General features: G+C 70.2%; 101 protein-coding genes and 1 tRNA gene. 56 read left to right on the top strand and 46 right to left on the bottom strand.

The annotated features are described in order from the left end of the window. Positions 1-99: 99 nt before the first annotated feature. Complete coding sequence (locus ACZ41I_RS16650) at positions 100-531, bottom strand: hypothetical protein (protein WP_399764581.1); 432 nt, start codon at positions 529-531, stop codon at positions 100-102. Between the two features lie 1,712 nt (positions 532-2,243). Between ACZ41I_RS16650 and ACZ41I_RS16645 the strand changes: the two genes are divergently transcribed. Further along, on the top strand, positions 2,244-3,071 hold the full coding sequence (locus tag ACZ41I_RS16645) for an MBL fold metallo-hydrolase (RefSeq protein WP_468514456.1): 828 nt from the start codon (positions 2,244-2,246) through the stop codon (positions 3,069-3,071). Positions 3,072-3,856: 785 nt separating this feature from the next. Here ACZ41I_RS16645 and ACZ41I_RS16640 read toward each other — a convergent pair. Then, positions 3,857-3,928: transfer RNA gene (locus ACZ41I_RS16640), tRNA-Arg, on the bottom strand. A 166-nt stretch (positions 3,929-4,094) separates the two neighbouring features. Here ACZ41I_RS16640 and ACZ41I_RS16635 point away from each other — a divergent pair. From ACZ41I_RS16635 to ACZ41I_RS16510, 26 genes are all read left to right on the top strand, one after another. Then, the gene (locus ACZ41I_RS16635) at positions 4,095-4,661 is read left to right on the top strand and encodes a response regulator (protein ID WP_399764646.1); all 567 of its coding nucleotides are present in this window, start codon (positions 4,095-4,097) and stop codon (positions 4,659-4,661) included. A 157-nt stretch (positions 4,662-4,818) separates the two neighbouring features. Next, on the top strand, positions 4,819-6,189 hold the full coding sequence (nrtL, locus tag ACZ41I_RS16630; protein WP_468514455.1) for an ArgS-related anticodon-binding protein NrtL: 1,371 nt from the start codon (positions 4,819-4,821) through the stop codon (positions 6,187-6,189). Between the two features lie 54 nt (positions 6,190-6,243). Continuing rightward, entirely contained in the window at positions 6,244-7,635 is a 1,392-nt protein-coding gene (gene lysA / locus ACZ41I_RS16625; RefSeq protein WP_468514454.1) for a diaminopimelate decarboxylase, read from the top strand. Positions 7,636-7,778: 143 nt separating this feature from the next. After that, positions 7,779-9,071, top strand: a complete 1,293-nt coding sequence (locus tag ACZ41I_RS16620; RefSeq protein ID WP_468514453.1) for a homoserine dehydrogenase — start codon at positions 7,779-7,781, stop codon at positions 9,069-9,071. 6 nt (positions 9,072-9,077) lie between these two features. After that, complete coding sequence (gene thrC, locus ACZ41I_RS16615) at positions 9,078-10,142, top strand: threonine synthase (protein WP_468514452.1); 1,065 nt, start codon at positions 9,078-9,080, stop codon at positions 10,140-10,142. A 239-nt stretch (positions 10,143-10,381) separates the two neighbouring features. Continuing rightward, positions 10,382-11,299: a homoserine kinase gene (thrB, locus tag ACZ41I_RS16610; protein WP_399764658.1), complete on the top strand. Its 918-nt coding sequence runs from the start codon at positions 10,382-10,384 to the stop codon at positions 11,297-11,299. Positions 11,300-11,703: 404 nt separating this feature from the next. Continuing rightward, positions 11,704-13,659 carry a transcription termination factor Rho gene (rho, locus tag ACZ41I_RS16605; protein ID WP_468514451.1) on the top strand — a complete coding sequence of 652 codons (1,956 nt, stop codon included), beginning with the start codon at positions 11,704-11,706 and terminating at the stop codon, positions 13,657-13,659. A 161-nt stretch (positions 13,660-13,820) separates the two neighbouring features. Beyond that, positions 13,821-15,578, top strand: a complete 1,758-nt coding sequence (locus ACZ41I_RS16600; protein ID WP_468514450.1) for a trypsin-like serine protease — start codon at positions 13,821-13,823, stop codon at positions 15,576-15,578. Between the two features lie 196 nt (positions 15,579-15,774). Beyond that, the gene (locus tag ACZ41I_RS16595) at positions 15,775-16,908 is read left to right on the top strand and encodes an LCP family protein (RefSeq protein WP_399764888.1); all 1,134 of its coding nucleotides are present in this window, start codon (positions 15,775-15,777) and stop codon (positions 16,906-16,908) included. Positions 16,909-17,085: 177 nt separating this feature from the next. Next, entirely contained in the window at positions 17,086-17,310 is a 225-nt protein-coding gene (gene rpmE, locus ACZ41I_RS16590; protein ID WP_014675000.1) for a 50S ribosomal protein L31, read from the top strand. A 108-nt stretch (positions 17,311-17,418) separates the two neighbouring features. Next, positions 17,419-18,486: a peptide chain release factor 1 gene (prfA, locus tag ACZ41I_RS16585; RefSeq protein ID WP_363214555.1), complete on the top strand. Its 1,068-nt coding sequence runs from the start codon at positions 17,419-17,421 to the stop codon at positions 18,484-18,486. Between the two features lie 51 nt (positions 18,487-18,537). After that, positions 18,538-19,383, top strand: a complete 846-nt coding sequence (gene prmC / locus ACZ41I_RS16580; protein ID WP_351238021.1) for a peptide chain release factor N(5)-glutamine methyltransferase — start codon at positions 18,538-18,540, stop codon at positions 19,381-19,383. 49 nt (positions 19,384-19,432) lie between these two features. After that, a complete protein-coding gene (locus ACZ41I_RS16575) occupies positions 19,433-20,080 on the top strand; it encodes an L-threonylcarbamoyladenylate synthase (RefSeq protein ID WP_363214556.1) in 648 nt (215 codons plus the stop codon). Beyond that, positions 20,077-20,757, top strand: a complete 681-nt coding sequence (locus ACZ41I_RS16570; protein ID WP_363214557.1) for an arsenate reductase/protein-tyrosine-phosphatase family protein — start codon at positions 20,077-20,079, stop codon at positions 20,755-20,757. The genes ACZ41I_RS16575 and ACZ41I_RS16570 overlap by 4 nt, the downstream gene beginning before the upstream one ends. Before the next feature lie 97 nt (positions 20,758-20,854). Continuing rightward, a complete protein-coding gene (locus tag ACZ41I_RS16565; protein ID WP_363214558.1) occupies positions 20,855-22,093 on the top strand; it encodes a serine hydroxymethyltransferase in 1,239 nt (412 codons plus the stop codon). 150 nt (positions 22,094-22,243) lie between these two features. After that, positions 22,244-23,566 (top strand): MraY family glycosyltransferase, encoded by a 1,323-nt coding sequence (locus ACZ41I_RS16560; protein WP_468514449.1) that lies wholly within the window; start codon positions 22,244-22,246, stop codon positions 23,564-23,566. A gap of 302 nt (positions 23,567-23,868) precedes the next feature. Beyond that, complete coding sequence (locus ACZ41I_RS16555) at positions 23,869-24,315, top strand: hypothetical protein (protein WP_468319239.1); 447 nt, start codon at positions 23,869-23,871, stop codon at positions 24,313-24,315. A 225-nt stretch (positions 24,316-24,540) separates the two neighbouring features. Then, the gene (gene atpB / locus ACZ41I_RS16550) at positions 24,541-25,365 is read left to right on the top strand and encodes a F0F1 ATP synthase subunit A (RefSeq protein WP_468319237.1); all 825 of its coding nucleotides are present in this window, start codon (positions 24,541-24,543) and stop codon (positions 25,363-25,365) included. A gap of 74 nt (positions 25,366-25,439) precedes the next feature. Further along, the gene (gene atpE, locus ACZ41I_RS16545; RefSeq protein ID WP_228623583.1) at positions 25,440-25,664 is read left to right on the top strand and encodes an ATP synthase F0 subunit C; all 225 of its coding nucleotides are present in this window, start codon (positions 25,440-25,442) and stop codon (positions 25,662-25,664) included. A 41-nt stretch (positions 25,665-25,705) separates the two neighbouring features. After that, entirely contained in the window at positions 25,706-26,251 is a 546-nt protein-coding gene (locus ACZ41I_RS16540) for a F0F1 ATP synthase subunit B (protein ID WP_468319235.1), read from the top strand. Then, complete coding sequence (locus tag ACZ41I_RS16535; RefSeq protein ID WP_363214563.1) at positions 26,248-27,063, top strand: F0F1 ATP synthase subunit delta; 816 nt, start codon at positions 26,248-26,250, stop codon at positions 27,061-27,063. Before ACZ41I_RS16540 ends, ACZ41I_RS16535 begins: the two co-directional genes overlap by 4 nt. A gap of 119 nt (positions 27,064-27,182) precedes the next feature. Next, positions 27,183-28,775 carry a F0F1 ATP synthase subunit alpha gene (atpA, locus tag ACZ41I_RS16530; RefSeq protein ID WP_363214564.1) on the top strand — a complete coding sequence of 531 codons (1,593 nt, stop codon included), beginning with the start codon at positions 27,183-27,185 and terminating at the stop codon, positions 28,773-28,775. A 21-nt stretch (positions 28,776-28,796) separates the two neighbouring features. Beyond that, positions 28,797-29,714 carry a F0F1 ATP synthase subunit gamma gene (locus tag ACZ41I_RS16525; protein WP_363214565.1) on the top strand — a complete coding sequence of 306 codons (918 nt, stop codon included), beginning with the start codon at positions 28,797-28,799 and terminating at the stop codon, positions 29,712-29,714. After that, positions 29,715-31,151, top strand: coding sequence for a F0F1 ATP synthase subunit beta (atpD, locus tag ACZ41I_RS16520; protein WP_228623588.1), 1,437 nt, complete (start codon positions 29,715-29,717; stop codon positions 31,149-31,151). Between the two features lie 111 nt (positions 31,152-31,262). After that, entirely contained in the window at positions 31,263-31,637 is a 375-nt protein-coding gene (locus ACZ41I_RS16515; RefSeq protein WP_046421578.1) for a F0F1 ATP synthase subunit epsilon, read from the top strand. Between the two features lie 145 nt (positions 31,638-31,782). Then, on the top strand, positions 31,783-32,229 hold the full coding sequence (locus ACZ41I_RS16510; protein WP_351250122.1) for a DUF2550 domain-containing protein: 447 nt from the start codon (positions 31,783-31,785) through the stop codon (positions 32,227-32,229). 14 nt (positions 32,230-32,243) lie between these two features. Here the strand turns inward: ACZ41I_RS16510 and ACZ41I_RS16505 are convergent, their stop codons facing one another. The 3 genes from ACZ41I_RS16505 to ACZ41I_RS16495 all read right to left on the bottom strand — a co-directional run bounded on the left by ACZ41I_RS16505 (position 32,244) and on the right by ACZ41I_RS16495 (position 36,008). Beyond that, positions 32,244-34,064 (bottom strand): glycosyl hydrolase family 18 protein, encoded by a 1,821-nt coding sequence (locus ACZ41I_RS16505; RefSeq protein ID WP_399764685.1) that lies wholly within the window; start codon positions 34,062-34,064, stop codon positions 32,244-32,246. 124 nt (positions 34,065-34,188) lie between these two features. After that, positions 34,189-34,839 (bottom strand): response regulator, encoded by a 651-nt coding sequence (locus ACZ41I_RS16500; protein WP_468319231.1) that lies wholly within the window; start codon positions 34,837-34,839, stop codon positions 34,189-34,191. Beyond that, on the bottom strand, positions 34,836-36,008 hold the full coding sequence (locus ACZ41I_RS16495) for a sensor histidine kinase (RefSeq protein ID WP_363214568.1): 1,173 nt from the start codon (positions 36,006-36,008) through the stop codon (positions 34,836-34,838). Before ACZ41I_RS16495 ends, ACZ41I_RS16500 begins: the two co-directional genes overlap by 4 nt. Before the next feature lie 149 nt (positions 36,009-36,157). On the opposite strand from ACZ41I_RS16495, the gene ACZ41I_RS16490 reads away from it, so the two are divergent. Beyond that, positions 36,158-36,691 (top strand): hypothetical protein, encoded by a 534-nt coding sequence (locus ACZ41I_RS16490; RefSeq protein WP_363214569.1) that lies wholly within the window; start codon positions 36,158-36,160, stop codon positions 36,689-36,691. Here the strand turns inward: ACZ41I_RS16490 and ACZ41I_RS16485 are convergent. The 3 genes from ACZ41I_RS16485 to ACZ41I_RS16475 are packed head-to-tail and all read right to left on the bottom strand — an operon-like array spanning position 36,688 to position 38,843. Continuing rightward, positions 36,688-37,260, bottom strand: a complete 573-nt coding sequence (locus ACZ41I_RS16485) for a cob(I)yrinic acid a,c-diamide adenosyltransferase (protein ID WP_363214570.1) — start codon at positions 37,258-37,260, stop codon at positions 36,688-36,690. The two genes, ACZ41I_RS16490 and ACZ41I_RS16485, sit on opposite strands and share 4 nt — an antisense overlap. Positions 37,261-37,273: 13 nt before the next feature. Beyond that, complete coding sequence (locus tag ACZ41I_RS16480) at positions 37,274-38,023, bottom strand: ABC transporter permease (RefSeq protein ID WP_468319228.1); 750 nt, start codon at positions 38,021-38,023, stop codon at positions 37,274-37,276. Positions 38,024-38,057: 34 nt separating this feature from the next. After that, positions 38,058-38,843 carry an ABC transporter ATP-binding protein gene (locus ACZ41I_RS16475; RefSeq protein ID WP_468514448.1) on the bottom strand — a complete coding sequence of 262 codons (786 nt, stop codon included), beginning with the start codon at positions 38,841-38,843 and terminating at the stop codon, positions 38,058-38,060. A 79-nt stretch (positions 38,844-38,922) separates the two neighbouring features. On the opposite strand from ACZ41I_RS16475, the gene ACZ41I_RS16470 reads away from it, so the two are divergent. Then, on the top strand, positions 38,923-39,564 hold the full coding sequence (locus ACZ41I_RS16470; protein WP_468319225.1) for a TetR/AcrR family transcriptional regulator: 642 nt from the start codon (positions 38,923-38,925) through the stop codon (positions 39,562-39,564). On the opposite strand, the gene ACZ41I_RS16465 is transcribed toward ACZ41I_RS16470, so the two are convergent. The 5 genes from ACZ41I_RS16465 to ACZ41I_RS16445 are packed head-to-tail and all read right to left on the bottom strand — an operon-like array spanning position 39,561 to position 42,415. After that, on the bottom strand, positions 39,561-39,767 hold the full coding sequence (locus ACZ41I_RS16465; RefSeq protein WP_468514447.1) for a DUF397 domain-containing protein: 207 nt from the start codon (positions 39,765-39,767) through the stop codon (positions 39,561-39,563). The genes ACZ41I_RS16470 and ACZ41I_RS16465 overlap by 4 nt on opposite strands. After that, complete coding sequence (locus ACZ41I_RS16460) at positions 39,749-40,591, bottom strand: helix-turn-helix domain-containing protein (protein ID WP_468514446.1); 843 nt, start codon at positions 40,589-40,591, stop codon at positions 39,749-39,751. The genes ACZ41I_RS16465 and ACZ41I_RS16460 overlap by 19 nt, the downstream gene beginning before the upstream one ends. A 59-nt stretch (positions 40,592-40,650) precedes the next feature. Further along, positions 40,651-41,340, bottom strand: coding sequence for a hypothetical protein (locus tag ACZ41I_RS16455; protein WP_468514445.1), 690 nt, complete (start codon positions 41,338-41,340; stop codon positions 40,651-40,653). A gap of 11 nt (positions 41,341-41,351) precedes the next feature. After that, positions 41,352-42,239 (bottom strand): SigE family RNA polymerase sigma factor, encoded by an 888-nt coding sequence (locus ACZ41I_RS16450; protein WP_363214578.1) that lies wholly within the window; start codon positions 42,237-42,239, stop codon positions 41,352-41,354. Next, complete coding sequence (locus tag ACZ41I_RS16445; RefSeq protein WP_363214579.1) at positions 42,236-42,415, bottom strand: hypothetical protein; 180 nt, start codon at positions 42,413-42,415, stop codon at positions 42,236-42,238. Before ACZ41I_RS16445 ends, ACZ41I_RS16450 begins: the two co-directional genes overlap by 4 nt. A 396-nt stretch (positions 42,416-42,811) precedes the next feature. On the opposite strand from ACZ41I_RS16445, the gene ACZ41I_RS16440 reads away from it, so the two are divergent. The 3 genes from ACZ41I_RS16440 to ACZ41I_RS16430 all read left to right on the top strand — a co-directional run bounded on the left by ACZ41I_RS16440 (position 42,812) and on the right by ACZ41I_RS16430 (position 46,967). Next, positions 42,812-43,660 carry a 3-hydroxyacyl-CoA dehydrogenase family protein gene (locus ACZ41I_RS16440; RefSeq protein WP_468319219.1) on the top strand — a complete coding sequence of 283 codons (849 nt, stop codon included), beginning with the start codon at positions 42,812-42,814 and terminating at the stop codon, positions 43,658-43,660. A 193-nt stretch (positions 43,661-43,853) separates the two neighbouring features. Further along, positions 43,854-44,177 (top strand): STAS domain-containing protein, encoded by a 324-nt coding sequence (locus ACZ41I_RS16435; RefSeq protein ID WP_360096613.1) that lies wholly within the window; start codon positions 43,854-43,856, stop codon positions 44,175-44,177. A 279-nt stretch (positions 44,178-44,456) separates the two neighbouring features. Next, positions 44,457-46,967 carry a P-loop NTPase family protein gene (locus tag ACZ41I_RS16430; protein ID WP_468319217.1) on the top strand — a complete coding sequence of 837 codons (2,511 nt, stop codon included), beginning with the start codon at positions 44,457-44,459 and terminating at the stop codon, positions 46,965-46,967. A 35-nt stretch (positions 46,968-47,002) separates the two neighbouring features. Here ACZ41I_RS16430 and nucS read toward each other — a convergent pair whose 3' ends face one another. Next, positions 47,003-47,674, bottom strand: a complete 672-nt coding sequence (gene nucS / locus ACZ41I_RS16425) for an endonuclease NucS (RefSeq protein WP_399764722.1) — start codon at positions 47,672-47,674, stop codon at positions 47,003-47,005. A gap of 275 nt (positions 47,675-47,949) precedes the next feature. Between nucS and ACZ41I_RS16420 the strand changes: the two genes are divergently transcribed. Beyond that, positions 47,950-48,342 (top strand): SCO5389 family protein, encoded by a 393-nt coding sequence (locus tag ACZ41I_RS16420; RefSeq protein ID WP_014675028.1) that lies wholly within the window; start codon positions 47,950-47,952, stop codon positions 48,340-48,342. Between the two features lie 107 nt (positions 48,343-48,449). Here the strand turns inward: ACZ41I_RS16420 and ACZ41I_RS16415 are convergent, their stop codons facing one another. Beyond that, positions 48,450-49,478, bottom strand: a complete 1,029-nt coding sequence (locus ACZ41I_RS16415; protein WP_468514444.1) for an LLM class flavin-dependent oxidoreductase — start codon at positions 49,476-49,478, stop codon at positions 48,450-48,452. Positions 49,479-49,699: 221 nt separating this feature from the next. Between ACZ41I_RS16415 and ACZ41I_RS16410 the strand changes: the two genes are divergently transcribed. Further along, positions 49,700-50,032, top strand: coding sequence for an ATP/GTP-binding protein (locus ACZ41I_RS16410; RefSeq protein WP_468514443.1), 333 nt, complete (start codon positions 49,700-49,702; stop codon positions 50,030-50,032). Between the two features lie 10 nt (positions 50,033-50,042). Here the strand turns inward: ACZ41I_RS16410 and ACZ41I_RS16405 are convergent, their stop codons facing one another. The 9 genes from ACZ41I_RS16405 to mce form a co-directional block, all read right to left on the bottom strand. Next, positions 50,043-50,513 (bottom strand): hypothetical protein, encoded by a 471-nt coding sequence (locus ACZ41I_RS16405; RefSeq protein WP_468514442.1) that lies wholly within the window; start codon positions 50,511-50,513, stop codon positions 50,043-50,045. A gap of 149 nt (positions 50,514-50,662) precedes the next feature. After that, entirely contained in the window at positions 50,663-55,543 is a 4,881-nt protein-coding gene (locus tag ACZ41I_RS16400; RefSeq protein WP_468514441.1) for a ricin-type beta-trefoil lectin domain protein, read from the bottom strand. A 462-nt stretch (positions 55,544-56,005) separates the two neighbouring features. Beyond that, positions 56,006-56,887, bottom strand: a complete 882-nt coding sequence (locus tag ACZ41I_RS16395) for an ABC transporter permease (RefSeq protein WP_363214585.1) — start codon at positions 56,885-56,887, stop codon at positions 56,006-56,008. After that, positions 56,884-58,224 carry an ABC transporter ATP-binding protein gene (locus tag ACZ41I_RS16390; protein ID WP_399764733.1) on the bottom strand — a complete coding sequence of 447 codons (1,341 nt, stop codon included), beginning with the start codon at positions 58,222-58,224 and terminating at the stop codon, positions 56,884-56,886. The genes ACZ41I_RS16395 and ACZ41I_RS16390 overlap by 4 nt, the downstream gene beginning before the upstream one ends. 130 nt (positions 58,225-58,354) lie before the next feature. After that, positions 58,355-59,128: an ABC transporter permease gene (locus ACZ41I_RS16385; RefSeq protein WP_468514440.1), complete on the bottom strand. Its 774-nt coding sequence runs from the start codon at positions 59,126-59,128 to the stop codon at positions 58,355-58,357. After that, positions 59,125-60,084 carry an ABC transporter ATP-binding protein gene (locus tag ACZ41I_RS16380; protein ID WP_363216740.1) on the bottom strand — a complete coding sequence of 320 codons (960 nt, stop codon included), beginning with the start codon at positions 60,082-60,084 and terminating at the stop codon, positions 59,125-59,127. Before ACZ41I_RS16380 ends, ACZ41I_RS16385 begins: the two co-directional genes overlap by 4 nt. A 122-nt stretch (positions 60,085-60,206) precedes the next feature. Further along, positions 60,207-61,142, bottom strand: coding sequence for a coiled-coil domain-containing protein (locus ACZ41I_RS16375; RefSeq protein ID WP_363216739.1), 936 nt, complete (start codon positions 61,140-61,142; stop codon positions 60,207-60,209). 183 nt (positions 61,143-61,325) lie between these two features. After that, positions 61,326-65,273, bottom strand: a complete 3,948-nt coding sequence (gene scy, locus ACZ41I_RS16370) for a polarized growth protein Scy (protein WP_399764740.1) — start codon at positions 65,271-65,273, stop codon at positions 61,326-61,328. Positions 65,274-65,478: 205 nt separating this feature from the next. Beyond that, entirely contained in the window at positions 65,479-65,919 is a 441-nt protein-coding gene (gene mce, locus ACZ41I_RS16365) for a methylmalonyl-CoA epimerase (protein WP_030656158.1), read from the bottom strand. Positions 65,920-66,068: 149 nt separating this feature from the next. On the opposite strand from mce, the gene ACZ41I_RS16360 reads away from it, so the two are divergent. The 3 genes from ACZ41I_RS16360 to ACZ41I_RS16350 all read left to right on the top strand — a co-directional run bounded on the left by ACZ41I_RS16360 (position 66,069) and on the right by ACZ41I_RS16350 (position 69,702). After that, the gene (locus ACZ41I_RS16360; protein WP_468514439.1) at positions 66,069-67,268 is read left to right on the top strand and encodes an acetyl-CoA C-acetyltransferase; all 1,200 of its coding nucleotides are present in this window, start codon (positions 66,069-66,071) and stop codon (positions 67,266-67,268) included. Positions 67,269-67,318: 50 nt separating this feature from the next. Continuing rightward, positions 67,319-68,275, top strand: coding sequence for a methylmalonyl Co-A mutase-associated GTPase MeaB (gene meaB / locus ACZ41I_RS16355; RefSeq protein WP_468514438.1), 957 nt, complete (start codon positions 67,319-67,321; stop codon positions 68,273-68,275). A 236-nt stretch (positions 68,276-68,511) separates the two neighbouring features. Next, on the top strand, positions 68,512-69,702 hold the full coding sequence (locus tag ACZ41I_RS16350; protein ID WP_468514588.1) for an MFS transporter: 1,191 nt from the start codon (positions 68,512-68,514) through the stop codon (positions 69,700-69,702). Between the two features lie 89 nt (positions 69,703-69,791). Here ACZ41I_RS16350 and ACZ41I_RS16345 read toward each other — a convergent pair whose 3' ends face one another. The 4 genes from ACZ41I_RS16345 to ACZ41I_RS16330 all read right to left on the bottom strand — a co-directional run bounded on the left by ACZ41I_RS16345 (position 69,792) and on the right by ACZ41I_RS16330 (position 72,467). Beyond that, entirely contained in the window at positions 69,792-70,268 is a 477-nt protein-coding gene (locus tag ACZ41I_RS16345) for a MarR family winged helix-turn-helix transcriptional regulator (protein ID WP_031171854.1), read from the bottom strand. Between the two features lie 92 nt (positions 70,269-70,360). Then, a complete protein-coding gene (locus tag ACZ41I_RS16340; protein WP_468514587.1) occupies positions 70,361-71,161 on the bottom strand; it encodes an AIM24 family protein in 801 nt (266 codons plus the stop codon). Between the two features lie 14 nt (positions 71,162-71,175). Next, the gene (locus tag ACZ41I_RS16335) at positions 71,176-71,826 is read right to left on the bottom strand and encodes an AIM24 family protein (protein ID WP_399764746.1); all 651 of its coding nucleotides are present in this window, start codon (positions 71,824-71,826) and stop codon (positions 71,176-71,178) included. 2 nt (positions 71,827-71,828) lie between these two features. Next, positions 71,829-72,467: an AIM24 family protein gene (locus ACZ41I_RS16330; protein WP_363216732.1), complete on the bottom strand. Its 639-nt coding sequence runs from the start codon at positions 72,465-72,467 to the stop codon at positions 71,829-71,831. A gap of 154 nt (positions 72,468-72,621) precedes the next feature. Here ACZ41I_RS16330 and ACZ41I_RS16325 point away from each other — a divergent pair, with 154 nt between their 5' ends. Further along, positions 72,622-72,966: a DUF3817 domain-containing protein gene (locus ACZ41I_RS16325; protein ID WP_363216731.1), complete on the top strand. Its 345-nt coding sequence runs from the start codon at positions 72,622-72,624 to the stop codon at positions 72,964-72,966. After that, positions 72,963-73,268, top strand: coding sequence for an MTH1187 family thiamine-binding protein (locus ACZ41I_RS16320; protein ID WP_363216730.1), 306 nt, complete (start codon positions 72,963-72,965; stop codon positions 73,266-73,268). The genes ACZ41I_RS16325 and ACZ41I_RS16320 overlap by 4 nt, the downstream gene beginning before the upstream one ends. Here ACZ41I_RS16320 and ACZ41I_RS16315 read toward each other — a convergent pair. Continuing rightward, complete coding sequence (locus ACZ41I_RS16315) at positions 73,265-74,251, bottom strand: ArsR/SmtB family transcription factor (RefSeq protein ID WP_468319200.1); 987 nt, start codon at positions 74,249-74,251, stop codon at positions 73,265-73,267. The two genes, ACZ41I_RS16320 and ACZ41I_RS16315, sit on opposite strands and share 4 nt — an antisense overlap. A 76-nt stretch (positions 74,252-74,327) precedes the next feature. Between ACZ41I_RS16315 and ACZ41I_RS16310 the strand changes: the two genes are divergently transcribed. From ACZ41I_RS16310 to ACZ41I_RS16295, 4 genes are all read left to right on the top strand, one after another. After that, positions 74,328-75,566: an MFS transporter gene (locus tag ACZ41I_RS16310; RefSeq protein ID WP_468514437.1), complete on the top strand. Its 1,239-nt coding sequence runs from the start codon at positions 74,328-74,330 to the stop codon at positions 75,564-75,566. A gap of 11 nt (positions 75,567-75,577) precedes the next feature. After that, entirely contained in the window at positions 75,578-76,087 is a 510-nt protein-coding gene (locus ACZ41I_RS16305; RefSeq protein ID WP_363216726.1) for a MarR family winged helix-turn-helix transcriptional regulator, read from the top strand. A gap of 55 nt (positions 76,088-76,142) precedes the next feature. Continuing rightward, positions 76,143-76,481 (top strand): DUF3817 domain-containing protein, encoded by a 339-nt coding sequence (locus ACZ41I_RS16300; protein ID WP_363216725.1) that lies wholly within the window; start codon positions 76,143-76,145, stop codon positions 76,479-76,481. An 82-nt stretch (positions 76,482-76,563) separates the two neighbouring features. After that, a complete protein-coding gene (locus tag ACZ41I_RS16295; protein WP_363216724.1) occupies positions 76,564-78,264 on the top strand; it encodes an acyl-CoA mutase large subunit family protein in 1,701 nt (566 codons plus the stop codon). Here the strand turns inward: ACZ41I_RS16295 and ACZ41I_RS16290 are convergent. Further along, complete coding sequence (locus ACZ41I_RS16290) at positions 78,261-78,887, bottom strand: TetR/AcrR family transcriptional regulator (RefSeq protein ID WP_363216723.1); 627 nt, start codon at positions 78,885-78,887, stop codon at positions 78,261-78,263. The two genes, ACZ41I_RS16295 and ACZ41I_RS16290, sit on opposite strands and share 4 nt — an antisense overlap. Before the next feature lie 212 nt (positions 78,888-79,099). Here ACZ41I_RS16290 and ACZ41I_RS16285 point away from each other — a divergent pair, with 212 nt between their 5' ends. The 4 genes from ACZ41I_RS16285 (at position 79,100) to ACZ41I_RS16270 (ending at position 83,427) form a co-directional block, all read left to right on the top strand. Beyond that, entirely contained in the window at positions 79,100-80,068 is a 969-nt protein-coding gene (locus ACZ41I_RS16285) for a tetratricopeptide repeat protein (protein WP_468514436.1), read from the top strand. A gap of 622 nt (positions 80,069-80,690) precedes the next feature. Further along, positions 80,691-81,338, top strand: a complete 648-nt coding sequence (locus tag ACZ41I_RS16280; RefSeq protein ID WP_363216721.1) for a DUF6230 family protein — start codon at positions 80,691-80,693, stop codon at positions 81,336-81,338. Positions 81,339-81,455: 117 nt separating this feature from the next. Then, positions 81,456-82,043 carry a DUF6114 domain-containing protein gene (locus tag ACZ41I_RS16275; RefSeq protein WP_363216720.1) on the top strand — a complete coding sequence of 196 codons (588 nt, stop codon included), beginning with the start codon at positions 81,456-81,458 and terminating at the stop codon, positions 82,041-82,043. Beyond that, positions 82,033-83,427 (top strand): hypothetical protein, encoded by a 1,395-nt coding sequence (locus ACZ41I_RS16270; RefSeq protein WP_468319194.1) that lies wholly within the window; start codon positions 82,033-82,035, stop codon positions 83,425-83,427. The genes ACZ41I_RS16275 and ACZ41I_RS16270 overlap by 11 nt, the downstream gene beginning before the upstream one ends. Before the next feature lie 98 nt (positions 83,428-83,525). On the opposite strand, the gene pyk is transcribed toward ACZ41I_RS16270, so the two are convergent. From pyk to pta, 3 genes are all read right to left on the bottom strand, one after another. After that, positions 83,526-84,953, bottom strand: coding sequence for a pyruvate kinase (gene pyk / locus ACZ41I_RS16265; RefSeq protein WP_363216718.1), 1,428 nt, complete (start codon positions 84,951-84,953; stop codon positions 83,526-83,528). An 84-nt stretch (positions 84,954-85,037) separates the two neighbouring features. After that, entirely contained in the window at positions 85,038-86,246 is a 1,209-nt protein-coding gene (locus ACZ41I_RS16260; protein WP_468514435.1) for an acetate kinase, read from the bottom strand. Between the two features lie 20 nt (positions 86,247-86,266). Beyond that, positions 86,267-88,342, bottom strand: coding sequence for a phosphate acetyltransferase (pta, locus tag ACZ41I_RS16255; protein WP_399764767.1), 2,076 nt, complete (start codon positions 88,340-88,342; stop codon positions 86,267-86,269). Between the two features lie 180 nt (positions 88,343-88,522). On the opposite strand from pta, the gene ACZ41I_RS16250 reads away from it, so the two are divergent. Further along, positions 88,523-89,548, top strand: coding sequence for an ATP-dependent 6-phosphofructokinase (locus tag ACZ41I_RS16250; protein ID WP_351250171.1), 1,026 nt, complete (start codon positions 88,523-88,525; stop codon positions 89,546-89,548). Here the strand turns inward: ACZ41I_RS16250 and ACZ41I_RS16245 are convergent. The 6 genes from ACZ41I_RS16245 to ACZ41I_RS16220 all read right to left on the bottom strand — a co-directional run bounded on the left by ACZ41I_RS16245 (position 89,545) and on the right by ACZ41I_RS16220 (position 95,897). Beyond that, complete coding sequence (locus ACZ41I_RS16245; protein ID WP_363216715.1) at positions 89,545-90,234, bottom strand: helix-turn-helix domain-containing protein; 690 nt, start codon at positions 90,232-90,234, stop codon at positions 89,545-89,547. The genes ACZ41I_RS16250 and ACZ41I_RS16245 overlap by 4 nt on opposite strands. A gap of 133 nt (positions 90,235-90,367) precedes the next feature. Continuing rightward, entirely contained in the window at positions 90,368-91,195 is an 828-nt protein-coding gene (locus ACZ41I_RS16240; protein ID WP_363216714.1) for a carbohydrate ABC transporter permease, read from the bottom strand. Positions 91,196-91,202: 7 nt separating this feature from the next. Next, entirely contained in the window at positions 91,203-92,066 is an 864-nt protein-coding gene (locus tag ACZ41I_RS16235; RefSeq protein WP_399764771.1) for a carbohydrate ABC transporter permease, read from the bottom strand. Then, positions 92,063-93,436 (bottom strand): extracellular solute-binding protein, encoded by a 1,374-nt coding sequence (locus tag ACZ41I_RS16230; RefSeq protein WP_468514434.1) that lies wholly within the window; start codon positions 93,434-93,436, stop codon positions 92,063-92,065. The genes ACZ41I_RS16235 and ACZ41I_RS16230 overlap by 4 nt, the downstream gene beginning before the upstream one ends. Positions 93,437-93,576: 140 nt before the next feature. Further along, positions 93,577-94,269, bottom strand: a complete 693-nt coding sequence (locus tag ACZ41I_RS16225) for a response regulator (protein WP_468514433.1) — start codon at positions 94,267-94,269, stop codon at positions 93,577-93,579. Next, positions 94,266-95,897, bottom strand: a complete 1,632-nt coding sequence (locus ACZ41I_RS16220; protein WP_468514432.1) for a sensor histidine kinase — start codon at positions 95,895-95,897, stop codon at positions 94,266-94,268. Before ACZ41I_RS16220 ends, ACZ41I_RS16225 begins: the two co-directional genes overlap by 4 nt. A 176-nt stretch (positions 95,898-96,073) precedes the next feature. Between ACZ41I_RS16220 and ACZ41I_RS16215 the strand changes: the two genes are divergently transcribed. Beyond that, the gene (locus tag ACZ41I_RS16215; protein ID WP_468514431.1) at positions 96,074-97,462 is read left to right on the top strand and encodes a cation:dicarboxylate symporter family transporter; all 1,389 of its coding nucleotides are present in this window, start codon (positions 96,074-96,076) and stop codon (positions 97,460-97,462) included. A gap of 172 nt (positions 97,463-97,634) precedes the next feature. Here the strand turns inward: ACZ41I_RS16215 and ACZ41I_RS16210 are convergent, their stop codons facing one another. After that, a complete protein-coding gene (locus tag ACZ41I_RS16210) occupies positions 97,635-98,243 on the bottom strand; it encodes a TetR/AcrR family transcriptional regulator (RefSeq protein WP_363216708.1) in 609 nt (202 codons plus the stop codon). Between the two features lie 140 nt (positions 98,244-98,383). Here ACZ41I_RS16210 and ACZ41I_RS16205 point away from each other — a divergent pair, with 140 nt between their 5' ends. Further along, entirely contained in the window at positions 98,384-100,057 is a 1,674-nt protein-coding gene (locus ACZ41I_RS16205) for an MFS transporter (protein WP_468514430.1), read from the top strand. A 110-nt stretch (positions 100,058-100,167) separates the two neighbouring features. Beyond that, positions 100,168-100,932 carry a DUF2127 domain-containing protein gene (locus tag ACZ41I_RS16200; RefSeq protein WP_363216706.1) on the top strand — a complete coding sequence of 255 codons (765 nt, stop codon included), beginning with the start codon at positions 100,168-100,170 and terminating at the stop codon, positions 100,930-100,932. Between the two features lie 27 nt (positions 100,933-100,959). On the opposite strand, the gene ACZ41I_RS16195 is transcribed toward ACZ41I_RS16200, so the two are convergent. Then, positions 100,960-101,853 (bottom strand): aldo/keto reductase, encoded by an 894-nt coding sequence (locus ACZ41I_RS16195; RefSeq protein ID WP_468319181.1) that lies wholly within the window; start codon positions 101,851-101,853, stop codon positions 100,960-100,962. 1 nt (position 101,854) lies between these two features. Beyond that, complete coding sequence (locus ACZ41I_RS16190; protein WP_468319179.1) at positions 101,855-102,763, bottom strand: NAD-dependent epimerase/dehydratase family protein; 909 nt, start codon at positions 102,761-102,763, stop codon at positions 101,855-101,857. A 111-nt stretch (positions 102,764-102,874) separates the two neighbouring features. Between ACZ41I_RS16190 and ACZ41I_RS16185 the strand changes: the two genes are divergently transcribed. From ACZ41I_RS16185 to ACZ41I_RS16165, 5 genes are all read left to right on the top strand, one after another. Beyond that, complete coding sequence (locus ACZ41I_RS16185) at positions 102,875-103,330, top strand: Lrp/AsnC family transcriptional regulator (protein ID WP_468319177.1); 456 nt, start codon at positions 102,875-102,877, stop codon at positions 103,328-103,330. A 52-nt stretch (positions 103,331-103,382) separates the two neighbouring features. After that, positions 103,383-103,811 (top strand): MerR family transcriptional regulator, encoded by a 429-nt coding sequence (locus tag ACZ41I_RS16180; RefSeq protein WP_363216702.1) that lies wholly within the window; start codon positions 103,383-103,385, stop codon positions 103,809-103,811. Beyond that, entirely contained in the window at positions 103,808-104,140 is a 333-nt protein-coding gene (gene trxA, locus ACZ41I_RS16175) for a thioredoxin (RefSeq protein WP_363216701.1), read from the top strand. Before ACZ41I_RS16180 ends, trxA begins: the two co-directional genes overlap by 4 nt. 170 nt (positions 104,141-104,310) lie before the next feature. Beyond that, a complete protein-coding gene (locus tag ACZ41I_RS16170) occupies positions 104,311-106,530 on the top strand; it encodes a HelD family protein (RefSeq protein ID WP_468319541.1) in 2,220 nt (739 codons plus the stop codon). A 706-nt stretch (positions 106,531-107,236) separates the two neighbouring features. Further along, entirely contained in the window at positions 107,237-109,483 is a 2,247-nt protein-coding gene (locus tag ACZ41I_RS16165) for a hypothetical protein (protein ID WP_468514429.1), read from the top strand. 28 nt (positions 109,484-109,511) lie between these two features. Here the strand turns inward: ACZ41I_RS16165 and glgB are convergent, their stop codons facing one another. The 4 genes from glgB to ACZ41I_RS16145 all read right to left on the bottom strand — a co-directional run. Continuing rightward, positions 109,512-111,734 carry a 1,4-alpha-glucan branching enzyme gene (gene glgB, locus ACZ41I_RS16160; RefSeq protein WP_468319173.1) on the bottom strand — a complete coding sequence of 741 codons (2,223 nt, stop codon included), beginning with the start codon at positions 111,732-111,734 and terminating at the stop codon, positions 109,512-109,514. Further along, positions 111,731-113,125 carry a maltokinase N-terminal cap-like domain-containing protein gene (locus ACZ41I_RS16155; protein WP_468514428.1) on the bottom strand — a complete coding sequence of 465 codons (1,395 nt, stop codon included), beginning with the start codon at positions 113,123-113,125 and terminating at the stop codon, positions 111,731-111,733. Before ACZ41I_RS16155 ends, glgB begins: the two co-directional genes overlap by 4 nt. An 89-nt stretch (positions 113,126-113,214) precedes the next feature. Then, positions 113,215-114,915 (bottom strand): maltose alpha-D-glucosyltransferase, encoded by a 1,701-nt coding sequence (gene treS, locus ACZ41I_RS16150; RefSeq protein WP_468514427.1) that lies wholly within the window; start codon positions 114,913-114,915, stop codon positions 113,215-113,217. Then, on the bottom strand, positions 114,912-115,343 hold a 432-nt coding region (locus ACZ41I_RS16145; protein ID WP_468514426.1), incomplete at its 5' end, for an alpha-glucosidase C-terminal domain-containing protein. The genes treS and ACZ41I_RS16145, both read right to left, overlap by 4 nt.

The following is a 115,343-nucleotide window of genomic DNA, read 5'->3' as shown; positions in this document are numbered from 1 at the left end:
ATGCAGGGTGACCAGCTCTAACGAATACCCCAAAAACGATCATCGGGGGTTGAATGCCAAGGGCAGTCAGCCGCCGCCCGGACTATCCGCAGATCCGGGTCAGTTGTCGTTGAGGAAAGTGTGGTCAGATTGGTGCGCGCAGGGCGCATCAGGGTTGTTGCATGTATAGACGTTGACATGGAATGTCTCGTTCTCCGGAAGGTTGTGGTAACCCACCCCGTCCGAAGCCCGCGCGGTGGCGCATGATCCATTGCCTCCGGACGTTGTGATCACGTAATACGTACCGGTGGACTGGTAGACCCATGCGTTGGCGTTGTATCCGTCCGCGGCCGTGTCGCAGACCTCGACGACGTCGCCGTACTCTTCGACGTAGACCGTGCCGCCGTAAGGAGAGGCGTCCGTTGTGTGCCATGTGTGGTCCCAGGTGCCGCCGGGGGGATCCACCGTCGCTGATGCGGGGGTCGCGGTGGCGAGCGATCCTCCGGTGACGAGGCAAACAGCTACGGCAAAGGCCGCAGTTTTTCCACGCACTTGACTTCCTCCCTGTGCTCGCTCGGACAGCCCGGCGAGTGCTGGGACTATACAGCGCACGAACGATTGTTCACCCGCTTCAGGTTGTAGATCGCGGTGCTCGCTGCGGACAACAGCTTGGTGGAAGCGGCATCGTCAGAACGAGTGCAGACCGTGACGGATCCGCCGCTCACTTGTGCCTGACGGTTCATCAGGGCCAGCAGACGGACGATCTAGAAGGCGGTCAGGCTGATCGGGATGAGTCCACCAAGGACGGTGGGGTCACTCCGGTCCCTCTGTGTGGCGCGCATCGGCCTGCGCGCCGCGGCGACCTCGCGGGCGAGTGTGAGGGCTAGCGCGGGATCCAGCGCCCGAACCCGGACAAGTACGTCATTTAGCACGTTCGAACCTGGCGAAGGTACCGGGCTCCGCTGAGCGGGGACGAATGCGGACGGTACTCCTGTTGTCTGGGATGGCGCTTCCTTCACAGTGGTGAACTCTCACTGTCGCTCGGTAGACATGGCTAACTATTGCCACATTCAATCAGCCCGTCGTCACTCAAGTGGACGAATCCATAAGCGATCAGACGGCTCGTTACTTTGGGGGGCGGTGGCCTGCCCGGTCTGGGGTCGAGCATGATCAGGGGGCCGTACGCTGGCTGGCAACTCGGGCAGGCTTTGGACCTGCCCGCAATGTGCACGAGTGGCCCCCTGGTCTTGCTCGACACGGGACCCGGACCGGGGAGGTGGCTAAAGCCGTGTAGCCGACCGGCCCCAGCCACAGTGGGGTTTCTCCCTGTCTTGGCCGCGCCTGCAGTCCGACAGGCTGCCTGGTGCGGGATCAGCGGGCCGTATGAACGTTCGCGCATCTGGCAGCGTCGGCCCGCATGCCACCGCCACCACGATCCGGCCTCTTGCGGGAACACAAAGCGTCTTTGACCTGCCCGGTTGGGAATCACCGTTGGTCCCCGTGCCCGTGTTGAAATGTGGCCGCCGCGCTTGGCGCGGCCCTCGGGTCCTGATCCGACCTACTGGCTGTAGGCAACCGGGTGGAAAGGGTGCACGGTGGCCTCGGAGTCGGGGCGTTGGGGTCGAGCTGCTGTAGCGTCTTTCCCTTCCTGAGGCCGGATCGTGGTGGCGGTGGCGTGGGGGCCGGCCGCGGCCGTTGATGCGCTTGGGCGGAGTGTGCGGTGGTCGGGTTGGCGATGATCCAAGACCGCCAATGACCGCCGGACGAGCGAGCGCAGCGAGCCTTGAACCCGTAGAGAAAGTTGTTACTCAGGCTTCGTCGTGATGCTGTCTTGTCTCGGTGGATGCTTGACGTTGTGGCTTTACCTGATGCTTGACACCGCTTGCCTTGGCTTGGCTGTGCGCGTCTGATCCGCCAGCCGGGAGGGCCGGGGCCGTGCTGGTGGAGTTGAGCGTGGTCGAGCAGCGGCATCAGGCGGTCCCTGACGCCGCGGGCTCAAGGGCTGCATGACAAGCCACTCGGTACGGGTGGGAACGAGTCCTGAGAGGAAGTCCGGGCCTCGTGGCGGTTTACCAGCGCGTGCGGACGGGGCTTCGCAGAATGGACCGTTGTGAGAGGGCACACGAGGTCCCGCGCTGGCTCTCCTGCCCCTGGGGGCCGAGGATGCTCGTATGAAGGTGCCGATCGGTCGCCCGAGTCTGCGGCCCTACCTGGCTTACCAGCAGCGCGCTGCAACCCACCGTGAGGGGCTGATCGCTCACTTCTTGGGCACCAGCTCAGTGCTGCTGTCGGACGGACGGACCTCGGTTCTCAGCGACGGGTTCATCACCCGCCCGAGGATGCTGCGAGTGGGAGTGGGCAAGATCGCCCCGGACCGCTCGCTGGTCCGTGCCGCCATCGAGCGGCTGCGGGCCGACACCCTCGCCGCCGTGGTGTGCGCGCATTCCCACTACGATCACGCCCTCGACGCACCGGTGTGGGCGCTGGAGACCGGCGCCGAACTGGTCGGGTCAGAGTCCACCGCCAACATCGGACGCGGCCTGGGGGTCCCCGAGTCGTCCTTGCGGGTGGTCGGCGACGGCGACACCGTCACCTACGGCAGCTTCACGCTGACCTTCCTGGACTCCGTGCACAGCCCAGGCGACCACTACCCAGGCACCGTTGACCGGCCCTTGGTGCCGCCGGCCCGCGTCGGTGCCTGGAAGACCGGCACCGCCTACTCCGTGCTCGTCACCCACCCCCATGGCCGCGTGCTACTGCAAGCCAGTGCCAACTACCGGCCCGGCGCGCTTCGTGGTCACCATGTCGACGTCATCTACCTGGGCGTCGGCATGCTGGGCAAACAGCCCGCCGAGTTCCTCCACGCCTACTGGGACGAGGTCGTGGTCGAGACCGGGGCCAAGCGGGTCATCTTGGTGCACTGGGACGACTTTTTCTTCGGCCTGGACCGGCCACTGCGTCCCATGTCCTACCTGTTCGACGACCTTGACACCACCATGCGCAGGCTGCTGTCCCTGGCTCGCCGTGACGGCGTCGACGTCGTCCTGCCCGTCTCCTGGCAACCCGGCGCGCCCCTCACCGGTCTCGCGTGAACTCGGCTCAACACTGGAAGGCCGCCGTTGACCAACAGACGGTTCTTGAAGATCAGTTCTGGGCCGTCCCTGGCTTGTGCGAGGCTGACCAACGGCGACTGCCAGCGACAGACGAGCCACAGTCGCGCCGACGAATCCCCGAGTCACACCCCCGCAATGGGTTTCCGCTCAGGGGACAGCCGTCGGGCAAGACGGGGGTGTTTTTGCCGACCGGGACGCTGAGTGCTCGCCCACCTGCAACAACGCCACGGCGAAAGAGTTGCCGATCCCCCCGACGGCTCCATCGAAGGTATGGGTTCCACGCGCGCGTTCCGGCCGAGAGTTGCTGATGTTCGTGAACCAGTGCGGCTTGTAGCCCAGCAGACGCACGATTCGATTAGCCGCTCCGTGAACATGGGCACGATCACGGCGCGCTGTAACCCGGAACGCAAGATCCTTATCGCATGCCTGCCAGCCAGAGGCATGCACATTCCCACCGGACCCCGCCCCGTACATCAGGGACGCACAGCAACCGGGCCCAGCCAGCAAGGTCCGCTCAGGAGGGTTGCGCGACCGCGGTGAACCGGGTCTGCATGGAGCTACGAATCAGAGGCCCCATGCTTGACCTGTGCCAGGCGGGCAGTCACGAGGAAGGGTGGTGGCCGGCAGGCGTGCGGCCCAGACGCTCCTCACACGCGATCAGTGCGCAACAACGAGAAAGAGCGGGAGACAGTGAGACTGTCTCCCGCTCTTTCATGTCGGCATCCGCCCTGGTCAGCGCTTGATTTTTGCTGATCCTCGGCGAGTGCCCCCGGCAGGATTCGAACCTGCGCACACGGCTCCGGAGGCCGTTGCTCTATCCCCTGAGCTACGGGGGCGTGTCGGTTGCGGAGCTGTTCGCTCGCGGCGACGGGTAGAACACTAGCAGGTCCGGAGGGGTGATCAGGAATCTGTTTGCCGGGGTGGGGTGGGGCGGGTCACCTGTAGGGGGTGGAAGTGGGGAAAACCCGGACGCGGTGGCCGGTCCGGACCTACTCTCGACTTGTGCCAGGCGCCTCGGGTCGGGTGCTTGTTGTGGACGACAACAAGGTCATCCGGCAGCTGATCAGGGTCAACCTCGAACTGGAAGGGCTCGAGGTCGTGACCGCGGCCGATGGTGCCGAGTGCCTGGACGTGGTGCATCAGGTGCGGCCCGATGTCGTGACGCTCGACGTCGTCATGCCCCGGCTGGACGGACTGCGCACCGCCGCCCGCCTCCGTGCCGATCCCCGTACCCATCACCTGCCCCTTGCCATCATCAGCGCGTGCACCCAGTACGAGGTCGACACCGGTCTCGACGTCGGCGTGGACGCCTTCCTCGCCAAGCCCTTCGAGCCCGCCGAGCTCGTACGGCTCGTCAAGCAGCTCCTTGAGCGCGGCAGCGGGGGAGACGGGCGTGGAGGGGACGGAGGTCACCGGGGTGGGGGCGGTGACGGGGACAGCGACAGTGACGGGGATGGGGATGGGGCCGGCGAAGGGGGCGGCGAGGACGACGTTGCCAACGGTTTCTCCGGCGGGGTTTCCGATGGGGTCGCCGATGGTGTGACCGGTGGGATCTCGTACGGCGGTTAGGTAAGCGGCTGCGGTTGCTGCGGCGGTTGGATGGCTCGGGGGCTCGGCTGTCCGCCGTATGCGCAGTGCGTGCTGAGGCAGAAGTCGCCGTCTGCCGGCCGTCCCACAGTGAGAACCGCCTCGCCTACCCACCCCCTCCCTCCCCTACGCTTGTCCCGTGACCCCCGTCGAGCTGTCCCGCACCGTGCTGCGCGCGGTGCGTTGTGCTGTCGATGACGGGGAGCTGAGTGTGGCCCTGCCCGAGAGGGTCGTGGTGACCGAGCCCGGGCCCGGAGGGTGTGGGGACTTCGCCACCAACGTCGCGCTGCAGCTCGCCCGGCCGGCCGGGCAGCCGCCGCTGCGGGTCGCCGAGATGCTGCGGTCCCGGCTCGTCGGCGCCGACGGCATCCGGGACGTCGTCGTCACCGGGCCGGGCTTTCTCAACATCAGCCTCGACGCGCAGGCCGACCCCCTCACCGGGCTGGTCCGGGAGATCCGGGCCCGTGGTGCCGCCTACGGGCACAGTGACGCCCTCGCCGGGCAGGTGGTCGCGCTGCGGGTGCCGTACGAGGTGCGGGCCGAGGTCGTCGCCGACGCCGTCGTACGGATCGTCGGTACGCAGGGCGGGCGGGCCACCGTCGAGCACGGGGAGCCCGTCAATCTGCGGCCTGTGCCTGCCCCGGAGGACCCCGCTCCGCTCGGTGCCGACGCCGCCCGGTGGGCTCTGCTCCATCCCGCGCCGCACGACCGGCCGCGGATCACCGCCGACCATCTCGTCCAGCGGGAGAGCAATCCGCTGTTCCTGGTGCGGTACGCCCACGCCCGGATCCGGTCCCTCAGCCGCAACGCCGCCCGCCTGGGCTTCACCGCCGAACCCGGCCCCTTGGGGGACACCGGTCCCGGTCCCCTGAGCGCCGGTGATCCCGGTCGCGTGGGCCCCGCCGGTCATGGTCACGTGGGCGTCGCCGATCCCCGTCCCCTGAGCGCCGCCGGTCCCGGTCCTGGTCCCGGTCCGGTGAGCCAATTCGGCCCTGGTCCCGTGGGCCAAGTCGGTCCCGGTCCCGTCGGCGGTGTGCGGGCCCTGGCCGCATCCAGCACGCAGGGTCTTGTCACCCCCGACACCGGCATCCGGAGCCTTGTCACCTCCGGCACCCCCGACGTCGTCACCACCGACACCGGGAGCCTTGTCACCTCCAGCACCCAGCGCGCCGCCACCCCCAGCCCCGACACCCACGGCCCTTTCACCTCCAGTCCCCAATCTCTTACCGCCCCCAGCACCACCCCCACCCCCCACCACCTCCTAACCCCCCTAGCCGACCACCCCCGCATCCTCACCGCGGCCGCCACCCACCGCGCCCCGGACCGGCTTGCCCGGCATCTCGTCACCCTCGCTGATGCCGTGCTGCCCTTCCTGCCCTGCGTGCTTCCCTGCGGCGAGGAGAAACCCTCGGCCGCCCACCGTGCCCGGCTCGCCCTCGCCGAAGCCGTCGGGACGGTGCTGGCCGGCGGCCTGTCCCTGCTCGGCATCGACGCACCCGAACACCTCTGAGGGCGCCAGAGCAGATGCGCCCCGGAGAGAGACAGAGAGTCTGAGAGCCACGTCATGAGCCGTTCCGCCCACCCCGCCGGGCCCCGTCACGCCGACGTCCTGCCCGAGGGGCACTACTCCGCGCCGCCCGCCGACCTCAACGCCCTGGACCAGAAGGTCTGGGCGCAGACCGTCGCGCGCGACGCCGACGGGGTCGTCACCGTCGGCGGCGTCGACGTCACCCGGCTCGCCGAGTTGTACGGCACGCCCGCCTACATCCTCGACGAGGCCGATTTCCGGGCACGCGCGCGTGCGTGGCGTACCGCTTTCGGCACCGACGCCGACGTGTTCTACGCCGGGAAGGCGTTCCTGTCCCGTGCCGTCGTGCGGTGGCTGCACGAGGAGGGGCTCAACCTGGATGTGTGCTCGGGCGGGGAGCTGGCCACCGCCCTGTCCGCCGGGATGCCCGCCGAGCGCATCGCCTTCCACGGCAACAACAAGTCCCCCGAGGAGATCCGCCGCGCCGTAGAGGCCGGTGTCGGGCGGATCGTGCTCGACTCCTTCCAGGAGATCGTGCGGGTCGCCCACATCGCGCAGTCGCTGGGCAAGCGGCAGAAGGTCCAGATTCGGATCACCGTGGGCGTCGAGGCGCATACGCACGAGTTCATCGCCACCGCCCATGAGGACCAGAAGTTCGGGATTCCGCTGGCCGGCGGGCAGGCGGCGGAAGCCGTGCGGCGGGCGCTGCAGCTCGACGGGCTCGAACTGATCGGGATCCACTCCCACATCGGGTCGCAGATCTTCGACATGTCGGGTTTCGAAGTCGCCGCCCACCGTGTCGTCGGGCTGCTCAAGGACATCCGGGACGAGCACGGGGTCGAGCTGCCCGAGATCGATCTCGGCGGTGGGCTCGGGATCGCCTACACCAGTGCCGACGATCCGCGTGAACCGCACGAGATCGCCAAGGCGCTGACGGAGATCGTCAGCCGCGAGTGCGACGCCGCCAGGCTGCGGACGCCCCGGATCTCCGTCGAGCCCGGGCGTGCCATCGTCGGTCCGACCGCCTTCACGCTCTACGAGGTCGGCACCGTCAAGCCGCTGGACGGGCTGCGGACGTATGTGTCGGTCGACGGTGGTATGTCCGACAACATCCGGACCGCGCTGTACGACGCCGAGTACAGCGTCGCCCTCGTCTCGCGCACCAGCGACGCCGAGCCGATGCTGGCGCGTGTCGTGGGCAAGCACTGCGAGAGCGGGGACATCGTGGTCAAGGACGCGTTCCTGCCCGCCGACCTGGCGCCGGGCGACCTGATCGCCGTACCGGCCACGGGCGCGTACTGCAGGTCCATGGCCAGCAACTACAACCATGTGCTCCGGCCGCCCGTCGTCGCCGTGAAGGACGGCGAGGCCCGGGTGATCGTCCGGCGTGAGACGGAGGAGGACCTCCTGCGTCTCGACGTCGGGTAACCCCCTGTGCAGGCCGGAAGATCTACGGTCTCCCGGTCCCGTACAAATGAAATAGATGTCTCACGATCCGGACGAAGGGTAGAAACTCCCGTCCGGTGAGTGAGACTGGTCCAACCGTAGACGGTATGAGGAAACGAGGTCGGATGATGCGTACGCGTCCGCTGAAGGTGGCGCTGCTGGGCTGTGGAGTGGTCGGCTCAGAGGTGGCGCGCATCATGACGACGCACGCCGACGACCTCGCCGCCAGGATCGGCGCCCCGGTGGAGCTCGCCGGGGTCGCCGTACGACGGCCCTCCAAGGTCCGTGAGGGCATCCCCGCGGAACTCGTCACCACCGACGCCACCGCTCTGGTCAAACGCGGCGACATCGACGTGGTGGTCGAGGTCATCGGCGGGATCGAGCCCGCCCGGACCCTCATCACCACCGCCTTCGAGCACGGCGCCTCCGTCGTCTCCGCCAACAAGGCCCTGCTCGCCCAGGACGGTGCCGCCCTGCACGCCGCGGCGGAGGACCACGGCAAGGACCTGTACTACGAGGCCGCCGTCGCCGGTGCCATCCCGCTGATCCGCCCGCTGCGCGAGTCCCTCGCCGGGGACAAGGTCAACCGGGTGCTGGGCATCGTCAACGGCACCACCAACTTCATCCTCGACAAGATGGACAACACCGGGGCCGGCTATCAGGAGGCCCTCGACGAGGCCACCGCGCTCGGGTACGCGGAAGCCGACCCGACCGCCGACGTCGAGGGCTTCGACGCCGCCGCCAAGGCCGCCATCCTCGCCGGGATCGCCTTCCACACGCGCGTGCGCCTCGACGACGTCTACCGCGAGGGCATGACCGAGGTCACCGCCGCCGACTTCCGCTCGGCGAAGGAGATGGGCTGCACCATCAAGCTGCTCGCCATCTGCGAGCGGGCCGCGGACGGCGGCTCCGTCACCGCGCGCGTGCACCCCGCGATGATTCCGCTGACCCACCCGCTCGCCTCCGTGCGCGGCGCGTACAACGCCGTGTTCGTGGAGTCGGACGCCGCCGGTCAGCTGATGTTCTACGGCCCCGGCGCCGGCGGTTCCCCGACCGCCTCCGCCGTGCTCGGCGACCTCGTCGCCGTGTGCCGCAACCGGCTCAACGGCGCAACGGGGCCCGGTGAGTCGGCGTACGCCGCCCTGCCCGTCTCGCCCATGGGCGAGGTCGTCACGCGCTACCACATCAGCCTCGACGTCGCGGACAAACCGGGTGTTCTCGCCCAGGTCGCGACCGTGTTCGCCGAGCACGGGGTGTCGATCGATACGGTGCGCCAGCAGGGCAAGGACGGCGAGGCCTCCCTCGTCGTCGTCACCCACCGCGCGTCCGACGCCTCCCTCACCGGGACCGTCGAGGCGCTGCGCAAGCTCGACACCGTGCGGGGTGTCGCCAGCATCATGCGGGTTGAAGGAGAGTAACCAGCAATGACTCACCAGTGGCGCGGAATCATCGAGGAGTACCGGGACCGGCTGCCGGTATCCGACACCACGCCGGTCGTGACGCTCCGCGAGGGCGGCACGCCCCTCGTGCCCGCGCAGGTGCTCTCCGAGCGCACGGGCTGTGAGGTCCACCTGAAGGTGGAGGGGGCCAACCCCACCGGTTCCTTCAAGGACCGCGGTATGACCATGGCCATCAGCAAGGCCAAGGAGGAGGGGGCGAAGGCGGTCATCTGCGCCTCCACCGGCAACACCTCCGCCTCCGCCGCCGCCTACGCCGTGCGGGCCGGTATGGTTTCGGCCGTTCTCGTGCCGCAGGGCAAGATCGCCCTCGGCAAGATGGGCCAGGCCCTCGTGCACGGCGCGAAGATCCTCCAGGTCGACGGAAACTTCGACGACTGTCTCACGCTCGCCCGCTCGCTGAGTGAGAACTACCCGGTGGCGCTGGTCAATTCGGTCAACCCGGTGCGGATCGAGGGCCAGAAGACGGCCGCCTTCGAGATCGTGGACATGCTCGGTGACGCGCCCGACATCCACGTCCTCCCGGTCGGCAACGCGGGCAACATCACCGCCTACTGGAAGGGCTACAAGGAGTACGCCGCCGACGGCATCGCCTCCCGGACGCCCCGGATGTGGGGCTTCCAGGCCTCCGGCAGCGCCCCGATCGTGCGCGGCGAGGTCGTCAAGGACCCCTCGACCATCGCCACCGCCATCCGCATCGGCAACCCCGCCTCCTGGCAGTACGCGCTGCAGGCCCGCGACGAGTCCGGTGGCGCCATCGACGAGGTGACGGACCGTGAAATCCTGCGCGCCTACCGCCTGTTGGCCGCGCAGGAGGGCGTCTTCGTGGAGCCCGCCTCGGCCGCCTCGGTGGCCGGTCTGCTGAAGGCCGCCGAGCAGGGCAGGGTCGACCCGGGCCAGCGGATCGTGTGCACGGTCACCGGCAACGGTCTGAAGGACCCCGACTGGGCCGTCGCCGGCGCCCCGCAGCCGGTCACCGTCCCGGTCGACGCGGCCGCCGCCGCCGAGCGCCTCGGCCTCGGCCTCGGCTGAGCGCCCGGCGACCCGGGTTTTCCCTGACAGGGTGCACAGGGGGCTTACGACACGCATCGTGCGCCTCCTGTGCGCCCTATGTCGCCACAGAACCTTCCTTCGATAGGCTGTACTGAACCCGCCCGTTGCATATGCCCTCGCATCGGGGCAGCGCCGCGCCGTCTGCGCGGCCCGAGGGTCTCCCCGTACGTCATCGAATGTCTTCGACAGTCACGCAGCTCAAGGAGAGTCAACGAGCGATGGCCGGTCCAGCGTTCCGCGCCGCCGCCGTCCGGGTGCGCGTTCCCGCCACCAGCGCCAATCTCGGCCCGGGCTTCGACGCCCTCGGCCTCGCGCTGGGGCTCTACGACGACGTGGTCGTCCGGGTGGCCGACTCCGGGCTGCACATCGACATCGCGGGGGAGGGCAGCGAGACCCTTCCGCGTGACGAGTCTCACCTTCTCGTACGCTCCCTGCGCACCGCCTTCGACCTGCTGGGCGGGCAGCCCCGGGGGCTGGAGATCGTCTGCGCCAACCGCATTCCGCACGGCCGGGGCCTCGGCTCCTCCTCCGCCGCCATCTGCGCCGGCATCGTCGCCGCCCGCGCCGTGACCATAGGCGGCGAGGCCCGCCTGGACGACGCGGCGCTGCTGGAACTGGCCACCGAGATCGAGGGTCACCCGGACAACGTGGCCGCGTGTCTGCTCGGCGGCTTCACCCTGTCCTGGATGGAGTCCGGCGCCGCCCGGGCCATCAGGATGGAGCCGAACGATTCCATCGTTCCGGTGGTTTTCGTGCCCGGAAAGCCGGTCCTGACCGAGACCGCCCGCGGCCTGCTGCCGCGCACCGTGCCGCACGTCGACGCCGCCGTCAACGCGGGCCGTGCCGCCCTGCTCGTCGAGGCCCTCACCCGGCGCCCCGAGCTGCTGCTGCCCGCCACCGAGGACCGCCTCCACCAGGAGTACCGCGCCCCGGCCATGCCGGAGAGCGCCGCGCTGGTGGAGCGGCTGCGCGCCGAGGGCGTCCCGGCCGTCATCTCGGGCGCCGGGCCCACCGTCATGGCCCTTGCCGACGCCGGTACCGCCGACAAGGTGGAGACCCTGGCCGGCCCCGACTGGGCCGCCAACCGGCTGAGCCTGGACCTGCAGGGAGCGAGCGTGCTGCCGCTTGCGACCTGACACACGGTTGCCGGATTTGGAGAGGGGGAATGTTTGTTGGATCCGGTAGTGTTAATCTCAAGTCTGCACCCGACCCCACCATGGCGAGGTGCCTCGTGTCCCAGTCCGGGACAGACATTCTTCCGGGAGCCTCCCGGGCCACTCCGTGTTCCGTGCGCCGTACCTGGGCAGTACGTCGTATGCGGACACTGAGCGGGCCGCCGGGCACGCTCCGGAATCGGTGCTACCACGCCACGTGACACTGGGTGCCACGGCTCGCGGAAGCGCCAATCACCGCACATTTCCTCCGCCGCTTTGGCGGACCACCGCCCCGGCACGGTTCACGGAAGACAGGACCGTAGTCGGACAGCACAACCGGTCGCCGAGCCAGACAGGCCGACGTCCGCTCCAGGGAAGGACCCTTCGTGAGCGACACCACCGATCTGATGGGCGCACGTGTCGAGGAGACCGCTGCCGCGCCCGCCACGGACGCCTCCGCGCCTGCCACCGGTGCCGGCTCCCGGCGGCGCCGCGGTACCGGCCTCGAGGGCATGGTGCTGGCCGAGCTGCAGCAGGTCGCCTCGGGCCTCGGCATCAGGGGCACCGCGCGGATGCGCAAGAGCCAGCTGATCGAGGTCATCAAGGAGGCGCAGGCCGCAGGGGGCGCCGCCCCCAAGGCCGAGGCCGCCACCGAGACCAAGCCCAAGCGCCGCGCCACCTCCAAGGCCCGTACGGGTGAGGCCGCCGACGGCGAGAAGAAGGCCGAGGCCCCCGCCGAGAAGGCCGTGGCCCAGCAGCAGATCGAGATCCCCGGCCAGCCGGCCTCCGACGACGCCCCGACCGAGCGCCGTCGCCGCCGTGCCACCGCCGAGGCGGGCAGCCCGGCCGCGAGCAGCGCCGAGACCGTTGCCGCCGAGGCGAAGGCCGAGGCCAAGACCGAGGCGTCCGTGCAGCAGCCGCAGCAGGGCGAGGCCAAGGGCGACACCGGTGACGGCGAGGGCCGTGGCCGCCGCGACCGCCGTGAGCGCGGCCGTGACCGCGACCGCCGCAACAAGGGCGACGACCAGCAGGGCGGCCAGCAGCGTCAGCAGCAGGGCCAGCAGCAGGGCGGCGGCCGTCAGGACCGCCAGCAGGACGACGACGACTTCGAGGGCGGCCGCCGTGGCCGTCGCGGGCGCTACCGCGACCGCCGTGGCCGCCGTGGCCGCGACGACATCGCCGAGCCGCAGCTCGCCGAGGACGACGTCCTGATCCCGGTCGCGGGCATCCTGGACATCCTCGACAACTACGCCTTCATCCGGACCTCCGGCTACCTTCCGGGCCCGAACGACGTGTACGTCTCCCTCGCCCAGGTCCGCAAGAACGGCCTGCGCAAGGGTGACCACGTCACCGGTGCGGTCCGCCAGCCGAAGGAGGGCGAGCGCCGCGAGAAGTTCAACGCGCTGGTCCGTCTGGACTCCGTCAACGGCATGGCGCCCGAACACGGCCGTGGCCGCCCGGAGTTCAACAAGCTGACCCCGCTGTACCCGCAGGACCGCCTCCGCCTGGAGACGGACCCGGGCGTGCTCACCACCCGCATCATCGACCTGGTCTCGCCGATCGGTAAGGGCCAGCGCGGTCTGATCGTGGCCCCGCCGAAGACCGGCAAGACCATGATCATGCAGGCGATCGCCAACGCGATCACGCACAACAACCCCGAGTGCCACCTGATGGTCGTCCTCGTCGACGAGCGTCCGGAAGAGGTCACCGACATGCAGCGGTCGGTCAAGGGCGAGGTCATCTCCTCGACCTTCGACCGCCCCGCCGAGGACCACACCACGGTCGCCGAGCTCGCCATCGAGCGCGCCAAGCGACTGGTCGAGCTGGGCCACGACGTCGTCGTGCTGCTGGACTCCATCACCCGCCTGGGCCGTGCCTACAACCTGGCGGCTCCGGCCTCCGGCCGCATCCTGTCCGGTGGTGTCGACTCGACCGCGCTGTACCCGCCGAAGCGGTTCTTCGGTGCGGCGCGGAACATCGAGGACGGCGGTTCGCTGACCATCCTCGCCACCGCCCTGGTGGACACCGGGTCCCGCATGGACGAGGTGATCTTCGAGGAGTTCAAGGGCACGGGCAACATGGAGCTCAAGCTCGACCGCAAGCTCGCCGACAAGCGCATCTTCCCGGCGGTGGACGTGGACGCGTCCGGTACCCGTAAGGAAGAGATCCTGCTCGGCAACGAGGAGCTGTCCATCGTCTGGAAGCTGCGCCGGGTGCTGCACGCGCTCGACCAGCAGCAGGCGATCGAGCTGCTGCTCGACAAGATGAAGCAGACCAAGTCGAACGTCGAGTTCCTGATGCAGATTCAGAAGACGACGCCGGCTCCGGGCAACGGAGACTGAGAGCAAGCGAGTCCAGGGGCCGCCTCCCGTCCATCAGTGACGGGGGGCGGCCTTTTGGCGCTGAGAGGTACGGGACGCATCAGGCGCCCCACCAGACTCACACCTCTCCCGTGGGGGGAACTCCCTTGCTCAAGCCCCTGCCCAGGCGGCACAGACGCCGTATGCGCGTCGGTCTGCCCCTCGGTGCCGCCGCTGTCGCCGCCGCCGTCACAGCCGCGCTGATGACGGCCTCCGCCGGAGCCGCCACCGCGTTGCCGAAGCCGAGCGGCAGCCCCGTCGTCAGCCAGCCGTCCCAGGCCACTCTGGAGAAGCGGATCGCGGGCGCCGAGGCCACCGACTCGCCGGCCGCGAGCGGCAGCAGCCCGTCGGCCATGTCGCCGGGGATCGTCGGTGGCAACGAGACCACCATCTCCTCGGCGCCCTGGATGGCCCAGCTCTGGTACTTCGACGACAAGGGCACCACCGACACCAGCGACGACGTCGGCTTCTTCTGCGGCGGCTCGGTCGTGGCGCCGACGAAGATCCTCACCGCGGCCCACTGCGTCAAGGGCTACAGCTGGAGCAAGTACGGCACCGTCGTCACCGGCACCGACCAGCTGCCCACCACCGACGCCGGCGGCGGCACGGACCTGCACGGCGGCCAGGCCACCGGCGTCCTGCGGCAGTGGAACCACCCGTCGTACAGCGCGACGACCATCGACAACGACATCGCCGTCCTCACCCTGGACGTCCCGGTCAGCGCCACGCCCATCCGGATGACCACCTCCGGCGACACAGCGTCCTACACCGGCGGCACCAGCGCCACGGTCTACGGCTGGGGCCGCACCAGCTCCACCAGCGACGACATCTCCCAGACGCTGAAGACCGACACGCTGACCCTGCACGCCGACAGCACCTGCAGCGGGGTCTACGGCAGTGACTTCATCGCGGGGCACATGGTCTGCGCGGGCACGCAGTCCGGCAGCGACACCGGTACCCAGGCGACCTGCAACGGCGACTCCGGCGGGCCGCTCGTGGTGGGCGGCCGCATCGTGGGTGTCGTCTCCTGGGGCGTGAAGGACTGCGTGGAGAAGGACTACTACAGCGTCTTCTCCAAGGTCTCCACGTACGTCGGCGCGGCCTACCCGCAGATCGACGACACCAACCTCAGCAACACCGACGGCAAGGCCGACCTCTTCGTGCGCAGCTCCGCCACGAAGACCGGCTACGAGAAGGACTCCACCGGCAGCTCGTTCGGCGCCCGGATCTCCCTGGGCGACTGGAGCGGCGCCAACCTGGTCCTGCAGGCCGACCTCAACCGCGACGGCTACCAGGACTTCGTCTACCGGGTCGGTTCCACCGGTGATGTGTACTGGGACCACTTCGTCCTCAACAGTGCCCGCACTGACGGGTCCTGGGCCACGACGAAGATCTTCAGTGGCTGGGGGACGCGCCAGCGGATCGTCGTCCCGGGTGACCTCACCGGCGACTACAAGCCCGACGTGCTCTCCGTCGACTCCGGTGGCGCGATGTGGCTCTACCCGGGCAACGGCAACGGCACCTTCGGCTCCCGGGTCGAGGTCGGCACCGGCTGGGGCCAGTACAACTCGGTGCGCGGACACGGCGACCTCACCGGCGACGGCAAGGCCGACCTGCTCGCCCGCCAGTCCAGCACCGGCGACCTGTACCTGTACAAGGGCACCGGAAAGTCCGGCTCGGGCGCCTTCTCCGCCCGGATCAAGGTGCGCAGCGCCTGGACCGGCTACAACGCCTTCGACGCGGTCGGCGACGTGAGCGGCGACGGCAGGGCCGACTTCCTGGCCCGCGGCTCGGACGGCACCCTGTACCTGTACAAGGGGACCGGAAAGGCCACAAGCGAGATCTTTGCCACAAGGATCTCGGTCGGCACCGGCTTCCAGGCGTACGACATCTGGGGCTGAAGCCGCAGGTGAGCGCCGTACGCCCGGACTGAACGCATACGCACCGTGCCCATCGCCGTACGCGATGGGCACGGTGCGTTGTGCAACTCTTTCCCGAGTTTCTCCGTCTGACCCAGCGGGGCGACGATGGAGCGGTACTGACCGCGCCTGACCCTGACAGCAGGGGGTAACCGACCGACGAGACCTAGGAGCGATGTTGTCCGCCCAGAGCACGCCGGAGCCCGTCATATCCGAGCCGGGCGAGACCGGTCCACGCCCGCGAGGCAAGGGCCGACGCCGCAAGGCCCGCAGCACGCGCCGCAAGGCCCTGCTCGCCACGGCCTGGACGGCTGCCGGTGTGGTGGTGCTGGGCGGTGTGGGCGCCGGGTACCTGTACTTCAAGCTCAACGGCAACATCAAGAGCGTCGACATCGACCAGGCACTCGGCAACGACCGCCCCTCGAAGGTCGACAACGGCTCCGAGAACATCCTGGTCCTCGGCTCGGACACCCGCTCGGGATCCAACAAGAAGCTCGGCGGCGGCACCGACGACGGCAGCGCCCGCTCCGACACGGCGATGATCGTCCACGTCTACGAGGGCCACAAGAAGGCCGCCGTGGTCTCCGTCCCGCGCGACACCCTGATCGACCGGCCCCGCTGCACCGACACCAAGGGCACCACGCACCCGGCCGCGTCCGGCTCGATGTTCAACGAGGCCTACGGCACCGGCGGCGCGGCCTGCGCGGTGAAGACCGTCGAGTCGATCACCGGCATCCGCATGGACCACTACCTGGAGGTCGACTTCGCGGGCTTCCAGAAGCTCATCGACGACCTCGGCGGCGTCCCGGTCACCACGACGAAGAGCATCGACGACCGGCAGAGCCACCTGAACCTGCCGGCCGGCACCCACACCCTGAGCGGGCAGCAGGCCCTCGGCCTGGTCCGCACCCGGCACGGCGTCGGCGACGGCTCCGACCTGGGCCGCATCCAGCTCCAGCAGGCCTTCGTCAAGGCGCTGCTCAACCAGGTCAAGCACGTCGGCGTCTTCACCAGCCCCAAGAGGCTGTACGACCTCGCCGACACCGCCACCAAGACCGTCACCACCGACTCCGACCTCGGCTCGGTCAACTCCCTGATCGACTTCGCGGACGGCCTCAAGGGCATCGGCCCGAAGCACATGACCATGATCACCATGCCGGTCCGGTACGACCCGGCGAACCCCAACCGCGTGCTCATGGCGAAGCAGCAGGCCCAGCAGGTGTGGAACGCCCTGAAGAACGACCGCCCGATCCCGAAGTCGGCCACGAAGGGCACGGCCACGGGTGAGGCCAAGGGCGTGGTGAGTGGCTGAGGGCCGGGCCGACACCCTCCCGGAACAAGACCCGGAACGAAGACCCGGAATAAAGAACAGTGGCCCCCGGTTTTGGGGGATGGCCCCAGTCCTGGCAGACTGGTACGTCGGCCCCGGTTCACGCTGCCGCAGGCCCGCTGCAGCGACCCGGCGCCCTCCCGAAACCTAGGAGACACCTTGAAGCGCGACATCCACCCCGCGTACGTCGAGACGCAGGTCAGCTGCACCTGCGGCGCGTCGTTCACCACCCGCAGCACCATCGAGTCCGGCACCATCCGGGCCGAGGTCTGCTCCGAGTGCCACCCGTTCTACACGGGCAAGCAGAAGATCCTCGACACCGGTGGCCGTGTGGCCCGCTTCGAGGCCCGCTTCGGCAAGGCTGCCGCCGGCTCCAAGAAGTAGCGAGCCCCAATTCGCCGGTCCACGGCCGTACGCCCCACCGAGGCGTGCGCCGGGACCGGCGTTTTTGGTCGCCCGCCAGCCCTCCCCCCGCAGTATCAGGAGCCCAAGATGTTCGAGGCCGTCGACGAACTCGTCGCCGAGCACGCCGATCTGGAGAAGAAGCTCGCCGACCCGTCGGTCCACGCCGACCAGGCGAACGCGCGCAAGCTGAACAAGCGCTACGCCGAGCTGACCCCGATCGTCGCCACGTACCGCTCCTGGAAGCAGACCGGCGACGACATCGAGACCGCGCGCGAGCTGGCCGCCGACGACCCCGACTTCGCGGCCGAGGTCAAGGACCTGGAGAAGCAGCGCGAGGAACTGACCGAGAAGCTGCGCTTCCTGCTGATCCCGCGCGACCCCAGCGACGACAAGGACGTCATCCTGGAGATCAAGGCGGGCGCGGGCGGCGACGAGTCGGCGCTGTTCGCCGGTGACCTGCTGCGCATGTACCTGCGCTACGCCGAGCGCGTCGGCTGGAAGACCGAGGTCATCGACGCCACCGAGTCCGAGCTGGGCGGCTACAAGGACGTCCAGGTCGCGGTGAAGGCCCGCGGACAGCTCGAACCCGGCCAGGGCGTGTGGGCGCGGCTGAAGTACGAGGGCGGTGTGCACCGCGTGCAGCGTGTGCCGGCCACCGAGTCCCAGGGCCGTATCCACACCTCCGCCGCCGGTGTCCTCGTGACCCCCGAGGCGGAGGAGGTCGACGTGGAGATCAACCCGAACGACCTGCGGATCGACGTCTACCGGTCCTCCGGCCCGGGCGGCCAGTCCGTCAACACCACCGACTCCGCGGTGCGCATCACGCACCTGCCGACCGGGGTCGTCGCCTCCTGCCAGAACGAGAAGAGCCAGCTGCAGAACAAGGAGCAGGCTCTGCGTATCCTGCGCTCCAGGCTGCTCGCCATGGCGCAGGAGGAAGCCGAGCGGGAGGCCGCCGACGCCCGCCGCAGCCAGGTCCGCACGGTCGACCGCTCCGAGAAGATCCGCACCTACAACTTCCCGGAGAACCGCATCTCGGACCACCGTGTCGGCTTCAAGGCGTACAACCTGGACCAGGTCCTGGACGGCGACCTCGACGCGGTCATCCAGGCCTGCGTCGACGCCGACTCGGCGGCGAAGCTCGCCGCCGCGTAAGACACGTACGCACGTACGAGCGCAAGTACGAGTACGACACGGAGGACTCGCGTGAACCTGCTGCTCGCGGAGGTGGCCCAGGCCACCCAGCGGCTGGCCGACGCCGGCGTGCCCTCGCCGCGCACCGACGCGGAGGAGCTCGCCGCGTTCGTGCACGGCGTGAAGCGCGGCGAACTGCACTCCGTGAAGGACGCGGACTTCGACGCCCGGTACTGGGAGGTCATCGCCCGGCGTGAACAGCGCGAGCCGCTGCAGCACATCACCGGGCGGGCCTACTTCCGCTACCTGGAGCTGCAGGTCGGGCCGGGCGTCTTCGTGCCCCGGCCGGAGACCGAGTCCGTGGTCGGCTGGGCCATAGACGCCGTACGTGCCATGGACGTCGTCGAGCCGTGCATCGTCGACCTGTGCACCGGCTCGGGCGCCATCGCGCTGGCCCTCGCCCAGGAGGTCCCGCGCTCGCGCGTGCACGCCGTGGAGCTGTCCGAGGACGCCCTGGTGTGGACGCGGAAGAACGTGGCGGGGTCCAGGGTCGACCTGCGCCAGGGCGACGCCCTGACGGCCTTCCCCGACCTCGACGGACAGGTCGACCTGGTCATCTCCAACCCGCCGTACATCCCGCTCACCGAGTGGGAGTACGTCGCCCCCGAGGCCCGTGACTACGACCCGGAGCTGGCGTTGTTCTCGGGTGAGGACGGCCTCGACCTGATCCGGGGCCTGGAGCGCACGGCGCACCGCCTCCTCCGCCCCGGCGGCGTCGTCGTGATCGAGCACGCCGACACCCAGGGCGGCCAGGTGCCGTGGATCTTCACCGAGGAGCGGGGCTGGGCCGACGCGGCCGACCACCCCGACCTCAACAACCGCCCCCGGTTCGCGACCGCCCGCAAGGCGCTGCCGTGAGGACCCCGACTTTCATCCCGCAGTACGTGTACGAGGAGGCTCGCTAGACATGGCACGGCGATACGACACCAACGACGCGACCGACCGCGCGACGGGTCTGCGTGAGGCCGCGTCCGCCGTCCGCCGGGGCGAGCTGGTGGTGCTGCCGACCGACACGGTGTACGGCATCGGTGCCGACGCGTTCTCCTCGGAGGCGGTCGCCGACCTGCTCGCCGCCAAGGGCCGGGGCCGCAACATGCCCACCCCTGTCCTCATCGGCTCCCCGAACACCCTGCACGGCCTCGTCACGGACTTCTCCGAGCTGGCCTGGGAACTGGTCGATGCGTTCTGGCCGGGCGCCCTGACGCTGGTCGCCAAGCACCAGCCGTCCCTGCAGTGGGACCTCGGCGACACCCGCGGCACCGTGGCCGTCCGCATGCCCCTGCACCCCGTCGCGATCGAGCTGCTCACCGAGGTCGGCCCGATGGCCGTGTCCTCCGCCAACCTCACCGGCCACCCGGCGCCGGAGGACTGCGACGCCGCGCAGGAGATGCTCGGCGACTCCGTCTCCGTCTACCTGGACGGCGGCCCGACCCCCGGCAACGTCCCGTCCTCCATCGTCGATGTCACCGGCCGGGTGCCGGTGCTGCTGCGCGAGGGCGCGCTGTCGCCGGACGAGCTGCGAAAGGTCGTACCCGACCTCGAGGTGGCGAATTGACGGCCCCTGACGCGGGGCGTGGCATAGGCGTCGGGGAGCGTGCCGCGGAGATCACGACGACCTTCGTCGGGCTCCCGCGCGACACCTTCCGCATCCTCCACGTCAGCACCGGCAATGTGTGCCGCTCGCCCATCACCGAGCGGCTGACCCGGCATTTCGTCGCGCAGCGGCTCGGTGTGCTCGGCGGCGGGCTGATCGTGGAGAGCGCGGGCACCTGGGGTCATGAGGGCGCGCCGATGGAGGCCAACGCCGAGGCGGTGCTGGCCGAGTTCGGCGCGGACGCCTCCGGCTTCTTCGGCCGGGAACTGCTCGACGAGCATGTGATCAGGGCCGACCTGGTGCTGACGGCCACGCGGGACCACCGGGCGCAGGTGATCTCGATGGGGCACTCGGCGGGCCTGCGTACCTTCACGCTGAAGGAGTTCACCCGCCTGGTCCGTGCGATAGACCCGGCCACGCTGCCGCCGCTGGAGGACGGTGTGGTCCTGCGCGCCCGTGCGCTGGTGCGGGCGGCTGCTGCTCTACGCGGGTGGCTGCTTGCGCCCACGGCGGAGGCGGACGAGGTGTACGACCCGTACGGCGCCCCGCTCACCTTCTTCCGGTCGATCGGCGACGAGATACACCAGGCGCTGGACCCTGTGGTCACGGCGCTGACGGGGGTTCCGGCGCGGGCGTAGGGCCACGTGGCGCGCCAAGCGGCTGCATCACCGGGCGCCCCGCACGTCCCCGGCCTACATTGGGGATACGTCACCGTCGACCGCCCGGGAGCCCGCCATGTCGGTCACCCATACCCTTGAGACCGACGTCCTGCGGCGGCAGGACCCGGCGATGGCCGAGATCCTGCTCGCGGAACTCGACCGGCAATCGACCACCCTGCAGCTGATCGCGGCCGAGAACTTCTGCTCGCCGGCCGTGCTCGCCGCCCTCGGCTCGCCCCTCGCCAACAAGTACGCCGAGGGTTACCCCGGCGCCCGGTACCACGGTGGCTGCGAGCTCGTCGACGTGGCCGAACGCGCCGCCGTCGACCGGGCCAGGGAACTCTTCGGGGCCGACCACGCCAATGTGCAGCCCCACTCGGGCTCCTCGGCCGTCCTGGCCGCCTACGCCGCCCTGCTGCGCCCCGGAGACACCGTCCTCGCCCTGGGGCTGCCGTACGGCGGCCACCTCACCCATGGCTCGCCCGCGAACTTCTCCGGGCGCTGGTTCGACTTCGTCGGGTACGGGGTGGACGCCGAGACCGGGCTCGTCGACCACGACCAGGTGCGGCATCTGGCCCGCAACCACCGGCCCAAGGCGATCGTCTGCGGGTCCATCGCATACCCCCGGCACTTCGACTACGCCTTCTTCCGTGAGGTCGCCGACGAGGTCGGGGCCTACCTGATCGCGGACGCCGCGCATCCGATCGGGCTGGTCGCCGGGGGAGCGGCGCCGAACCCGGTGCCGTACGCCGACATCGTGTGCGCGACCACCCACAAGGTGCTGCGGGGCCCGCGCGGCGGGATGATCCTGTGCGGGAGCGAGCTGGCCGAGCGCGTCGACCGGGCCGTGTTCCCGTTCACCCAGGGCGGTGCGCAGATGCACACGATCGCCGCGAAGGCCGTTGCGTTCGGCGAGGCGGCAACCCCGGCGTTCGCCGCGTACGCCCATCAGGTGGTCGCCAATGCCCGGGTGCTGGCCGGTCATCTGGCCGCCGAGGGTCTCGCCGTCACCACCGGAGGCACGGACACCCATCTGATCACCGCCGATCCGGCCCCGCTAGGCGTGGACGGCCGGACGGCTCGCGGCCGGCTCGCCGCCGCCGGGATCGTCCTCGACTGCTGCGCGCTGCCGCACGGCGACGGGCGCGGGCTGAGGCTGGGCACGGCGGCGGTGACCACGCAGGGCATGGGCGAGCCGGAGATGGTGCGGATCGCGGCGCTGACGGCGGCCGTGCTGCGCGCGGAGACCGAGCCTGCCCCGGCCCGGGACGAGGTGCGCGCCCTCACCGCCGGTTTTCCGCCGTATCCCAGCTGAACGGGGGTAGGCGGGTCCCGTACAGCCCGATCTGGGCCATGGTCCACAGCCACACGTGCAACCATCGTGGCTACCCGGAAGTCCCCATCCTTATACGACCGTCGCTAGGGTGTGGGGCTGTGATGGCCAGCGAGACCTGTGGGGAAGCCCGTGCGTGAATACCTGCTGACGCTCTGCATCACGGCCGCGGTGACGTATCTGCTGACAGGGCCGGTACGGAAATTCGCGATCGTGGCAGGGGCGATGCCGGAGATCCGGGCACGTGACGTGCACCGGGAGCCCACTCCGCGCCTCGGCGGTATCGCCATGTTCTTCGGCCTGTGCGCGGGTCTGCTGGTCGCGGACCACCTCACCAACCTCAACGAGGTGTTCGCGAAGTCCAACGAGCCGCGGGCCCTGCTCTCCGGCGCCGCCCTGATCTGGCTGATCGGCGTCCTGGACGACAAGTTCGAGATCGACGCGCTGATCAAGCTGGGCGGTCAGATGATCGCCGCGGGCGTGATGGTCGTGCAGGGTCTGACGATCCTGTGGCTGCCCATCCCCGGCGTCGGCAATGTGGCGCTGACCCAGTGGCAGGGCACGCTGCTGACCGTCGCCCTCGTGGTCATCACGATCAACGCGGTGAACTTCGTGGACGGCCTGGACGGCCTCGCGGCCGGGATGGTCTGCATCGCGGCGGCCGCGTTCTTCCTGTACGCCTACCGCGTCTGGGTGTCGTACGGCATCGAGGCCGCCGCCCCGGCGACGCTCTTCGCGGCGATCCTGATGGGCATGTGCCTGGGCTTCCTGCCGCACAACATGCATCCCGCGCGCATTTTCATGGGCGACTCCGGCTCGATGCTCATCGGTCTGGTGCTGGCGGCCGGCGCGATCTCGATCACCGGCCAGCTCGACCCGGACGCGCTGAACCTGTACGCGGGTTCGGAGAAGGCCGCGGTGCACCAGACCGTGCCGGTCTACATCCCGCTGCTGCTCCCGCTGACGATCATCGCGGTGCCGACCGCCGACCTGGTCCTGGCGATCGTCCGCCGCACCTGGCGCGGGCAGTCCCCGTTCGCCGCGGACCGCGGCCATCTGCACCACCGGCTGCTGGAGATCGGCCACTCGCACAGCCGGGCCGTGCTGATCATGTACTTCTGGTCGGCCCTGATCGCCTTCGGCGCCCTGGCGTACTCGGTGAACTCGGCGTCCATGTGGATCGTGCTCGGCGTCGTCTTCCTCAGCGCGGTGGGCCTGGTCCTGCTGCTGCTCCCGCGCTTCACGCCGCGCGTGCCCCTGTGGGCGCAGCGGTTCGTGCCGCCGCGCTACCGGCGCCGGCGTGGTGCCGCGGCAGCCGCTGCCGTGGCCATGGAGGCGCATGCGTCTCAGGTGCCCCAGGAGGCCGCGGAACGGGCCCCCGTCCCCGCCGGGGTGTCGGGCGTCAACGGGGCGACCGCAATCGGCCCCCGTTCGCGTTTCCTTGATCGCCGCTGAGCCGGTCCGGGTAAGAATCTGACTAGAGCATTGCCAACTCGTGGGGGTGTAAAGCTCCCAATACCAGACAAGTGGGCGCGGTTTCTGCACAGACGCGCGCTGTCACTCTCATGTGTGACAGCAAGCACACCTACCAGGTAAAGACCTCATCAAATAGTTTGTGATACGGTTCACGAGAACCCCGGATAGAACCGAAGGACCTGAGTGCGACGGTCCATTGGTGTGAGGTCTCGATCACTCAGCCCGGGACTACGCTCGTCCATGACGACACCCTGCCCCCTTGTGAAAGCGGAGTTGCCGCCATGCCGTCCAAAGACGCCCGGATCCTGGCCCAGGCCGCCGTACCCACGGCTGCCGTCGGCGCGATTGCCGCCGTCGTCAGCGGTGTGGTCGCGGGCGGCAAGGGGGCGATCGGGGCGGTCGTCGCGACGCTGGTGGTGATCCTCTTCATGGGGCTCGGCCTGTACGTTCTTCAGCGCACCGCCAAATCGCTTCCGCACCTCTTCCAGGCCATGGGTCTGATGCTGTACGCGGCGCAGATCCTGCTGCTGTTCATCTTCGTGGCCGCGTTCAAGCACACGACGCTGTTCAACCCCAGGGCCTTCGCGCTCACGCTCGTCGCCGCGACCCTGGCCTGGATCGCCGCACAGACCCGTGCGCACATGAAGTCCAAGATCCTCTATGTCGAACCCGAATCGACCTCGTCCTCCCATGACGGAAAGTCCCACAAGTCGGGGCACGCGTCGTGAGGGGTAGGGCCGGGATAAAGACACATGAGAGACCCTGCTATCGTCCGGTGCCAACTGCGGCATCGCGGGCGCGGGCATCCGAGCTGACGCCTGTTCTATCGCGAGGCGAGATGCCCCCCAGCCGCCCCCACATCCGTAACACCAGTCCCGTGCCGAACCGCGGCCGCACGCCGCGCCGACACAACGAGGTTGCCGTACCTATGCGCCACGCTGAAGGAGCCCGCGGTGAGTGCTGACCCGACGCAGACGCTCGCTTTCGACTCGAGCTGCCACCTGTTCTCCGGGTGCGGTTTCGACACCGTCGCTCCGGGCCTGCACTCGTTCCTCTTCAAGCCGCTCTGGGGCGACACCAACGGCATCTACTTCAACAAGCCGATGCTGCTGGCCCTGCTGGGCTCCATCATCGTGGTGGGCTTCTTCTGGGTCGCGTTCGCCAGGCCCAAGGTCGTTCCGGGCAAGATGCAGCTGGTCGCCGAGGCGGGTTACGACTTCATCCGCCGTGGCGTCGTCTACGAGACCATCGGCAAGAAGGAAGGCGAGAAGTACGTCCCGTTCGTCGTCTCGCTGTTCTTCTTCATCTGGATGATGAACCTCTGGTCGATCGTCCCGGTCGCCCAGTTCCCGGTCACCTCGATCATCGCCTACCCGATGGTCCTGGCCGCGCTCGTCTACCTCGTCTGGGTCCCGCTCACCTTCAAGCGGCACGGTTTCGTCGGCGCCTTCAAGAACTTCACCGGCTACGACAAGTCGCTCGGCGCGGTGCTCCCGCTCGCCATGACGATCGAGCTCTTCTCGAACCTGCTGGTCCGCCCGTTCACGCACGCCGTGCGACTCTTCGCGAACATGTTCGCCGGTCACACGCTGCTCGTGCTCTTCACGGTCGCCAGCTGGTACATGCTGAACGGCATCGGCATCGCCTACTCCGGTGTCTCGTTCCTCATGACCATCGTCATGACCGCCTTCGAGCTCTTCATCCAGGCCGTGCAGGCGTACGTCTTCGTCCTGCTGACCTGCTCCTACATTCAGGGCGCGCTCGCCGAGCACCACTGAGCCACCCCGCCCCGCATCCCCTGGTCGTCCGGTGGCCAACCCCCACCGGTCCGTAAAGAAAAGGAAGAACTGGCATGTCCCAGACCCTTGCCGCTGTCACTGGCTCGCTCAGCTCCGTCGGTTACGGCCTGGCCGCCATCGGCCCCGGCGTCGGCGTCGGCATCATCTTCGGCAACGGCACCCAGGCCCTCGCCCGTCAGCCCGAGGCGGCCGGTCTGATCCGCGCCAACCAGATCCTCGGCTTCGCGTTCTGTGAGGCGCTGGCCCTGATCGGCCTCGTCATGCCGTTCGTCTACTAAGACGAACGACAGCGACAGCCCATTCGACGAAAGGCACTGAGATGACCCACTCATGGGTTCAGTTTGCGGCGGAGAAGGAGAACCCCCTCTTTCCGCCGTGGCCGGAGCTCGTCATCGGCCTGATCGCCTTCGTCATCGTCTTCGGCTTCCTCGCCAAGAAGCTCCTCCCGAACATCAACAAGGTTCTGGAAGAGCGCCGCGAGGCCATCGAGGGCGGTATCGAAAAGGCCGAGGCCGCGCAGACCGAGGCCAAGAGCGTCCTTGAGCAGTACAAGGCCCAGCTCGCCGAGGCCCGGCACGAGGCCGCGCGTCTGCGCCAGGAGGCGCAGGAGCAGGGTGCCGCGCTCATCGCCGAGATGCGGGCCGAGGGCCAGCGTCAGCGCGAGGAGATCATCGCCGCCGGTCACGCCCAGATCGAGGCCGACCGCAAGGCCGCGGCGTCCGCGCTGCGTCAGGACGTCGGCAAGCTCGCCACCGAACTGGCCGGCAAGCTCGTCGGTGAGTCCCTCGAGGACCACGCCCGGCAGAGCCGTGTGATCGACCGCTTCCTCGACGAGCTCGAGGAGAAGGCCGAGGCCACGCGATGAACGGAGCGAGCCGCGAGGCCCTGGCAGCCGCACGTGAGCGTCTCGACGCGCTGACGGACTCCACGTCCGTCGATGCCGCTTCGCTCGCCGACGAGCTGGCGGCCGTCACCGCGCTGCTCGACCGCGAGGCCGGCCTGCGCCGGGTCCTCACCGACCCGGCGCAGCCCGCAGAGGCCAAGGCGCAGCTGGTGGAGCGTCTGATCGGTGGCCAGGTCAGCGGTGCGACCGCCGACCTGGTGGCCGGTATGGCGCGCTCCCGCTGGTCGCAGCCCCGCGACCTGGTGGACGCGCTGGAGGAGCTGGCGAGCATCGCCGACCTCACCGCCGCGGAGAAGAACGGCACGCTCGACGACGTCGAGGACGAGCTGTTCCGGTTCGGCCGGATCGTCTCGTCGAACACCGAGCTGCGCGCCGCGCTGACCGACCGCGCCGCCGGCGGCCAGGCCAAGACCGAGCTGCTGCACCGGCTGCTGGGCGGACGGGCCAAGCCCGCCACCGAGCGTCTGGTCGCACGCCTCGTGACCGCGCCGCGGGGACGTAGCCTGGAAGCGGGACTGGAGTCCCTGTCCAAGCTCGCCGCCGAGCGCCGGGACCGTCTGGTGGCGATCGTCACCTCGGCGGTGCCGCTGAGCGACCCGCAGAAGCAGCGCCTGGGCGACGCCCTCGCAAAGCTCTACGGCCGCCGGATGCACCTCAACCTGGACGTGGACCCCGACGTGATCGGCGGGATCCGGGTACAGGTCGGTGACGAGGTCATCAACGGCTCCCTCGCGGACCGGCTGGACGACGCCGCCCGCCGCATGGCGAGCTAGCAACTCAAGAGTCAGTACTTACTTACGGCCCTGGTTGGGCCGTGCAGAGGATTCCTGGGGGTCGCCCCCAGACCCCCCAAGTGAAACTTCGGGCCCAACAAGGAGAGCAGGGAACCCAGATGGCGGAGCTCACGATCCGGCCGGAGGAGATCCGGGACGCGCTGGAGAACTTTGTCCAGTCGTACAAGCCGGACGCGGCCTCGCGCGAGGAGGTCGGTACGGTCACCCTTGCCGGCGACGGCATCGCGAAGATCGAGGGTCTTCCCTCGGCCATGGCCAACGAACTGCTGAAGTTCGAGGACGGCACCCTCGGCCTCGCCCTCAACCTCGAGGAGCGCGAGATCGGTGCCATCGTCCTCGGTGAGTTCAGCGGCATCGAGGAGGGTCAGCCGGTGCAGCGCACCGGTGAGGTCCTCTCCGTCGCGGTCGGCGAGGGCTACCTCGGCCGTGTCGTCGACCCGCTCGGCAACCCGATCGACGGCCTCGGCGAGATCGAGACGTCCGGCCGCCGCGCGCTTGAGCTGCAGGCCCCCACGGTCATGCAGCGCAAGTCGGTGCACGAGCCGATGGAGACCGGCTACAAGGCCGTCGACGCGATGACCCCGATCGGCCGTGGTCAGCGTCAGCTGATCATCGGTGACCGCCAGACCGGCAAGACCGCCCTGGCCGTCGACACGATCATCAACCAGCGCGACAACTGGCGCACCGGCGACCCGAAGAAGCAGGTCCGCTGCATCTACGTCGCCATCGGCCAGAAGGGCTCCACCATCGCCGGCGTGCGCCGCGCGCTGGAGGAGAACGGCGCCCTGGAGTACACGACCATCGTCGCCGCCCCGGCGTCCGACCCGGCCGGCTTCAAGTACCTGGCGCCGTACACCGGTTCGGCCATCGGTCAGCAGTGGATGTACGAGGGCAAGCACGTCCTCATCATCTTCGACGACCTGTCGAAGCAGGCCGACGCCTACCGCGCCGTGTCGCTGCTGCTGCGCCGCCCGCCGGGCCGTGAGGCCTACCCGGGTGACGTCTTCTACCTGCACTCCCGGCTGCTGGAGCGCTGCGCCAAGCTCTCCGACGACATGGGTGCCGGTTCGATGACCGGTCTTCCGATCGTCGAGACCAAGGCCAACGACGTCTCGGCGTTCATCCCGACCAACGTCATCTCCATCACCGACGGCCAGTGCTTCCTGGAGTCGGACCTGTTCAACGCCGGTCAGCGTCCCGCGCTGAACGTCGGTATCTCCGTCTCCCGAGTCGGTGGTTCCGCGCAGCACAAGGCGATGCGCCAGGTCTCCGGCCGCCTCCGTGTGGACCTCGCCCAGTTCCGTGAGCTGGAGGCGTTCGCCGCCTTCGGTTCCGACCTGGACGCGGCCTCCAAGGCGCAGCTGGAGCGCGGTTCGCGCATGGTCGAGCTGCTGAAGCAGGACCAGTACCAGCCGATGGCCACCGAGGACCAGGTCGTCTCCGTCTGGGCCGGCACCAACGGCCGTATGGACGACGTCCCGGTCGCCGACATCCGCCGCTTCGAGAAGGAACTGATCGAGTTCCTGCACCGCAAGCACCAGGGCCTGATGACCTCCATCAAGGAGGGCGCCAAGATGTCGGACGACACGATCCAGGCGATCGACGACGCGGTGGCCGAGTTCAAGAAGCAGTTCGAGACCTCGGACGGCAAGCTGCTCGGCGAGGACGTTCCTGCCGCTGCCGCCAAGTGACGTAAGGAAGGGACCTGACTCATGGGAGCTCAGCTCCGGGTCTACAAGCGTCGCATCCGATCCGTCAGCGCGACCAAGAAGATCACGAAGGCGATGGAGATGATCGCCGCCTCGCGCGTCGTCAAGGCGCAGCGCAAGGTGGCGGCCTCCACGCCGTACGCGACCGAGCTGACGCGCGCGGTCACGGCGGTCGGCACCGGCTCGAACACCAAGCACCCGCTCACCACGGAGGCGGAGAACCCGACCCGTGCCGCGGTCCTGCTCCTCACGAGCGACCGCGGTCTGGCCGGCGCCTTCAACTCCAACGCCATCAAGACGGCGGAGCAGCTGACCGAGCGCCTGGAGCGCGACGGCAAGCAGGTCGACACGTACATCGTCGGCCGGCGCGGTGTCGCCCACTACAACTTCCGTGAGCGCAAGGTCACGGAGTCGTGGACGGGCTTCACGGACGAGCCGACGTACGCGGACGCCAAGAAGGTCGCGGCGCCCCTGATCGAGGCGATCGAGAAGGACACGGCCGAGGGTGGTGTGGACGAACTCCACATCGTCTTCACCGAGTTCGTCTCGATGATGACGCAGACGGCGCTCGACGCCCGGCTGCTGCCGCTGCGCCTCGACGAGGTCGCCGAGGAGGCTCACCCCAAGGGGGAGATCCTCCCGCTGTACGACTTCGAGCCCTCGGCGGAGGACGTCCTCGACGCCCTGCTGCCGCGCTATGTGGAGAGCCGTATCTACAACGCGCTGCTCCAGTCGGCCGCTTCGAAGCACGCCGCCACGCGGCGCGCGATGAAGTCGGCCACCGACAACGCCGGTGAGCTCATCGAGAACCTCACCCGGCTTGCCAACGCGGCCCGTCAGGCCGACATCACCCAGGAAATCAGCGAGATCGTCGGTGGCGCGAGCGCCCTGGCCGACGCGACCGCGGGGAGTGACCGATAAATGACCACCACTGTTGAGACCGCGACGGCTACGGGCCGCGTCGCCCGGGTCATCGGCCCGGTCGTCGACGTGGAGTTCCCCGTCGACGCGATGCCGGACATCTACAACGCCCTTCACGTCGAGGTCTCCGACCCGGCGAACGCGGGCGAGAAGAAGACGCTGACCCTGGAGGTCGCCCAGCACCTGGGTGACGGCCTGGTCCGCACCATCTCCATGCAGCCCACCGACGGTCTGGTCCGCCAGGCCCCGGTGACCGACACGGGCGCGGCCATCTCCGTCCCCGTCGGCGACTTCACCAAGGGCAAGGTGTTCAACACCCTCGGTGAGGTGCTGAACGTCGACGAGTCCTACGACGGCGAGCGCTGGCCGATCCACCGCAAGGCCCCGAACTTCGACGAGCTCGAGTCCAAGACCGAGATGTTCGAGACGGGCGTCAAGGTCATCGACCTGCTCACCCCGTACGTCAAGGGCGGCAAGATCGGCCTGTTCGGCGGCGCCGGCGTCGGCAAGACGGTGCTCATCCAGGAGATGATCTACCGTGTCGCCAACAACCACGACGGTGTCTCCGTGTTCGCCGGTGTCGGTGAGCGCACCCGTGAGGGCAACGACCTCATCGAGGAAATGAGCGACTCGGGCGTCATCGACAAGACCGCGCTGGTCTTCGGTCAGATGGACGAGCCCCCGGGCACCCGTCTGCGCGTCGCGCTGGCCGGCCTGACCATGGCCGAGTACTTCCGTGACGTCCAGAAGCAGGACGTGCTGTTCTTCATCGACAACATCTTCCGCTTCACGCAGGCCGGCTCCGAGGTCTCCACGCTGCTCGGCCGTATGCCGTCCGCGGTGGGTTACCAGCCGAACCTGGCCGACGAGATGGGTCTCCTCCAGGAGCGCATCACCTCGACCCGCGGTCACTCGATCACCTCGATGCAGGCGATCTACGTCCCCGCCGACGACCTGACCGACCCGGCCCCGGCCACCACCTTCGCCCACCTCGACGCGACGACGGTTCTGTCCCGTCCGATCTCCGAGAAGGGCATCTACCCGGCCGTGGACCCGCTGGACTCCACGTCCCGGATCCTGGACCCGCGCTACATCTCCGCGGACCACTACAACGCCGCCATGCGCGTGAAGACGGTCCTGCAGAAGTACAAGGACCTCCAGGACATCATCGCGATCCTCGGTATCGACGAGCTCGGCGAGGAGGACAAGCTCGTCGTCCACCGTGCCCGTCGCGTGGAGCGCTTCCTGTCCCAGAACACCCACGTCGCCAAGCAGTTCACCGGCGTCGACGGGTCGGACGTGCCGCTGGACGAGTCGATCGCCGCGTTCAACGCGATCATCGACGGTGAGTACGACCACTTCCCGGAGCAGGCGTTCTTCATGTGCGGTGGCCTGGAGGACCTCAAGGCCAACGCCAAGGAGCTCGGCGTCTCCTGAGCCTCGCGCTCGTCCGAGGGGGCGGGGTGCGTCCCGCCCCCTCACTCACGCCCACTAGAATTGACCCCAACACCCGGCAGAACCGCCGGGTGGTGACCCGAGGAGCCACCCTTGGCTGCTGAGCTGCACGTCGAGCTGGTCGCCGCCGACCGCCAGGTCTGGTCCGGCGAGGCCACCCTGGTCGTCGCGCGCACCACGTCCGGCGACATCGGCGTCATGCCCGGTCACCAGCCGCTGCTCGGTGTGCTGGAGTCGGGCCCGGTGACCATCCGGACGAGTGACGGTGGAACGGTCGTCGCCGCGGTGCACGGCGGTTTCGTCTCGTTCGCGGACAACAAGCTGTCCCTGCTGGCCGAGATCGCCGAGCTGTCGGACGAGATCGATGTCCAGCGCACGGAGCGGGAGCTGGAGCGCGCGAAGGCGGAGGGCGATGCCGCCGCCGAGCGTCGCGCGGACGTCCGCCTCCGCGCGGCGGCGGCGCGCTGAGCCCAGCGCGCGGTATGACGTCACTCAGCCGCGGCCGGCCCGGAGCAATCCGGTGCCGGTCGCGGCTGAGGTAGATGTGGGTGTTTTTTCCATTTCATTACGAAGTGACAGAAGCAGTTCCTAGGAGACGAGGAGGTCGGTGCCGGTGATCCTCGCTCTGACTGTGTGCGGGATCGTGGTCGCGCTCGTGGTGGTGGGACTGTTCCTGTTCGGCCTGCGCCGCAGACTCATCCAGCGCTCCGGCGGTACCTTCGACTGTTCCCTGCGCTGGGACGTGGCCGAGAAACCCGACGCCAACGGCAAGGGCTGGTCCTACGGCGTCGCCCGCTACAACGGCGACCGCATCGAGTGGTACCGCGTCTTCTCCTACGCCTTCCGGCCGCGCCGCACGCTGGAGCGCGCGCAGATCGAGGTGGCCGGCCGCCGGCTGCCCGAGGGTGAGGAGGAGCTGGCGCTGCTCTCCGACGCGGTGGTCCTCGCCTGTACCCATCGGGGCACGCGCCTCGAACTCGCGATGAGCGAAGACGCGCTGACCGGATTCCTCGCGTGGCTGGAGGCAGCCCCGCCCGGTCAGCGCGTCAACGTCGCTTAGGGCACCGACAGGTACTAGAGGTTGCTGCTGATGGCGTTCACCAGCTCACCATTGCCGGTGTCGCCGCTGAACTCCCAGAAGAAGGCCCCGCCGAGCCCCTGGGACTTCGCCCAGCTCATCTTCCCGGCGATCGTCGACGGGGTGTCGTAGGACCACCAGTTGCTGCCGCAGTGCGCGTACGCCGTGCCCGCGACGGTGCCGGTGACCGGACAGGACGTCTTGAGCACCTTGTAGTCCTCGATGCCCTGCTCGTACGTGCCCGCCGCCGGGCCCGTGGCCGTGCCGCCCGGGGCGTCCTGGGTGACGCCGGTCCAGCCGCGGCCGTAGAGGCCGATGCCGATGAGCAGCTTGGACGCGGGGACACCGATGGACCTGTACTTGGCGATCGCGTCGGCCGTGTCGAAGCCGGCCTTCGGGATGCCGGAGTACGAGGTGAGCGGGGAGTGCGGGGCGGTCGGGCCCTTGGCGTCCCAGGCGCCGAAGAAGTCGTACGACATCACGTTGTACCAGTCGGCGTACTGGGCGGCACCGGCGTAGTCCGCGGCCTCGATCTTGCCGCCGGCCGAACCGTCTGCGGTGACCGCGGCCGTGACCAGGGCCTTCGAACCGAACTTGGCGCGCAGCGCGGCCAGCACGTTCTTGAAGGCCGCCGCCCCGCTGGTGTCGCAGGACAGGCCGCAGGCGTTCGGGTACTCCCAGTCGATGTCGATGCCGTCGAAGACATCGGCCCAGCGCGGGTCCTCGACCAGGTTGTAGCAGGACTGGGCGAACGCGGTCGGGTTCGCGGCGGCCTGGGCGAAGCCGCCGGACCAGGTCCAGCCGCCGAAGGACCAGAGCACCTTGAGGTTCGGGTACTTGGCCTTCAGCTCGCGCAGCTGGTTGAAGTTGCCGCGCAGCGGCTGGTCCCAGGTGTCGGCGACGCCGCTGACCGACTGGTCGGCGGTGAACGCCTTGTCGTAGTCGGCGTAGGAGTCGCCGATCGCGCACTGGCCGTTCGTGACATTGCCGAAGGCGTAGTTGATGTGCGTGATCTTCGCCGCGGAGCCGGAGGTCACCAGGTTCTTGACGTTGTAGTTGCGGCCGTAGATGCCCCACTCGGTGAAGTAGCCGAGTTTGACCTTGTCACCGGTGGTCGGGGGAGTGGTGGTGCCGCCGGTGGTGTGCACCTTGACCGCGCCGCTGACCGGGCCGGTCTGGCCTGCGGTGTCGCGGGCCTGCACGGTGTAGGAGTAGTCGGTGCCGGCGGTCAGGCCGCTGTCCGTGTACGAGGTGGCCGTCACGGTGCCGACGACCTTGCCGTCGCGCAGGACGTCGTAGTTCTTCACGCCCTTGTCGTCGGTGGCCGCACCCCAGGAGAGCTTGACCGAGGTGTCGGTGATGCCGGAGGCGGTCGGGGTGCCGGGCGCGGAGGGCGCCGCGTCACCGGGGACCGTCGTACCGTCGCAACTGTCGCCGTTCAGCTTGCAGTTGGACGGGGAGCCGGGGCCCGAGCCGTTGAAGCCGAAGGAGACGGAGGCGCCGGGGGCGATGCTGCCGTTGTAGGACTTGTTCTTCGCGGTCCAGTGGGTGCCGGAGCCGGTGACGTCCGCGTCCCAGGCCGAGGTGACGGACGTGCCCGAGGGGAAGTCCCACTCGACGGTCCAGGAGCTGATGCTGGAGCTGCCGGTGTTCTTGATGGTCCACTGACCACCGAAGCCGGTTCCCCAGTCGCTGGTCTTGGTGAAGCTCGCCGATGCGTTCGCCGCGGCCTGGGCGGGGCCGGCGAGACCGACGAGGCCGGCCAGGGGGAGCAGCAGGGTCGCGAGGCCTGCGGCGGCTCTGTGTCTGAAGCGCATGCTGCGCCTCCTCAAATGTGGGGATGTCAGGGGCATGACTGAGCCTTCACGCCCACGGTGCTGCGAGAGTAGAAAGGTCTGGACCACTCGTCAATAGGTCTGGACCACTTCGCAGACCGTTCGGTCAGATCCCCAACTCCTGGGCCAGCACGGCCGCTTGGACCCGGCTGCGCAGCTCCAGCTTGGCCAGCAGTCGACTGACGTGCGTCTTCACCGTGCCCTCCGCCATCTGCAGCCGCTCGGCGATCTCGGCGTTCGCCAGGCCCTGGCCGACGCAGGCCAGCACCTCCCGCTCGCGCCGGGTCAGACCCTCCAGCACGGCCGGATCGGCCTTCGTCCGACGTGCCGGACCCGCCGCGAACTCGGCGATCAGCCGTCGGGTCACCGCCGGCGCGACGATGCCCTCGCCGCGCGCCACCGTCCGCACCGCCTCCAGCAGATCCCGCGCCTCGGTGTTCTTCAGCAGGAACCCGGCGGCCCCGGCCCGCAGCGCCCCGAACACGTACTCGTCCAGGTCGAAAGTGGTCAGCACGAGCACGTCCGCGACCCCTTCCGCCACGATCTGCCGAGTCGCCGACACCCCGTCCAGGCGCGGCATCTGCACGTCCATCAGCACGACATCGGGCCTGATCTCCCTGGCCAGCTCCACCGCCTGCTCGCCGTCCGCGGCCTCGCCGACCACGTCGATGTCGGGCGCGCTGCGCAGGATCAGTACGAGTCCGGCGCGCACGGCGGACTGGTCCTCGGCGACGAGTACATGGATGGGCCGGTTCATGCGGGGGCTCCTTCGGTGAGCGGAAGCGTGGCGCGTACGGTCCACAGGCCGGCCTCGGCTCCGGCCGTGAAGCCGCCGCCGAGCAGGTTCGCCCGCTCCCGCATCCCGGTGAGCCCGGAGCCCGAGCCGGGGGCACGCGGAGTGTCACCGGGCCGGTAGGGGCTCGTGACCTCGACGGTCAGGGCGTCCTCGGTCTGCCGCACGGCCACCCGGACCGTGCCTGGCGCCGCGTGCTTGAGCGCGTTGGTCAGCGACTCCTGCACGATTCGGTAGGCCGCCAGCTCCACCGGCGCCGGCACCCGGCCGTGGCCGGCGTGGAGGCGCACGTCCAGACCGTTGGCGCGGGCGCCCTCGACCAGGGCGGCGAGGCCGTCGAGCGTCGGTGTGGCGGCCGGCTCCAGGTCACCGCCGCTGTCCCGCAGGATGCCGATCAGCCGCCGCATCTCGGCCAGCCCCTCCACGCTGTTCTCCCGGATCACGCCCAGAGCGTCCCGCGAGGTCGCCGGATCGTCGAGGGACAGCGCGGCCGTGGAGTGGATGGCGATCGCGGACAGATGGTTGGCCACCATGTCGTGCAACTCCCGTGCCATACGCGCCCGTTCGGCGGTGACCGCCTGGGTGCGGTCCATCTCCGCGAGCAGGGCGGTCTGTTCCGCCCGCAGCCGGGCGGCCTCGGCCGCGTCCCGGTGGTCGCGCACCACCCAGCCGGTCGCGGCCGGCGCGAACGCGACCACGCCGATCCCGACACCGATCAGCAGCCCCTTCGGATCGCGCCACAGGGCGGCCGGTACGACCCCGCCGAGCACCGTCAGCATCCCGGTGATCAAGGGGATGCGGCGGGCGGCGGCCGGAGTACCGTACACGACGGCCGCGTACATCAGGTCGGTGTACAGCACGACGGTGACGAGGTTGCCGAGGGTCACCGTGTCCAGGGTCAGCGCGAGCGTGCCGACCAGCAGACCGATGCGGGGACGGGTGCGGCGCAGCGGCTCGCAGGCGGCCGTCACAGCCAGCGGGACCAGCGGCGCCCAGGGCGCCGACCAGAGCACGACCGGGTCCGTGGACTCACGCGAGTGGAGACCGAGCGACCACAGCAGCAGCCCGCCGAGCAGCCCGCTCACGGCGATCCGCAGGTCGTCACGGTGGGGGCGGGGGAGTGCGAGGGCCATGCCCCCATCCAACACGGCTCACGGACGGCCCATGTGCTCCCCGGGCAGGGTCCTGGACTGCAACTTTCGCTTACGCCCGGTTCGCCCGCGCCGACGATGATCCGCGCCCCGGCTGCCGGGAGCCTTGACGGTGACGAGGGGAGCGAACCGTGATCGTATGGCTGGTCATCGCCTGTGAGGTGGCGTTCTGGGTGCTGCTGGCGGCCGGACTGACCTTCCGCTACGGGCTGCGCATGCCCCGCACCGGCCTCGCGCTGCTGCTGTGCGAGCCGCTGCTGGAGGTCGTGCTGTTCGTGGTGACCGCGATCGACCTCAAGCACGGCGCGCAGCCGGACTGGCGGCACGGCCTGGCCGCCGTGTACATCGGCTTCACGGTCGGGCTCGGCCACTCGACGATCAAGTGGGCCGACGCCCGGGTTGCCCACCGCTTCGCCGGCGGCCCACCCCCGGTGAAGCCGCCGAAGTACGGCACGGCCCGCACCGTCCACGAGTGGAAGGTCGCGGCCCGCTGGATCCTGGCCGCACTGGTCGCCCTGGCTCTGCTCCAGGCCGCTGTCTGGTACGTCGGCTCCGCCGGAGACACCGGCTCGCTGCGGGAGTGGCAGCTGCGGATGCTGTGGGTGATCGGCATCAACGTGATCATCGCAGGCAGCTACACCGTGTTCCCGAAGCGAGAGCGCTAACGCTCACCGCCCGGCACCCACAGCACATCGCCGACGTCCTTGTTCGCCGTGCGCGCCAGGATGAACAGCAGGTCCGACAGCCGGTTGAGGTAGGTCGCGGTGAGCGGGTTCATCGTCTCGCCGTGGACCTCCAGGGCTGCCCAGGTGGAGCGCTCGGCCCGGCGTACGACCGTGCAGGCCTGGTGCAGCAGGGCCGCGCCCGGGGTGCCGCCGGGCAGGATGAAGGAGCGGAGCTTCTCCAGCTGCTCGTTGAAGCGGTCGCAGTCCGCCTCCAGCTTGTCGATGTAGAACTGCTCGACCCGAAGCGGCGGGAACTCGGGGTTCTCCACCACCGGTGTCGACAGGTCGGCGCCCACGTCGAACAGGTCGTTCTGGACGCGCGTGAGGACGGCGACGACCTCCGCCTCCAGACCGCCCAGCGCGATCGCGGCGCCGATCACCGCGTTGGCCTCGTTGGCGTCGGCGTACGCGGAGATCCTGAGGTCCGTCTTGGGCACCCGGCTCATGTCCCCGAGGTGGGTGGTGCCCTTGTCGCCGGTCCTGGTGTAGATGCGCGTCAGATTGACCATGTGGCCAGCGTAGTTACGCCCCGGCCGTCCGGAACACCCGTGTGCCCACCGTCACGGTCAGTGCCGCGAAGCCGACGGCGACGAGGACGCCGTAGAGCATGTGCGCGGTCGCGTAGTGCCCCACGTACGCGTCGCGGACCGCGTCCACCAGATAGCGGAACGGCACGAAGTGCGACAGCACGTCCAGCCAGGCCGGCGCCAGGGTCATCGGGAGCATCAGGCCGGACAGCAGCATCGAGGGCATCGACACCATGTTGATCAGCGGGCCGAACTCCTGCGGGGTGCGCACCTTCATTCCCAGCGCGTACGACAGCGCGGCCAGCGACAGCGTGAGCAGTGCGACGAACCCGAAGCCGATCAGGATGCCCGCGACCGGCGCGCGCAGGCCCATGACGAGCGCGGCCAGCACCAGCAGTACCGCCTGGAAGACGAAGACCGTGGTGTCGCGCAGCACCCGGCCGAGCAGCAGGGCGAGCCGGCTGACCGGGGTCACCCGCATCCGCTCCACCACCCCCTGCCCCTTCTCGACGATGACCGTGAATCCGGCGAACAGGGCACCGAACAGGCCGAGTTGGAGCAGCAGCCCGGGGACCAGCACCTGCCAGGAACTGCCCGCACCGCCCAGCGGCAGATCGGTGAGCAGCGGCCCGAAGAAGAGCAGATAGAGCAGGGGCGTCAGCACCCCGAAGAGCAGGGCGAAGCGGGAGCGCAGGGACTGGCGCAGATAACGGCCGTAGATGAGGGCCGTGTCATGAAGAAGCATCCTCTTTCGCATCCTTGTACGGCCTTGTACGGCCTTATACGGCGACGGGGGTGGCGTCGGCCGGGGCGGGGCCGCGGCCGGTGACGGCGAGGAAGGTGTCCTGGAGCGAGGCGTCGATCGAGCCGCCGTACTGGAGCTTCAGCGCGCTCGGCGTCCCCTCGGCGGCGACCGTGCCCTTGTCCACGATCACCAGACGGTCGGCGAGGGCGTCGGCCTCGTCCAGGTAGTGCGTGGTCAGGAAGACGGTCGTGCCGTGGTCGTCGCGCAGCCGGCGGACCAGGTCCCACAGGTCGGCGCGGCTGCCCGGGTCGAGGCCGGTGGTCGGCTCGTCCAGGAACAGCACCTTGGGCCGGTGGGTGAGCGCCATCGCGATGTCCAGCCGCCGCCGCTGACCGCCGGAGAGGGCCCCGGCCTTGCGGTCCAGGAATCCGGTGAGGTCCAGGTCGCGGGCGAGTTCCTCGGCGCGGGCGCTCGCCTCGGCCTTGGGCAGCCGGTACATCCGCCCCTGGGTGACCAGCTCCTCCCGCACGGTGATCTGCGGATCGACCCCGCCGGACTGGGCGACGTACCCGCTGGCCGCGCGTACCCCGGCCGGATCCGTCGCGAGGTCGTGCCCGGCGACGGTGGCCGCGCCGCCGGTCGGCTTCAGCAGGGTGGTGAGCATCCGCAGGGTGGTCGTCTTGCCGGCGCCGTTGGGCCCGAGGAAGCCGAGGATCTCGCCTTCCTGGACGGCGAGGTCGATGCCGCGCACGGCCTCGACGGGCCCGGCCTTGGTCTGGAAGGTGCGGGCGAGTCCCGCCGCGCTGATGACTGCTGCCATGCCCTCAGAAAAACAGAGTCTCTGAAAATTTGCAATCACCCCAAATTTTCATCGGCTCCAGTGAAGTTAGGATGCGGGCATGGCTGAGGGACTCAGGGAGCGGAAGAAGCGGCAGACCCGGCAGTACATCTCGGATGTCGCCACGGGGCTGTTCGTCGAGCGCGGCTTCGACGCGGTGACGGTCGCGGAGATCGCCGAGGCGGCGAACGTCTCCGTCAACACCGTCTACAACTACTTCCCGGCCAAGGAGGACCTCTTCTTCGACCGCTCGGCCGGCATGGTCGACCGCCTCGCCCGCTGGGTGCGGGGCAGGCCGGAAGGCGAGTCCGCCGCGGCGGCTGTTCTCCGCGAGCTGCGCGAGGAGGTCGAGGCGGTCTCCCCCCGGGTCGGCCTGCTCCCCGGCTACGCCGCCTTCATGAAGGTCATCGAGGAGGCCCCCGCCCTCCGCTCCCGCCTGTGGGCCCTCGCCCAGGAGGTCCAGGCCAACCTGGAGCAGGTACTGCGCGAGGACACCGGCGCATCGGCCGACGACGAGCTGCCCCACTTGATGGCCGGTCAGATCGGCTGGATCCACGGCACGGTCATCGCGGTCATCGGCCGCGAGATGGTCAAGGGGCGCGACCCGCGCGAAGTGTCCCGAGAGGTGCTGGTGCTGCTGGACGACATCGAGGACCTGCTGAGCGAGCGGGTCCTCGGTTATGCGGTACGCGGCGAGGACTAGCGCAACGCGCCGCGCCTGACGCCCGCGACGAACGCCGACCACGGCTCCGCCGCGAAGAGGAGGGCGGGGGCGTCGGGGGTCTTGCTGTCACGGACGGGAACGGCGGAGGGGATGGTGTCGCAGACTTCGAGGCAGGCGCCGCCGTCCGGGTTGCTGTAGCTGCTCTTGCGCCACGTCACGCCGCTCAGGTCGATGGCTCGCACGGTACTTCCTCCAACATCCGCAGGATGAACTTCCGCGACTCGGCTGGGCTCAGCGCCTGGTCGCGCATTGCATCGTACGCACGTTGCAGCCGCTCAACTGCAGCGTTTTCTTGCACCAGTTCGCCACGGTGTGCGTTCTCCGTGTAAGCCACCGTAGTACCGTCCGGGAGCCGCAGGAACATGATGTCGGTGGCCACCAAGCCGTGCAGGCCGGAACTGTTCGGCAGCACCTGGAGCGTGATGTTCGGGCGCTCCGCTGCCTCCAGGAGGTAGTCCAGCTGTTCCCGCCATGTCCCCGCGTCGCACAGTGGCGTGTGGAGCGCGGCCTCGGCGATGAGGGCGCGGAACGGTGAGGCGTCCTCCCCCTCCAGGAGCGTCCGTCGCCCGGTGCGAGCGGCGACCTGCACATCCAGTTCCTTGCCTTTGTAGCCGCCGAGTGCGAGTACCTCACGCGCATAGGCGTCCGTCTGCAGGAGGCCGTCCACGGTGCTCACCCCGAAGTGCCAGAGACTCACCGCCTCCCCCTCCAGAATCATGTACCGCCGGTATTGCTCCTTGAACGGCGTCAGGTCCCCCACCGCCAACTCCCACATCACCAACAGCAGTCCCGGCGTGCCGTAGAACTCGTCCAGCGCCTCGGCGACCTCCGGGCTGCCCAGCGTCTTCCCGCTCTCCAGCTTCATGAAGAGCGACGGGTCCCAGCCGACCGCGTCGGCCAGTGCCCGCAAGCTCAAGCCTCTGGCCGTGCGCAGGCGCCGGAGTTCCTCCGCATAGCGCTTGCGGGGTTCCTGGCTGCGCCCCGTGATCACCTTCCGCGCCGGCATGACCCGCCCTCCCCAACTCCGTAGTCGCCCGGACACGTAGCGTATCGATCGGGGCCCGCTCACCGCGCCGCTTCTGTGAGAAGCGAGCTGACTCTGTCCGCGAAGCGCGGGCCGGGTACCGGTATCTCGACGCCGGGATGCCGGGCGTAACCCCGTCGGACGGCATGGGCGACGTACGACGTGACGACGTCTGCCTGCCGCTGCCGCAGGCGCGTGCCCGGGTCGGTCAGGCCGCTGAGGACCCGCAGCACCGTGGGGACCGACGCGTCGAACGTGCAGCTCACCGGCGGACACGTGCCGGTCACGGGGATGGTGTCGTGGTCGGTCGTGGTGTCGAGGCCGGTCTGGCCGTACCAGAAGGCGGCCGCGTGGGCCTCGCCGCGCGCGCGATGGTGCAGGGAGAGGCAGTAGGCGGACGGTGCGTGTCCGGCGCCGGCCGCGTACTGCCACCAGAAGCGGGCCCCTTCGTCGATCCCGGCGACGTTCAGGGCGCAGCCGAGCAGCCAGGCTCCCTCCGGTTCGGGGAGTTGGTCGGTGAGGAAGCGCAGTGCGCCGGGGGCGAGTGCGCCGAGGAGCGAGTCGCACAGGGTGCGCAGGTCGCGGATGGCGGCGGGGTCGGCGGGGCGGGCGTCTTCGGCGCCCTGCCCCTGTCCGGGGTGGGCGGTGTTTTCGTAGGGGACGGTGTCGGTGGGGACCTCGGGGCGATGGTGCAGCCGGGCGCGGGCGAGGAGGGCGTCTATGTCGGGCATGGCGGCAGGGGTCACTCCCGGGAAGCGGTCCGGCGCAGCAGGTCTTCGAGGGCCGCGCGGGCGTGGTGGTCGACGGCGTGGGTGATGGCCGGGCTCAGGCCGGTGACGTAGGGGATCGTTTCCTCCAGGTCCAGGCCGCACAGGTGACCCAGCACGACCACGTCCATCTGGTCCTGGGGCAGGCGGGTGATGGCGTCGAAGAGGTCCACCAGGTCGGTCATGACGACGAGACGGCCCGGCACACTCTCGCTGACCTCCTCGGTGGAGAAGACGGCGGCGCGCAGGTCGGGGCGGCCCTCGCGGTGGGCGGCCCGGGCGAGCACCCGGGACCGCAGCAGGCGCCAGGCGTTGCGCCGGAGGTTCTCGCTGCTCGCGGCCGTGCTCCAGGACAGCCACAGCAGGTCGAAGGTCTCACCCACCGCCCAGCGGACGCGGTCCTCGGCCAGCAGGAAGGCGCGCGCATAGGCGGTGTAGGGCGCACGCATCGCCTCGGTGAAGGCCTGGTGGGCCAGCGGCGGCGGCTCCGGGGCGTACGCCACCTGCTCGATGCAGTGGTCGATCCACCCCTGCTCCTTGCGGGCTTCGCGGGCCGCGGCGGTCCACAGGCGGCGCATCGGCTGCACGGGCAGACCGAGTGCGCGGATCACGCTGAACGTGATCTCCCAGGCGGGGTAGTAGCCGTTGCCGCGCAGGAGTTCGCTGATCCGGGTCTTGGAGTAGCCGGAGCGGTGGACGAGGTCGTCCAGGGTCAGTCCGCTGGAGCGGACGCGGTTGCGCACCGGCTCCAGCCAGGCGCGGTGGGACAGACCCGCAGCCGCGGAGATGGGGGCCGGTTTCCGACCGCGCCTGCCGCCGGCCTCCACGGGGGCCGGCCGATCGGCGCCGGAGGGCGAGGTCATTGGGGCGGCTCCTCCCTCTCGGGCCCGGTCAGAGCCTGGACGATCTGCTGCACCAGCAGGCCCAGGGACGGGAGCAGGGTGGCCACGGCGGCGACCTGTCCCAGCACGGTCATCACCGTGCTCCACGTGAGGACCGTCACCAGGACGGCGACGGTCATCACCTTCTTACTCGACATCACGCACTTCGTTTCTGTGAGCAGGACTCACTCCAACTACCCCCCGTCGGCCCGGTGTTGAAGAACCAGGAGGGGGAGTCAGCATGACCCGGCCGCCGTCCGCCACGCCACGTGATCATGGAGTTACGGAACAATGAGCCCGAGGGCCGGGCCGCGCCACCCGGCGCCACCCTCGACGCGGCGGGCGAACGACGACGATTCAATCCATTGGGGTGAAAAGCCACTTCCGGGTACGCAGCACCGCGGATGCGGTCCGGCCGGGCGGCGCGTACCGCTGCCGGTGTGATGTCCGTCAAGTGAGACGTGACGCGCGTTACTTACTGCTCACACAGCCGCTCCGGAGCGCTATGGTCCGCCGGAGAAGCAGACTTGGAGCGCGTTCAAAGGGGAGTCGGAGTGGCACGGAAGCTTGCCGTCATCGGGGCCGGTCTCATGGGGTCCGGTATCGCTCAGGTCGCCGCACAGGCGGGCTGGGACGTCGTCCTGCGCGACGTCACCGACGAGGCGCTCAAGCGTGGCACCGACGGCATCAAGGCGTCGTACGACAAGTTCGTGGGCAAGGGGAAGATGGAGGCGCAGGACGCCGACGCCGCCCTGGCCCGCATCACCGCGACCACCGACCTGGACGCCGCCGCCGACGCGGACATCGTGGTCGAGGCCGTCTTCGAGAAGCTGGAGGTGAAGCACGAGATCTTCCGCGCGCTCGACAAGATCGTGCGCCCGGACACCGTGCTCGCCTCCAACACCTCCGCCATCCCGATCACCAAGATCGCGGCGGTCACCGAGCGCCCCGAGCGGGTCGTCGGCGTCCACTTCTTCTCGCCGGTGCCGATGATGCAGCTCGTCGAGCTGGTCCGGGGCTACAAGACCAGCGACGAAGCCCTCGCCGCCGCGCGGGAGTTCGCCGAGTCCGTCGGCAAGACCTGCATCGTCGTCAACCGCGACGTCGCCGGGTTCGTGACGACCCGGCTCATCTCCGCCCTCGTCGTCGAGGCGACCAAGCTCTACGAGTCCGGCGTCGCCACCGCCGAGGACATCGACCTCGCCTGCAAGCTGGGCTTCGGCCACGCCATGGGCCCGCTCGCCACCGCCGACCTCACCGGCGTGGACATCCTGCTGCACGCCACCAGCAACATTTACACCGAGTCCCAGGACGAGAAGTTCGCCCCGCCGGAGCTGATGCGCCGGATGGTGGATGCCGGTGACATCGGCCGCAAGAGCGGGCAGGGCTTCTACACGTACTGAGACCCGCCCGTCATACGTACGGGAGACCCTCCCGTACCCGCACAACGCCGGACATTCACCCCGGGAACATCACTCCCCGGGGTGAATTCGGTATCGGTTCGCTTACAAGCAGCAACCGCACCACCACTCACGCAGTCAGACGGTGCACAGCACCGTCACCGAGTACGCCAACCGCACTCAACGGGGAGCGCTTATGCACATCAGGGGCGACCATGCCGAGCTGGTCGTCGGGGGCCGCCTCGACGTCCGCAGCGCGGCGGACGCCCGTACGGCCCTGCACTCGGCCGTCGACGACGGAGTCGGCGATCTGGTGCTCGACCTGTCCGAACTGGACTCCTGGGACGCCACCGGACTCGGGGTGATCATGGGTGCCCATCGGCGGGCCGGCCGCTGCGGTCGCCGTCTGGTGCTGCGCGGTGTCCCGCCGCAGATGCAGCGCCTGCTGGTGGCCACCCGGCTGCACCGCATCCTCGCCATCGAGGGCGGCATCGGGGTGGAGTCACTGCCCCGGGTGTGACGCCGTTACCGGTGTGCACCGGGCGACAGGGGAGCCGCGGCAGAACCGGGCGCAGCCGCCGAAGCGCACGTCGGGGGCAATCCTCACCGGACTGTGACGTCTCGGACCGCACGGCACCCCGCACTGTCGGAGATACTGAGCGAAGGTTTAGGGTTCGGTCGCCCGCTACCTCGCAACCCTCGACCGAGCGGGCCCGGACCAGAAGCGACAGCGCGGTGTGCGACAAGGCCGGGAGGGGCCGGAATCACGGGCACACAACGCTTTTGGGGGGCTGAACCCATGGAACGCATGGAACCCGACCCGATCAACCGGGGACCCGAGGAGCACGGCCACGCGGCGAGCCGCCGCCCGCCCCGGGAATCCCTCACCTCCGACTTCGGCCAGAGCGCGCCCGCGCTCGCCCGCACGGCGCAACTCGTCTCCGGCGACCTGCTGCTGACCGTCAACCCCGTCGACGGCAGCGAGATAGAGCTCTGCCCGCCGGACCGGCGACCGGCCAGGCCCCGCAAGCGCACCGCCGCCGAGCGTGCCGAGGCCGAGCGTGCCGCCCGGCCGCCCGTACCGCCCGGTCCCGCCCAGCCGGCGCTCTCCCTGGTGGAACGGCAGGACGAACGCGAGCGCCTGGTCCGGCTGCTGGCCCGTGGCCGCTCGGTCCGGCTCACCGGTCCCGGCGGCTCCGGCCGCAGCGCGCTGCTCGACCTCGTCGCCGAGGACTGCATGGACCTCGCGCCCGACGGCGTGGTCCGGCTCACCGGCTTCCACCGCACCACCACCGACCTCCTGCACGACCTCGTGCACGCCGTCTACGACGCCCCGCAGCACCGCCCGGAACCGGACGAACTGCGCGCGCTGGTCCGTGAGATCGGCGCGGTCGTCGTGCTGGACGACATCGAGTTCGGCGGCACCGCCCTCGACGAGCTGCTCGACGCCACCCCCGAGTGCGCGTTCCTGATCGGCGCCACCCCCGATGTGCCGGCGCCCTCCGAGGGGTCCGCGGTCGAGGAGGTCTTCCTCAGTGGCCTCGACCGGGCCGGCGGCGTGGAGATCCTGGAGCGGACCGTCGGCCGGGTGCTCACCGAGGAGGAGGCCAACTGGGCCGGCGACCTGTGGTTCGAGTCGGAGGGGCTGCCGCTGAGGTTCGTCCAGGCCGGCGCGCTGCTCCGGCAGCGCGAGGAGCTGCGGGCCGACGCCGGGGCGGTGGACGAGTACGGCGTCTTCGAGGACGTACGCGAGCCGGTCGAACCGGCCCTGGAGCCGGTCCTGGAGCCCGCGGACGAGGTCCCGCTGCCCTCGCTCGGCGAGGCCGCCGCGCCCGCCCCGCTGCTCGCCTCCCGGCTCAGCGCCTCCGCCCGCGCGACCCTGCGCTTCGCCGTCGCCCTCGGCGGCGAGGTGCCGCACCAGGCGCATCTGCCGGCGCTGATCGGCGACACCCACGCCGACGCCGCCCTCGGTGAACTCACCGCGTGCGGACTGGTCTCCCCGGTCGGCGCCCACTACCGCCTCGCGGCCGGTGTGCGGACCCAGCTGGAGGCCGCCGGGTACGCCGACGACAGCGAGGCCCAGGCCCTGGCCGCCGCCGAGCACTACACCTGGTGGGCCGGTCATCCCTCGGTCACCGCCGAGCGGGTGTGCGCCGAGGCCGATGCGGTCCTGGCCGCGCTCGCCGCGGTCGTCCCGCACACGGCTCCGTCCGCCGAAGGGCAGGAGAGCTGCGCGGTACGGCTCGCCCGTACGGCCGCACCCGCCTTCGCCGCCGGGCTGCACTGGAGCGCCTGGGAACGGGCCCTGCGCTCCGGCGCGGAAGCCTCCCGGCTGGCCGGCGAGGTGCGTGAACAGGCCTACTTCCACCACGAGTTGGGTGTCCTGGCGCTGTGCGGCGGACAGCTCGACCGGGCCCGCGCCGAGCTGGAGGCGTCCATCGGGCTGCGCGGGGCGCTCGCCGACAAGCGGGGCACCGTCGCCGGCCGCCGTGCCCTCGCGCTGGTCGCCGACCGCTCCGGCGAGGTGCCCGGGATCGTGGCGGCGGGGCTCGTGCCGGCGGCGGGGGAGGAGCTGCCGGAGGTACGGCACGAGGAGTCCGCGCCGCCGCCGTACGTGCCCCTCGGCGACCCCCTGGTCACCCACCTGCTCCCGGAGGCCGCCACGGCGCGGGGCAGAGGCCTTGTGCGGCTGGCCCGCCGCAACCTCGTGGCGATCGGCTCGGGGGCGCTGCTCGCCGCCGTGCTCGGTACGGTCGTCACGCTCGGCATGACCTCCGACGACAACGCCGGCAAGAACCCGGCCGGGAAGGTCGACGTCAACCCGTCGGCGAGCGCGGGCCTGGACGACGGCAGCCTCGGCGCGGACCCGAAGAAGAACCCGCCGGCCCGCACCGGCTCGGGCCCGACCGCCGCCCACCCGACGAACCCGGGCCCCGACGGCACCTACGGCACGACGGACGACCCGACGCGGTCCCGGCCGGCCGCATCCCCGTCGGCCGACCCGAGCCACACCCGGGGCACGGGCAGCGGCAGCACGTCCCCGGCCCCGTCCACGTCGAAGCCGACCAGGCCGACCTCTCCCGCGCCGACGAAGTCGACGCCCTCGGGCAGTCCGTCGGCCCCGCCGACCTCCCACACACCGACGCCGACAGCGCCGACGACGACCCCGACCCAGACGGGCGGTACGACCCCGTCCACGACGGACACGGCGAGCGGACCGACGGCACCGCGGAGTTCGCAGAGCACGTCGAGTTCGCAGAGCGCGTCGAGTCCGGAGAGTGCGTCGGGGTCTTCCGACGAGGTGATCTAGCTTTTGTAAGCCCGCCGTCGGCCCGGCAGCCCGGCTCAGAACAAGCGGAGCTTGTCGTCCTCGATGCCCCGCATGGCGTCGTAGTCGAGGATCTGGCAGTTGATGCCGCGGTCGGTGGCGAGGACGCGGGCCTGGGGCTTGATCTCCTGGGCGGCGAAGACGCCGCGGACCGGGGCCAGGTGGGGGTCGCGGTTCAACAGCTCAAGGTAGCGCGTGAGTTGCTCCACGCCGTCGATCTCACCCCGGCGCTTGATCTCCACCGCGACCGTCCGGCCGTCCGCGTCCCGGCACAGGATGTCCACCGGGCCGATGGCCGTCATGTACTCGCGGCGGATGAGCGTGTATCCCTCGCCGAGCGTCTCGATGCGGTCGGCCAGCAGTTCCTGGAGGTGCGCTTCCACGCCGTCCTTGATCAGGCCGGGGTCCACACCCAGTTCGTGCGAGGAATCGTGGAGGATCTCCTCCATCGTGATGATCAGTTTTTCGCCCGCCTTGTTGACGACGGTCCACACGCCCTCGTCCTCGCCCGTCCCCTCCTTCAGCGTGCAGGGCGGCGACATCCAGTTGAGGGGCTTGTAGGCCCGGTCGTCGGCGTGGATGGAGACGCTGCCGTCCGCCTTGACCAGGATCAGGCGGGGCGCCGAGGGCAGGTGGGCGGTGAGCCGGCCGGCGTAGTCGACCGAGCATCGGGCAATGACGAGACGCATGGTCGGCAACGCTACTCGACGCGCGCCGGTGCACGCGATTCGCCCATCGCGCTCCCTGTGGATCGCCCCAATTGTCCCTGGAAACTCTTGTTCATCCTTGGCCGATTGTGCCCGTAACGGGACCGTTCCATATACCCATTCTGCTGGTGTGGTCACCTACCGTTGCCTAACGTAGGTACGGGAGGTCGCGACATGTGTACTGAGCGTGTTCGAAATAGCGAACTCCCGTACCTGTCCGGCAACCCCTGCTCCGCGGGGGTGCGAGAGGAGTACCCATGTCGCTCGACGTCTCACCGGCCCTACTCGAACAGGCCGAGCGAGGCGAGGTCGACGAAGCAGCATTCGTCGACTGCGTCCGGACCTCCCTGCCCTACGCATGGGAGATGATCAGCTCCCTGGTGGCCCAGCTGAAGGTCGACGGCGGCCCGTTCGCCGACAACCAGACGCCCCCGCCGGACGAGCAGGCACGCGGTCAGCTGCTGCGCGCGCTCGCGAGTGACGCCATACGCGGCGCCCTGCAGCGGCACTTCGGTGTGCGGCTGGCCTTCCAGAACTGCCATCGGGTGGCGGTGTTCCCGCTGGACGCCTCGGTGGACGAGACGCTGGCCCGCTTCACCTCGGTGCGCAATCAGTTGCTGAACCAGTCGCCGGAGCTCCGGGACTGCTGACGCGCAGGCGCGTCAGGGAAGAGCCAGTGAGCCGCTCGCTTGCCGCTCCATCCGCGGGAGGTGCTTTCAGTCCTGGGGCGGCAAGCCCCCAAGGCGGCCGGTGCGGCTCAGCACAGCTGGGGCAGTACCTCGGCGCCGAGCCGCCGGAGGTTCTCCTCGGTCGCGGCGAGATCACCCGAGCCCTCCGTGAGGAGGGCGAAACGCGAGATGCCCGTGCGCTCCGAGGTGGCCGCGAGCCGGTCGGCGGCGAGCCGCGGGGTGCCGACCGGGTGCAGGCCGCACAGCAGCTCGGTGTAGGCGTACGGGTCGCGCATCGCGCGCTCCCGTCCGTCGACCGTCACATGCGCATCCAGGCCCTGCTTCAGCCAGCCCGGCATCGCCTTCAGCAGGGTCTCGGCCGCGTCCGTGCGCCGGTCGGCGAGCTGGCACACCCCGGCCGAGACATGCGCGGCGTCCGCGATCTCCTCGCCCGGCCGGCCCGCCGCCCGGGCGCAGCGCCGCCACAGGGCGACCATCTCGGCCTTCTCCTCGTCCCCGATGTGCATGCCGAGCAGCATCGGCAGGCCGCGCTCGGCGGCCAGCCGCACGCTCGCCGGGGAGGTGCAGGCGACGACGACCTCCGGTCCCGGGGTCTCCGTCAGCGCCTCCGACGGGCGCGGTACGACGGGCACCTCGCGGAACCGGAACCGCTCGCCGGAGGCCGCCACGCGCGGCTCGCGCAGCCAGCGCAGCAGCAGATCGAGTGACTCGGGGAACCCACGTTCGTAAGCCTCCAGGCCGGCGCCGAACACCTCCAGATCCACCCAGGGCCCACCGCGCCCGACACCCAGGGTGAACCGGCCGCCGCTCGTCAGGTGCAGCAGCGCGGCCTGCTCGCCGAGGGCGACCGGGTGGGCCGTGGGCAGGACACTGACCGCCGTGCCGACGCGGATGCGGCGGGTGCGGCCGAGCAGCAGGGCGGCCAGGGTGACGGCGGACGGGCACGTGCCGTACGGCACGAAGTGGTGCTCGGCCAGCCATACGGCGTCCAGCCCGGCCTCCTCGGCGACCTCCGCCGAGCGGACGGCCCGGTGCAGGGCCTCCCCGGGGCCCTGGCCCGGGAACTGGGCGCCCAGCACAAAACTTCCTACGTACATTGCATTTCCTGCTTCCTTGGCTCCGACCCGGAGCTCCCCCACCCGGCATAACCGTCTGACACGTGCCCAGGACACGGCTGGCGGAGAGATTTGCGGATTGTCTGCAGAATGGGTCGCCGGGGAGGGGGACTTGTGCGGTTTGGTTCCGTACGCGTACCCGTCTCGGCGGCGCGTAGGCTGGAAGCAGCCCGTGCTTCCTGTATAGCCCCGAGAGGTGTCCCGTGTCCCCGCGCCGCAACCGACCGAAGGCAGCCGGATCATCGGGCCGGAGCGCCGAGGACGACCGCGCCGGCCGGTACGGCGGCTGGCAGTCGACCGAGAGCTGGCAGGGCGATGAGTGGAGCGTGCGCCATGTCGCCGGGGCGAGCGCCGAGGGCAAGACCTACCGCTGCCCGGGCTGCGACCAGGTGATCCCCTCCGGCGTCCCGCACGTCGTGGCCTGGCCGGAGCACGCGGGCGTCGACGACCGCCGCCACTGGCACAAGTCCTGCTGGAACGCAAAGGACCGCCGCACCACACGGGTACAGCGGTCCCGTAACGCGCCGCGGTTCTAGCGGAGCCTGTCTAGTCGGCTTCGACCAGGTATCTGACGTTCTCCACCACGAACTCGCCGTACTGGAGGGCCGATCCGATGGCCTCCAGCCGCGCGTACTTGTCCGGCGACAGACAGACGTCCGGGGCGGCGCTTCTGATCACTCTCAGGAGCACCCGGAAAGCCAGGTCCGGAGTGCAGCGGCGGGCGCAGTCGACCAGCGCCCCCCGCACTTCGGCATCCAGGGACCGGGCTCCCTCGATCTCGGCGACGACCGCGTCGAGACAGGCCATGCCGTCCTCGGTGTCCGCCCCTGTGAGCGGGCGTACGTCGGCTTCTCCGGACAGCCGCGCGTCACACAGGTCGACTACCGTCCGCGTCCACTGGGCTCCGCCCCCGATCCGCTCGAAGCTCGGCATGTACTCGGCCCCGGCGTCCCACAGCACCTCCAGCGTCTCCGAGGGGAGGTTGCCGAGCATCTGCGCGTCCCGGCGCACTGCCAAGGCCGCCTCATTGATCCCACCCGCGAGGTGGTTCCCGACGATTTCGGCGGCTGTGTCCCCGTAGTGGGTCGCGTCCTGATGAAAGAAACCCATCACCCACGACACGCCGAAGTCGAACTCCGTGAAACGTGGCACTGGGCCTCACTTCCCTACTTCGGATAGCACGTCTGGACGTAGTAGCCGGCTTTGTGCCCCTTGGCCCGGACCAGCTTGATGTAGAACTCGTTGCCGACGTCCTTCACGCTACCGTCCGGGTAATAGGCCTTGCCGAGGGAGTTCCTCGCCCCGAAGTGCCCCTCCCAGTCCAGGACCTGATCGGGCCCCCGAAGCCACCTGCGAATCCTGTTCGCGTTGTTGGCCAGCGCGTAGTCCACAACCTGCTGGGCGGTTTGCTCGTCGACGAAGAGGCTGTTCGGAGTGACGCGCCCGAGCTTCTCCGTTTTCGCCTCGGCCAGATCCTTGGCCTCCTGCGGGGTCACGTGACCAGCCGTGTGCTCATCGAGCGTGTGGGCTTGTCCCGGGAATTTCTGCTGGTCGGCCACGAGGTCGTTGCAGTTGTGGACCAGGACCGGGCTGCTGCCCGCCACCGCGTAGAAGGTGTGCAGGCCGGACACGGTCAGGTCGTAGACCGTCCGGGGCGTGGCCTGGTGCCGGTCGAGCAGCGTGGCCACCGTGCGGACGGTTCCGTCCGGGCCGCGGAGGGTGTCTCCGTGTCGCAGGTCGGAGGCCAGGGTCCAGCCGTGGCCGGTGACGTAGAACCGGTGTCCGGGCGTGCTGGTGAGGTGTCCGCCGTCGGTGAGGGCGACATCGACCAGGTCGACGGTGGTGTGGTGGAAGGTCCGCGTGACCGGCTCGCCCTGAGCGCGTCCGGTCACCGGGTCGGTGGCCAGCAGCAGGTCGCCTGTCCGCACGTCATGCAGCGCCTTGCGGCCGCCGTCGGCGAGGACCACCTCGGTGGTGCCGGGGAAGCTGTTGACACGGCAGGCCGTCCGTGCCTCCTCGTACACCTCGACCTCGTGTTCGATGTCCGCCAGCGTCTCCGCGTCGACGTCCAGCGTCTTCAGGGCCTTCAGCGCGTCGGCGACTCCTTCCCCGGACCGCAGGGCGGTGTCCACGCCTCGGATCGCCTCGGCGATCCTGCCGAGCGGACCGCCGAGCGGAAGCCAGGTGGCGGCCCAGGCGCAGTCGGTGAGGCTGCCGTCTCCTTCACCGGTGAGCTTGTGGTAACAGCCGGTGAAGTCGCCCACGATCGACTTGGCGATGCCCGTCCAGAGCTGCACGGTCACGTCCCACGCGGACATCTTGACCTTCTTGGACAAGCCCTTGAACGTCAGTGTCTTGAGGAAGAGCGTGTCCTCGGGCGGGCAGCCGGCCTGGGTGGCGGGGACATCAGGGTTGAGGCACAGGTAGTAGCTGACCACCGCGTCGAAGTGGGCGATGTACACCAGCGTGTTGCAGTTGAAGTTGTGGCACTCGTTGGGGAGTTGTTCCGGCTCCCCGTTCTGCCGGATCTCATCGATGACGGAGAACACGCCGCCGACACCGGTCGTCGCGCCGCTCTGGACCTGCTGGTTGGCTTTCTCGTGTTCGGCCTTGTCGGCCGCGTCCTGCGCCTCCTTGGCGTACTTGTCCGCGTCCTTGGCCGCCTGTTCCGCCTCGGTAGCGGCCGCGTCGGCGCGGTTGGCTGCGGCGCGGGCGTCCTTGGCGTCCTGTTCGGCCTGGGCTGCCGCGCTGCGGGCGGCGTCGGCGTCGAGTGCGGCGGCGTCGGCGGAGTCGCGGGCGCTCTTGGCGTAGCCGTCGGCGTTGTCGGCCGCGGTGTCGGCGGCTGCGGCGTCGGCGGCGGCCTGCTTGTCGTACTCGATGGTGCGGGCGAGGGACGCTGAGGCGGCTGCTGCGGCCTTGGCGGCGTCCGCCGCATATCCGAGGGCCTGCTTGGAGTAGGTGCGGGCGTCGGCGGCGTACTGGGCGGCGTTGGCCGCGTGCTGGTAGGCCTCCTTGGCGTCTCCCTTCGCCTGGTCGGCGAGGTTCTTGGCGGCGTCGGCCTCGGCCTGGGCGTTCCTGGCGTGGGCGTCGGCGACGGCCTGCTGCTGGTCGGCGATGGACTTCGAGGCCTGGCCGGTCAGTACGACCAGGCCGGCGGCCGAGTCGGTGTCGGCATAGCGGGCGCCGAGCTGGATCGCGTCGTTGGCCGGGTTGGCGACCTGCTGGGCCGCCTTGCCCGCGTCCGCGGCGGCCTGGGCGGTGACATGGGCGTAGCCGGCGGCCTTCGCCGAGGCCGCGAGTGCCTTGCCGGCCTCCGCGTTCGCCTGGTCCGCCTGGGACTTGGCGTCCTTGGCGTGCGCTTCGGCCTCGTCGGCGAGCTTGACGGCCGCCTTCGCCTCGCTCGCGGCGTCCTGGGAGGCCTTGATGGCGTCGGCGGCGGCGCTGGTGGCCGTCTTGACCGCCGCGTCCGCCTTCACCTTGTCCGCCTGCGCGGCGTCCGCCTCCGCGCGGGCCCGCTTGGCCGCCGCCTCGGCGCGGGTCGCGGCGGCGTCGGCGTCGGCTGCTGCCTGGGTGGCGGCGTCCGCGTCCGCGCGGGCGTTCTTCGCGGCGGTCTCGGCGTCGTCGGCGGCCTTGTCCGCGTCGTTGGCGGCGGCGCGGGCGGCGTCGGCCGCGTCTCCGGAGTCGAGGGAGTCGGCGTAGGCGTCCTTTGCATCGGCCTTGGCGCGGGCCGCGTCCGCCTTCTGCTCGGCGTCCCAGGCGTCGTCCCGCATGGCCTTGGCGTGGTCACTGGCCTTGACGGCCGCGTCCCGCTTGTCCCCGGCGGTCTTCTCGGCGGCGTCGGCCCTGTCCTTGGCGTCCTTGGCCTTGCCCGCCTGCTCCTCGGCGTTCTTCCTGTCCTGGGCGGCCTCGGCCTGCTTGGCGGCGGCCGTCTCCTTCTCCGCCTTGGCCGTCTTCTCCTCCGCCTCGGCGGCGAGGCGCTTGGCGTGGGCGTCGGCGGCGGCCGCCTTCGCATCGCCCTCGGCCTTCACCGCGACGGCGAGCTTGGCCTCCGCGGTCTCCTTGTCCTTCTTGGCGTTGTCGCGGTGCACCTTGGCCGCGTCCGCGGCCGCCTTGGCCTGGGCCTCCGCCGCCTCGGCGGCCTTCTTGCGGAACTCCGCCTTCGACTGCGCGGCCTGCGCCAGGGCGCGCTGGGCGATGGTCGCACTGTCACCGGCCGAGGCACGGGTGGCGGCCTCGGCGGTCTCACCGGCCTTCTCCATCGCCTGCAGCGCGGCAGCAGCGCCCTTGGTGACCTGGTCTTTCTGCAGGCCGACCAGCAGACCCCGACCCCGCGGGGCGCCGTTGGCGTCGGCGATGCCGTACGCCGCCTGCAGCGCGGTGTTCGACGTGGTCGCGGCGTTCTGCACGAGGGCCAACTGCGCCTTCAGATCGGCCAGCTGCTTCTTCGCGCCCGCCTGAGCCCCGCCGAGGCCGGCCCTGGCCTTGTCGAACTGCGCCTTGTTCGGGTAGTTCAGCTGGTCATCGCCGTCATGTCCCTCGGGGACGATACGGATCTTCTGCGCGTCGGTGCCGTTGCACGTGTACAGCTGGGCGTCGTTGCCGTTGTTGAACGTATGCAGGTCAACGCACTTGTCGGTGGCGGCATTGCGCAGCTCACCGGCGGAGCGGAGATCGAACTGCCACTGCTGGGCCGGGCTGCCGTTGCACGCCCACAGCTGGATCTTCGTCCCGTTGGCGTTGTCGCCACTCTTCACGTCGAGGCACTTGCGCGCGTTGGGGTTGTACAGGGCGTAACCGCCGTCGTAGGAGCCCCAGAACTTCCACTCCTGGGCGGCGCTGTTGTTGCAGGTGTAGATCTGCACCGCCGTGCCGTTGGCCGTCCCGCCACCCTGCACATCCAGGCACTTGCCCTTGGCCGCCTCGACCCTCATCACCAACGAGGAGTCGCCGACCCAGCCGATACCGCCCGGCGACCAGTAGTCCTGCCAGCGGGTGAGGTGGTCGGCGACCCAGGAGTGCCCCAGCATCTCGCTCAGCGCCCTCGCACCCTTGGCCAAGGCGTCGACCGCGGACTTGTTCGCGCCCAGGATCTGGTTGCGCTGGGTCGCCTGGGAGGAGATCTCCTGCTGCCACTCGTTCGTCGCGGTGGCGGTGATGTCGCCCAGCACGTTGTCCGGGTCGAGCGGGTCACGCCAACCGCACGCGGCGAACCGGGACTTCACGTCCTCCACCGCGATGCGGTACTCCGGTGTGCCCGGCTGCGGAGCGGTGTGCGGGAAGCCGCCGAAGGAGAGGAAGATGCGTGCGTCGTCGGCGCCCGCGTTCCTGGCGGGGCCGCCGTGCATCCACTCGAAGGCCTGGTGTTCTTCGTATGCCCGGTTCCGGTCCTGCTGGGTCGGGTCGGGGTCCTTGCTGTAGAGCGGGTTGCCGATGTCGTCGACGGCTTTGAGGGTCTTGTCGTCGGCCTTCGGAGTGTCGTCCTTGTAGAAGTCGTCGTCGTTGAGCCAGAACCGGTTGGCGACCCACTTGCTCAGACCGGTCTGGTTGTAGAAGCTCTGCTCCCCGTCCGGCGGCCAGTGGAATTCGGTTCCGCTGAATCCGCCGGGTGTCGAAAGGCCGTCGAGAGGTTTCTGCCACCCGCTGCGGAGCGCGTCGAGATCGTCTATCTGCTTGCTCGCCGCATCCCGGTCCTTCTTGTAGGCGACAGCGAGCGGCGTCTGCTCCCAGTGATCCCGGTCGGCCAGGACATGCAGCTTGGCGGCGGGCTGGTTGAGGCCGTCCTGCGCGGTCGAGACCATCGACGGCCCGCCCAGGCGCAGTACGTCGGACATCAGGCACTGGTCCTGCCGCAACTGCTCGGCGGGGGTGTCGTGGTACCAGGGTTCGGAGTCAGCCGCCGGAGCGGCGTGCGGCCGGGACCAGCTCGGCTGGGCCGCGAGACCGGCGACGACCGCCAGGGCCGTGACGGCTGTGACGGCGGAGGCGGGCCTTCCTGATTTTCCTGATCTTCGTGATGCGGGCAGGCGGAACCATGGTCTGGGGTGCACAGACGCATCCGTTTCTTCGTTCAGGGGGGCGCTGGGAGAACGGCCGAAGAACAGGCAGCAGAAGCCGGGACGTGTCCCGCGAGCGACGGTGTTCCCCCGGTCGCTGATCGACGCGCGTGGACACGGACTGGTCAGGTTCCGGTCAAGCGCGGCGATACCTTACGCATGCATGGATTGGCTCGCATAGACGTTCGCTTCGTGATGGCGAAGGGTGCTGGCCTGAAAGTTACTGCCGGTCACCAGCCGTGGGGGGCTCCAGTGAACCTGCATGCTTATGGATGTTCTGTGTGTTTCCTGTGCGCGTCACCGGGGTGGCGGCCGCCGGCGGCTGTCAGGGAAATGGCTGGTTCTTCGCCCCTCGTATCGACGGACGCGACGCCAAAAAGGAGAGGGCCCCCTCGGTGCCCTGCGGAGAAGTGGTCCGCGGGGCCCGGGAGGCCCTCGTTCGTCGGTCGGTCGGGCTCACACGTCCCGGCTCTGCAGCAGCGCGTAGGCGCCGGCGTACGCGGCGGCCGTCAGGCCCAGCATGATCCACAGCGGGTCCCAGCCGGTCGGGCCGGTACCGCTCAGGGTGTTGTCGTAGAAGACGCCCAGCTGACTCGGGATGGAGTACGTGAACAGCCACTCCCGTACGTCGGACAGCGAGGACGTGGCCATGAACAGCGCGATGACCAACGGCGCGAGCACCGCGCCGATCATGATCGTGATGCCGCCCGCGGAGTGCCGGATCATCGAGCCGACGAGCAGCGAGAGCAGCCCGAGCAGCGCGATGTAGAGGCTGACGCCGACGGTGTCCTTGAACCAGTCGGAGCCGGAGGGCGTGGGGGCGCTGGTGCCGCTCAGCATGGACGTCTGGACCATGCCCACGAAGGCGGACGCGGCCAGTGTGACGACGAAGGCGACGAGGAAGAACACGATCGACTTGGCGGCGAGCACCCGGCCCCGGCTCGGGCACGCCGTCATCGTCGTGCGCACCATGCCGGTGCCGTACTCCGAGGCCGTGGTCAGCACGCCGAGCGTGATGATGCACATGAGGCCGAGGAGCAGCCCGAAGAACCCGAGGGAGAGCGGGTTCATGCCCTCCATGTTCGTCGTGTCGGCGTGGGCCTTGACCATCGCGCCGGTCAACAGGCCGATGCCGACGACCAGGACCACGAACACGCCGAGCGTCCACATCGTGGAGCGCACCGACTTGATCTTCGTCCACTCCGAGACCACCGCGTGCCCGAGGTGGGTGCGCACGACCGGGATCGGTGAGGTGTAACCGGGGTACGAACCGCCGGGCGCCGCCTGCCAGTCGGGCGCGGCGGGGGCCTGCGGCATCGGGGGCTGGTGGGTGCTCATCGGGCTTCCTCGGGCTTGGTCAGGTCGGCGGGGGCGGAGGCGGCGGCCGGAGCCGGGGCCGGGGGAGCGGCGGCGGGCGCCTGCTGCGGCGCGGCGGGAGCCGACGGCGCGCCCGGCGCCTGCGGGCCGCCCGGCGCCGCGGCCGGGGGCTGGGCCTGCGGGGCCGCGGGGGCCTGCTGGGCGTACGGGTTGGGGGCCCCCGCGTCCGGAGCGGCGGGGGCGCCGGGCACGCCCTGGGGGCCGTATGCGCCCGCCGGGGTGCCGCCGTACGGCCCCGCGGGGCCCTGCGGCATCGCGAACGGCTGCCCGCCCTGCTGGGGCGGCGGCGGGGCGTACCAGCCGGGCTGGCCCTGGCCGGGCACCGGCATGGGCGGCTGGGCGCCGGGCGGCAGCGGCTGCTGCAGACCCGCCTTCTGGTCGATGGTCGAGCGATAGTCCACGGCGCCCTGCGTCATCCGCATGTACGCCTCCTCCAGCGAGGCCTGGTGCGGCGACAGCTCCCACAGCCGTACGCCCGCCTCGTGCGCGAGGTCGCTGATCCGGGGCAGCGCCAGCCCGGTCACGCGCAGCGCGCCGTCCTGCTCGGGCAGCACATGGCCGCCCGCCTCGGCGAGCGCGGTGCTGAGCTTCTCGCGCAGCTGGGGCTCGGTGTCGGGGGTGCGCACGCGCGCGAAGTCGGCGGAGTTGGCCGAGATGAAGTCCTTCACGCTCATGTCGGCGAGCAGCTGGCCGCGCCCGATGACGATGAGGTGGTCGGCGGTCAGCGCCATCTCGCTCATCAGGTGCGAGGAGACGAAGACCGTACGGCCCTCGGCGGCGAGCGCCTTCATCAGGTTGCGGACCCAGAGGATGCCCTCGGGGTCGAGGCCGTTGACCGGCTCGTCGAACAGCAGCACCTGCGGGTCGCCGAGCAGCGCGGCGGCGATGCCGAGGCGCTGCCCCATGCCGAGCGAGAAGCCCTTGGAACGTTTTTTCGCCACCTCCTGCAGGCCGACGACGCCGAGCACCTCGTCCACGCGCCGGGCGGGAATGCCGGACAGCTGGGCGAGGCTCAGCAGGTGGTTGCGGGCGGACCGGCCGCCGTGCACGGCCTTGGCGTCGAGCAGCGCGCCGACCTGACGGGGAGCGTTGGGCAGCTTCCGGTACGGGTGGCCGCCGATCGTCACCGATCCGGAGGTCGGGTTGTCCAGCCCGAGGATCATCCGCATCGTCGTGGACTTGCCCGAGCCGTTCGGCCCCAGGAAGCCGGTGACGGCTCCCGGCCGCACCTGGAAGGAAAGGTTGTACACGGCGGTCTTGTCGCCGTAGCGCTTGGTCAGGCCGACAGCCTCGATCATGCTCCGCACCCATCGAAAGGTTCAGGACAGCGGGGCACACGCCCCCGTAAGGGTTAGGAGGATATCGAGCGGCTGACGGTTCCGCCCAAAAGAAAGCAAAGCCAGAGCACTACGACGAGTGACGTGAGGCCTACTGCGCGTCCCTGCGCGCGAGGAGGACGTACCCGCCCACGAGCGCGGCGATCCCCCACAGCGCCATGATCCCGAGCCCGCCCCAGGGCCCGTACGGGGCCGCGTCGCCGACCCTCGGCACCACCCGCATGATCCGGCTGCCCGCCTGGTCCGGCAGGAACTGGCCGATCTTCTTCGTGGCGTCCACATTGCCGAGGACGTTGGAGATCAGAAAGAAGAACGGCATCAGGATCCCCAGCGACAGCATCGGTGAGCGCAGCATCACGGCGACGCCCATCGAGAACATCGCGATCAGCGTCATGTACAGCCCGCCGCCGAGCACCGCGCGCAGGACACCGGGGTCACCCAGCTGCACCCCGTGGGGGCCGAGCATCGCCTGGCCGAGGAAGAACGCGGCGAAGCCGGTGACCATGCCGGCCGCCAGCGCGAGCGCGGTGGCCACCGCGATCTTGCTGAACAGGAAGGTGGCACGCTGCGGTACGGCGGCCAGCGAGACCCGGATCATGCCGGTGCTGTACTCGTTCGAGACGACCAGCACACCGAACACGATCAGGGCGAGCTGGCCGAGGGTCATGCCCGCGAAGGACACGAAGACCGGATCGAACGACAGCCGTTGCCGCGCCGGCATCGAGCCGAACTGGCTCCGCGACAGTCCGGAGACGAGCATGCCGAGGGCGGTGGTGACGACCACCGCCAGCGACAGTGTCCACATCGTGGACGCCACCGACCGGATCTTGGTCCACTCGGAGCGGATCACCTGCACGGCCGTCATCCCTCAGCCCCTTTCCGGCCCGCGCCCCGGACCTGCTGGACGGGATCCGGGCCGGCGTGCGCGTGATACTCCACCGCCTCGGCCGTCAGCTGCATGAACGCCTCCTCCAGCGAGGCCTGCTGCGGGCTCAGCTCATGCAGCACGATCCCGTACCGCACCGCCAGCTCGCCGATCCGCTCGCTCTTGTCGCCCTCCACTTCGAGCACGCCCGCGCCCGCCTCCACCACGGTGATCCCGTCCTCGTGCAGCACATCGAGCAGCCGCTCGCGCTGCGGCGACCGGATGCGCACGTACGACCGGGAGTTCTGCCGGATGAAGTCGGCCATGGAGGTGTCCGCGAGCAGCCGCCCCTGCCCGATGACCACCAGATGATCGGCGGTCAGCGCCATCTCGCTCATCAGATGGCTCGACACGAACACCGTCCGGCCCTGCGCGGCCAGCGATTTCATCAGGCTCCGGATCCAGTGGATGCCCTCCGGGTCCAGCCCGTTGACCGGCTCGTCGAACATCAGGATCCGCGGATCCCCGAGCAGCGCAGCGGCGATCCCCAGCCGCTGGCCCATGCCCAGCGAGAAACCCTTGGCCTTCTTCCGCGCCACCGCGGTGAGCCCGACGGCATCCAGCACCTGAGCCACCCGGTGCTTCGGGATCCCGTTGCTCTGCGCGAGGCACAGCAGATGGTGGTGGGCGCTGCGCCCGCCGTGCACCGCCTTGGCGTCCAGCAGTGCACCGATGTACGTCAGCGGGTCCTTCAGCTGCCGGTAGTGCCTGCCGTCGACACGGACATCACCGGCGGTGGGGTGATCGAGCCCGAGGATCATCCGCATGGTCGTGGACTTGCCGGCTCCGTTGGGCCCGAGGAACCCGGTGACGATGCCGGGTCGCACGGTGAAGGTGAGCCCGTCGACCGCCACCTTGTCGCCGTACCGCTTGGTCAGGCCCTCCAGCTCGATCATGCGGCCACGCTAAAACGGGACGAAGCCCCCTGCCACTTGAAGGCAGAGGGCTTCGAAGGCGCCCCAGAGGGGCGCGGGGAACTGCGCGATCAGCGGACCCGCAGCTTCCCCACGGCCCGCCGTTACCGGGACTGCTGCGCCGGCACCCCACGCGAAATGGGCTCGTCGTCGCCGGGCGTACCCGCGGCAGCGACCGCCGCACCGGTCAGCGTCGCCAGCATCTCGCGGACGTTCGTCAGCTGAGCGTTGATGCTGTCGCGGCGGTTGGTCAGCGCAGCGAGCTCGCGCTCGGACTCCGAACGGATGCGGTCGGCCTTGGCGTTGGCGTCGGCCACGATGTCCTCGGCCTGACGCTGGGCCGTCTCCACCGTCTGGCGGGCGCGGCGCTCGGCGTCGGTGCGCAGCTTCTCCGCCTCCAGGCGCAGCTGCTCGGCGCGGTGCTCGATCTCCGCCAGGCGCTTCTCGGCCTTCTGCTGACGCGAGGCCAGGTCGCGCTCGGACTGCTCGCGGCGCTTGGCGAGGTTCGTCTCGAAGTCGGCGGCGGCCTGCGCGGCCTTGGCGCGGGTCTCCTCGAAGAGGGCGTCCGCCTCCTCGCGCTTGGACTGCGCGTCCTTCTGCGCCTCGGCCCGCAGCTGGGACGCGTCGGCCTTGGCCTTCTCGACGATCCGGACGCCCTCGTCCTCGGCCTTGGCCTTGCGCTCCGCGGCGTAGGACTCGGCGTCGTTGCGGACCTGCTGGGCCGCCGACTCGGCGAGGTCACGGTGCTGTTCGGCCGCCCGCCGGGCCTCCTCACGCAGCTCCTTGGCCTCTTCCTCGGCCAGCCGCAGGATCTTCTCGACCCGTGCGCCGAGACCCGCGTACGACGGCTCGGCGTCGGTGACCTGTGCCTGGGCGTTCTGCGTTTCGAGGTGCAGCTCCTCGATGCGCTTCTCCAGAGCGGTGATGCGGGAGAGAGCGCTGTCACGGTCGGAGACGAGCTTGGAGATACGTTCGTCCACCTGAGCGCGGTCGTACCCACGCCGCACAAGCTCGAAGCCGTAGGGGGAAGTGTCGCTCATGGGGTTCCTGTCCAATGAGACCGGTGAGGTGATAGGGGGAATCCTAGGGGCCGAAGCGGTGTGTCATCGAGCGGATACGTGTTTGATCTGGAGAATGACACCTCTTTTGGGTGGCTGACCGTCAGGGGGCTTGCCAATGAGTCGGGCAAAGCCCCCAGAAGACACCGGAACGCACCTCTTGCGCTAGCCGTCTGACGATTTGCCACCCGATCGGGGGGCACCGATCGCCGCACCGGCCTTGACTCCGCCCTCCTTGCCGGCCGCCGGCGCCTCGAAGGACTCCAGCGCCTCCAGGACGTCCTGGACCCGGGAGATCTCGGCGTTGATGTCCTCGCGGCGGCGCACCAGGATCTCCAGCTCGCGCTTGCCCTCCTCGACCGTGCGCCGCGCCTCGCGGATCGCCTCGGCCTTCAGCTCCTCGGCCTCCTTGATGAGGCTGGCCTTCTTCTGCTCGGCCTCCTTCAGCAGCCCCTCCGCCTTCTTGACGGCGGCGATACGCACCTTGCCCGCCTCCGAGCCGGCCTCCGACACCAGCTCCTTGGCCTTCGCCTCCGCCTTGGCCAGCTGCTCCTCGGCGGCCCGGATGAGCGCGTCGCAGCGGTCGCCGGTGGACTTCATCGTCTCGGCGGCCTCGCGCCGGGCCCGCTCGTGCAGCTCCTCGATCTCGGTGGTGATCCGCTCGCGCAGCTCCTCCGCACGCTCGCGGATCGCGGTGGCGTCCCGGCGCGCACCGACCAGCAGCTCGTCGGCGTCCGTACGGGCCTTCTCCACCCGGGCGTTGCCCTCGACGGTCGCCTCGGCGACGATCCGCTCGGCCTCGCTGCGGGCCGCGCCGACCATCGTGTCGGCCTGCGACTCCGCGTCCGCGGTGGTCTTCAGCGCCTGCGCCTGCGCCTCGGCGAGCAGCTTGTCCGCCTCGGCCGTGGTCTCGGTGATGAGCGTGTCGACCTGCTCGGCCGCCTCCGAGCGCCGCTTGTTGGCGTCCTTGCGGGCCTCGTCCAGGGTCCGCTCGGCCTCCTCGCGGGCGGAGCCGACGAGCCGCTCGGCCGCTTCCTCCGCGTCCGCCTTGAGCTGTTCGGCCTCCGCCCGCACCCGCTCGGCGTGCGCCTGCGCGGAGCCGACGGTCTCCGCGGCCTCGGCGCGCAGCCGCTCGGCTTCGTCGGTGGCCTCCCCGACGAGCCGTTCGGCCTTCGCCAACGCCTCCGCGCGCAACCGGTCCGCCTCGGCCAGAGCCTCGGTGCGCACCCGCTCGGCCTCGGCCGCGGTCTCCGTCTGGAGTCGCTCGGCCTCGGTCAGCGCCTCCGTGCGGACCCGGTCGGCCTCCGCGACGGTCTCCGTCTGCAGCCGCTCGGCCTCGTTGCGCGCCTCGGTGATGAGGGTGTCCGCCTGGGTCGCCGCGTCCGACCGGATCCGGTTGGCGTCCTCGCGGGCGTCCGCGCGGGTGCGCGCCGCCGCCTGGTCCGCCTCGGCGAGCGCGTCCGAGGCCTCGGTGCGCACCCGCTGGGCGTAGTCGGACGCGTCCGAGCGCAGCCGCTCGGCCTCCGCCATCGCCTCCGCGACCGTACGTTCGGCCAGCGCCTTGGCGGCCTCCGACTCCTCGTTCGCCGCGCGCCGGACACGGCTCGCGTCCTCGCTCGCCCGCTCCCGCTCGGCGTAGGCGTCGGCGCGCAGCCGGTCCGCCTCCTCCTCGGCCTCCCGCTTCGTACGGTCCGCCGCGTGCTCGGCGGCCGAGCGCAGCCCGGTGATCTCCTCCTGCGCCTGCTCGTGCAGCCCGGCGACGGAGTCCCGCACCTGCTGGGCGTGCTGCTCGGCCGCGGAGACCATCTCGGTGGCGCGCCGGTCGGCCTCGTCCACCAGCCGGGTCGCCTCGGCCTGGGCCTCCTCGACCCGCTTACGGGCGGAGGCCAGCAGTTCCTCGCTCTGCTCGCGGGCGCGCCGGCGCTCCTCGTCGGCCTCCTCGCGGGCCGCGCCGAGCGTCTCCTCGGCCTCGCGGCGGCGCCGGGCGGCCTCCTCCTGGGCGGCGGCCAGCGTCTCGGACGCCTCGGTGCCGAGCCGCTCGGCGGCGGCCTGCGCCTCCGCGCGCACCCGGTCCGCGGTGTCCTGGGCCTCCGCCTTGAGCCGCTCGGCCTCCGCGGCGGCCTCGGAGCGCAGCCGTACGGCGACGGCCTCGCCCTCGGCGCGGGAGGCGGACGCGTCGGACGCGGCCTCGGTGCGCAGCCGTTCCGCCTCGGCCTCGGCCTGCTGCTGGAGCGTACGGATCCGTTCCGCCGACTCCGTGCGCAGCCGCTCGGCCTCCTCGGCGGCCTCACGGCGGATCCGGGCGGCCTCCTCGCGGGCGTCGGTCAGCGCCTGCTCGGCGGACGCGAGCCGCTCCTGCGCCTCCGTCTGAAGACGGGTCAGCTCCTCGGCGGCCTCGATTCGGCGCGCCTCGATGATCCGCTCGGTCTCCTCGCGCAGCTCCCGCGCGGCGGTCTCGGCGTCCGTCCGGACCGTCTCGGCCTGCTCGTCGGCCTCGGCGCGCAGCCGCTCGGCCTCCTTGCGGGCCCGGTCCAGCGTCTCCTCGGCCTGCCGGCGCAGGCTGGTGGCCCGCTCGATGGCCTCGGTGCGGACCTTCTCGCTGTCGCCGGTCGCGGTCTGCCGCAGCTCGTCGGCGTCCGCCTTGGCCTTGGCCAGCAGCTCCTCGGCGGACCTGGCCGCCTCCTCGATCTGCGCGACCGCCTCCCGGCGGGCCTCCGCGCGGATCGATTCGCCCTCGGCGACCGCGTCGGCGCGCAGCTGCTCGGCCTCGCCGCGCAGCCGGCGGGCCTCCTCCTGCAGCTCGACCGTCTTGGCGCGGTACTCCTTGGTGTCGTCCTTCGCCGCGCCCTTGAGCTGCTCGGCGATGTCGTGCGCCTCGGCACGCAGCCGGTCCGCCTCGGCCTCGGCCTCGGTGCGGATCCGCTCGGCCTCCTCGGCGGCGGCCTTGGTGGTGTTCCTGGCCTCCTCCGCCGCCTTGTTGAGGACGTCCTCGGCGGTCTTCGCGGCCTTGGACAGCTGGGTCGCGCTCTCCTCGGCGGTGACCGTACGGGCCTTCTCGGCGGCCTCGGCGACGATCTTCTCGGCCTCGGCGCGGGCGTCGGCGACCAGCTGCTCGGCCTCGGACCGGGTGTTCTCGGCCTCCTTGGTGGCCTCCTCGACCAGCCGGGCGACCTGCTCCTTCGCGGTGCGCGTACGGGCCTCGCCCGCGGCCTCGGCGCTCGCGAGTGCCTTGGCGGCGGCTTCCTTCGCCTCCGTCTGCAGCTTCTCGGCCTCGGCCTGCGCCTTGCGCAGCGCCTCCTCGGCCGCCGCCATCCGCTCCTCGGCGGCCCGGCTCAGTTCGGCGGCCTGCCGGCGCGCGGTGTCCGACTCGGTGACGGTGGTGGTGCGCAGCTGCTCGGCGTGCTCGGTGGCCTCCTGCGCCTGCGCGGAGGCGGCGTTCAGCAGGCGTTCGGCGTCGGTGCGGGCGCGGCGCAGGATCTGCTCGGCCTCCGCGCGGGCCGCCTCGGCGTCGCTCTGCAGCCGCTCCCGGGCCTCCCGGGTCAGCCGCTCGGCCTCCGCGCGGGCGGTGGCCATCGCCTGCTCGGCCTCGGCACGGGACTCGTCCAGCAGCCGGCGGGCCTGCTGCTCGGTGCGGGCGCGCAGCTGCTCCGCCCAGGCCACGTTCTCGTTGACGTGCGACTCGACCGTGGCGCGGCGCTCGGCCAGCTCCTGGTCGAGCTGCTGGCGCCGGGTCACCGCCTCCTGGTGCAGCTCCGCCTGCAGCCGGGCGGCCTGCTCGGCGTGCTCCTGCAGGATGCGCTGGGTCTGCGCGCGGGCCTGGCTCAGCTCCCGCTCGGCGTCCTGACGCAGCTGGTCGGCCTGCATCTGGGCATTACGGAGCAACTGCTCGGCCTGATAGCCGATGTCACCGCCGTCGAAGGCGGGCCGGGTCATCAGGGTGCGGCGCGCCTCGTGCAGCTTGGCGCGCAGCACCTCGACCTGGTAGCCGAGGTCCTCGGCGTGCTGGATCGCCTTCTCCCGCTCGGTCCTCAGCCGTTTCATCTCGGCCTCGAACCGAGAGAGGTGGTCGACGTCAGCCGCCGGCTCTCGCTCCTGGCTCTCGTAGCCCCGCACTGCGCGGTCCCATCCGTCCCCTGGTCAGCTTCTCCAACGAGCCTCGTCCTCCGCCGAACGGGGCCCCCGGGGAATGGTGTCAGATAGGCGGCGGAACACGGGCTGCTGCCCCGACGCTCGTCCCCCGAAACCCGGACCCCGGCATGCGATCGTCCCGGTTCGAGGGACGACCGCCCCCAACCCTACCGGCCCTTATGTACGGGGGTCAGTGCTCGGGCGACTCAACCGGGGCCGAAGTGACCAGTTCTGTGAGGACCCCGTGGCAGTCCTTGGGGTGCAGGAAGGTGATCCGCGAGCCCATCGAGCCGCGCCGGGGCTCGTCGTACAGCACGCGTACGCCCTTGCCGCGGATGTCGGCGGCGTCCCCGTCGACGTCCGCCGTGCCGAAGGCGATGTGGTGGACGCCCTCGCCGTTCTTCGCCAGCCACTTGCCGACCGCGGAGTCCTCGCGGGTCGGTTCCAGCAGCTGGAGGTAGGAGGCGCCGCCGTCCGAGGTCTCGTTGATCTTGAGCATGGCCTCGCGCACGCCCTGCTCCTCGTTGACCTCGGTGTGGAACACCTCGAAGCCGTACGTGGCCCTGTAGAACTCGACGGTCGCGTCGAGGTCGTGGCAGGCGATCCCGATGTGGTCGATTCGCGTCAGCATGGTTTCAGTGCAGCGCTCCTCGCTTGGTTACGCAACGTGCGCGCGATCACACCGTAAGGCCGATGACGCCGTGCTCTACCGCTCAGTACATTCGAAGTAAACCCTCGTTCACTCCTCGGCTGTGCAGGCCGGTAAGGGGATCGCAGCTCATGCCTTCTGGAACGACCAGCTCGGTGATCGTCGCCGGCGCGCGCACGCCCATGGGACGACTCCTGGGCTCCCTCAAGTCCTTCTCCGGGGCCGACCTGGGCGGCTTCGCGATCAAGGCCGCCCTCGACCGTGCGGGGATCGGCGGCGACCAGGTGCAGTACGTGATCATGGGCCAGGTGCTGCAGGCCGGCGCCGGTCAGATCCCGGCCCGCCAGGCGGCAGTGAAGGCCGGCATCCCGATGAACGTCCCGGCGCTCACCATCAACAAGGTGTGTCTGTCCGGCCTGGACGCCATCGCGCTGGCCGACCAGCTGATCCGCGCCGGCGAGTTCGACATCGTCGTGGCCGGCGGCCAGGAGTCCATGACCAACGCCCCGCACCTGCTGCCGAAGTCCCGCGAGGGCTTCAAGTACGGCGCCGTCCAGATGCTCGACGCGATGGCCTACGACGGCCTGACCGACTCCTTCGAGGGCATCGCCATGGGCGAGTCGACGGAGAAGCACAACACGCGGCTCGGCATCCAGCGCCCCGAGCAGGACGAGATCGCCGCCCTGTCCCACCAGCGGGCCGCCGCCGCGCAGAAGAACGGCCTGTTCGAGGCCGAGATCACCCCGGTGGAGATCCCGCAGCGCAAGGGCGACCCGGTGCTGTTCAGCAAGGACGAGGGCATCCGCGGCGACACCACGGCCGAGTCGCTGGGCAAGCTCCGCCCGGCCTTCTCCCGCGAGGGCACGATCACCGCGGGCTCCTCCTCGCAGATCTCGGACGGTGCGGCGGCCGTGGTCGTGATGAGCAAGGCCAAGGCCGAGGAGCTGGGCCTGGAGTGGCTCGCCGAGATCGGCGCGCACGGCAATGTGGCCGGCCCGGACAACTCCCTGCAGTCGCAGCCGTCCAACGCCATCCGGCACGCCCTGAAGAAGGAGGGCCTGGAGGTCTCCGACCTCGACCTGATCGAGATCAACGAGGCGTTCGCCGCGGTCGCCGTGCAGTCAATGAAGGACCTCGGCGTGTCCACCAAAAAGGTGAACGTGAACGGTGGTGCGATCGCCCTGGGTCACCCGATCGGCATGTCCGGCGCCCGGCTCGTGCTGCACCTGGCGCTCGAACTCAAGCGCCGCGGCGGCGGGGTCGGCGCGGCCGCGCTGTGCGGTGGCGGCGGCCAGGGTGACGCGCTCATCGTGCGGGTACCGAAGGCCTGAGGTCCCGGTACGCCGCTGACGGTATTCGCTGAAGTGAACGGAGCTGTTTGATGCAGGACGTCTCCTCTCTGGTGGCCCAGGCCAGGGAAGGCCGGCCACGGGCCGTGGCCCGGCTGATCTCCCTGGTGGAGGGGGCGTCCCCGCAGCTCAGGGAGGTCATGGCGGCGCTGGCCCCGCTGACCGGCAACGCGTATGTGGTGGGCCTGACGGGCTCCCCCGGCGTCGGCAAGTCCACCTCCACCTCCGCCCTCGTCACGGCCTACCGCAAGCAGGGCAAACGGGTCGGCGTCCTGGCCGTCGACCCGTCCTCGCCGTTCTCGGGCGGCGCCCTGCTCGGTGACCGCGTCCGTATGTCGGAGCACGCCTCCGACCCCGGCGTCTACATCCGTTCCATGGCCACCCGGGGCCACCTGGGCGGTCTCGCCTGGGCGGCCCCCCAGGCGATCCGCGTCCTCGACGCGGCCGGCTGCGACGTGATCCTGGTCGAGACGGTCGGCGTCGGCCAGTCGGAGGTCGAGATCGCCTCCCAGGCGGACACGAGCGTCGTGCTGCTGGCCCCCGGCATGGGCGACGGCATCCAGGCGGCCAAGGCGGGCATCCTGGAGATCGGCGACGTGTACGTCGTCAACAAGGCGGACCGGGACGGCGCCGACGCCACCGCCCGAGAGCTGAACCACATGCTGGGCCTCGGCGAGTCACGCGGCCCCGGCGACTGGCGCCCGCCGATCGTGAAGACGGTCGCGGCCCGCGCCGAGGGCGTCGACGAGGTCGTCGAAGCCCTGGAGAAGCACCGCGCCTGGATGGAGGAGCGCGGCGTGCTCGCCGAGCGCCGCAGGGCGCGGGCGGCCCGCGAGGTGGAGACCATCGCCGTCACCGCGCTGCGTGAACGCATCGGCGACCTGCACGGGGACCGCCGCCTGAGCGCGCTCGCGGAGCGCATCGTCTCGGGCGAGCTGGACCCGTACCGCGCGGCGGACGAGCTGGTCGCGGGCCTGACGGAGGGCTGAGGGTCCCGAGGTGCCGATCATGCTGCTAGGTTGACCGGCATGTTCCTCTCCATGGCGTAGAGCGCACACCGGACCGCGGCGGCCGACCACACGGCCACCGCGTCCTTCGGCGTCCCCTCTTCCGCCTCCCGCAGAGGAACCCCAGCGTGTCCACGCACCCTTCGCGGCCCCAAGGGCCTGTCACCGCCTGCCCTCCCCCCGCCTCCGGCGACGACGAGCCCTCGTACGCCGCCGTCCTGCGCATCCCGCATGCGCGCCGTACCTTCGCCGCCGCCCTGCTCGGCAGGCTCTCGTACGGCGTCGCGCCGCTGTCCTTGATGCTCGCCGTGACCCGGGCCTCCGGGTCGTACGCGGTGGCGGGCACCGTCATGGCGCTGTTCTCCGCCACCAGCGTCTTCCTGTCGCCCGCCCGGGCGGGCCTCATCGACCGGTACGGGCCGCGGCGCGTGCTCGCCCCGATGGCCGGGACCCACGTCGCGCTGCTCGGGCTGCTGACGATGACCCTCTGGCGCCCCGGCGCCGCCCCGCCGCTCGTCCTCGGCGCCGTGACGGCCGCCGCCGGGGCCTGTACGCCGCCGCTCGGGCCCACCATGCGGGCCGTGTGGGGGCGGCTCGCCCCGGACCCGGCGCTGCTGCAGCGTGCCTACAGCCTCGACGCCGTCGCCGAGGAACTGCTGTTCGTGACGGGACCTTTGCTGGTCGGGGTGCTCGTCGGGTTCGCCCCGCCGGCGGCCGGTGTGCTCGCCGGGGCGGTGCTGATGGCGGCGGGAACAGCGGGGTTCGTGTCGTCCCCCGCGGTGCGTGCGGTACCGGCGGGCGGGCGCGAGCGGGACCGGCGCCCGGCCGGACGGCGGGTGCTGCGCGGGCCGGCGCGGCCGGTGGTCGCCGCCGCGGGGGTCGGTCTTGCGCTGGGCGTGGTCGAGCTGCTGGTGGTGGCGTTCGCCGAGGGGCACGGCAGCGGGGGCAGTGCGGGCTGGGTGCTCGCCGCACTGTCCGCCGGAAGCGCCGTCGGCGGGCTGCTCAACGGTGCCGTCTCGTGGCGGGCCACCGCCGGTGCACGACTGCCCCTGCAGGCGGCCGGACTCGGTCTGGTGCTGTGCGCCGCCGGGCTGGCGCACGGGGTGGGCACGCTCGCCCTGGCGGTGGCGGCCGCCGGGCTCTTCGTGTCCCCGCTGATCACCACCGCGTACCTCGTCGCCGACGAGACCGCGCCGCCCGATGCCCGGGTCCGGGCCGGTGCCTGGGTCAACACGGCCCTCAACGCGGGCGGTACGGCGGGTGCCGCGGTCTCCGGGGTGCTGGTCGGCCGGCTGCCACCGGCGCTGTGCTTCGCGGTGACCGGTGCGGTGATGCTGCTGACCGCGCTGACCGTGGCCCGGGGCGCGGCTCGCACGGGGGACGGGGAGCACCCCGCCCGCCTGCTGTGACGGCCCGCAGCAGGTCGCAGATGCCGGCGGGCGGAGCGGTGTGTGAGCGCTCCGCCCCGCCGTCGGCTCGCAGCTGCCGGATCCGGCGGCTACGGACGTCCGCGCTGACCGCGCAGATGCTCCGCGATCGGCTTGAGCGCCTTGTCCAGCTCTATCAGCGCCTCGGGCGACAGCAGATCGATGAAGTGCCGCCGCACGGACGCCACATGGTGTGGCGCCACTTTCTTCATCGTCTCCATGCCGTGCTCGGTCAGCACGGCGTACAGCCCCCGCCGGTCGGACTCGCAGTTCTCGCGGCGTACCAGGTTCGCGTTCTCCATCCGCGTGATCTGGTGCGAGAGCCGGCTCTTGGACTGCAGCGTCGCGGAGGCGAGGTCACTCATCCGCATCCGTACGTCGTCCGACTCGGACAGATTGACGAGGATCTCGTAGTCGTTCATCGTCAGGCCGAACGGCTGCAGATCCTTCTCCAGCTGGTACGTCAACAGCCTGTTGACCTCCAGGTGGGTGCGCCAGGCGCACTGCTCCGCATCGGTCAGCCAGCGCGTGGCCGTCTCGGTCTCCATGAATGAAGTCTACCTAAGAAGTTGAATGACGAACTACTTCGGGTGGTGTGACAGTGCGCACGCGTTCGACGTCACACTCCGCAGACTACCGCTCACAGCCCGAAGCGACGCTGGAGGTCCCCCAGCTGTCCGGGAAGGCGCGGTGCACCCGAGGGTTGCTGACCGTGTCCATCCGGTGCCGCTGCGCCACCTCCGGGCACCCCGGGTTCGGACGGAACGACCCCCGTCGCCGCCTCGCCCATAAGGGTCTCCGACGACTGCAGCAGGACCGTCCCGGCGCCCGCGAACTCGAACTGGTGCTCCTCCCCGGAAACCCCGCCGAGGCCCGTCATTGCACGTAGACCGCCCAGTACACCCGTCAGATAGCCGTGGTCGTAGTGATGGCACGGTGACGGGCAGTCGGCCCACCCGACGAGCGCCTGCGGGTCGACCCGGATCGGAGGTTCCATGAACACCACCGGACCGTTAGATGCGGCCACAAACTTTCCGGTTCCGATAAGGGTCAGAAAACCCGGCACGATCGATTGTTTGAGTGCGAGACTTGGCTGAAAAGCGAGCACGTTGCCCGCGCGAATGGTCAAGTTCCCGTCGTCCAGGTCGTAGGAGTTGACGTCGAACGCCCGGTCGGCCAGCAGCATCTTGCCGGAGCCCTCCGCCACGACCCAGTCGCTCGCGTGCAGTGGCGAATGGAACGAGGTACGGACAAGTCGGTCGAGTCGCCCGTGCCCGATGCCGTTGAACTCGATCGCCCCGTAGTAGGCGATCATCTTCCCCTTCTGCAGGAACCACTGCCCGTTCTTGAGCTCGACGCAGAACGTGTACGCGTTCACGTTGTCGTCGGCGGGCAGTGTCATCGGGTCGTGCACCACCGGGCCGCCGGGGGTGCCGTACATGCCTGCGTGCGCGCTCACAGCTTTTCCTCCGAGGCCTGGACGTAGACCGTGCCGTTGCCGCTCAGCTCCAGCTGGAAGGCCTCCCCGGAGCCGCGGCCCACCATCTCGCGCCAGCCGAGCGCGGTGGACAGCCTGTTGCGGACCTCGCCGTGGTGGGCGACGTAGGCCTGCGGGTCGACATGGACCGGCCGCCGGGGGGTGACCGGGATCTCGAAGACGCCGCCGTGTGCCATCACGGCGACGGAGCCCTGGCCCTGCAGGGTGGTGGTGAACAGGCCCTGCCCGGTGACCTGGCCCCGGACCAGGCCCATCACGCCGCCCTGGGAGCCCATGAACATCGTCCCCTGCCGGAGCGTGCCCTCGAAGGCGAGCAGGCGGTCGGCCTCGACGTAGAGGGTGTCGCCCGTGAGGTGGATGACATGGACGTGGTGGCCGCCGTGCCCGAAGAAGACCGTGCCGTTGCCCTCGACGGTCATCAGCGGGGTCGCCTCGCCCGTCACCCGGCGCCCGATCATGGATGCCGGCCCGCCCTGGCCGCCCTGGAGGTTCGGCGTGAAGGACACGTCCCCCTTGTAGGCGAGCATCGCGCCGCGCTGGCTGAACAGCCGCCGGCCGGGCAGCACGGTCGCCTCGACCATCTTGGAGTTGATCTCTCGGAAGGCCATGGCTACAGATCCCCCGCGATCGTGTTCCGCTCGCTCGGCTGCACATACACCAGTCCGTCGCCCTCGAAGCGGATCTGGAAGGCCTCGCCGCCGCCCTCCCCGAGGAGTGTGCGGAACGTCACGCCGGACTGGAAGGACTGCCGGACGCTGCCCTGATGGGCGATGTACGCGCCCGGGTCGACGATCAGCGGGTACTGCGGGGCGACCCGGAGCACCACCGCCGGCCCGTCGGACATGATCGCGGCCTGCCCGTGCCCCTCGACGGTCGTCGTGAACAGCCCGTTGCCCTGCGAGGCCCCGCGCAGGCCGGTGAACGTCGTGCCCGTGCGCAGTCCCGCGTCGGTCGCGAGCAGGTTGCTCGACTCCACGTAGAGCTTGTCCCCGTGGAGGCCGACCAGGTTGATCTCCGCGGCGCGGTCCGCGAACCAGCAGGTGCCGTGCCCCTTCACCTCCATCACCGTCATCTGCTCGCCGGTGAGCCGCCGCGTCACCATGCCGCGCAGCCCTTCCCCGCCACCACTCAGCCTCTTGAAGCTCATCTGCCCGTCGTACGCGACCATCGAGCCGTTCTTCGCCTTCACGGCGTCCCCGGTCATGTCGACGGCGAGCACCTTGTTTCCCTGCAGTCGGAACGTCGCCACGCAGTGAAAGTAGCGGCGGCACGGGTGGACGGAACAGGTCCTGTGGGTGGATATCGACCCTGAGCGGACCCCTGGGGTCACCGTTTGCCACAATGGGCGGACGTTTGTGCTTGCGTTCACAAACCGTGGACGTCCCTCCCATCGAAGGTGACTCGTGGACATCAAGACCGCCACCGCCCTCCGCCGCCTCCGCCTGGTCTCGGCCCCGGAGGCCGTGTCCTTCCTGATCCTGCTCGTCTGCTCGGTGCTGAAGCGCACCACCGACTTCAACGCGGTCCCCGTGATGGGCGCGGTCCACGGCGTCCTGTTCGTCCTGTACGTGATCTTCTGGGCGGACGCCTGGAACCGCACCAAGTGGCCCGTGCGGACCGGGCTCCTCTACTTCCTTCTCTCGGTGCTGCCCACGGGTGGCTTCTTCGCCGAGCGCAAGCTGCGCCGCGAGGCCGAGGACGCCGTCATCGCGGCCCGCGCCCGCAAGGAAGGAGTCGTGAACGCATGATCGTCGCCTTCTCCGTGACGCCCCTCGGGGTCGGCGAGGACGTGGGGGAGTACGTCGCCGACGCCGTTCGCGTGGTCCGCGAGTCGGGCCTGCCCCACCGCACCGACGCGATGTTCACGTCCGTCGAGGGCGACTGGGACCAGGTCATGGACGTCGTCAAGCGGGCGGTCGCCGCCGTGGAGGAACGGGCGCCGCGGGTTTCCCTCGTCCTCAAGGCCGACATCCGCCCCGGCGTGAGCGATGGGCTCACCTCCAAGGTGGAGACGGTGGAGCGGTATCTGGCCCAGGGGCCGGGCGCCTAGGCCGGGTGTCCCGCCGTCAGGGCCATGCCCAGGGGTGTGCGTTCGTACAGCACCTGGTGGCCGTACCGGCGTGCCGTCAGCAGGCCCGCGTCGCGCAGCACCGTCAGGTGGGACGACACCGACGACGGGGCGAGTCGCAGCCGGTGGGCCAGGGCCGAGGTGGTCGCCGGTTCGTCCAGCGCGGACAGGACCGCCGCCCTGTTGCGGCCCAGCAGCCGTACCAGCGCCTCCGGGGTTCCGGCGCCCGGCTCGGTCCACAGGCCGGCGATGCCGCGGGCCGGGTAGACCAGCGTGGGTTGCCACGGGGGCTCGAAACCCGTGATCACGTCGGGCCACGAGAACACGCTCGGCATCAGGACCAGGCCCCGGCCGTCGAGGTCGCGGGTGTGCTCGGTGTGCAGCGCGAGCGTCAGCGTACGGCCGTCCCAGGACAGCCGGCCGTCCAGTTCCGGCAGCAGCGTGCCGAGCCCCACCTCGGCCAGCCGCCGCGAGTGGAAGGCCACGTCCGCCTCCAGCAGCGCCCGCAGCCGGGGCCAGTGCGGCGCGATCAGGGCCCGCCAGGCCGCCTCCATGGCGTCCGCCAGCTCCTGGATCATCCGTGCCGGGTCCGCGAGCCAGGCCCGGCCCCGCGGCGACCGAAGCGCGCCCGGGGTGCAGGCCAGCGACTGGGCGGTGTCCTCGCGGGCCGCTTCCGGGTCGGACGCCCGTACGGCCGCGATCTCCTCCTCGAACGTGGCCGCCGGTCCGATCGGTGGTGCGCCGAGCCAGTCCGGTGAGTGCCCGCGCCGGGGCATCAGCAGCCACAGCGGAGCCAGGTCGAGCCCGGCCGCCGCGTCCCTGATCCGGCGCAGCCAGGGCGCCTGGTAGGCGTGCCGGTCGGGCCGGTTGAGGGTGCGCACCGCCTCCTGTGTCTCCCACAGCGGCGAGATCGCGAACCGGCAGCGCAGGAAGTCGTCGTCACCGAAGTGCAGACGCGAGGGCACGGGCGACCTCCGGGGAAGATTCGGCTGGAGCCGAAACTCTACGGCTGCCGGTCCGTCTCCCGGCACGCTGCCCGGCATGTCCGCACCACCGCAGGCCGCCCCGGCGCCCGCCGGCTACCGCCGTGTCTTCGCCGTGCCCGAGTTCCGGGCCGTCTTCGCCGCCCATGTGCTGTCCATGGTCGGCGTGATCGTCAGCGAGATCGCGCTGACCGTCCTCGTCTACGACCTCACCCGCTCGCCCCTGCTCAGCGCGCTCACCTTCGCACTGGGCTTCCTGCCGTACGCCGTCGGCGGCACCCTCCTCGCACCCGTCGCCGACCGCTTCCCGGCCCGCCGGGTGCTCGTCGGCTGCGACCTGGTGTGCGCCGGCTGCGTGGCCCTGATGACCGTCCCCGGCGCCGGTATCGGCCTGCTCCTCGCGCTGCGCTGCGCGCCGGCCGTCGTCTCCCCGGTGTTCGCCGGCACCCGCATGGCCACGCTGGCCGACGTCCTCGGCGACGGCGACCTGTTCGTGCTCGGCCGCTCCCTGCTGCGGATCGTCGCCCAGAGCACCCTGCTCGTCGGCTACGGCCTCGGCGGTCTGCTGCTCACCGCCGTCAGCCCGCGCCATGCCCTGCTGATCACCGTGGGCACGTTCCTCGCCTCCGCCGTGCTGCTGCGCTGCGGCACCCGGCACCGCCCCGCCCGCACCGACCGGCGCACGGACACCGCGCCGGGTCTGCGCCCGCTGTTCGCCGACCGCCGGGTGCGCGTCCTGCTGCTCCTGTTCTGGATGCCGGCGGCGTTCTCGGTCGTCCCCGAGGCACTGGCGGCGCCGTACGCGGACGAGCTGGGCAGCGGTTCCACGGGTCTCGGGCTGCTGATGTGCGCGCTGCCGGTCGGCACGGTGGCAGGCGAGCTGTTCGCCGGTGCCAGGCTCGCACCCCTGGCACGCGAACGCGTCGCGCTTCCCCTGCTGTGTCTGACCCTGCTGCCGTACCTCGGCTTCGCCCTGCGCCCCGGGCTCACCGCCTCGCTGCTGCTCCTGCTGCTGTCCGGGGCCGGCTCGGCGTACACCCTGGGCCTGGACCAGTGGTTCGTCCGGGCCGTGCCGGAGGAGCTGCGCGGGCGGGCCATGACCGTGCTGAGCGCCGGGCTGATGACCGTCCAGGGCGTCGGCATGGCGCTGGCCGGGGTGGCCGCGCAGGTGGCGGGCGTACGGGCGGCGGTGGCGGGGGCCGGTGCGGTGGGCGTCCTGTGCTGCTGCGGCCTCGCCGCCGCGGCTCGGGCGACCGAAAGCCGAGACGGGGCTGCCCGGAATATGACCGGCCGGTAGGGTCTGATGACGTGCCCAAGCCTCTCAGCCTCCCCTTCGACCCCATCGCCCGCGCCGACGAGCTCTGGAAGCAGCGTTGGGGAAACGTGCCGTCCATGGCCGCGATCACCTCGATCATGCGGGCCCAGCAGATCCTGCTCGCCGAGGTGGACGCGGTGGTCAAGCCGTACGGACTGACGTTCGCGCGGTACGAGGCGCTGGTGCTGCTCACCTTCTCCAAGGCCGGTGAGCTGCCCATGTCCAAGATCGGCGAGCGGCTGATGGTGCATCCGACGTCCGTCACGAACACCGTCGACCGGCTGGTGAGGTCCGGGCTGGTGGCCAAGCGGCCCAATCCCAACGACGGGCGCGGCACCCTCGCCGTCATCACCGACAAGGGCCGCGAGGTGGTCGACGCGGCCACCCGCGACCTCATGGCCATGGACTTCGGGCTCGGCGTGTACGACGCGGAGGAGTGTGCGGAGATCTTCGCGCTGCTCCGGCCGCTGCGCATCGCGGCACACGACTTCGACGAGGAGTGACCCCTCGGCCGACCCCGGGAAAGATCTCCCGGAACGGGTGGTTACGCTCGACTTCATGAAAAAGAGCGTGCTGACCCGCTACCGCGTCATGGCCTACACCACCGGTGTCCTGCTGGTGCTGCTGTGCCTGAGCATGATCGCGAAGTACGGGCTCCACATCGACGGCGCCGCGGACTTCACCCGGGTCGTCGCCATCGCCCATGGCTGGCTGTACGTGATCTACCTGGTCTTCGCCTTCGACCTGGGTTCGAAGGCGAAGTGGCCCGTCGGCAAGCAGCTGTGGGTGCTGCTCGCGGGGACCATCCCCACCGCCGCCTTCATCGTCGAGCGGAAGATCAGCCGCGAGCTGGAGGCCAAGGTCGCCGGCCAGGCCCCGGCCGTCGCCGAGGCCTGAGGTCCCCGCTCCACCGCCGTACGAGCGTCGTGCGGCGGTCAGCCATCGACATTTACTAGGACGTCCAAGTAAATTCGAAGGCATGGACGCTCACGCCATCGAGGAGGGCCGCCGGCGCTGGCAGGCCCGCTACGACGCCGCGCGCAAGCGCGACGCTGACTTCACCACGCTCTCCGGCGACCCCGTGGAGCCGGTGTACGGGCCCCGACCGGGCGACACGTACGAGGGATTCGAGCGGATCGGCTGGCCCGGGGAGTACCCCTTCACCCGCGGCCTCCATCCGACCGGCTACCGCGGGCGTACCTGGACGATCCGGCAGTTCGCCGGGTTCGGCAACGCCGAGCAGACCAACGAGCGGTACAAGATGATCCTCGCCGCCGGTGGTGGGGGACTGTCCGTCGCCTTCGACATGCCGACGCTGATGGGCCGCGACTCCGACGACCCCCGCTCGCTCGGCGAGGTCGGGCACTGCGGCGTCGCCATCGACTCGGCCGCAGACATGGAGGTCCTGTTCAAGGACATCCCGCTGGGCGATGTGACGACGTCCATGACCATCAGCGGTCCGGCCGTGCCCGTCTTCTGCATGTACCTGGTCGCCGCCGAGCGGCAGGGCGTGGATCCGGGAGTGCTCAACGGGACCCTCCAGACGGACATCTTCAAGGAGTACATCGCGCAGAAGGAGTGGCTCTTCCAGCCCGAACCGCATCTGCGCCTCATCGGCGACCTGATGGAGTACTGCGCCGCCGGCATCCCCGCCTACAAGCCGCTGTCCGTCTCCGGCTACCACATCCGCGAGGCGGGCGCGACGGCCGCACAGGAGCTGGCGTACACGCTGGCCGACGGCTTCGGGTACGTGGAGCTGGGGCTCAGCCGGGGTCTCGACGTGGATGTGTTCGCGCCGGGACTCTCCTTCTTCTTCGACGCGCACGTCGACTTCTTCGAGGAGATCGCCAAGTTCCGGGCCGCGCGCCGCATCTGGGCGCGCTGGATGCGGGACGTGTACGGCGCGAAGAGCGACAAGGCCCAGTGGCTGCGGTTCCACACGCAGACCGCCGGGGTCTCGCTGACCGCGCAGCAGCCGTACAACAACGTGGTCCGTACCGCCGTGGAGGCGCTGGCCGCCGTGCTCGGCGGGACCAACTCGCTGCACACCAACGCGCTGGACGAGACGCTCGCCCTGCCCTCCGAGCAGGCGGCGGAGATCGCGCTGCGCACGCAGCAGGTGCTGATGGAGGAGACCGGGGTCGGCAACGTGGCCGACCCGCTGGGCGGTTCCTGGTACGTCGAGCAGCTGACGGACCGGATCGAGGCCGACGCGGAGAAGATCTTCGAGCAGATCAAGGAGCGGGGGCTTCGGGCCCACCCGGACGGGCGGCACCCGATCGGGCCGATCACCTCCGGGATCCTGCGCGGGATCGAGGACGGCTGGTTCACCGGCGAGATCGCCGAGTCCGCCTTCCGGTACCAGCAGGCGCTGGAGAAGGGCGACAAGAGGGTCGTAGGCGTCAATGTGCACACCGGGTCCGTCACCGGGGACCTGGAGATCCTGCGGGTCAGCCATGAGGTGGAGCGGGAGCAGGTGCGGGTGCTCTCCGAGCGGAAGACGGCGCGGGACGAGTCCGCGGTGCGCTCCGCGCTGGAGGCCATGCTGGGTGCGGCGCGGTCCGGGGACAACATGATCGAGCCGATGCTGGACGCCGTGCGGGCCGAGGCCACGCTGGGGGAGATCTGCGGTGTGCTGCGGGACGAGTGGGGGGTGTACACCGAGCCGGCCGGCTTCTAGGACCCGGTCGGCTCAGAAGCCAGGCCCAGCAGCAGTACGCGCGTGAAACCGCGTACCCACTCCTCGTCGGCCGGCTTGCCGCTCACCAGGGTGCGGTGGACCACTGCGCCCGCGACCATGTCGAAGATCAGGTCGACCGTGCGGGCGGACTCCTCCGGGTCGGGTTCCGGGGGGAGTTCGCCCCGCTGCTGGGCCCGTGCGCGGCCCTCCAGAACCAGCCGCATCTGACGCTCCACGATGGAGGCGCGGATGCGCTCGCGCAGGGCGTCGTCGCGGGTGGACTCGGCGACCACCGCCATCAGGCCGCTCTTCGCCTCCGGGCGGGCCAGGATCGCCGCGAACTGCAGAACCACGCCCTCGATGTCGGCCGCGAGGCTGCCGCGGTCGGGGAGTTCCAGTTCGTCGAACAGCTCCGCCACGGCGTCGCACACCAGCTCCGGCTTGCCGGCCCAGCGGCGGTACAGCGTCGTCTTCGCGACGCCGGCACGCGTCGCCACGTCTCCCAGGGTGAGCTTGGACCAGCCCAGTTCCACCAGCGCATCCCTGGTCGCGGCCAGGATCGCGGTGTCCGCGGCGGCGCTGCGCGGACGACCGGTTCGGCTGGCGGGAGTGCGGCTCTGCATCCCTTGACCATAACCGGCGGGAACTGTGCGGTCGTGAGGGAGATCACCGGGGTGTGGTGTCGCGCGGCCCCTGCATGGCATTACGCTACGACTCGTAGCGAAAGCTCGTGAGGGACGTACACGAGCGGCGATTCATGCGGCGTGGGGTGGGGACCCGGCGCCCGCACCCACTGCTTTTTCATTCCGACGCGGTAACGGGGGAGGATAGACGCATGCAGCCACGGAACATGTCCATGAGCGGCGTCGTCGACCTCGCCGCGGTGAAGGCGGCCCAGGAGGCCAAGGCCAAGGCCGAGCAGACGCGCGCGGAGGCCGCCCGGCAGGGCGGCACGGGGGCCGTCTCCCCGGCCGATCTCGTCATCGACGTCGATGAGGCGGGCTTTGAGAGCGATGTCCTCCAGCGCTCCGCCGAGGTGCCCGTCGTCATCGACTTCTGGGCCGAGTGGTGCCAGCCCTGCAAGCAGCTGAGCCCGGTCCTGGAGCGGCTGGCCGTCGAGTACGACGGGCGCTTCCTCCTCGCCAAGATCGACGTCGACGCCAACCAGATGCTGATGCAGCAGTTCGGGGTGCAGGGCATCCCGGCCGTGTTCGCCGTTGTGGCCGGACAGGCGCTGCCGCTGTTCCAGGGAGCGGCCGGCGAGCAGCAGATCCGGCAGACCCTGGACCAGCTGGTGCAGGTCGCCGAGCAGCGGTTCGGCATCACCGGCCTGAGTGTCGACCCGGACGCGCAGCCGGGCGGCGGTGCGGCCGTCGAGCAGGCGGGTCCGTACGACGCCTTGCTGAACGCCGCCGCGCAGGCCCTGGACGCCGGTGACCTGGCCGGTGCCGTCCAGGCCTACAAGAACGTACTGGCCGACGACCCGGCCCACCCCGAGGCGAAACTGGGCCTGGCGCAGGCCGAGTTGCTGCAGCGGGTGCAGGGCTTCGATCCGCAGAAGGTCCGTCAGGAGGCTGCCGAGAGGCCGAAGGACGTCGACGCGCAGATCGCCGCCGCCGACCTGGACCTGGTGGGCGGGCATGTCGAGGACGCCTTCGGCCGGCTGATCGAGACCGTGCAGCGCACGGCCGGTGACGACCGGGACACGGTACGGCGTCGGCTGCTGGAGCTGTTCGAGGTCGTGGGGCCCGAGGACGCGCGCGTGGTGGGCGCACGCAGAGCGCTCGCGCGCGCCCTGTTCTGACCAGTTGCTAAACACCACGGCTTGTGATGCCGGGGTGAAAGATTTGCCGACGAGGCGTCAGGGCGACTGCGCTTTACCAAATCTTGGTAATCGCGCAATCTGTTACTCCGAGTAAGTCGAGGCCGTTGGTCTGTCTGGTTTCGTCCAGGGATCAACGGCTTTGCTCTGCCCCTGGATGCCACCCAGAGTCGCACTTCGAGACCGGTCGGTCGTCCTCCGGTTATCCGCCCGTTACTAGCCAGTAACGAACCCCCTTGTGTCCGGCGCGAGAATGCACCACGATCGGCGACGCTCGGTCCATTTCCGTACCCCGGCATCCGGTCGGGTGACGGGAGAATCTGGGTCCCCACCGAGCAGGGCCGGCGGCAGTGGCGCCGGGTCCAGGGCAGGGGGGTCTTCGCCGGCCGGCGAAGCCTGTCCAGCAGGGTTGTGCGTGATGCGTGTCAGGCGCGACCAGTGGTTGTCGCTCGGGGGTGATCGCCGGTGATTCGGGTGCGGTTCGCGCCTCCGAGTGCGGGCGCTCTCCTTCCCGAGGACGTAGCACTTCTCCCATCCCTGCCCGGCTGAGCCGCCGACTGCGGCGAGTCCGGGCCAGGAGATGTACGTCCGAGAAGGAGGAAATATGGAGTCCCAGGTGCGTGGCGGGACCAGATGGAAGCGGTTCGCTGTGGTCATGGTGCCCAGCGTCGCCGCCACGGCATGCATAGGTGTCGCCCTCGCGCAGGGCGCTCTTGCTGCCTCGTTCAGCGTGTCGGGTCAGCAGTTCAAGGTGACGGCTGACAGCCTGCACGGCGAGGGTTTCGCCCAGTACGGCGCGATCGACAGCGGCTACACGCTCGACGGGAAGAAGACGGCCCACCCCGTCGCCGTCTCGTCGTTCAAGGACGCCTCGATCACGAACATGTGCCAGTCCGTGGTCACCCCGGATGTGCCGTTCTTCGGTTCGGTCACCCTCCGGCTGGAGGCCGGCGGCAAGGGTCACGACGCGGTTCAGGCTCACAACCTCTTCATCGACGTCGATGACCTGGCCGCCGACGCGACCTTCAACAACATCGACATCGGTGTGGCTGCCAAGGACGCGAGCAAGGGTCCGGGCATGAAGGGCAACGGGGAGCAGGCCAACCCGTACGGCTTCGCCCAGCAGGCCGACTCGGCCGATCTGACCAACGTGCGGCAGACGGCGTGGGCCACCACCGCCGGCACGTTCAAGCTCAGTGGTCTCCACATGTCGCTGCACAAGGGCGACGGCAAGGGAATCGAGTGCTACTAGGCGCTCGGTGACGGGCGGGGGAGCCAATGGCGCCCCCGCCCGTTCCGCCACCGGCCGCGTTTTCACACACGGCTCACATCACCACCACAGCAACGCCGCACCAGGGAGCTGTTTTCCATGAGCGCCGAGACCTCTGCCGCCGCACCCGGCCAGTTCACCCGCCGGAGGCTGCAGTTCCGCGCCTGGCGGGGCACCCGTCCGTTCTGGGCCGGACTGTTCGTCATGCTCGGCGGCTTTCTCATCCTGTACTTTCCCTACGCACACCTGCAGCTGGGCCATCTCACGATGACGATGGGGACGCCCGGCGGCTCCAGTTCCCTGATCATCGGTGCGCTGCTCATCGTCCTCGGCATCACGCTCTGGTTCCAGCGGCACATCCGGGTGTTCGCGGGTGTCGCGGCGATTCTCCTGGCGCTGGTGTCCATCCCGCTGTCCAACATCGGCGGCTTCATCGTCGGCTTCGTGTTCTCGCTGACCGGCGGAGCGATGGCCATCGCCTGGTCGCCGGGTGCCCCGCCGCAGCAGCAGCCGCCCGCCGAGGCGGCGCCGGGCGAGGGCGGGGACCCGCAGACCGCGCCGCTGCCCCAGCAGCGCACGGACGGGCTGGGTGATGTGCCCTACCAGGGCTTCACCGCACCTGGGGAGAACGACCTGTCAGGAACGAGCCCGGCCAACGGGGCGAACGGGAGGCACAGTGCCGGCTGACGAGGTGACCCGCGGGACCGATGTGGACGGGTCCCGCGCGAGAACCGGGCCCCGCCACGCGGCACCCAGGAAGCCGCTGTTCACCAGGTTCCACATGCCGGCCGGGAAGGCGATCGCCTCCGTGGCGATGCCGACGGCGGTGCTGATGGGCATGGGCTTCACGTCCTCGCTGGCCCTCGCGGACAGTGCCGGTACGTCCAACAGCCAGAAGGCGGCGGACTACCAGGACTGCGTCAAGGCGCTGGGCGACTCCAAGGACGCCTCGTCGTCGCCCTCGCCCTCCGCCTCGGAGAGCGCGTCCGGTGACAAGGCCACCCCGTCGCCCTCGGCGAGCGCCGACGCCAAGGACTCGAAGGACACGAAGTCCGGCGACTCGGGCACGTCCTCTTCGCCGGATTCAGGTTCCGGTGACAAGGCCACGCCCAAGCCGACCGCGACCTCCGGCTCCTCCAGCTCCTCCGGGTCGGACTCGGGCTCCGGCTCGTCGTCCTCCGGCGATGCCACGGCCACGCCCACCCCGTCGGCCTCCAAGAGCGGCGGCGGCCTGCTGGACACCATCGGCGACACGCTCGGCGGCATCCTCACCGGCGGCACGGACTCCGGCAGCTCGGCCGCGAGCGCGACGCCGTCCGCGACCCCGTCGGCGAGCGCGTCCTCGCACCCCTCCACGCCGGATTCGTCCACGTCGGATGCGTCGTCCTCCGGTTCCAAGGTCTCCGACACCGTCGGTGACACCGTCTCCAAGACCACCAAGACGGTCGGGGACACGGTGGACAAGACGGCCGGGGACACGGTGAAGAAGACCACCGACACGGTCTCCAGGACGGCCGGGGACACCACCAGGACGGTCAAGGACACGGCGGGGTCCGCCACGCCGAGCCCGTCCGCGAGCGACTCCGCCTCGGCGGAGAACTGTCCCAAGGCCACGGACGACGTCAGCGGCGTCGACAACAAGGTGCCGGTGGCCGACGACCCCTGGTACCTGGACGCCAGCTCGCTCCTGCTGAAGGGCGCCGACTACAAGGGCATCGTCGAGGTGAAGACGGCGTCCGGCACCACCAAGAAGGTGCTCAAGTACGTCATCTCCGGCGGCACGGACATCGGCGACCTGCACCAGACGGTGAAGGACAAGCTGTCCGGCAAGACCTACCACGTGCAGGCTGCCAAGGGGTCGACGTCCACCATCCGGGGCGGCGACACCGTGATGTACACCGAGAGCATCTCGGGCAACCTGTTCGGCCTGATCCCGATGAAGTTCACGCCGGACAGCCCGCCCCCGCTGAACCTCCCGCTGATCTACTTCACCAACGTCAAGGTGGTCCAGGCCGCCCAGTTCGGCGGCAACCTGCATGTGCCCGGCATGCATGTGTACACGACCGACTGACCGGTCCCGCAAGCCCGTTCGGGAGCCGCACACAGCTGAGGGCGCCCCCTGATTCCAGGGGGCGCCCTCAGCGCCGTGCAAGGCCCTTGCCGGGACCGTCAGTTGCCCTGCGTGCCCAGGTGGTGGACGCGGAGCATGTTGGTGGTGCCGGGGACGCCGGGGGGCGAGCCGGCCGTGATGATGACCGTGTCGCCCGCGTCGAAGCGGCCCAGCCGGGCGATCTCCTGGTCCACCAGGTCGACCATCTCGTCCGTGGTGTTCACGAACGGCACGATGTGCGACTCCACGCCCCAGCTCAGGGTGAGCTGGTTACGGGTGGCCTCGTCCGTGGTGAAGGCGATGATCGGCTGGGTCGCGCGGTAGCGGGACAGACGGCGCGCGGTGTCACCGGACTGGGTGAACGCGATCAGGCCGCGGCCGCCGAGGAAGTCGGCGATCTCGCAGGCCGCGCGGGCCACCGAGCCGCCCTGGGTGCGCGGCTTCTTGCCCGGCACCAGCGGCTGCAGGCCCTTGGAGAGCAGCTCCTGCTCGGCCGCGGTGACGATCTTCGACATGGTCTTGACCGTCTCGACCGGGTAGGCGCCCACCGACGACTCGGCGCTCAGCATGACCGCGTCGGCGCCGTCCAGGATCGCGTTGGCCACGTCGGAGGCCTCGGCGCGGGTCGGACGGGAGTTGGTGATCATCGACTCCATCATCTGGGTCGCCACGATCACCGGCTTGGCGTTGCGCCGGCACAGCTCGATCAGGCGCTTCTGCACCATGGGGACCTTTTCGAGCGGGTACTCGACGGCGAGGTCACCGCGGGCCACCATCACGGCGTCGAATGCCGCGACGACGTCCTCCATGTTCTGCACCGCCTGGGGCTTCTCCACCTTGGCGATGACCGGGACCCGGCGGCCCTCCTCGTCCATGACGCGGTGCACGTCGTGGATGTCCTTGGCGTCCCGGACGAAGGACAGCGCGACCATGTCGCAGCCCATGCGGAGGGCGAAGCGCAGGTCCTCGACGTCCTTCTCGCTCAGCGCGGGCACGTTGACGGCCGCACCGGGCAGGTTGATGCCCTTGTGGTCGGAGACCACACCGCCCTCGATGACGATCGTCTTGACCCGGGGGCCCTCGACGTCCAGCACCTTCAGCTCGACGTTGCCGTCGTTGATCAGGACCTGGTCGCCGCGCGAGACGTCGCCCGGCAGCCCCTTGTACGTCGTACCGCAGACGTGCTTGTCGCCCGGCACGTCCTCGGTCGTGATGACGAACTCGTCACCTCGTTCGAGCTCGACCGGACCCTCGGCGAAGGTCTCCAGACGGATCTTGGGGCCCTGCAGGTCGGCGAGGACGCCGATGGGCCGGCCGGTCTCCTTGGACGCGGCCCGGACGCGGTCGTACCGCGCCTGGTGCTCGGCGTGGGAGCCGTGGCTGAAGTTGAACCGGGCCACATTCATGCCCGCCTCGATCATGGCGACGAGCATCTCGTGGGAGTCGACCGCGGGGCCGAGAGTACAGACGATTTTCGAACGGCGCATGGGGCGATCCTATCGGTTTGTTTCGCAACGGAATATTCCGTCTGGCGGAAGATACAAATGAGTGCCGCACCGCTCAGGTGCTATTCAGTTGTTCATTCCGACCAGTGCGTAGGTCTGCGTCGCGATCTCCAGTTCTTCATCCGTCGGCACCACGGCCACCGCCACCCGCGCGTCCTGCGGCGAGATCAGCCGCGGCTCGCCGGAGCGCACCGCGTTCCGCCCCGGGTCGACCGCCAGGCCCAGCCCCTCCAGGCCCGCGATCGCCGCTTCCCGCACGGGCGCCGCGTTCTCGCCGACCCCGGCCGTGAACGCGACCGCGTCCACCGTGCCGAGAACGGCGTAATAGGCGCCGATGTACTTCTTGAGCCGGTGAATGTAAATGTCGAACGCGAGAGCGGCCTCTTCGTCGCCCTCGTCGATCCGGCGGCGGATCTCCCGCATGTCGTTGTCCCCGCACAGGCCGAACAGACCGCTCCTCTTGTTGAGAAGAGTGTCGATCTCGTCCATGGACATTTCGCCAACCCGGGTCAAATGGAAGATGACGGCCGGATCCAGATCACCGGATCGCGTACCCATCACGAGCCCCTCCAAAGGCGTGAGCCCCATGGAGGTGTCCACGCACCGGCCCCGCTCCACCGCCGACGCGGAGGCGCCGTTGCCCAGGTGCAACACGATCACGTTGACCTCGGACGGGTCCTTGCCCAGCAGCCGCGCCGTCTCCCGCGCGACATACGCGTGCGAGGTGCCGTGGAAGCCGTAGCGGCGGATGCGGTGGCGGTCGGCGATCTTCGGGTCGATCGCGTAGCGCGCCGCCGACTCGGGCATCGTCGTGTGGAACGCGGTGTCGAAGACGGCGACCTGGGGCAGGTCGGGGCGCAGCGCCTGCGCGGTGCGGATGCCGGTGAGGTTGGCCGGGTTGTGCAGCGGGGCGACCGGGATCAGCCGCTCGATCTCGGCGAGCACCTCGTCGTCGACGACGGTCGGCTCGGTGAAGAACATGCCGCCGTGCACCACCCGGTGCCCGATGGCGGCCAGTTCCGGCGAGTCCAGGCCCAGGCCGTCCCGGCTCAGCTCCTCGGCGACCGCCTTGAGCGCGGCGTCGTGGTCGGCGATCGGCCCGCTGTGCTCGCGGGTGTCGCCGGAGGTGAGGCAGGTGTGCTTGAGCCGGGAGGTCTGTTCGCCGATGCGCTCCACCAGTCCGACGGCGAGCCGGCTGCGGTCGCGCATGTCGAGCAGCTGGTACTTCACCGACGAGGAGCCGGAGTTGAGGACGAGGACGCGGGTCGCGGTCACGGTGTGGAAATGCTCTCTGCTCAGTTGGCGGGCGTCTGGGCCTGGATCGCCGTGATGGCGACGGTGTTGACGATGTCCTGGACGAGCGCGCCCCGGGACAGGTCGTTGACCGGCTTGCGCAGACCCTGCAGGACCGGTCCGACGGCGATCGCGCCGGCCGAACGCTGCACGGCCTTGTACGTGTTGTTGCCCGTATTGAGGTCCGGGAAGATCAGAACCGTCGCCTGCCCGGCGACATCGGAGTCGGGCAGCTTGGTCGCGGCGACGGACGGCTCCACGGCCGCGTCGTACTGGATCGGCCCCTCGATCTTCAGGTCCGGCCGCCGGGAGCGGGCCAGCTCGGTGGCCGCGCGCACCTTGTCGACGTCGGCGCCCGAGCCGGACGTACCGGTGGAGTACGACAGCATCGCGATCCTGGGCTGCACGCCGAACTGCGCGGCCGTACCGGCCGACTGGACGGCGATGTCCGCGAGCTGCTCGGCGTTCGGGTCCGGGTTGACCGCGCAGTCGCCGTAGACCAGCACCTTGTCGGCCAGGCACATGAAGAACACCGAGGAGACGATCGAGGAGTCGGGCTTGGTCCTGATGATCTCGAAGGCGGGCCGGATGGTGGCGGCCGTGGAGTGGACGGACCCCGACACCATGCCGTCGGCCAGGCCCTCCTGCACCATCAGCGTGCCGAAGTAGTTCACGTCGGAGACGACGTCGTAGGCCAGCTCGACGGTGACGCCCTTGTGGGCCCGGATCTGGGCGTACTGCTCGGCGAAGGCGTCGCGCAGTTCCGAGGTGGCCGGGTCGATCAGCTGGGTGTCGCCGAGGTCGACGCCGAGGTCGGCGGCCTTCTTGCGGATCTGGTCGACGGGGCCGAGCAGGGTCAGGTCGCACACGCCCCGGCGCAGCAGCACCTCGGCCGCGTGCAGCACCCGCTCCTCGGTGCCCTCGGGAAGCACGACCCGCCGCTTGTCGGAGCGGGCCTGCTCCAGCAGCTTGTGCTCGAACATCATCGGGGTGACCCGGTCGCTGCTCGGCGCCGAGACCCGGCGGGCCAGCTCGGCGGTGTCGGCATACCGCTCGAAGAGGCCGAGCGCCCGCTCCGCCTTGCGCGGGGTGGCCGCGTTCAGCTTGCCCTCCAGCGAGAACAGCTGCTCGGCGGTGGGGAAGCTGTTGCCGGTCACGGAGAGCACGGGGGTGCCGGGGGCGAGGCGGGCGGCGAGGGTGAGGATCTCGTCGCGCGGCACCTCGTTCAGGGTGAGCAGCACGCCGGCTATCGGCGGGGTGCCGGCGCTGTGCGCGGCCAGCGAGCCGACGACCAGGTCGGCGCGGTCGCCCGGGGTGACGACCAGGCAGCCCGGCGTCAGGGCGCCGAGGAGGTTGGGCAGCATGGCGCCGCCGAAGACGAAGTCCAGCGCGTCCCGGGCGAGCCCGGAGTCGTCGCCGAGCAGTACCTTGGCGTCGAGGGCGTGGGCGATCTGGGAGACGGTCGGCGCGGACAGCGCGGGCTCGTCGGGGACGACGTAGCAGGGGACCGGCAGCCGGGTGGCGAGCCGCTCGGCGATCTCGTCGCGGTCCTCGCGGGCCACCCGGTTGGCGACCATCGCCAGCACGTCGCAGCCGAGGCCGTCGTAGGCCCGGTAGGCGTTGCGCGTCTCGGCCAGCACCGACTCGGCCGGCTGCTTGCGGCCGCCGACGACCGGGATCACGGAGGCGCCGAACTCGTTGGCCAGCCGGGCGTTCAGGGACAGCTCGTCCGGGAGCTGGGTGTCGGCGAAGTCGGTGCCGAGGACGAGGACGACGTCGTAGTCGCGGGCCACCAGGTGGAAGCGGTCGACCAGCGCCGAGACCAGTTCGTCGGTGCCCTGCTCGGCCTGGAGCGCGGACGCCTCGTGGTAGTCCATGCCGTAGACCGTCGCCGGGTCCTGCGAGAGGCGGTACCGCGACCGCAGCAACTCGAACAGCCGATCCGGGCCGTCGTGCACGAGCGGACGGAAGACGCCCACCCGGTCGACCTGCCGGGTCAGGAGTTCCATGACTCCCAGCTCCACGACCTGGCGGCCGTCACCGCGGTCGATCCCGGTCACGTACACGCTGCGCGTCACGTGTCCACTCCGTTCCTCATCGTCGTCGGCATAAAAATCGCCCACCAAGGTGAGCAGAACCCTCTTGACAATACCCCTGGTCCCGGATAAGGCGCCCGTCAAGTGGTTCACCGCCCCGGTGGACGTGAAACAATCGACAGTGGCTCACCGGCACCGACAGCGAGCAGGAGACACAGCACGATGCGCATCGGAGTTCTCACCGCAGGCGGCGACTGCCCCGGCCTGAACGCCGTGATCCGGTCGGTCGTGCACCGGGCGGTGGCGCAGTACGGCGACGAGGTCATCGGCTTCGAGGACGGCTACCGAGGTCTGCTCGACCGGCACTACCGCACCCTCGACCTGGACGCGGTCAGCGGCATCCTGGCCCGCGGCGGCACCATCCTCGGCTCCTCCCGGCTGGAGCGCGACCGGCTGCGCGAGGCCTGCGAGGGCGCCGCCGACATGGTCGAGGAGTTCGGCATCGACGCGCTGATCCCGATCGGCGGCGAGGGCACGCTGACCGCGGCCCGGATGCTCTCCGACGCGGGCCTGCCGGTCGTCGGCGTCCCCAAGACCATCGACAACGACATCTCCTCCACCGACCGCACCTTCGGTTTCGACACCGCGGTCGGCGTGGCCACGGAGGCCATGGACCGCCTGAAGACCACGGCCGAGTCCCACCAGCGCGTGATGGTCGTCGAGGTCATGGGCCGGCACGCCGGCTGGATCGCCCTGGAGTCCGGCATGGCCGCCGGCGCCCACGGCATCTGCCTGCCCGAGCGCCCCTTCGACCCGGCCGACCTGGTCAAGATGGTCGAGGAGCGCTTCTCCCGCGGCAAGAAGTTCGCCGTGATCTGCGTCGCCGAGGGCGCCCACCCCATCGACGGCACCATGGACTACGGCAAGGGCGAGATCGACCAGTACGGCCATGAGCGCTTCCAGGGCATCGGCACCGCGCTGGCGTACGAGCTGGAGCGGCGCCTCGGCAAGGAGGCCAAGCCGGTCATCCTCGGCCACGTCCAGCGCGGCGGCGTGCCCACCGCCTACGACCGTGTCCTCGCCACCCGCTTCGGCTGGCACGCCGTCGAGGCCGCGCACCGCGGCCAGTTCGGCAGGATGACCGCGCTGCGCGGCACCGACATCGTGATGGTGCCGCTCGCGGAGGCGGTCACCGAACTGAAGACGGTGCCGAAGGACCGGATGGACGAGGCCGAGTCGGTTTTCTAGGCGCTCTTGTCCTCCACGGTCTTCCAGAAGTTCTCCACGATCCGGTCGAGGAACTCCCGGCCGGACTCGCTGGCACCCCTGCTGCCGCCGCCCCAGCTGAGGGTGGCGGCCATGTGCCCCTGGTAGTCGTCGTACAGCTCCTGCAGCACGTCCTCCACGACCGCCTTGTCCAGGGGCGCCAGTTTCATCACCGGCCGCACATAGGCCTGCCAGCGGGTGGTGACCGCGCTGTGCAGCAGGTCGGCGAGCTTGGCCTCACGGCCGGTGACGGCGACGAAGTCGGGCAGGGCCAGACCCAGTACCTCGGCCAGCGCCGCCGACTGCCGCTCATTGCCGCGCCACTGCCCGCTCTCCTCCATGCGCAGATAGCCGCGCAGGTCCATGCCGACGGCGTGGGCGACGTCCTCGGGCGCGACGGCACGGGCGATGCGATGCTCGCGCAGGCTCTGCGGCCGGCCCAGCAGCTCGCCCGCGGAACACCACAAGACGCCTGCGAGGGCGGTGAGTTCGGCGTTTCCCGGGGAGGCGATGCCGCGTTCCCAGGCGATCACGAGATCGGGTGTGACGTACGGCAGCCCGTACGAGGCCCGCATGCCGTACGCGACGTGCTCGGGGCCCATGCCGAGCGCGGCGCGCAGCCGGCGGGCCGCCGGGGCGTTGAAGGGGGGAGCTGAGGGTTGGCGCACCCCGCACAAGCTAGGGGCCCGCTGTCACCATGGCTACGGTCCGTTCCGACAGGATCACCGGTTGTGGGAATGTACAGTTCCGTCCGTTCGGTATGTAACCGGACGGATGTTACGGAGCCGACACCCTTCCGGCTCACCCCTTGACCGCCCCGCCCAGCGCGAAGCCGCCCCCCAGCCGCCGCGCCACCAGCACGTACAGCAGGATCACCGGCGTCGAATAGATGACGGAGAACGCGGCGAGCTGCCCGTACGCCACCATGCCCCGGTTGCCGAAGAAGTCGTTGATGCTGACCGAGGCCGGCATCTGGTCCGGGGTGAGCAGCAGCATGAACGGGACGAAGAAGTTCCCCCACATCATCACGAACGAGAACACCGTGACGACGGCGATCCCCGGCCCCATCAGCGGCAGCACGATCCGCACCAGGGACTGCAGCGCGTTCGCCCCGTCCGTCCAGGCCGCCTCCTCCAGCTCCCTCGGCACCCCGTCCATGAAGTTCTTCATCAGCCAGATGGCGAACGGCAGCTGGGAGGCGGCGAAGAAGAGGATCGTGCCCAGCAGTGTGTCGATCAGGTTCACCCGGACGAACAGCGCGTACACCGGCACCATGATCGCGGTGATCGGCAGGCTCGTCGCGAACAGGATGGTCACCAGGAACGGCCGGCCCAGACGGGAGCGGAACCGGGAGAGCGGATAGGCGGCGAGGGCGGCGCAGACGACGGTCAGCGCGGTGCCGCAGCCGCACAGGACCAGGCTGTTGAGCAGCGGGGTGCAGGTGATGTCCGGGGTCAGGATCGCGTCGAAGTTGCCGAGGGTGAACCCGTCCGGGATCTTCACTCTGAGATCGGCGTGCGGATCGACGGAGGACAGCACCACCCAGGCGAGGGGCAGTGCGAAGGCGACGGCCACGACCAGCAGACAGGCATCGGCGGCAAGCCGCCCAGAAGCGCGTTTCCTGGGCATGCGGGTGTCACACCTCCGTCCGGAGCAGCCGCAGATGGACGACCGAGAACAGCGAGCCGACGAGCAGCAGAAGCAGGGCGACCGCGGTGCCGTACCCGATCATGCTGTTCTGGAAGGCCTGCTCGTACATGAACAGCGGCAGTGTCTGGCTCTTGTTTCCGGGGCCGCCCCGGGTCATCACCCAGATCAGCCCGAAGACGGAGAGCGTCTGCAGGGTGTTGAGCATGAGGTTGGTGCCGATGGACCGGCGGATCATCGGCAGGGTGATGTGCCACATCCGCCGCCATCCGCCGGCCCCGTCCACCTCGGCGGCCTCCGTGATCTCGGCGGGTATCCCGTCCAGCGCGGCGGAGTAGACGAGCATCGAGAACGCCGTACCGCGCCAGACGTTGGCGAAGGACACGGCGAGGATGGGGAGCGTGAACAGCCAGTTCTCGCGCGGCAGATGCAGCCAGTCCAGGATCGCGTTGAGCGTCCCCTCCCGCCGGAAGAAGGCGTACAGCAGAAACCCGGCGACGACCTCCGGCAGCACCCACGCCGTGACGACGACCCCGCCGGTGAGCGTGCGCACCGGCTTCGAGGCCCGCTTCATCAGCGCCGCCAGGGCGAGACCCAGGGTGTTCTGTCCGAGGAGCGAGGACAGCACCGTGAACACCAGGGTCAGCCGGACGGCGTTCAGGAACGCGTCGTCGCGAAAGGCGCGCCGGAAGTTGGCGAACCCGACGAAGGACGCATGCGCCTGACCGGTCAGCTGCAGGTCGGTGAAGGCGATGTAGACGCAGTACGCGATCGGTCCGGCGAGGAAGAGCAGGAGAAGCACGACGGCGGGGAGGAGAGGAAGGGCCCGGGTGAGCCGGCGCGGAGGTTTCACTTCTCGGTCACTTGGCCGCCGGTGACGTCCTTGAGCGTGTCGTCGTACCCGCTCGCGGCCTGCTCCGCGGACTGGTCGCCGGTCGTCACGCTCTCCATGGCCTCCTGGATGGCGGTCGACACCTTGGGGTACGCCGGGTACGCGGGCCGGTAGTGCGTGCTGGACACCAGGTCGGTGAAGAACCTGATGCCGGGCTGGGCGGTGGCGTACGCGGGGTCCTCGGCGACGTCGCTGCGCACGGAGATGCCGGAGTTGGCGATGTACCACTTCTTGGCGTTCGCCTCGGTCTGCATCGTCCTGATGAAGTCGAAGGCGAGGTCCGGGTTGCCGGCCTTGGCCGGGACGGCCCAGGTCCACCCACCGGACATGCTCACCTTGCCGGGCGCCTGCCCGTGCTGGGTGGGCATGTACGCGAGGCCCAACTGCCGGGACCAGTCGGGCCATTCGTGCCCACTGCCGGGCAGCCAGGCCTGCGGCAGCCAGGAGCCGTCGAGGTCGATGCCGAGTCTGCCCTGGGGGAGCAGCTCACCGTTGACGGTGGTCGCGAAGTTGGGGTCGAGGGCGTCGGAGACGTCGGGGCCGAGCTTCTCCCGGTACACGGTCTCGACGAACGTCAGCGAGTCCTTGAAACCCTGACCGGCCGTGACCCATTTCTTGCTCGTGCTGTCGTAGAGCGGATCGGAGGTGCCGTCGCCGGTGCCGTACAGGAGCATCTCGAAGCCCTGCATGGTGGAGCGCTCTCCCGCCGGTTTGCCGGTGTAGACGTTGAGCGGAGTGACGCCGGGGACCCTCCGCTTGATGGTGCGGGCGGCGGCGAGGACGTCGTCCCAGTTCTTCGGCTGCCAGTTCAGCGGCAGCCCGGCCTTCTTGAACACCCGCTTGTCGAACCACAGTCCGCGGGTGTCCGTCCCGTCCGGCACGCCGTACGTCTTCCCGTCCTGCCCCTTCGCGGCCGCCTTCGCGGTGCCGGCGAACCGCTTCCAGTCCGGCCACTTGGCGAGGTACCGGTCGAGGGGTCTGAGATAGCCGCTCGTGATGTCGGAGTTGATGAGGAAGGTGTCCTCGTACACCAGATCCGGGGCGGTCCTCGGCGACCGCAGCATCTGCTGCAGCTTGGTGTAGTACTCGGAGTCCGGGGCCTTGACGGGGACGAACTCGACCTTCTTCCCCGGGTACTTCTCCTCGAACTCCTTCTTGACCCCGGCGAGATAGGTGTCCATCACCTTGATGGAGTTGTCGGTGGACTGCTTGTACGACACCTTGACCGTGTCGGCACTGCTGCCGGATCCCGAGCCGCACGCGGTGAGGGCGGTGGCGGCGAGGGCGGCGGTGAGGAGGGCGGAGTAGGCGGCGGTGGGGCGCACGGGCATGACCTCCTGAGCACACGTGGCGGTGGCGCGGAGATGGCTGCCGTGTGAAGGTATGAGCGGTGGTCCAGTCGGGTCAATGAGTGTGCGCGGATTGCCCGTTGGCGGCGTCTGCGGGGCCTTGCCCCGGGTGGACGCTGTCCTCACCGCCCCTGAGGAACCCACCGGTACACCAGCTCCGGCCGCCCCACCTGCCCGTACAACGGACTCCGGCCGGCCCTCCCCGCTTCCACCAGGTGCTCCAGGTACCGCCGGGCGGTGATCCGCGAGATGCCCACCGCCTCGGCCACCCCCGCCGCCGTCAGCCCCTCCTCCGCCTCCCGCAGTGTGCCCGTCACGCGCTCCAGGGTCGGTCCGCTCAGACCCTTCGGCAGCGCCGCGGGCGACGGTGCCCGCAGGGCCGCCAGCGCGCGGTCGACCTCGTCCTGGCCGCTCGCCTCGCCGACCGCGGCGCGGAATTCGGCGTAGCGGATCAGTCGGTCCCGCAGCGTGGCGAAGGTGAAGGGTTTCAGGACGTACTGGACGACGCCCAGGGACACGCCCTCGCGGACCACCGCCAGGTCCCGGGCCGATGTCACCGCTATCACGTCCGCGTGATGCCCGGCCGCACGCAGGGACCGGGCGAACTGCAGGCCGTGCACGTCCGGCAGGTGCAGGTCCAGGAGCAGCAGATCCACGGGCGTGCGGTCCAGGATGCGGCGGGCCTCCGCCCCCGTGTGCGCCCTGCCGACCGAGACGAACCCGGGCACCCGGCCGACGTACAGCACATGGGCGTCGGCGGCGACCGGGTCGTCCTCGACCACGAGGACGCGGATCGGATGCGGTTCCTGCGTCATCTGCCGCCCCCCACCGCCGACCGCAGCGGCAACCGCACCTCGAACACCGCTCCGCCCTCGCCGTCCTCGTCGCACTCCGCCACCGTCAGCGTGCCCTCGTGGCGGGTCACCGCCTGCCGGACCAGGGCCAGCCCGAGGCCCCGGCCGCCGGGCCCGGCCGGCTTCGTCGAGAACCCCCGCTGGAATACCAGGTCGGCATGGGCCGGGTCGACACCGGGGCCCGTGTCGGACACCCTGAGGACCACCTCGGCGTCCGAGGCATACGCCGTGACCGTCACCCGCGCCCCGACGCTGCCCTGTGCCGCGTCCACCGCGTTGTCGATCAGGTTGCCGAGGATGGTGACCAGGTCACGGGCGGGCAGGCTGCCGGGGAGCAGCCCGTCGTCCAGGCGGCTGTCCCGGGACACCACCAGCTCCACGCCCCGCTCGTTGGCCTGGGCCGTCTTGCCGAGCAGCAGGGCGGCCAGCACCGGTTCCCGTACCGCCGCGACCACCTGGTCGGTCAGGGCCTGGGCCAGTTCCAGCTCCGCCGTGGCGAACTCCACCGCCTCCTCGGCCCGGCCCAGCTCGATCAGCGACACCACCGTGTGCAGACGGTTGGCGGCCTCGTGCGCCTGCGAGCGCAGGGCCTGGGTGAAGCCGCGCTCGGAGTCCAACTCGCCCATCAGGGACTGGAGTTCGGTGACGTCCCGCAGGGTGACCACCGTGCCCCGGCGCTCCCCGCCCGACACCGGGGAGGTGTTCACCACCAGGACGCGGGACGCGGTCAGGTGCACCTCGTCCACCCGGGGCTCCGAGGACAGCAGCGCGCCGGTCAGCGGGACCGGCAGGCCCAGGTCGGCCACCGAGCGGCCGATCAGCTCCGTGTCCGGTGCGCCCAGGCCCAGCAGCTCCCGGCCGCCGTCGTTGATCAGCGCCACCCTGTACTGCCCGTCCAGCATCAGCAGGCCCTCGCGGACCGCGTGCAGCGCCGCCTGGTGGTAGTCGTGCATGTGGCTCAGCTCGGTGGCGTTCATGCCGTGGGTGTGCCGGCGCAGCCGGGCGTTGACGACGTACGTGCCGACCGCGCCCAGCAGCAGCGTGCCTCCGGCGACCCCCAGCAGGGCCGTGACCTGGTCCTGGACCCGCGCGCTGATCTCCTCCACCCTGATGCCGGCGCTGACCAGGGCGATGACGCGGCCGTTCTCCTCGACCGGGGTCACCGCGCGGACGGAGGGGCCGAGGGTGCCGGTGTACGTCTCGGTGAAGGTGTGGCCGTGCAGGGCGGGGCCGATACGGCCGAGGAAGCGTTTGCCGATCTCGTTCCGGTCGGGATGGGTCCAGCGGATCCCGTCCGGGGTCATGATCGTGACGAAGTCGACGTCCGCGTCCCGCATGACCTGCAGCGCGTACGGCTCCAGCGCGGCCGTGGGGCGGGAGGTGTGGATCGCCGAGCGGACCGAGGGGGCGTCCGCGATGGAGCGGGCCACCGCCGTGACCTGGCGGACCGCCGCGTCCTCGGCCTGCCTCTGGTCGTTGAGGTAGGTGAACAGCGCGTACCCGGCCACGACCAGCGCGATCAGCACGGCCTGCATCGCGAACAGCTGGCCCGCCAGGCTGCGGGGTCGGGGGAGACGGGGAACGCGCATGTCAGCAGTGTGCCTCTCCGGTCGATGCGGTGTGTCTCTGCGGTCCATCGTGAACTAAATGAACGGAAGGGTGACCGCCCTCACACGGCGGGAGATAGTCACGGCATTCCCCAGTAACGCCCGGACGTGAGCCGCACGCCGGTTGTTCGCCGACGAAGACGTCAAGGAGGGCAGTCGTGGCCACCACAACCCCCGACACGGCACCTGCCGCACCCCGCGTGAAGCGGGACCGGACCCATTACCTGTACATCGCCGTCATCGTGGCGGTCGCGCTCGGCATCGCCGTGGGACTCATCTGGCCCGACGCCGCGGTCCAGCTGAAGCCGCTCGGTTCCGGTTTCGTGAGCCTGATCAAGATGATGATCTCGCCGATCATCTTCTGCACGATCGTGCTGGGCATCGGGTCCGTACGCAAGGCCGCCAAGGTCGGCACCGTGGGCGGGATCGCGCTCGGCTACTTCCTCGTGATGTCGCTGGTCGCGCTCGCCATCGGGCTCGTCGTCGGCAATGTGCTGCACCCGGGTGACGGGCTGCACCTCACCGACGCCGTCAAGGCGGCCGGACACGACCAGGTGTCCAAGGAGGCACTGCCGCCGGTCCAGTTCATCCTGTCGATCATTCCGACGACCTTCGTGTCCGCCTTCACCCAGGAACAGGTTCTGCAGACCCTGCTGGTCGCCCTGCTCGCCGGGTTCGCGCTGCAGTCCATGGGGCCGGTCGGGCAGCCGGTGCTGCGCGGCATCGAGCACCTCCAGCGGCTCGTCTTCCGCATCCTGTCGATGGTCATGTGGGCGGCGCCGGTCGGTGCCTTCGGCGCCATCGCGGCGGTGGTCGGCTCGGCCGGACTCGACGCCCTGAAGAGCCTCGCCGTGCTGATGCTCGGCTTCTACGTCACCTGCGTGCTGTTCGTCTTCGTGGTGCTCGGCGTGATTCTGCGGATCGTCACCGGACTCAACGTCTTCTCCCTCTTCAGGTACCTGTCGCGCGAGTTCCTGCTGATCCTGTCCACCTCGTCCTCCGAGTCCGCGCTGCCGCGGCTGATCGCGAAGATGGAGCACCTGGGCGTCAGCAAGCCCGTCGTCGGCATCACCGTGCCGACCGGCTACTCCTTCAACCTCGACGGCACGATGATCTACATGACCATGGCGTCGCTGTACATCGCCGACGCGCTGGGTACGCCGATGTCGGTGGGCGAGCAGATCCCGCTGCTGCTGTTCCTGCTGCTGGCGTCCAAGGGCGCGGCGGGCGTCAGCGGTGCGGGGCTCGCCACCCTGGCCGGCGGCCTGCAGTCGCACAAGCCGGCGCTGGTCGACGGGGTCGGTCTGATCGTGGGTATCGACCGGTTCATGAGTGAGGCGCGGGCACTGACGAACTTCGCGGGCAACGCGGTCGCCACCGTGCTGATCGGCACCTGGACCAAGGAGATCGACAAGGTGCGGGTGCGGCAGGTGCTGGCGGGTGAGCTGCCGTTCGACGAGACCACGCTGCTGGACGAGAAGCAGCCGGCGGTCACCGAGGTCCCCGAACCCCAGGAGGGCGGGGACAAGGAGCTGGCCAAGGCCTGACCCGCCCGAAAGAACTCCGGACGTCCGGCCCCGCCTGAACCCGGGCCGGGCGTCCGGTACCCGCCGCCGGGCGGTCGAGTCTCCCCCGTACCTCGACCGCCCGGCTTCTTCGCGTCTGCCGACTCACCTCAGCGCACTCACCTCAGCGCACTCACCTCTGCGCACCCACCCCTTACGCACTCACCTTGGCCACCAGCGCGGTGGCCGCCGAGGCGGGCACGCCCGCCGCGGTCAGGACCGTGACCGTGGCCGAGCGGCCCGCCTCTTCCGCTGTCACCAGGCCGTCGTTCACCGCCTCCATCACCGCGAACACCATCTGCTCCTGTACGTACGCCAGGGCCGGGGCGGGCAGCGGGGAGCTGAACACGCCCTCGTCCAGGCCCCGTTGGAGCAGTTGGACCTTGTTGGCGCGCAGCGGGGCGAGGCGTTCGCGGATGCCCTGGACGGTGACCGTGCGCTGGGCGAGCGCGATCAGCAGGCGGTAGCGGTCCGCGGTCGCCCAGATCGCGAGGAGCGACCGGGCCACCGCCTCCGCCGGGTCCTGCACCCCCTCGCGCACCGCCGCGTCCGCGTCCGTCAGCGCTTGCACCGCCTCGTCGACGAGAGTGCTGATCAGTGCCTCACGGCTGGGGAAGTGGCCGTACACCGTCCGTCGTACGACACCCGCCGCGCGCGCGATCTGGTCCATGGAGGCGTCCGGATCGCGCAGCAGCTCGGCGAGGGCGACGTCGAGGATGCGGCGCCGGTTGGCGTCGGCGCGGCTGGGGTTACCCGTGGTCATGTCGTCATTCTGCACGCACGCGCAGAACTTGCACAGCGCTGTGCAACGACGTACATTGCACATGGTTGTGCAATTGCACGCCACTGTGCAAAACCTGGACTCCACGTCCCGTCGCGGAACCGAGGAAGGCGACCCCTGCCATGCGACTCGTCATGACCGAACCGGTCGAGAAGATGGAGCGCCCGTACGCCCGGCGCTGGTGGGCACTGCTCGTGCTCTGCCTGAGCCTGCTGATCATCGTGATGGCGAACACCGCCCTCACGGTCGCCGCGCCCGACATGACGAAGGACCTCGGGCTGAGCAGCGCCGACCTGCAGTGGGTGATCGACGGCTACACCGTCCCCTACGCCGCGCTGATGCTGCTGCTCGGTGCGATCGGCGACAAGTACAGCCGGCGCGGGGCACTCGTCCTCGGCCTGGTCGTCTTCGGCGGCGGCGCGATCGCCGGCTACCTCGCCGACAGCGCCACGTCCGTCATCGCGGCCCGCGCCGTGATGGGTGTCGGCGCCGCGCTGATCATGCCCGCCACGCTCTCCCTGCTGGCCGCGACCTTCCCGCGCGCCGAACGCGCCAAGGCGATCGTCCTGTGGACCGCCACCGCCGGGCTCGCCATCGCCGCCGGACCGGTCGTCGCCGGCGCCCTCCTGCGCGATCACGGCTGGTCCTCGACCTTCCTGATCAACGTGCCCATCGCGGCCGTAGCGATCGTTGCCGCCTTCGTCCTGATACCGCCGTCCAGGGCGGGCCACCACGACCGCATCGACTACGTCGGCGGCCTGCTGTCGGTCGTCTGGACCGGCTCCCTCATCTACATGATCATCGAGGGTCCGCACTTCGGCTGGGGTGCCAAGGCGGTCACGGCGGCCGTCGTCGCGGGCGCCGGCCTGGTCGCGTTCGTCGTCTGGGAGCTGCGCCACCCCCGCCCGATCCTGGACGTCCGCCGCTTCGCGCACCGCCGCTTCGCCGGCTCCAACCTCGCCGTCGCCCTGTTCTTCCTCGCCGTCTTCGGCGCCTTCTACTACCTCACCCAGCACCTGCAGTTCGTCCTCGGCTACGACGCCCTGCAGACCGGCGTACGGATGCTCCCGCTGGCCGGCGCGGTCTTCGTCGGCTCGGCCCTGACCGGCCTGCTGACCCCGCGCGTGGGGATGAAGTGGACCGTCACGGCGGGCATGGTCGGCGGCACCAGCGCCCTCGCCCTGCTGACCCGGGTGGACGCGGGTTCGACGTACACCGACTTCCTGGCCCCCCTGATCATCCTCGGCCTGGCCATCGGCCTCGCCCTGTCGCCCTGCACCGACGCGATCATGGGCGCCTTCCCCGAGTCCGAGCTGGGCGTCGGCGGCGCGGTCAACGACACCTCGCTGGAACTGGGCGGCTCGCTCGGCATCGCCATCCTCGGCTCGCTGCTTGCCACGTCCTACGGCAACCACCTCTCCGACGCCACCGCCGGCAGCAAGCTCCCCGCGAGCGCCCTGGACACCGCGCAGGACTCGGTCGGCGCCGGATACGCCGTCGCCCAGGGCATCGGCGACAAGGCGCACGCGCTGGCCGCGCAGGCGGCACAGTCCAAGGACCCGCACCAGGCCGCACAGCTGAAGCAACAGGCCGCCGAACTCGCCTCCGGCGCCCGCCAGATGGCCGACGCGGTCGGCTCCTCCTTCTCCTCCGCCGTCGCCCACACCAGCCTGGTCGGCGCGGTGATCCTCGGCCTCGGCACGCTCCTCGTGGGCTTCCTGCTCCCACGCCGTGAAGCCCCCGCGCCGGACGTGAAGACCGAGGAGAAGGAACTCCTGGACAGCGCGGTCGGCTGACAGCTCCTCGCCCCCATCCACTAACGTGCCGTTCCTGTTCAATCGGAACGGCACGTTCGTGCGTGGCGTCCGTACCTGTGAGTCATGACGTGTATGGAGGCACGGGGGATATGAAGATCGACTGGGACCGGCGGACCTGCGCGCGGAAGGGGCATGTCACCTACGCGCCCGACGACCCCCGCCTGCGTCTGCGGCTGCACGCCGACACCGCGCTCGGCGAGGTGTGGCGCTGCCTGCGCTGCGGTGACTTCGCGCTGGGTGAGCCGCACGGCTCCGGTCCGGCCGCGGACGCCCCGCTGGTGCCGCGCGGGAAGGTGCTGCGGGACCTGTTCATCCTGCGCTTCCTGGCGATCGAGCGGGCCGTGCGCGGGGTGTTCATCGTGCTGGTCGCGGTCGCGGTCTGGAAGTTCAGCAACAGCCAGGATGCGGTCCGCAGCCTCTTCAACGAGTACCTCGACGTCCTCCGGCCGGTCTTCCGGCACTTCCACTACGACCTCGACCACTCACCCGTCGTCGGCTCCATCCAGAAGGCGTTCGGCTACAAGCACTCCACGCTGCTGCTGGTCGCCGCCCTGCTGCTCGCCTACGCGCTGATCGAGCTCATCGAGGCCGTCGGCCTCTGGTACGCCAAGCGCTGGGCCGAGTATCTGACGGTCGTCGCCACCGCCGCGTTCCTGCCGCTGGAGATCTACGAGCTCACCGAGAAGGTCAGCTATCTGAAGATCGCCACGCTCGTCCTCAACATCCTCGCGGTCCTCTACATCGCCATGGCCAAGCGCCTGTTCGGCCTCCGGGGCGGCCGCAGGGCCTTCGAGGAGGAACGGCACAGCGCCTCCCTGATGGAGGTGGAGGAGTCGGCGGGGGTGACCGTCTGATCCCCGTCGGCCGCCGCCCGCCGCGGGCTACGAAGCCCGCGCGGCCTCGGAGAGCCGTGTCAGCTCCGCCTCCGTCAGTGTGAGCTCCGACGCCGCCGCCGAGTCCCGGATCGTCCGAGGACGGCTCGCGCCCGGGATCGGGAGCACGGTGGGGGAGAGGGACAGCAGCCAGGCCAGGCACACCTGCTGGGGGCTGACCCCGCGCTCCCGGGCCACCTCGTGGAACGCGGCGAACCGCGGGGCCGCCGCCAGGCCCGACGACCCGTCCAGCGAGCTGCGCGAGATCCCGCCGAGCGGACTCCACGGCAGGAACGCCAGGCCCAGCTCCGCGCAGAGCCGCAGTTCCGGATCGCTGTCGCGGACCTCGGGGGAGAAGCGGTTCTGCACGGACACCAGGCGGTCGCCGAGGATCGTGCGGGCCCGGACGATCTGGTCGGCGGTCACGTTCGACAGGCCGGCCAGGCGGATCTTGCCCTCGTCGAGGAGCTCGCGCAGGGCGCCCACCGACTCCTCGAACGGCACGGCCGGGTCGGGCCTGTGGAGCTGGTAGAGGCCGATCGCCTCGACACCGAGCCGCTTCAGGGAGGCCTCCGCGGCCGTCCTGAGGTGCCGGGGCGTGCCCGTCGTCGTCCAGGTGCCGTCGGCCGGGCGGCCCCGGCCGCCCTTGGTGGCCAGCAGCACGCCGTCGGTGTCGCCGCCGTAGGCCGCGAGGGCGCGGGCGAGGAGGAGTTCGTTGTGGCCGGGCTCCTGGCCCGGCAGATGGTAGGAGTCGGCCGTGTCGAGCAGGGTCACGCCCGCGTCCAGCGCCGCGTGGACGGTGGCGAGGGCGCGGGCCTCGTCCGGCCGGCCCTCGATCGACAGCGGCATGGCACCGAGTCCCACCGCGCTCACCTTCAGGCCGCCAACCGTGCGGTACCGCATCTCAGCTGTCCTTTCCCAGGGTCTCGGCCACGGCCTTCGGCAGCCACTGCCGTACGTCACCGAAGAGGAAACCGAGCCGGGCGGCCCGGGAGTTGTCCATGGCGTAACGGCGGCGGAAGGCGAAGGGGGAGAGCCCGGCGGACTCGGTCACCTCGAAGCGCACCTCGCCCCCGGGGATTTGTGCCGCCACCGCGGTGCACAGCTCGTCCACGGCCAGCAGGCCGTCGGAGGCGGCGTTCACCGGGCCCGTGAAGTCCGCTCCCGCCGCCCAGAACAGGAAGTCGGCGATCTCCTCGACGTGGATGTACGTCGCCGGGTGCGAGACCGGCGGTACGGCGATGGGCGTGCCGGTGCGGATGCGGTGAGCGTAGTGCTCCAGCCGGCCGGTGAAGTCGTCGTCGCCGCCCAGCACATGGGCGACGCGAACGGACACGAACGGCAGGCCGGAGCCCGTGAACACCGCCTCGGCCTGCCGCTTGCCCTCGCCGTAGTGCGCCTCGACGAACCCCGCCTCGTCCCAGGGGAGGTCCAGGCCAACGGCGACCGTACTGGGATCGACCGCGCTCTCCGGCACCGGCACCGCCGAGTCCTCGTGCTCGTACACCTCCACCGTCGAGGTCATGACATAGCGTCCGGTGCGGCCCGTGAAGACCCGGTGGGCGATCTCCGCCTGGCGCGGGGTGTAACAGACCTGGTCGATGACGACGTCGAAGGTACGGCTGCCGATCGCTTCGGCCAGCGCCTTCTCGTCGTCGCGGTCGGCCACCAGGTGGACCGCTCCCGGCGGCGGGGCCGACGATCCCCGGTTCAGGACCGTGACCCGGTCACCCGCCGCCAGCAGCCGGGCGATCAGCCGCTTGCCGAAATAGCGGCTGCCCCCGATGACCAGTACCTCTCGTGCCTTTGCCATGACCATAATTCTCCGGACCGAGCAGGGAGCTCTGAAGGGGGAGACATGGGAGATCGGGCCACTACGCCGAAAGAACCACGGCATCTGCGGGCAGTCGCCGACGAAACACAGGTGGCCTTTGACGCGGTGGACCGGCAGATCCTCCAGCTGCTCCAGACCGACGGGCGGATCAAGCTGAGCGAGCTGGGCCGGCGGGTCAGTCTGAGCCCGGCGGCCGTGGCCGAGCGGGTGCGCCGGCTGGAGACGGCCGGCGTCGTCGAGGGGTACGGCGCCCAGGTCGCGCCCGCCCGCCTCGGCTACGGCATCCAGGCCTTCATCCGGGTGAACCCGCACGGCGGCTACAACCTCAAGCACCCGAGGACCCTCGAACTGATCGACCGCCCGGAGATCACCGAGGTGCACCACGTGGTCGGCCAGGACTGCTGGATCCTCAAGGTCGCCGTCACCGACACCGTCCACCTGGAGGAGATCCTGGAGCAGACCTCGGTGCTGGGCCGGACGACGACGTCGATCGTGCTGTCCTCACCGGTGCGCCGCAAGCCGCTGCTGCCCCCGGCCCGAGCCTGAAGGGAAAACACCCCTTGCCTTGACGCCGACGTCAACACCTACGGTCGTAGGCATGCGAATCGGCGAGCTGGCCGCACGGGCCGGGACCACCACCCGCACCCTGCGCTACTACGAGGCGCGCGGGCTGCTGCCGGCCCGGCGCGACGGCAACGGACACCGTACGTACGACGAGGGCGACCTCAGGCTGCTGGAGCAGATCCGGACGCTGCGCGACTTCGGGTTCGAGCTGGAGGAGACGCGGCCCTTCGTGGAGTGTCTGCGCTCCGGGCACCCGGAGGGCGACTCCTGCCCGGCCTCGCTCACGGTCTACCGGCGCAAGCTGGACGAGCTGGACGCGCTCATCGGGCAGCTGTCGGCGGTGCGGGAGACGGTCGCCGGGCAGCTGCGGCGGGCCGAGCGGGCCCGTGACGCGCTGGCCGCCGAGGCGCTGGTTCCGGGGGGTCCGGAACCGGTGTGCGAGCTGGGAGGGATTTCACGATGAGTCTGGTGAGCGGACTGGCCGAGGTGACGGACGCGGATTTCGAGGCGGAGGTGAAGGACTCGGAGCTGCCGGTGCTGGTGCAGTTCACAGCCGACTGGTGCGGGCCGTGCCGGCAGCTCGCGCCGGTGCTGAAGGACATCGCCTTCGAGGAGGGCGACCGGCTGAAGGTCGTACAGCTGGACGTGGACCGCAATCCGCAGACGACCATCGCCTACGGCGTGCTGTCCACGCCGACCCTGATGGTCTTCCGGGACGGTGAGCCGGTGCGGTCGATGGTGGGGGCGCGGGCCAAGCGGCGGCTGCTGGCAGAGCTGGCCGACGTGCTGTAAAACCCCTGCGCCCACGAAAAAATCCCCCGAGCAATTGCGCTCGGGGGATTTCTCTGCGTATATTCGGTGGTTCGCGACTTCCATTCGATGAATGGCGCGGAGAAGTTCAGTGGGCACAGTATATCCGGGCGGGAGCGGAATTGTCAAACACCGAATTTCCAGGCGATGAATTGCGGCACGAGCAGGAATTCATCGACGGACTGTACGCGCGTGTGGACGTGCTGCGCGGCGAGACCGAGACGTCGGTCACCGACGCACTCGCCCAGGGCGACAAGCCCATGCAGGCCCGGCTGGAGCGGGACATCCTGGTCGCCGAGCGCTCGGGGCTGCTCGCCGCGCTGAACGCCGTCGACGGCTCGCTCTGCTTCGGCCGGATCGACCTCGCCTCCGGCGCCGTCCACCACATCGGCCGGATCGGGCTCCGCGAGGACGACACCGAGCGCACCCCGGTGCTCATCGACTGGCGGGCCGACGTCGCCCGCCCCTTCTACCTGGCCACTGGTCACACCCCGATGGGCCTGCGCCGCCGCCGGCACATCACCACCCAGGGCCGCACCGTGACGTCCCTGCACGACGAGATCCTCGACCTGGGCGACGCCACCCGCACCGGCTACGAGGACCACAACGGCGACGCGGTGCTGCTGGCCGCGCTGAACTCTGCGCGCACCGGCCGCATGAGCGACATCGTGCAGACCATCCAGGCCGAGCAGGACGAGATCATCCGGGCGCCCCACCGCGGGGTGCTGGTGGTCGAGGGCGGCCCCGGCACCGGCAAGACGGCCGTGGCCCTGCACCGGGCCGCGTATCTGCTGTACGAGCACCGGGAACTGCTGGCCCGCCGCGCCGTGCTGATCGTCGGCCCCAACCCGGCCTTCCTCGGCTACATCGGCGAGGTGCTGCCCTCCCTCGGTGAGACCGGCGTGCTGCTGGCCACGGTCGGCGAGCTGTTCCCCGGGGTGAGGGCGACGGCCACCGACAGCAGGGAGGCGGCCGCGGTCAAGGGCCGCGCCGGCATGGCGGAGGTACTCGCCGAAGTCGTACGCGACTGGCAGTCGCTGCCCGATCCGGTGATCGCGATCGAGCACGACCGCGAGGTCCTGATGCTCGACGACGGCCTGGTAAAGGTGGCCCGCGAGCGCACCCGCGCCGCCAAGCTGCCGCACAACGTGGCCCGGGAACACTTCGAGGGCCACATCCTCAACACACTCACCGACCTGTACGCCGAGCGTGTGGGGACCGACCCGTACGACGGCAGCAACCTGCTGGACGCCTCCGACATCACCCAGATCCGCGACGAACTGGCCGAGAACCCCGAGGTCTGGGCCGCCATCGACCAGTTGTGGCCGCGCCTGACACCGCAGCGCCTGGTCGCGGACTTCCTCGCCGACCCCGTCGGCTACCTCCCCGACGAGGACGCGGCGGCCATCCGCCGCCCGGTGACCCGGGCGTGGACCGTGGCCGACGTGCCGCTGCTGGACGAGGCGGCCGAACTGCTCGGCGTGGACGAGCGGGTGGCGCGGGCGCGGGCGGAGCGGGAACGGGAGACGCAGGTGGCCTATGCGCAGGGCGTGCTGGACGTCTCGTACGCGTCCCGGACGTACGAGTTCGAGGACAAGCAGGACGAGGACTCGGAGGTGCTGTCCGCCCACGACATCATCGACGCGGAGCGGTTCGCCGAGCGGCACGAGGAGGCCGACCACCGCAGCGCCGCCGAGCGGGCGGCGGCCGACCGGACCTGGGCGTTCGGGCACATCATCGTCGACGAGGCGCAGGAGCTGTCGCCGATGGCCTGGCGGCTGCTGATGCGGCGCTGCCCGACCCGCTCGATGACCCTGGTCGGCGATCCGGCCCAGACGGCGGAGGCGGCGGGTGTCGGCTCCTGGTCGAAGATCCTCCAGCCGTATGTGGAGGACCGCTGGGAGCACACGCGCCTCGGGGTCAACTACCGTACGCCGGCGGAGATCATGGAACTGGCGGCAGCCGTCGTCCGTGCCGAGAACCCCGGCTTCGAACCGCCGAGCTCGGTCCGTTCGACCGGGGTACGGCCCTGGGTGCGCGCCACCGACGACCTGCCCGGCGCCGTCGCCGAGGCGGCCCGGGAGCTGACGCCCGCCGAGGGCCGGCTCGCGATCATCGCCCCGCGCCACCTGCACCGCAAGCTGGCCGCACGGCTGGACGGGGTGACCGCGGGCGCCGAGCCGGACCTGACCCGGGCCGTCGTCCTGCTCGACCCCCGCCAGTCGAAAGGCCTGGAGTTCGACTCGGTGCTGGTCGTCGAGCCGGCCCGCTACGGGACGAGCGACCTGTACGTGGCCCTGACCCGGGCCACACAACGGCTCGGCGTGCTGCACACCGGGACGTTGCCGGCGGGGCTCGCCGAGGCGGCGTGACGGGCAGGTCCGGATGACCGGAGGGTTCCCGAGACGAGAAAGCGCTCGGGAACCCTCCGGCCGTGCGATCTCCAGATTCTTTGTTCTACGCATCGCACAGTCGGATGAATGTCCGTGATGAATATATGACTTAGAAAATCGAAGCTCTGGCCTTGGCTTTGCTGTTTGTGGAACACCGGCCGTGTTGGGGTGCAGTGCAAGTCGGTAGATTTTCCCGCGGGCACGTCATATCGGGCGGAGGGTGTCCCTCCGCGATGCATTCGACAACGGGAATTCGGGATGTCAATCTGGCTCTCGACCGGACGGGGGAGTCCGGTGTCGGTGGCACATTGATCTGAGGATTGCGTATGCCAGCATCGGGCGACGACGACCCGTCCGGCCTCGACGGTCTGAGGCGGCAGCTTGACGCACAGGATCACCAGTTGGAGGAGGTCAGGCGTAGAATCGAGCAAATGCAGAGATGGCGGCAGGGCTGGCGCGGACTGCTGTCCTTCTGTCTCACGACGGCGCTTCCCTTTCTTCCTGACTTGCTGCGGTTCCTGGGTGAGTCTGTCAGTCATTGACTCATGGTGATCACAGTCGGTCGAACTCGATCGCTATGTATCAGGTGAATCCCTCGTACCGGTGACTCCGGCTTATCCTGGTGGACACCAGCCTTCCCGTCATTCTCTAATACTGCCACTGGTGCGGTGAATGGGGGGATTTGATGGCCGAGGTCGAGCGTCCGTTTCCTTTGCCCGCTTCTCGGGAGGAACAGGAAGAGTGGATTGAGGCGGCGATCGCCACCCCGGGGGCGAATGTACCCCGGGGTGCGCTCAGTAATATCGCTCCCTTCCTCGTCGAGCCGAAGGAGCTGCTGGGCGCCGCCGACGCTGCCGGACGGCGCAGGCTGGAGGACCGCGCTCTGCGGCGGATCGTCACCGACGCCGGGGACATGACCGTCGTGACCGTCCGGATGCATGGCGTCGGAGGGATCGTCTGGGAGAACAACGAACGGATCAGCTCGGCCTGGCACTCCCTGGCCGATCCCTCCGGCGTCACCGAGCAGCGACGTGTGCTGGCCCGGGTGCATCCCTGGACGCGAGTGACCCCCGATGGTCGGGAAGAGGCTTACGCGGCGCTGCGCACTACCGTGGCGAGCCGTGAGGATCTGATCGCGGACGTCGAGCTGGCTGCCGAGGCCCTGAGTGGCCGCGTCGGTCACCGGCCCTATGACCTCCGGCAGGACCTCATCCTCAACGGCCAGCAGGAGCCGGGCCTCTACGTTGCCCAACACTTCCAACTGGACGAAGCACCCCTGACCGGCCAGGACGGTGAACCGCTGCATCCCGCTGAGCACTGGGGATGGATGGCCGTGCGGGGCAACAACCGGACCAAGGCACGCCAGGAGATCTTCGGTGTGACGTCGGCGGAGGTGCTGACCGGCGTTCCGCTGAGGAAGCTCGGCGGCGACGGCGACAAGTTCATCTTCGATGTCGATGAATGGCTGGCGCGGCTGTCCGAAAGCCTGAACGAGGAGTACCTCGACGCGGGCGGGTGGGACCCGGACAGCACCTGTCGCGCGGTTCGGGCCAGGAATGTCGCCGTTGTCCAGGCCCACTTGGTGATCGGAAGCACCACACCGCGCCGCCTGTACCGCATTGTCCAGTCCAGCAATCGGCGCGACCATGTCCACCCGCCCCTGGAGTTCCTCCACAACGACCGCAGCCGTGCCCTCGCACGCAGCGTTCTCGGCGCCTACGTCGCCGCCGGGCGGCTGGACGAGCGGACGGCCGAGGTGCTTTCCGGCTCTGCTCCGATCACGGAGCTGCCGGGCGCGCCGAGCGACGCGACGGTCAGCGAGCTAAGGGACCTGCGGTCGATGATGCTGCTGACCGAACTGTTCCCCACCGACCGTGAGAAGCGGTTCGTGATCCGACGGGTGCTGAGCGAGTCGCCTCCTTCGCAGCTCACCGCCCCGGAAGTGAACCAACGCGCCCGTGCCTGGTCCGCGCTGACATCGGAGAGTTACCCCAAGGCCTGGAACCCCCGAATCGGTGAGATGTTCCAGGTGTCGGACGTACGCGAGGGCATCCGCCTCTCCGGCCGTCCGCTGCGGGACCTCCTCGCGGCGGCCGAGACGGACGACGAAGCGTTCGAGGAGTTGGTGAGTTACCGTGCCGCGCACTGGCTGGCCGCCTTCGGCATCATCGACGCGGACCGGGGTTCACTGACGGGTCAGAAGGCCGATGAGGACGATGGCACGGAGGCGACCCGCGTACGGCGCACCGTGCGCAACACCCTCAACGCGCTGCGGAACAACAGCAGGAAGCAGGCGGTAGGGGTCCTCAGGGAACTCGCCCTGGCGATGGACCAGAACGACCGGCCGCCACTCAGGGTGAACCGCTCGGGGCAGCCCGATGTGGTGCCGATGAAGGCCGCCTGGTTCAACCGCGAGTTCCCCAAGGAGACCGGAAAACGCCCGAACCGGCCCATCGTCCCCGGTGCGCGCACCGCTCCCCCCGCGATGGCGGTGACGGCGCGGCAACCGGCGTCCCCGCCTTCCGCATCCGCCCCCGCAGCCACCACCCCACCCCCTCCGCAGGCCCCTCCGCAGGCACAGGCTCTGCCTGCTGCTCCTCTGCCCACCGGCCCGCAGCAGACTACTGTCCTCGGTGCCACGGCCCCCTCCTGCCTGGAGCAGTGGGCCGGGGAACTGAAGGCGCGGGTCGGCCGGCTGCTCGACGAGTCCCGCCTGGCGAAGGATGTCCTGGACCGGATGGCTGACCGGGCCCGGGCGGACGGCGTTGCGTCGGCCTTCGGCCGAGGACAGGCCGACGCCATCGTCCGGGACGTGTCCCGCACCCTGCGCGTGCTCCGTGAACTGCCTGAACTGGTCGAGGGGCTGGCCGAAACCGAGCCCGAGACCGAAGCAGGGGCCGGGGACGGAGCCGGAGACGAACCCGGCCCGTAGCCCCGGCGCACGCCGGTTCCTCCCCGGTCTAAGCCGGTCGCAGCCACACCGTCGCCAGTGGCGGCAGGGCCAGCCGGATGCTCGCCGGGCGGCCGTGCCAGCCCTGGGGCTCGGGTTTGATGATGTCGGGATTGGTGACATCGCCGCCCCCGTACCGCGCCGCGTCCGTGTTCAGGCACTCGTGCCAGGCCGGTACGTCCTCCGGAACGCCGAGCCGGTAGTCGTGCCGGACCACCGGGGACAGGTGGGAGACCGCGAGGAGTGGATTGCCGTCGGCGTCGAGGCGCAGGAACGCGAAGACGTTGTCGTCCGCCGCGTCCCCGGTGATCCACTGGAAGCCCGCCGGGTCGGTGTCGCGCTGCCACAGGGCGGGGGTCGCCCGGTACAGCGCGTTCAGGTCCCGGACGAGATCCCGTACGCCCCGGTGGTCGGCCTCGGCGCCGTAGGACGGGTCGAGCAGCCACCAGTCGGGGCCGTGCGCCTCGGACCATTCGGCGCCCTGGGCGAACTCCTGGCCCATGAACAGCAGCTGCTTGCCCGGATGGGCCCACATGAAGCCCAGGTAGGAGCGGAGGTTCGCGCGCTGCTGCCACCAGTCGCCGGGCATCTTCGACACGAGGGACCGCTTGCCGTGCACCACCTCGTCGTGGGAGATCGGCAGGACGTAGTTCTCGCTGTAGGCGTACACCATCGAGAAGGTCATCTCGTGGTGGTGGTACTTGCGGTGGACCGGCTCGTGGGCCATGTACTGCAGCGAGTCGTGCATCCAGCCCATGTTCCACTTCAGGCCGAAGCCGAGCCCGCCGAACCCGCTCGGGCCCTTGTGGTGGGTGGGGCGGGTGACGCCGTCCCAGGCCGTCGACTCCTCGGCGATGGTCACCACACCCGGGCAGCGCCGGTAGACGGTGGCGTTCATCTCCTGCAGGAAGGCCACCGCGTCCAGGTTCTCCCGGCCACCGTGCTCGTTCGGGGTCCACTGGCCCGGCTCGCGCGAGTAGTCCAGGTAGAGCATCGAGGCGACCGCGTCCACCCGCAGGCCGTCGATGTGGAACTCCTCGCACCAGTACACGGCGTTGGCGACGAGGAAGTTGCGCACCTCGCGGCGGCCGAAGTCGAACTCCAGGGTGCCCCAGTCGGGATGCGCGGCCCGCCGAGGGTCGTGGTGCTCGTACAGCGGGCGCCCGTCGAACTCGGCCAGCGCCCAGTCGTCGCGCGGGAAGTGCGCCGGGACCCAGTCCATCAGCACCCCGATGCCGGCCTGGTGCAGCCGGTCCACCAGGTACTTGAAGTCGTCCGGGGTGCCGAGCCGGGCCGTCGGGGCGTAGAAACCGGTGACCTGATAGCCCCAGGAGCCGCCGAAGGGATGCTCGGCGACCGGCATCAGCTCCACGTGCGTGAAGCCCATCTCCCGTACGTAGGCGGGCAGTTGCTCCGCGAGCCGGCGGTAGGTCAGGCCGGGGCGCCAGGAGGGGAGATGGACCTCGTAGACGGAGAAGGGCGCTTCGTGCACGGGGATGTCGGCGCGGTGCGCCATCCACTCCGCGTCGGCCCACTCGTGGTGCGAGGCATGCACGATCGACGCGGTGGCGGGCGGCGCCTCGGTACGGCGGGCCAGCGGATCGGCGCGCAGGGTGCGCGAGCCGTCCGGGCGGGTGATCTCGAACTTGTACGCCTCGCCCTCGCCGATCCCCGGCACGAACAGCTCCCACACCCCGGACGAGCCCAGCGAGCGCATCGGAAAGCCCGTCGCGTCCCAGAAGTTGAAGCCGCCCGCGACCCGTACCCCCCGCGCGTCCGGCGCCCACACCGCGAACCGGGTGCCGGTGACGCCCTGATGAGCGGTGACATGCGCGCCGAGCGCCTGCCACAGCTGCTCGTGCCGCCCCTCGCCGATCAGATGCAGATCCAGCTCGCCGAGCGTGGGCAGGAAGCGGTAGGGGTCCTCGGTGTCCAGGACGTTGCCTTCGTACGCCACCAGCAGCCGGTAGCGCGGTACGTCCCCGAGCGGCAGCGACCCCGAGAAGAACCCGTCGCCGTCGTCGTGAAGTTCGGCGCGCAGGTCGTCGGTGACGACCGTGACGGACCGCGCGTACGGCCGGAAGACCCGGAAGGCGACGCCTCCCGTCACCGGGTGGGCGCCCAGGACGGAGTGCGGGTCGTGATGGGTGCCGTGCCGCAGCCGCTCGCGGTCGGCGGGGGAGACGGCGGAATGCGGGGTGTGCTTCGGGGTGGCCGGCTTCTTGGTCGTCACGGACGAGCCTCCTGGGCGGACGTGGCGAGGCGACGGATCGCGGAGAGCGGTACGGGGAGCCAGTCGGGGCGGTGCCGGGCCTCGTAGACGACCTCGTAGACCGCCTTGTCGGTCTCGAAGGCCGCCAGCAGCACCGGATCGGTGCGCGGGTCGCGGCCGGTCACCTCCGCGTACCCGGAGCAGTAGGCGGCCCGGCAGACGCGTGCCCACTCCGGCGCGGGCGGGCTCACCGAGTGCGCCGCGTAGTCGAAGGAGCGGAGCATGCCCGCGATGTCCCGCACCGGCGGCTGCGGCATGCGCCGTTCGGCCGGCGGCCGGGCCGGTTCGCCCTCGAAGTCGATCAGCGACCAGTCTCCGGAGGCCGAGCGCAGACACTGGCCGAGGTGCAGATCGCCGTGGATCCGCTGGGCCGTCCAGGTGCGGCCCTCGCCGGCGAGGGCGTCCAGCGCCCGGTACGCCGAGCGCAGCCCGCTCTCGTACGGTCGCAGTGCCGGCACCGCCTGGACGGCCGCCTCCAGCCGCTCGGTCATCCCCGCGACCAGCGACTGCAACTGGGCGTGGCCGAAGGTGACGGTCGGCAGGGCGCGGGCGAGCGCGGTGTGCACCTCGGCGGTGGCGCGGCCCAGCGCCCGGGACTCGGCGGCGAAGTCCTCGCCCTTGGCCAGCTCGCGCAGCGCCAGCTCCCAGCCGTCGCTCGCCCCGCTGACGAAGGGCTGGAGCACCGCCAGGACATACGACTCCTCGTCCACCTCCGCATGCAGCCAGGCGGTCGGTGCGGGCACCCGGGGGCAGCCCTCGCGGGCCAGCGCCAGGGGTATCTCCAGGTCGGGGTTGATGCCGGGCACCACGCGGCGCAGCAGCTTCAGAATGAACGTATCGCCGTAGACCACCGACGAGTTGGACTGCTCGGCGGTCATCAGCCGGGCCACCAGCCCGGCGCGGATCTCCTTCCCCGGCTCCCGCTCGAAACGCAAGCCTCCGATGCGGGCCCGGGTGCGCAGGGCCTCCAGCAGTACCTCGGCGGGCCGGGGGTCGTACAGGGCCTCGTACACCGTGCGTCCGGCGAGCGGGCCCTCCTCCAGGTGTCCGATCAGCGCGGGCGCCAGCCGGGGCGGCAGCGCCTCGCGCACGCCTATGAGGAGCTGGTAGCAGTCGCCCGGGTGGGGTTCGCTGCCCAGGGCGGACGGCTGGTGGACGCGCAGGAGCAGGTGGTAGAGGCCCAGTCGGCCGTCGGGCGGCAGCAGTTCGGTGGCGGCCACGGGGGTGAAGCCGGTGACCGGGCGGCCCTTGCCGGCGAACCAGCGCTGTCTCGGCAGCCACTCGCGCAACAAGGGATCCAGGGAGGCGAGGAGCGGGGTGGTGGTGCCGGAAGAGGTGACCGTTTCCGCCATGGGCGTCACGTCCTTTCCCCGGTGCACGAGGGGGTATCACTTGTGCGTGCCCCGGGTGGGGCGGGAGAAACCGCCCCACGACCAGGGTTCTACGCCACGTTCCGGCGCAGCCTGAACCAGTAGAAGCCGTGCCCCGCGAGGGTGAGCAGGTACGGCAGCTCGCCGATCGCCGGGAAGCGGACCCCGCCGAACAGCTCGACGGGGTGCCGCCCGCCGAAGCGGCTCAGATCCAGCTCGGTGGGCTGTGCGAAGCGGGAGAAGTTGTGGACGCACAGCACCAGGTCGTCCTCGTACTCGCGGAGGAAGGCGAGGACGGCCGGGTTGGAGGACTGCAGCTCGTTGTAGGACCCCAGTCCGAAGGCGGGGTTCTGCTTGCGGATCTCGATCATGCGGCGGGTCCAGTGCAGCAGCGACGACGGCGAGGACATCGACGCCTCGACGTTGGTGACCTGGTAGCCGTAGACCGGGTCCATGATCGTGGGCAGGAACAGGCGTCCCGGGTCACAGGACGAGAAGCCCGCGTTGCGGTCGGGGGTCCACTGCATGGGGGTGCGCACGGCGTCACGGTCGCCGAGCCAGATGTTGTCGCCCATGCCGATCTCGTCGCCGTAGTACAGGATCGGCGAGCCGGGCAGCGAGAGCAGCAGCGCGGTGAACAGCTCGATCTGGTTGCGGTCGTTGTCGAGCAGGGGCGCAAGGCGCCGCCGGATGCCGATGTTGGCGCGCATCCGCGGGTCCTTCGCGTACTCGGCCCACATGTAGTCGCGCTCTTCGTCGGTGACCATTTCGAGGGTCAGCTCGTCGTGGTTGCGCAGGAAGATGCCCCACTGGCAGCCGGAGGGGATCGCGGGGGTCTTGGCCAGGATCTCGGAGACCGGGTAGCGGGATTCCCGCCGTACGGCCATGAAGATGCGCGGCATCACCGGGAAGTGGAACGCCATGTGACACTCGTCGCCGCCGCTGCGGAAGTCGCCGAAGTAGTCGACGACGTCCTCCGGCCACTGGTTGGCCTCGGCGAGGAGCACCTTGTCGGGGTACTGGGCGTCGATCTCCTTGCGCACCCGCCTCAGGAACTCATGGGTCGCCGGCAGGTTCTCGCAGTTGGTGCCCTCCTGCTGGTACAGGTACGGCACCGCGTCCAGGCGGAACCCGTCGATGCCGAGATCCAGCCAGAACTTCAGCGCGGAGATCATCTCCTCCTGCACCGCCGGGTTCTCGTAGTTGAGATCCGGCTGGTGCGAGAAGAAGCGGTGCCAGTAGTACTGCTTGCGTACCGGGTCGTACGTCCAGTTGGAGGCCTCGGTGTCGACGAAGATGATCCGGGCGTCCTCGTACTGCTTGTCGTCGTCGGCCCAGACGTAGTAGTCCCCGTACGGACCGTCCGGATCCCGCCTCGACTCCTGGAACCACGGGTGCTGGTCGCTGGTGTGGTTCATGACGAAGTCGATGATGACGCGCATGCCGCGCTGGTGGGCGGCGTCCACGAACTCCACGAAGTCGGCGAGGTCACCGAACTCGGGGAGCACCGCGGTGTAGTCGGAGACGTCGTAGCCCCCGTCCCGGAGCGGGGACTTGAAGAACGGCGGCAGCCACAGACAGTCGACCCCCAGCCACTGCAGATAGTCGAGCTTGGCGGTCAGGCCCTTCAGGTCGCCGACGCCGTCGCCGTTGCTGTCCTGGAAGGAGCGGACCAGGACCTCGTAGAAGACCGCGCGCTTGAACCACTCCGGGTCCCGGTCCTTGGCAGGAGTGTCCTCAAAGGTGTCCGGAACGGGCTCATTGACGATCATATTGTGGGTGACCCTCCGATCTGCGGGTTGGACGGTCGCAGGACGGTGAAGACATGCGCGGGCCCATGACCCGGTTCGAGGCGCACATAGTTGGCCCTGCCCCAGTAGTAGGTCTCGCCGGTGAGCTCGTCGCGCACCGGCACCGACTCGTGCCAGTCCAGGCCGAGTTGCGGCATGTCCAACGAGACCGTGGCCTCCTGGGTGTGGTGGGGGTCGAGGTTGGCGACCACGAGAACCGTGTTCGATCCGCTCCGCTTCGAGTAGGCGATCACCGCGTCCTTGTCGGCGTGGTGGAAGTGCAGATTCCGCAGCTGCCGCAGGGCCGGGCTGTTGCGGCGGATGGTGTTGAGCTTGGTGATCAGCGGTGCGATGGTGCGGCCCTCGCGTGCGGCGGCCTCCCAGTCACGCGGCCTGAGCTGGTACTTCTC

This window comes from Streptomyces sp. NPDC030799 (assembly GCF_055572255.1).
The sequence above is the reverse complement of the archived record's forward strand: the minus strand, read 5'-3'. Positions and strand labels throughout refer to the sequence as shown.

Bases quoted from the DNA above. Each gene is read 5' to 3' on its own strand.
- lysA (WP_468514454.1), top strand. From the start codon at position 6,244: ATGAGCCGTTCCGCCCACCCCGCCGGGCCCCGTCACGCCGACGTCCTG.
- ACZ41I_RS16620 (WP_468514453.1), top strand. From the start codon at position 7,779: ATGATGCGTACGCGTCCGCTGAAGGTGGCGCTGCTGGGCTGTGGAGTG.
- thrC (WP_468514452.1), top strand. From the start codon at position 9,078: ATGACTCACCAGTGGCGCGGAATCATCGAGGAGTACCGGGACCGGCTG.
- thrB (WP_399764658.1), top strand. From the start codon at position 10,382: ATGGCCGGTCCAGCGTTCCGCGCCGCCGCCGTCCGGGTGCGCGTTCCC.
- ACZ41I_RS16600 (WP_468514450.1), top strand. From the start codon at position 13,821: ATGCGCGTCGGTCTGCCCCTCGGTGCCGCCGCTGTCGCCGCCGCCGTC.
- prfA (WP_363214555.1), top strand. From the start codon at position 17,419: ATGTTCGAGGCCGTCGACGAACTCGTCGCCGAGCACGCCGATCTGGAG.
- ACZ41I_RS16575 (WP_363214556.1), top strand. From the start codon at position 19,433: ATGGCACGGCGATACGACACCAACGACGCGACCGACCGCGCGACGGGT.
- ACZ41I_RS16565 (WP_363214558.1), top strand. From the start codon at position 20,855: ATGTCGGTCACCCATACCCTTGAGACCGACGTCCTGCGGCGGCAGGAC.
- ACZ41I_RS16555 (WP_468319239.1), top strand. From the start codon at position 23,869: ATGCCGTCCAAAGACGCCCGGATCCTGGCCCAGGCCGCCGTACCCACG.
- atpE (WP_228623583.1), top strand. From the start codon at position 25,440: ATGTCCCAGACCCTTGCCGCTGTCACTGGCTCGCTCAGCTCCGTCGGT.
- ACZ41I_RS16540 (WP_468319235.1), top strand. From the start codon at position 25,706: ATGACCCACTCATGGGTTCAGTTTGCGGCGGAGAAGGAGAACCCCCTC.
- ACZ41I_RS16535 (WP_363214563.1), top strand. From the start codon at position 26,248: ATGAACGGAGCGAGCCGCGAGGCCCTGGCAGCCGCACGTGAGCGTCTC.
- atpA (WP_363214564.1), top strand. From the start codon at position 27,183: ATGGCGGAGCTCACGATCCGGCCGGAGGAGATCCGGGACGCGCTGGAG.
- ACZ41I_RS16525 (WP_363214565.1), top strand. From the start codon at position 28,797: ATGGGAGCTCAGCTCCGGGTCTACAAGCGTCGCATCCGATCCGTCAGC.
- atpD (WP_228623588.1), top strand. From the start codon at position 29,715: ATGACCACCACTGTTGAGACCGCGACGGCTACGGGCCGCGTCGCCCGG.
- ACZ41I_RS16505 (WP_399764685.1), bottom strand. From the start codon at position 34,064: ATGCGCTTCAGACACAGAGCCGCCGCAGGCCTCGCGACCCTGCTGCTC.
- ACZ41I_RS16500 (WP_468319231.1), bottom strand. From the start codon at position 34,839: ATGAACCGGCCCATCCATGTACTCGTCGCCGAGGACCAGTCCGCCGTG.
- ACZ41I_RS16495 (WP_363214568.1), bottom strand. From the start codon at position 36,008: ATGGCCCTCGCACTCCCCCGCCCCCACCGTGACGACCTGCGGATCGCC.
- ACZ41I_RS16485 (WP_363214570.1), bottom strand. From the start codon at position 37,260: ATGGTCAATCTGACGCGCATCTACACCAGGACCGGCGACAAGGGCACC.
- ACZ41I_RS16480 (WP_468319228.1), bottom strand. From the start codon at position 38,023: ATGCTTCTTCATGACACGGCCCTCATCTACGGCCGTTATCTGCGCCAG.
- ACZ41I_RS16475 (WP_468514448.1), bottom strand. From the start codon at position 38,843: ATGGCAGCAGTCATCAGCGCGGCGGGACTCGCCCGCACCTTCCAGACC.
- ACZ41I_RS16470 (WP_468319225.1), top strand. From the start codon at position 38,923: ATGGCTGAGGGACTCAGGGAGCGGAAGAAGCGGCAGACCCGGCAGTAC.
- ACZ41I_RS16460 (WP_468514446.1), bottom strand. From the start codon at position 40,591: ATGCCGGCGCGGAAGGTGATCACGGGGCGCAGCCAGGAACCCCGCAAG.
- ACZ41I_RS16455 (WP_468514445.1), bottom strand. From the start codon at position 41,340: ATGCCCGACATAGACGCCCTCCTCGCCCGCGCCCGGCTGCACCATCGC.
- ACZ41I_RS16450 (WP_363214578.1), bottom strand. From the start codon at position 42,239: ATGACCTCGCCCTCCGGCGCCGATCGGCCGGCCCCCGTGGAGGCCGGC.
- ACZ41I_RS16445 (WP_363214579.1), bottom strand. From the start codon at position 42,415: ATGTCGAGTAAGAAGGTGATGACCGTCGCCGTCCTGGTGACGGTCCTC.
- ACZ41I_RS16435 (WP_360096613.1), top strand. From the start codon at position 43,854: ATGCACATCAGGGGCGACCATGCCGAGCTGGTCGTCGGGGGCCGCCTC.
- ACZ41I_RS16430 (WP_468319217.1), top strand. From the start codon at position 44,457: ATGGAACGCATGGAACCCGACCCGATCAACCGGGGACCCGAGGAGCAC.
- nucS (WP_399764722.1), bottom strand. From the start codon at position 47,674: ATGCGTCTCGTCATTGCCCGATGCTCGGTCGACTACGCCGGCCGGCTC.
- ACZ41I_RS16420 (WP_014675028.1), top strand. From the start codon at position 47,950: ATGTCGCTCGACGTCTCACCGGCCCTACTCGAACAGGCCGAGCGAGGC.
- ACZ41I_RS16415 (WP_468514444.1), bottom strand. From the start codon at position 49,478: ATGTACGTAGGAAGTTTTGTGCTGGGCGCCCAGTTCCCGGGCCAGGGC.
- ACZ41I_RS16395 (WP_363214585.1), bottom strand. From the start codon at position 56,887: ATGAGCACCCACCAGCCCCCGATGCCGCAGGCCCCCGCCGCGCCCGAC.
- ACZ41I_RS16390 (WP_399764733.1), bottom strand. From the start codon at position 58,224: ATGATCGAGGCTGTCGGCCTGACCAAGCGCTACGGCGACAAGACCGCC.
- ACZ41I_RS16385 (WP_468514440.1), bottom strand. From the start codon at position 59,128: ATGACGGCCGTGCAGGTGATCCGCTCCGAGTGGACCAAGATCCGGTCG.
- ACZ41I_RS16380 (WP_363216740.1), bottom strand. From the start codon at position 60,084: ATGATCGAGCTGGAGGGCCTGACCAAGCGGTACGGCGACAAGGTGGCG.
- ACZ41I_RS16375 (WP_363216739.1), bottom strand. From the start codon at position 61,142: ATGAGCGACACTTCCCCCTACGGCTTCGAGCTTGTGCGGCGTGGGTAC.
- mce (WP_030656158.1), bottom strand. From the start codon at position 65,919: ATGCTGACGCGAATCGACCACATCGGGATCGCCTGCCACGACCTCGAC.
- ACZ41I_RS16360 (WP_468514439.1), top strand. From the start codon at position 66,069: ATGCCTTCTGGAACGACCAGCTCGGTGATCGTCGCCGGCGCGCGCACG.
- meaB (WP_468514438.1), top strand. From the start codon at position 67,319: ATGCAGGACGTCTCCTCTCTGGTGGCCCAGGCCAGGGAAGGCCGGCCA.
- ACZ41I_RS16345 (WP_031171854.1), bottom strand. From the start codon at position 70,268: ATGGAGACCGAGACGGCCACGCGCTGGCTGACCGATGCGGAGCAGTGC.
- ACZ41I_RS16340 (WP_468514587.1), bottom strand. From the start codon at position 71,161: ATGTACGGCACCCCCGGCGGCCCGGTGGTGCACGACCCGATGACACTG.
- ACZ41I_RS16335 (WP_399764746.1), bottom strand. From the start codon at position 71,826: ATGGCCTTCCGAGAGATCAACTCCAAGATGGTCGAGGCGACCGTGCTG.
- ACZ41I_RS16320 (WP_363216730.1), top strand. From the start codon at position 72,963: ATGATCGTCGCCTTCTCCGTGACGCCCCTCGGGGTCGGCGAGGACGTG.
- ACZ41I_RS16310 (WP_468514437.1), top strand. From the start codon at position 74,328: ATGTCCGCACCACCGCAGGCCGCCCCGGCGCCCGCCGGCTACCGCCGT.
- ACZ41I_RS16300 (WP_363216725.1), top strand. From the start codon at position 76,143: ATGAAAAAGAGCGTGCTGACCCGCTACCGCGTCATGGCCTACACCACC.
- ACZ41I_RS16295 (WP_363216724.1), top strand. From the start codon at position 76,564: ATGGACGCTCACGCCATCGAGGAGGGCCGCCGGCGCTGGCAGGCCCGC.
- ACZ41I_RS16290 (WP_363216723.1), bottom strand. From the start codon at position 78,887: ATGCAGAGCCGCACTCCCGCCAGCCGAACCGGTCGTCCGCGCAGCGCC.
- ACZ41I_RS16285 (WP_468514436.1), top strand. From the start codon at position 79,100: ATGCAGCCACGGAACATGTCCATGAGCGGCGTCGTCGACCTCGCCGCG.
- ACZ41I_RS16280 (WP_363216721.1), top strand. From the start codon at position 80,691: ATGGAGTCCCAGGTGCGTGGCGGGACCAGATGGAAGCGGTTCGCTGTG.
- ACZ41I_RS16275 (WP_363216720.1), top strand. From the start codon at position 81,456: ATGAGCGCCGAGACCTCTGCCGCCGCACCCGGCCAGTTCACCCGCCGG.
- pyk (WP_363216718.1), bottom strand. From the start codon at position 84,953: ATGCGCCGTTCGAAAATCGTCTGTACTCTCGGCCCCGCGGTCGACTCC.
- ACZ41I_RS16250 (WP_351250171.1), top strand. From the start codon at position 88,523: ATGCGCATCGGAGTTCTCACCGCAGGCGGCGACTGCCCCGGCCTGAAC.
- ACZ41I_RS16240 (WP_363216714.1), bottom strand. From the start codon at position 91,195: ATGCCCAGGAAACGCGCTTCTGGGCGGCTTGCCGCCGATGCCTGTCTG.
- ACZ41I_RS16230 (WP_468514434.1), bottom strand. From the start codon at position 93,436: ATGCCCGTGCGCCCCACCGCCGCCTACTCCGCCCTCCTCACCGCCGCC.
- ACZ41I_RS16225 (WP_468514433.1), bottom strand. From the start codon at position 94,269: ATGACGCAGGAACCGCATCCGATCCGCGTCCTCGTGGTCGAGGACGAC.
- ACZ41I_RS16220 (WP_468514432.1), bottom strand. From the start codon at position 95,897: ATGCGCGTTCCCCGTCTCCCCCGACCCCGCAGCCTGGCGGGCCAGCTG.
- ACZ41I_RS16210 (WP_363216708.1), bottom strand. From the start codon at position 98,243: ATGACCACGGGTAACCCCAGCCGCGCCGACGCCAACCGGCGCCGCATC.
- ACZ41I_RS16205 (WP_468514430.1), top strand. From the start codon at position 98,384: ATGCGACTCGTCATGACCGAACCGGTCGAGAAGATGGAGCGCCCGTAC.
- ACZ41I_RS16200 (WP_363216706.1), top strand. From the start codon at position 100,168: ATGAAGATCGACTGGGACCGGCGGACCTGCGCGCGGAAGGGGCATGTC.
- ACZ41I_RS16195 (WP_468319181.1), bottom strand. From the start codon at position 101,853: ATGCGGTACCGCACGGTTGGCGGCCTGAAGGTGAGCGCGGTGGGACTC.
- ACZ41I_RS16190 (WP_468319179.1), bottom strand. From the start codon at position 102,763: ATGGCAAAGGCACGAGAGGTACTGGTCATCGGGGGCAGCCGCTATTTC.
- ACZ41I_RS16180 (WP_363216702.1), top strand. From the start codon at position 103,383: ATGCGAATCGGCGAGCTGGCCGCACGGGCCGGGACCACCACCCGCACC.
- trxA (WP_363216701.1), top strand. From the start codon at position 103,808: ATGAGTCTGGTGAGCGGACTGGCCGAGGTGACGGACGCGGATTTCGAG.
- ACZ41I_RS16165 (WP_468514429.1), top strand. From the start codon at position 107,237: ATGGCCGAGGTCGAGCGTCCGTTTCCTTTGCCCGCTTCTCGGGAGGAA.
- ACZ41I_RS16155 (WP_468514428.1), bottom strand. From the start codon at position 113,125: ATGGCGGAAACGGTCACCTCTTCCGGCACCACCACCCCGCTCCTCGCC.
- treS (WP_468514427.1), bottom strand. From the start codon at position 114,915: ATGATCGTCAATGAGCCCGTTCCGGACACCTTTGAGGACACTCCTGCC.